The sequence below is a fragment of the Streptomyces sp. PR69 genome (assembly GCF_026420845.1).
Classification (GTDB): domain Bacteria; phylum Actinomycetota; class Actinomycetes; order Streptomycetales; family Streptomycetaceae; genus Streptomyces.
This window is the reverse complement of sequence record NZ_JAOWCB010000006.1, coordinates 1-112,152: the sequence shown is the minus strand read 5'-3', so window position 1 is coordinate 112,152 and position 112,152 is coordinate 1. Positions and strand designations below refer to the sequence as shown.

Sequence of the window (112,152 nt, the reverse complement as noted above, 5' to 3'; positions counted from 1 at the left end):
GCTGAGCTGCTGTCGGCGGCATGTGTGTCTCCGGCGGAGGTTCGTGACCGCCCTGCCATCCGGTCCATCGTGGCCGATCTGCGGTCCAGGCATCCGCGGGCATGCGGTGTGCGTGAGCTCGCTGCTGTCATCGGCGTTGCGTAGCACGGCCGATTTCGCTTGGGGCGCGGGGCTTGAGCGTCGGGGCTAGCCTCGGAGTATGGCCGTGGATGTGCGGACCGAGGTGCTGATCGACGTGCCGTGTGCGGAGGTCGCCGCGTACGCGGCCGATCCGTCGAACGCGCCCGAGTGGTATGTCAACATCCGTTCCGTGGAGTGGCAGTCTGCGTCGGCTGTGGAGGTCGGTGCGCGGGTCGCGTTCGTGGCGCGGTTCCTGGGGCGGCGGCTGGCGTACACGTACGAGATCGTCGAGTACGAGCCCGGCCGGCGGCTGGTCATGCGGACGGCCGAGGGGCCCTTCCCGATGGAGACGACGTACACCTGGGAGCCGGTGGGCAAGGGCCGTACGCGTATGACGCTGCGGAACCGCGGCCGCGGGAACAGGCTGACCGGCGTGGCGATGCGGCGGGCGAACCGCAAGGACCTGGCCGCGCTGAAGGAGCTGCTGGAGCGGCGGGGCGCGGGCGGCGGCGGTCCGGCTTAGGGAGTGGCGAGCGCGGCGCGGGCGAGGCGGAGGGCGGCGGCGCGGAGGCGGGGCTCGCCCACTTCGGGGAGGAGCGCGGTGATGTGTTCGGCCGCGAGGGGGGCGAGCAGGGTGTGCGCGGCGGCGTCGGGGTCGGGGGCGCCCGCCAGCAGGATCGCCAGATGGCGGTGCCAGAAGCGGTACGCGCCGATGCGGTAGCGCGCGCCGGGGCTCGCGGTCTCGGACATCCGGACCAGCGGCAGATGCTCAAGCAGATAGTCGAGGTAGGCGTCGAGAAACGCGGTCAGCCGGGCCTCGGCCGCGGCTCCCGGGCCCAGCGGGGGCGGTCCGTGCAGAACCGCCTCCTGGAGCGCCCGCTCGCGGGCGTCCAGCAGGGCGACGGCGAGCCCCGACTTGTCGCCGAAGCGACGGAACAGCGTGCCCTTGCCGACGCCCGCCGCCGCCGCGATCTGGTCCATGGACACCGCCTCCACGCCGTGCTCGGCGAAGAGCCGTGCGGCGGCTTCGAGTACGGCGGCCCGGTTGCGGGCGGCGTCGGCGCGCTCCTTGGGGGGCGGGGTGCGCAGCAGTTCCAGGGGCATTGCGGAATCGGACTGCGGTCCGTTACTGTTCTGGGCCACAAGAGGACTATAGTCCGTTTACCTTGGAGGCAGTGACATGACCGCACTGATCACCCGAGACGAGCTGGCCGCGGCGGTAAAGGCCGGGACCGTGACCGTCGTCGACGCCCTGGGCGGCGAGTACTACGCGAAGCAGCACCTGCCCGGAGCCGTGCCGATCGTTCCGGGTGACGTGGACGGGCAGGCGGCCGCGCTGCTGCCCGACCGCGACGCCGCGATCGTCACGTACTGCTCCAACCCCGCCTGCCCTAACAGCGGCCAGGTCGCCGACCGGCTCACGGCGCTCGGCTACACGAACGTCCGCAAGTACCGCGAGGGCATCCAGGACTGGGTGGAGGCGGGGCTGCCGACCGAAAGCGCCTGAGCCGACGTGCTCAGCCGGTCTTCACGTCCGCGATGAAGGACGACCAAGCGGCGGCCCGGAACGCGAGGACCGGGCCGCCCGGGTTCTTGGAGTCGCGGACGGGGACGAGGTCGGGGCAGCCGTCGGCGACTTCGAGGCAGTCGCCGCCGTCGCCGCCGCTGTACGTGGACTTACGCCAGGTGGCCACTTCCAGGCAGTTGCCGCCCTCGCCCCCGCTGTAGCTGGACTTGCGCCACTCAAGGATGTCGATCTTCATGGGCGTAATCCTCCGCCACTGACTCGATCAAGGCCAGGGATTCCTGCGGCGAGAGTGCCGTGGCCGCGACCAAATCGTACGACAGTTCGTAGCGGGTGACGGTAGCCGGATCGTCCTGCAACTGGCCCGTTCCCAGTGCTTGGAGATAGGCCAGTGGCGGTGCATCAGAGAAGGACATCAGCTTGAGGGAGCCGTTCAGTGCCGCGTGCGCGCCCGCATCGAACGGCAGCACCTGCACAATGATGCGGTGGCGACGCACGAGGTCCGCCACCTTCCGCAGCGCCTCCGCCATCACCCCCGCGTCCCCGACCTTGCGCCGCAGCACCGCTTCATCCAGAACCGTCCACAACAATGGCTGAGTTGGATCGTCCAGGATCTGCGCGCGGTCCAGCCTCGCCTCGACCAGCTCGTCGATGACGTCCTCCGTCGCCGTCGGCTGATACGCGCGGAACACCGCCCGCGCATACGCCTCCGTCTGCAACAGCCCCGGAACCAGCAGCGGAGCGTACTCCTTGATCGCCGTGGCCAGCGCCTCCGCCTCGGCCGCCGCCGCGAAGTGGTCCGGATAGCGGGACTTGCTCGCCGCCTTGCAGTTGCGGGTGAAGAAGCCGTTCGTCCCCAGGATTTCGTCTATCTGGACGGCGTACTCCGGCATCATCCGTCGCGTACCGGCCTCCAGCTGGCCGATGAACGAGCCGCTCACGAAGAGCGGCGCGCCGAGCTCCTCCTGCGTGAGGCCCGCCTTTTCGCGGGCGTGGCGCAGTTCCGCGCCCAGGAGGGCGCGTGGTGAGGCGGACGGGTCGAGATCCTTCGGGCCGGGCATTGGCAACTCCCTGTCTCACACGTGGGGTTGTTGGGGCGCCGTCTCTTCCAGGCTAACCATGCGCCGGACACGCTGTGTAGGGAATCAAGATACTCAGCGTGGAGGTGACGGTTCGTGAGCGTGCGGCAGACCCCCGACCGGCTGCGGGCGGCGGAGGACGCGGTGGCCCAGCTTCGGGACGGGCTCGACGGGGTGGCGGTGACCCTGCCGTCCCTGCGCGTGGATCTGGTCTCGCTGGCCGGCGACACCCCGTACCTCCTGGTGGACCTGGGCCGCTGCCGGCTGGACGTGGCGCTGCGGCTCGCCGCCGTACTGCGCGAGCGCGGGCGGGACGACGATGGGGGCGAGCGATGAGCGTGCCGCGCGAGCAGCGTCTGGAGCCGGTGCTCGCCATCGGTACGTACGCCGTGGACGTCCGCGACGGCCGGGTGGGCCGGATCATGGGCCGCGTCGGCCCCTGCCTCCAGCTCCGCCCGCCGGGCGGCGGCCGCGAGTGGGACTGCCCGCTGAACGCGGCCCGGGCCGCCCCGCTGGGCGAGGTGCTCCGCGCGCGGGTCCGCGAGATCAACGCGGAGGGGCGGCTGCCGTGAGGGCTGTGGTGCGGCCCGGACGGCCTGCTGCGATTGTGCGTGCCGCTGCTGGCGGAGGGCAGTGACAGGGCTTCTCATGCGGCTCTCATCCCGGCCTTACGCCGCCATCACCTGCCGCCCCTAACTTCTGCGGCATGTTCTTCACCTACCTACGGCGTGAGCTGCGCCGTCGCAGGAAGGCGGCGCTGGTCGTCGCCTCCGGGCTGGCCCTCGGGATCGCGCTGGTCATCGTCGTCAGCTCGGTGTCCGCCGGGATGAGCCGGGCCCAGGACAAGGTCCTGGAGTCGCTGTACGGGCTCGGCACGGATATGACCGTCACCAAGGCCGCGTCGCCGCCGGGGGAGGGGGAGACCGTACGGCGGCCGCGCTTCGAGTTCGACGCCACGGACGGGGGCGCGGGCGGTGAAGGGGAGCAGCAGAGCCAGGACATCGTGATGGTGCAGGGCTTTGCGACGCTCGACGCTGCCACCGTCGGCACGGTGCGTGCACAGGACGGGGTCGCCGACGCCGTCGGCGGGCTGAATGTGCGCGTGATGAAGGTGAACGGGGAGTTCCGGCGCGGGCAGGTCGAGCCGGGGGAGCGGCCGGGCGGCGGAGGCGGCGGCGGAGGGGCCGTGCGGGGCGGCGGGGCCGCCTTCGACGTCGACGCGTACACCGTGTACGGCACCGATGTCGGCAAGCCCGGGCTCGGGCCGCTGACCTCCTCGAAGATCACGTCCGGGCGGGGCTTCCACGCGGACGAGACGGATGGCGAGGTCGCCGTCGTCGACAGTGCGTACGCCAAGGAGCAGAGCCTGGAGGTGGGCGACACGCTCACCGTCTCCGGGACGGCGTTCGAGGTCGTCGGCATCGCGACCGCCGACAGCGCGGGCGCGGCGGCCAGCGTCTATCTGCCGCTCGCGCAGGCGCAGCGGCTGGCCGACGCCGAGAACAAGGTCACCACCGTGTATGTCCGGGCTGCGGACTCACAGCGGATCGACGCGGTCAAGGCCGGGATTCAGCAGAACGTCTCCGGTGCGACCGTGACGACGTCCGCCGATCTGGCGGACACCGTGTCCGGTTCGCTGTCGACGGCGTCCGACCTCGCGTCGGGGGTCGGCAAGTGGCTGTCGTACGTGGTGCTGGGCGCGGCCTTCCTCGTCGCCGGGCTGCTGACGTCGGCCGCTGTGAGCCGCAGGGTGCGGGAGTTCGGCACGCTCAAGGCACTGGGGTGGCGCAGCGGGCGGGTGACCCGTCAGGTGGCGGGGGAGGCGCTGGTCAACGGGCTGATCGGCGGGGCGCTGGGGATCGGGCTCGGGCTGGCGGGCGCGTGGCTGATCACCGCCTTCGGCCCGACGCTGACGGCGGAGCTGGGAGCCGGTGCGGGGGGCGGCGGGGCCGGTGGCGGCGGGCCGCGGCTCGGCGTCGGCGGGCCCGGGCGTGAGGCGGCGTCCCGCCCCCTCGACATCGCGCTCACCGCGCCCGTGTCGCTGACCACCCTCGCGCTCGCCGTCGCCCTCGCCGTCGCCGGCGGGCTGGTCGCGGGCGCCTTCGGCGGGTGGCGCGCGGCCCGGCTGCGGCCTGCGGATGCGCTGCGGCGCGTCGGGTGAGCCTCCCTCTTCACATACGTACGGCTGGAGTTGACGGACCATGTACGAACTCAAGGGCGTGACCAAGCGCTACCGGCGCGGCAAGGGCGGCGTCACCGCGCTCGACGCGGTGGATCTGACCATCGAGGACGGCGGGCGGCTGGTGATCCAGGGGCCCACGGGCGGCGGCAAGTCCACGCTGCTGCAGATGCTCGGCGGGCTGGACCGGCCGACCGGGGGCAGTGTGCTGCTCGACGGGGTCGACCTGGCGACCCTCCCCGAAGCGCGGCTGACGCGGGTGCGGGCCGAGAAGATCGGCTTCGTCTTCCAGGGCTTCAACCTGATTCCCACGCTGACCGCGCAGGAGAACGTCGAGAGCGCGCTCGTGCCGCTGCGGCTGAAGACCGCGGAGCGCCGCGAACGGGCGGCGGAGGCGCTTGCGTCCGTGGGCCTCGGGGAGCGGCGCGGGCATCTGCCCGGAGAGCTGTCCGGCGGACAGCAGCAGCGCGTCGCCATCGCGCGGGCGCTGGTGAAGCGGCCCGGTGTGCTGCTCGCCGACGAGCCGACCGGGAATCTCGACGAGTCGACGCGGGACGAGGTGATGGAGCTGCTGGAACGCCTCTGGGAGGAACGCCAGTTCACGCTGGTGCTGGTGACCCATGACTCTGCGCTGGCGCGGCGGGCGGGGCGGGTGGCGACGCTTCGGGGCGGGCGGATGGAGGTGTCGCAGCGGACGGGCTGACTCGGGCCCGGGTGGCCTGAGGCGGTGTACTTTCCCCGACCTCTCCCCTGCGCACTGCGGCGTGGGGATCCCCACGTCCTGAAACCGGAGGGGCAAGCCCCCGAACCCCCGAGAGGAGCGACATGGGGCTGCGCCCCGCATCCCTGCGCGCCGGCTTCACGGCGCGGGGCGGGCCCGCGCGGGTGCGCCGGCTTCACGGCGCGGGGAGGATGGGCTTGGTGGGCTGGCCCCGGCTTCATAGAGAGGGTCGAGCGCCCTGCATGCCCGCCGCGCGCGTCCATCAGGCGGTCGTCAGGGGCCAGCCGCGGGAGCTCTCAGGCGGTCAGGCGGCAGCCCCGGGGCGGGTGCTGTGGCGCCGACCGGGATGTTGGGCTTCGCGATGCGGCATGCCGGAGCAACTTTCCTACTCATTTGATAAAGTCGCCTCATGGGTGAGGCGACGTATGGCATCGGCGAGGGTCCGGCGACGAGGGTGAGTCTGTCGCTGCCTGAGGGGACGGCGGAGGCGATCCGCGCTCGGGTGGGTAAACGGGAGTTCTCGGCGTTTATCACTGCCGCGGTGGAGCGTGAGCTGCGCGGGCAGATCCTGGACGAGTACCTGGCCGACTATGGGCGTCGTAAGGGGCCCGTGTCACTCGAGGCGCAGGAGCGGGCGCGGCAGGTGTTCGACGAGGTGTTCGCCGAGGAGGAGCAGTGGCCCGCCGCAAGCTGAGCAGTGAGGGGACGCTGGTCCTGGACTGCGAGGGGCTGTCCAAGCTGTTGGGCGACGATGAGCGGGTGGTTGCTCTGGTTGCCGAGGCACGGCGGCGTGGCATGGAGGTGGTGATCTCTTCGCTCACCATCATCGAGGCTGTCCACGCCCGGACCGACAAGGCACGGCTGGGATGGGTGCTCTCCGGGCTCCGGGCGGTCGCGGTCGGCGACGAGGAGGCGAAGGCGGCTTCCGCGCTGTTGATGGGGGCCGGGCTCCATGGCCACAAGTACGCCATCGACGCGGCGGTGGCCGAGGCCGCTCTGCGGCAGCAGCGCCCTGTCGTCATGCTGACCTCTGACGTCGATGACATGACCAAGCTGTGCGGCGATCTGGTCCGGCTCGTCGCCGTGTGACGCTGCCGGACCGTCCTGGTCTGCCGTTGGTGCCAGGCGGGTGCTCAGCGAGGCCGAAGGTCTCTGGTCGAAGGCGGAAAGGGGTGCCTATTCTGGACCTCAGGACGGTGGTAAGCACGCGTGCCCGTCGATCATGAGCGGAGGCGCCTGCTGTGGATCGGCAGGAAATCCTCAATGGCGCGCATGGCCCTGGAGCAGCACCTCGGCTGCAGCGGCTACAGACGGTGCTTGCCGGTTGGCGCTCTTCGCTGATCGACCTCGGCGGCCGGAACCGGCTGTTGCACTTCAGACATACCAAGGCTGCAACCTTGGAGATCACTGCTCCAGATGCGGGGACGCTACTTGCCCGGCTGGAGCAGGGCTGGGAATTCGCTCCGGTAATGGATGCGGACGAGGGCGAGGCGATTGAGAATGGCGCAGGGGGGCTCGACACGGCTTCCGGCCCGCCGGGGGTCGTAACACAGAAGACCACTCAGAGCAGCCTTGATGTGGCATTGCGTGCCCTTCACCGAGCTTCGATTCAGGCGTATAACGACTTCGGTCTGTGGGTGCTGTGGCTTGGTGTCGGCTTCCTTGAGTGGAGGGAAAGTCCTGACGCGCAGGAGACGAACGAGGCACCGCTGGCGCTGCTTCCCGTCGCTCTTGAACGCACTCCTTACGGAGGCTTTCGGCTGGTCCCCGCGCAAGGCCAGGAGCCTGTCCACAATCCGGCTCTTGCTGTGAAGCTGGACCAACTGGACATCGACTGGAGTTCCGTCTCTATGGCCGATCCCGCCGATCCTGCCGCCGTGAGTGCGGCGGCCCGAGCAGCCGTCGCAGGTCTTGACGGCTGGCGTGTCGCCGACCGCATGGTGCTGTCCCCGTTTGCCTCCTATAAGGAGGCCATGTACCGCGACCTCCTCGACAACGAGGAGCAGATCCTTGCCAGCGACCTGATCCAGGCGGTCGGGCTGGGTGCCGACGCTGCCCTTCCGGGCGACGGCCTGTGGTTTGAGCCGTACGACGAACAACGCATCGACGAGCTCCAGATTCCCGAAACCGCTCCCCTTGTCCTGGATGCCGATGCTTCGCAGCGAAAGTCTGTCGCAGCTGCTCTTGAGGGCCGGTCCTTTGTCCTGGAAGGCCCACCTGGTACTGGGAAGAGCCAGACCATCACCAACATGATCGCGGCCCTGATGCAGGCGGGTCGCAGCGTCCTGTTCGTCAGCGAGAAGGCTGCGGCGCTCGACGTTGTGCGGAACCGTCTGTGTGAAGTCGGGTTGGACTCCTTCGTCCTCGCTCTACACAGCCACGACACCAGCAAGAAGGCGGTGGCTGTCGAGCTTGGCAGATCCCTTGCGTACCGTGCCCAGGCACCGTTGTCGGTCCGTCAGGACCCTGAGCAGGCCCGCCGCTTGCGGGAGGAGTTGTCCGCTTACGCCGCTGCGATGAACGAGCCCCGCGCGCCGTTGGGACACTCACTGCACCAGGTCATCGGCATGATCTCGTTGCTGGACGACCGGCTCGCCTCCGCCGGGCTGCCCGCCCTGCCGGGCCCGCCAGCTGACTCGGATTGGGCGGCAGGATTGGACGCCACAGCTCTCGACGAGCTTGGCGAGGCGGCCCGGCAGGTGGCTGGTGCCTGGCGTCCAACCCTCGAAGGAGAGCAATTTCCCTGGTACGGGCTGCGCGAGACAGACAGCGTGGCCGACCCGCGGCGGTTGGCTGAGGCCGCTATGGCGGCTCTCGACGACTTGCACCGCACGGCTGCCAGGCACTCGGCACTCATGGTCGCCGACGGCGTGAGCATGAATCGCCTCATCGGTATCCGGCGGGCTATCACCGAACTTGAGAACCTCGAACGCGATGATGACGCACTTGCATTTGGCTCGGCCATGTCCGGACGCGCTGATGTGTCCGGGGCATTGCACCGTGTGGCCCGAGCATATGGGCTGCCCGATCCGCAGGATGTCGCTGAGGCCGTCAATGTCTGTCTCTTGGCGGGCATTGCCGACGCGGAGCATCGCCCCTTGGCAGACTGGCTGGATCCGACTGTCCTCCGTCAGGCCCGTGCTGCCGCCCAGACACTCCAGGAAGCGGTCGCCTTGCTTCGCGAAGCCAAGGCCGCAGCCGAAGAAGCCTTCGACGCCCGAGTGCTCAGCTATGAAGATCTGGCAGAGCTGGAACGCCGGTTCCGCGAGAAGCACCGAGGTCTCCTGAGAGGCTTCTCCAGCCGCTGCCGGGCTGATCGCGCCGCGGCTGCCGCACTCACCACCACGGGGGTGTGGAACAGAACCTATGCCAAGCGACTGCCACAGGCCCTTGCGTGGCAGTCCGCGCATCATGCCGTGGCGCGCCTTACGGCAGATTTCGCCGCGCTGCTCGGGCGGCACTCGCAAGGCGAGGCAACGGATTTCGCGGCGCTGAAAGCCGCGCTCGCAACCGCCGGCCGGATCGCCCAACTCGCACCCGACGCCGTAGCCGACCCGATCCGGCGCGAGCGCCTGGCCCATCACCTGGCAGACGGCGCTCCTACTGACACGGTGCTGCGTACGGATGCTACTCGACTGCACGCTGCACTCAACATCTGGCGCACCGACCTGGCCGCGCATCTGGAGGAATGGCAGCGCACCACCGAAGATCTCCTTGCGCTCTTCCATACGAGCCGCAGGGCCCGGCTGAGCGCGGAGTTCAACGGAGAGGGAGGCCACGAAAGCCTCGACCACGCGCGGTCAATTCTGGAGCAGTTGTGCCAGGACCGCTCCGGTCCCGACGAGTGGCGCGCCCACCAAGCCGGACTCGCTGTGCTGAGGCGTCATCATATCGATGGCATGGTGAATCGGTTCGGCGAATACGGCGTGCCGGCCGAGCTGTTGCGTCCGGCTGTCGAGCGCGCCGTGCTCCGAGCCTGGGCGGATGCCCAGATGGCCGCTGATACTCGTCTTCATGCAGCAGTCAGGGCCGAGGACCGCAACGCTCTGGTCGAACGGTTCCGCGAGGCAGACCAGCGACTGGTCGAGTGCGCGCGATGGGCAGTGCTCGAGGCTTGTGATGCCCGCCGCCCGGTCGGTGCCGCGGGGCAGGCTGCGACCATCCGCAAGGAAGCAGAAAAGAAGTCACGTCATATGCCGGTGCGAGAACTGCTCTCCCGTGCACGAGACGTGGTGCGCAGGCTTAAGCCGTGCCTGATGATGAGCCCGCTCACCGTCAGCTCCTACTTGCCGCCTGATTTCCGCTTCGATGTCGTCATCTTTGATGAGGCGTCACAGGTGCGGCCAGAAGATGCGATGGGTTGTATCTACCGGGCGAACTCCTTGATCGTTGCTGGTGACACTAGGCAACTGCCCCCCACCGCATTCTTCTCCGCTGACAGCGGCGATGACGAGGAGGAGTGGACGGAAGACGCACTGGATTCCTTCCCCTCTCTGCTGGAAATGTGCAAGGGCAGCGGTGTATTTCAGTGTCTCCCGTTGCGCTGGCACTATCGAAGTCGTCATGAGGATCTCATCGCCTTCAGCAATCACCGCTTCTATGGGGGCGGTATGGTTACCTTTCCCGGTGCCAGCGAGCATGGCGAGGACACTGGCGTCGCCTTCTTCAAGGCAGACGGGGTGTATGCCCGCGCCGGTCGGCGCGACAACCGCGCTGAGGCAGAGTTCGTTGCCCGCCGGGTGCTGCACCACTTCGACACCCGGCCGGGAATGAGCCTGGGGGTTGTGGCCTTGTCGAAGGCTCAGGCGGACACCATCGACGAGGAGGTTCAGCAGGCCCGCTTGGCCCGCCCCGACCTGGATGCCCTCTTCACTGAGGACCGTCTTGACGGCTTCTTTGTCAAGAACCTCGAAGCGGTGCAGGGCGACGAGCGTGACGTGGTGATCCTATCCGTTGGATACGGTCCGGATGCCCACGGTAAACTCAGCTTGAACTTCGGTCCCGTGAACAAAGAAGGAGGCTGGAGACGCCTCAACGTCGCTATTACCCGTGCCCGCAGCCGGATGGAGGTGGTTGCTTCCTTCCGGGGCGGCGAGCTGAGGGACAGTGATAATCGAGGAGTTCAGGAGCTCAAACGCTATCTCGAATATGCTGAGCGTGGCCCGGTCGCACTGTCGACTGAAACTCCTGAGCTATCTGCCGTGCCCGAAAGCCCCTTCGAGGATGCAGTACTGAGCGTACTGCAGGATGCTGGCTACGACGTACGGCCTCAGGTCGGTGTTGCCGGATACCGCATCGACTTCGGTGTCAGGCATCCCCGGGCCGTCGGCAGCTTCGCAATCGGCATTGAATGCGACGGGGCGATGTACCATTCTTCACGGGCTGCCAGGGATCGTGACCGGCTGCGTCAACAGGTCTTGGAGGGCCTGGGATGGACTCTCCACCGAATCTGGGGAACTGACTGGTACCGCAATCGGCCAGAGGCTGAGCGCAGGCTCAAGCAAGCTGTTGAACGCGCAGTCGCCGCTGAGCCGTTTACGGCACGGAAGCAGCCTGAAGCACCGAGCCTCACCTCGAGCAATGACGGTCGACAGCGTGTGACCCTCACCGCGGTTGAGTCCGGAGCCCGTCCGCGCTGGAGTACGCACTACCAGATGGCCGATGTCAGCCACCTGGCTGACGTCAGGGTCGAACCACACACCGCTGAGGCACGCCCCGCATTGGCTCGCGCCATCATCGCCGTGGTCGCAGTTGAAGGCCCGGTGCACGTGGACCTGGTGTTGCAGAGAGTGCGTAACGCATGGGGGGTGGGCCGTGCAGGATCCCGGATCAAGGCCAACTTCGACCTTGCTGTGACCACGCTGACGTCCTCTGGGCGAATCCACCGCAGCCGCGATGGAGCCTTCCTGGATATCAGCGGACGCTCCCAGCTGCTGCCGCGGATGCCCGCTCCCGATGCTCCGGTCCGTGCAGTCGGCTACGTACCCAGCGCCGAACGTTGCGTTGCCATCGCCGAACTGGCGGCTGAATCACCTGGAATGACGGAGGAGGAGCTGATCCGGCACACCGCCCGCTTCTTCGGCTGGGCTCGGGTGGGTGACGAGATTCGGCACGCGCTGGCCAGCGACATCGCTGGACTTGTGGCTCAAGGGATTCTCGCCGGAGAGCCTGCAAACATCCTTCACGCCCGGAGCAGCTTGAGAGCTGGGTGAAGGACGGCGATCCGGTTCATGTTCCGGCCGTTGAGAACCAAGCAGGTCGGGAGCCCGAGGCGGTGCGTCAGGCGCTGTGTTGGCTCCCGACCTCACGTTGTCCGTTGGGGGTCGGCTGCTTCAGCCACGGGTGAAGATCGGCTTCAGGGTGTAGGGCTGGTCCATGGTGACCGAGACCTGGGTGGCGGTGATGTTGTGGCGCTGGCCGTTGAGTTCCCAGGCGATCAGACGGTAGCCCTGGGCCGGGGTGGCCGTGACGCTGACCGTGGTGTTGGGGCGGTAGGGGCCCCAGGTGTCGGGGCGGGCTGAGCCGCCGTCGGAGGGGGAGGGGGTGAGGGTCAGGGCGTAGCGGGTGCGGGGCTGGGCGGGGGTGCGGTACTCGGCGATGATCGGGGTGGTCTTGCGGGCCACCTCCGCGTTGTCGTTGTGGGCGTCGCCGAGGGCCTGGCCGTTCCATGTGTTCAGCGGGCTGGAGTACTGGTTGACGGCGGAGCAGGGCTGGCCGCACGCCGAGGAGTAGGCCATGAGCGTGTGATGCTGGCGGTTGAGGGTGACATAGCCGGTGCTGTACGGGGTGGTCAGCCACGGGCGGTAGTCCTGGCCGCCGGTCTGCTCGTCGAGGGTGGTGCGGTCGTGCCACAGGCCGAGGTTGTGGCCCACCTCGTGGCCGAAGTTGTACCAGTCGACGATGGAGCGGACGTCGGTGACGTTGTACGCCTCGCTGTCGCTTTTCTCGCTGGGCGGCATCGGCAGGCTGCCCTGCCCGGTGCTGGTGCCCGACGGGACCTTGACGATCATGCCGACGAGGTCGGCCGCGTACTGCTCGCGCAGCCGGGCCGCGTCCGCGCCGAGCTGGGCGTCGTATGGGTTGGACAACCGCTTGTGGACCGTGGAGGCGGTCTCGTCGCCGTAGTACGGCGCGCGGTACGTCGCCACGATGTCGACGCTCGCGCGCACGCCGCTGTCGGCGAAGGCGCGGTTGATGGCGGACTCGGCGAACTGGATGCGGGAGAGGATTCCCTGCTTGCCGCCCATATGCCATTCGGCTGACGGCGTGTAGCCGACGACCATGTCGATGACGACCGGCTCGGCGGAGTCCGCGCGCTTCATCAGCTTCTCGCGGGCCTCGCGGATCTCGTCCAGGCTGCCGCTGTTGAAGTCCGGGTCGGCGTCGTCTCCGGTCGGCTTCTCGCGCAGGTCGGGGTCCTCTTCGGTGATCAGGACGCGCCCTGGTTCATTGCGCAGCAGGGAGATGCGGTAGACGCGCTCGCCGAGGTCGAACTGGGCGTCGAGTCCGACGGCGGCGGGGTCGGCGTCCTCGGCGCACATGCCCTGGGTGGAGACGACGACCTGCTGGGCGGGCTGGTGTGCGACATGGCCCAGCCAAGTGACGGTGGACTGGGCGTCGTCGCGTTCGACGCGGTCCGCGACGGCGTGGACCTTGACATCGTGGAAGAGGCGGAAGGTGTGCTTCTGCGGGGTGCCGAAGGAGTCGGAGCGGCATAGCCACCGGTAGGTGGCGATGTCCAGCGGGACGTTTCTGCTGCGCAGCACTTCGGAGGGAGGCTCGGGCTGGGAGGCGGCGGCCCCGGCGGGGGCGGCCGTGAGGGTCAGGGGGAGGGCGAGAGCGCAGGCGGCGAAGGCGGCCAGCGCACCCGCCTTTCTGACGGTACGTGATCTGGTCATATGCCTTACGCAAGCATGGCTTTTCGGCCTTGCGCGCGCTGGAGGGAGCCCGCGGTCATATGAATCACCCGCACGGTGCAGGGCGGAGCGCCCATCTGAGGGTGTCTTACGTATCCGCGGCCCCTCAGCGCCCGCGGCCCTTCAGCGCCCGCGGCCTTCAGCGCCCGCCGCCCTCAGCGCCGCCCGCAGGTGTCCCCCGTACCGCGCCAGCAGCTCGCCCGCCGTCGCCGCGTCCACCTCCGCGAGGATCGTGAGGATCGCCTGCTTCACCTCGCCGTCCGCAGCCGAGAGCGCCGCCTCGATCTCGTCGTCCGGCGCGCCGGTGGCCAGCGCGACGATACGGTGCGACCGCGCGCGCAGCTTCTCATTGGAGGCGCGGACGTCGACCATGAGGTTTCCATAGGTCTTGCCGAGGCGGATCATGGTGATGGTCGACAGCATGTTGAGCACCAGCTTCTGCGCGGTGCCCGCCTTCAACCGGGTGGAGCCGGTGAGCAGTTCGGGACCTGTCACCACCTCGATCGCGTGCTCTGCGGCCGCGCCCAGCGCGCTGTTCGCGTTGCACGACAGGCCGACGGTCAGCGCCCCGCGCCCGCGGGCGTGTTCGACCGCGCCGACGGCGTACGGGGTGCGGCCGGAGGCGGAGACGCCGACCACCGTGTCGTCGGCGGTCAGATCGAGGGCGTCGAGGTCGCCGGCCGCCAGCTCCTTGCTGTCCTCCGCGCCCTCCACCGCCGTGACCAGCGCCTCGCGGCCGCCCGCGACCAGTCCGACGACCTGGCCGGGGCCGGTGTTGAAGGTCGGCGGGCACTCGCTGGCGTCCAGCACCCCGAGCCGTCCCGGCGTGCCCGCGCCCGCGTAGACCAGCCGTCCCCCGCGGGCCATCCGCTCCGCGATCGCGTCGATCGCGGCGGCGATGCGCGGCAGTTCGGCGGCGACGGCGGCCGGGACGGAGCGGTCCTCACCGTTCATGACCCGTGCGATGTCGAGGGTGGGGAGCCGGTCGATCTCCGCCAGCTCGGGGCGGAACGCCTCGGTGGTGAGCATCGCCAGCTCGGCGCGCAGTTCTCCGTGGGCGGGCGTCGGGGTCATGGTGTGGGACTTTCTGGTGGTGTGGGACTTTCTGGCGGCGAGGGCGGGGTGGCGCGGGCCGGGTGCTCGTACGGCCGACGCCTCGGATGGTTTCCGGCGGCGCGTCGGCGGATCAGGCCGTCAGCGCGGCTCGGCCCGGTCGCGCGCGGCCGCGGCCGTACGCGGGCTGTGCCGGTGGGCCAGCGCCTCGTACGACGCCGCCAGCGCGGGCGCCGCCGACTCATACGTACGCTGCGCCACCCCGATGAACAGACAGTCGACGACGAGCAACTGACCGGTGCGCGACGACATCGCGGCGGGCCGCAGCTCGGTCTCCCGCGCGGTGGACGTGGTCAGCACATGGTCGGCGTACTGCGCCACCGGGCCGTCCGGACGCCCCGTGATCGCGACCGTCGTCGCGCCGCGCTCGAACGCCACGCGCAGCGGCTCGATCACATCGCCCGTCGAGCCCGAGTGGGTGATCGCCACGGCGACGTCCCCGGAGCGCAGCTGCACCGCGCCCGTGACGGCGAGATGCGGGTCGGCGTGCGCGTGCGCGACCAGCCCGATGCGCAGCAGCTTCTGCGCCAGGTCCGCGCCGACGAGCGCCGACGCGCCGACGCCGTAGATGTCGATGCGGCGCGCGGTCGCGGCGGCGGTGACGGCCGCGCTCAGCTGTACGGTGTCGAGCCCGGCCGCCGTGTCCGCGAGGGTCTGCTGCTCGTCGTACGCCAGCTTGGCGACCACGTCCGCGATCGGGTCGTCCACGCTGATGCCGGCGGTGACCGAGGGGGCGCCGCCCGACTGCTGGTGGGCGGCGAGCCCGGCGAGGGCGAGGCGCAGATCGCGGTAGCCCGGATAGCCCAGGAGGCGGGCGGTGCGCACCACGGTGGCCTCGCTGGTGCCGGTCAGCTCGGCGAGGCCGGTGACCGTGAGCGCCGCGCAGCCGGCCGGGTCGTCGGCCACGGCTTCGGCGACGCGCTGCATGGAGCGGGTCATGGACGGGGCGAGGGTGCGGACCCTGGCCGCGAGGGCGGCGGGGGCGGGGGCGGGGGTCGTGAAAGTTTCCTTCACGTCATGCATCACCTTTGAAAGGTATTTTCGGCGCTCCGGGGCCGTCAAGCCTTGCGCCAACCCATCCGCAACCCTCCCGCCGGCCTTCTCCCTGGCGCTCCCGTCAGCCTCTCGCCACCCTGCGGTCGGCGTTCCCGCAGGCGCTCGGCGACAATGGCCGCATGGACGACGCGAGCCTCCCGGCGCCCCTGGAGCAGACACTTCACTCAGCGCGCGCCCTGGTCCTGGCCGATCTGGCCGCACGCGACGTGGCCGACTCCGACGTCGTCTCGCTGGTGGAGGACGCGGTCACCCATCGCCGCTGGTGGGTGCGGCAGTGGCCGGAGGGCGCGCCGTACGTCGCCGGTCTCGTCGCCCAGGACGTCCAGGACGCGCTGCTGGAGCGGTACGGCCGCTGGCCGCTGTGTCCCGTGTGCGACGCGGGCGACCCCCACGCGCTGGACGTGGAGCCGGAGCTGGGGCCCGATCCGCACTGGGTGTGCGGGAAGGCGGGGGTCGTCGTGGCGCCGGTGGGCGGCCTGAGGTGACCGCCCGGTGACGGTCTATATCGATCCGCCGACCTGGCCGGGCCACGGGCGGATGTGGTCCCATCTGATCAGCGATGTGTCGTTCGAGGAGCTGCACGCCTTCGCCGCGTCCATCGGCTGCCCGCCCAGGGCCTTTGAGCGCGACCACTACGACGTGCCCGTGGACCGCTACCCGGCCGCGGTGGCGGCCGGGGCGGTGGAGGTGTCCAGCCGCGATGTGGTGCGGCTGCTGACGAAGGCGGGGCTGCGGAGGCGGAAGGGCCGCGGGGGAACGATGTGACCGGGGTGACTCCGCGCGACCCGACCGCGCACCCGGGCACCCGCGCGTCTGCGCACCCGGGCACCCGGGCACCCGCGCACCCGGGCACCCGCGTACCCGGGCGGGCCGTCAGACCTGTTCGGGTGTCAGACCTGTTCGGGCGTACGCGAGGCGACCGCCGGGGCCCCGGACGCCACCACCCGTGACGACCGGCCGTGCAGCCGCAGCGACACCGCTGCCAGGACGATCGCGACCGCGGTCATCGCCGCGCCCGCCCAGGCCGGAGACGCGAAGCCCAGGCCCGCGTCGATCACCGTGCCGCCGAGCCACGGACCTCCCGTGTTGCCCAGGTTGAACGCGGCGGTCGTCGTCGCGCCCGCGAGCGTCGGGGCCGCGCCCGCGACATTGAACATCCGGGCGTTGAGGGCGGGGGCCGTGTAGAAGCCGGAGACGCCGAGCAGGAAGGCGAGCGCGATGGCCGCGGCGGCGCTGTGCGCGAGGAAGGACAGGGCGACGAGGAACACCGTGGAGGCGGCTGTCCCGCTGAGCAGCACTCCGAACAGATGCGCGTCCGCCACCCGGCCGCCGATGGCCGTGCCGATCAGCGCGCCGACGCCGAACAGCGCGAGAACCCCCGGCACCCAGCCGGAGCCCAGGCCGGAGACATCCGTGAGCAGCGGCGCGAGATAGGAGAAGGCGCAGAAGACCCCGCCCGCGGCCAGCGCGGTCACCGCGACCGAGAGCCAGACCTGGCGGTCACGGTAGATCCGCAGCTCGCGGGCGAGCCGGGGCCGCTCCGCGGGCAGCGGGATACGGGGGATGAGCGTCGCCACGCCGACCAGGGCGACGGCGGAGGCCGCGCCCACGGCCCAGAACGCGGCGCGCCAGCCCAGGTGTTCGCCCAGGAACGCCCCGGCGGGCACACCGAGGACATTGGCGATCGACAGGCCGCCGATCATCACCGCCATGGCGCGGGCGCGGGCGTCGAAGGGCACCATCGCGATCGCGACCGCCGCGCCGACGGCCCAGAACCCGGCGCAGGCCAGCGCGCTCACCACGCGGGAGGCGAAGAGCACCTCGTATGTGGGCGCGAGCGCGCCCACCGCCTGGCCGACGCCGAAGACGCTGATCAGCGTGATGAGCGTGGTGCGGCGCGGCAGCCGGAGCGTGGCGACGGCCAGGAGCGGGGCGCCGACGACCATGCCGATCGCGAACGCGGAGATAAGCAGCCCGGCGCGGGGGATCGAGACGCCCATGTCGTCGGCGATCGGCGGGAGGAGCCCGGAGAGCATGAACTCGCTGGTGCCGAGGGCGAAGACGGAGAGGCCCAGCACATAGACGGCGAGAGGCATGCGGTGCGGGCGGTGCGGGTCTTGCTGCGGCTGCTTGGGCTGGGACGGGTCGATGATGGCGTCAGGCATGACAGTCAGGAACACACCTGACTTATCGATCATTCCCCCCGGGGTGGATTCCCTTCGCCGGACTTCGTGAGTTCCGCCAGCTCGGCGGTGAGGTTGGCGCGGGCGGGCCGTTCCCAGCAGCTTCTGCCGTACGGCGTACGGAACAGCTGCGGCAGGTCGAGCAGCTGCCGCAGCACGGCGGCGCGGCCGGCGCGGAAGGCGTCGTCCGGGACAAAGCCGTACTCCTCGCGTACGGCGGCGGCGTAGGCGGCGTACTCCTCCGGCCCGGAGGCGAGGACCGCGAGGTCGGCGTCGCACAGCACCGCGCCGTTGGCGTCGTCCTCGGCGGCGGCGTGGGTGACGGTGAGCCGTACCAGCCGGGCGACCTCGGCGGCTGCCTCCGGGCTCACCCCCGCCTCCGGCAGGGCGCGTTCGGCCAGCCGGGCGGAGCGCTCCTCGTTCTCCGAGCGCTCGGGGTGGTACACGGCGTCGTGGAACCACGCGGCCAGCCGCACCAGTTCGGCGTCCTCGGCATGCCCGGCGAGGGTGTCGACGCGGTCCAGCACGGCGACGAGATGCTCGACCGTGTGGTACCTGCGCTGCGGCTCCCCCCAGCGGGCCAGCAGCTTGTCCGCGTACGGCGTCGGATCGGGCTCCGCCGCCCCGCCGCGCGCGGCGACGAGAGCCTGCGCCCAGCGGCGCCGGAGGTCCTGGAGGTTGCCGCGCGGGTCGGCGGTGGCGGTCATGGGAGCGACTGTAGCGACAGCGGCGGCGTCGCATGCGAGGGCGGTCAGGCCGTGGGGGCGAAGCCGCGCAGGCGGAGGGAGTTGGCGACGACGAAGACCGAGGAGAACGCCATCGCCGCGCCCGCGACCATCGGGGTGAGCAGGCCCGCCGCCGCGAGGGGGAGGGCGGCGACGTTGTAGGCGAAGGCCCAGAAGAGGTTGCCCTTGATGATGGCCAGGGTGCGGCGGGAGAGGCGGATGGCGTCGGCGGCGGCCCGGAGGTCGCCGCGGACGAGGGTGAGATCGCCCGCCTCCATCGCCGCGTCCGTGCCGGTGCCCATGGCCAGGCCCAGGTCCGCGGTCGCCAGCGCCGCCGCGTCGTTGACGCCGTCCCCGGCCATCGCGACCGTACGGCCCTCGCTCTGCAGCCGCCGGACGACGGCCGCCTTGTCCTCGGGCAGGACCCCGGCGATCACATCCTCCGTGTCGATGCCGACAGCGGCTGCGACGGTCTCGGCGACCGCCTTGTTGTCGCCGGTCAGCAGGATCGGCCGGAGCCCCAGGGCGCGCAGCCGGGCGACCGCGTCCGCGCTGGTGTCCTTGACCGCGTCCGCCACCTCCAGCACGGCGCGCGCCTCGCCGTCCCAGGCCACGCAGATCGCCGTGCTCCCGGCAGCCTCCGCCGCCGAGGCGGCCCGTACGAGCTCCTCCGGCAGCCGGATCGCCCAGTCGGCGAGCAGGCTCTCGCGGCCGGCGAGGACGGCGTGGCCGTCGACGACGCCCTGGACGCCGCGGCCGGGGATGTTCGCGAAGTCCTCTGCCGCGTGCAGCGTGCGTGTGCGCCGTGCCGCGGCGGCCGCGATCGCTCGGGCGACGGGGTGCTCGGAGGCGTGCTCCAGAGCGCCCGCCAGCCGCAGGGCTTCGTCCTCGTCGACGCCGTCGGCCGTGTGGACGGCGAGCAGCGTCATCGAGCCGGTGGTGACGGTGCCGGTCTTGTCGAGGACGATCGTGTCGGCCCTGCGGGTGTTCTCCAGGACCTCCGGGCCCTTGATGAGGATGCCGAGCTGCGCGCCGCGGCCCGTGCCGACCATCAGGGCGGTGGGCGTGGCCAGGCCCAGTGCGCACGGGCAGGCGATGATCAGTACGGCCACGGCCGCGGTGAACGCTGCCGTGGCGTCGCCGGTTGCCAGCAGCCAGCCGGTGAGCGTGGCGAGCGAGAGCAGCAGCACGGCGGGGACGAAGACGGCGGAGATCCGGTCGGCGAGGCGCTGGGCCGCGGCCTTGCCGTTCTGCGCGTCCTCGACGAGCTGTGCCATCCGGGCGAGCTGGGTGTCCGCCCCGACGCGGGTGGCGCGGACGATGAGCCGGCCTCCGGCGTTGAGGGTCGCCCCGGTGACCGGGTCGCCGGCCGCGACCTCCACGGGGACGGACTCGCCGGTGAGCATTGAGGCGTCGAGCGCGGACGCCCCCTCGACGACCGTGCCGTCGGTGGCGACCTTCTCGCCGGGGCGTACCAGGAAGAGGTCGCCGACCCGCACCTCGGCGGCGGGAACGGTCTGCTCCCGCCGTTCCCCGCTGCCGCTGCCGCGCAGCACCGTGACTTCCTTGGCCCCGAGCTCCATCAGCGCCCGCAGCGCCGCGCCCGCCTTCCGCTTGGAGCGGGCCTCGGCATAGCGCCCGGCGAGGACGAACGCGGTGACTCCGGCCGCGGCCTCCAGATAGATGTGCCCCTCGGTCAGCAGGCTCCATACGGACCATGCGTACGCGGCCGAGGTGCCGAGCGAGATCAGTGTGTCCATCGTCGCGGCGCGATGGCGGAGGTTGGTCCAGGCGGCGCGGTGGAAGGGCGCGCCCGCGTAGCCGACGACCGGTGTGGCGAGGACGAGTGAGACCCATTCCCAGTACGGGAACTGGAGGGCGGGGACCATCGCCAGCGCGATCACGGGGACGGAGAGCGCGACGGCGAGGAGCAGCCGGCGGCGGAGGGCGGCGAGCCGGTCGTCTGCCTCTGCGGTCTCCCCTGCGTGTCCGGCCTGTCCGGTCTCCCCGGTCTCCCCGGTCTGTCCGGCCTGTCCGGTCTCGCTGGTCTCTCCGGCGGCGGCCGCTGTGGCGCGGGGCGGCCGGGCCGTGTATCCGGTCGCCTCGACCGCTGCGATCAGGTCGTCCACGGAGACGTCCGCGCCGTCGTGGAAGCGCACCTGCGCTTTCTCGGTGGCGTAGTTGACGGTCGCCTCCACGCCGTCGATGCGGTTCAGCTTCCTCTCTATGCGGGCGGCGCAGGAGGCGCAGGTCATGCCGCCGATGGCGAGTTCGGTACGAGACATGCTCTTCCTCCCGCATTGGTACCCCCAGGGGGTATGAACTTCTGGTCTCAGGTATACCCCCGGGTGGTATGAGAAGCAAGTCATGTGGCTGCCGCCGGGCCGTGGGCGCATTAGGCTGATGTATTGGACTAGACCTGTTGGGTCTTCTGGAGGAATGGGGTGCCATGAGCAACCGTGCGGTCCTGGAGGTGATCGCCCTCGACGCGGAGGACGCGGTCGCCGCGCAGGCGGGAGGGGCGGACCGGCTGGAACTGGTCACCGACATGGCGGCGGACGGGCTGACGCCGACCCGGGAGACGTTCTCGCGCGTCCGCGCGGCCGTCGACATCCCGCTGCGCGTGATGCTCCGGCTGCACGACGGTTTCGCTGCGGGCGGCCCGCGGGGGCTGGACGCGCTGGTCTTGGCCGCCGAGGAACTCCGGGCGGAAGGGGCGGAGGAGTTCGTCCTCGGCTTCCTGGAGGACGACGGCCAGCCGGATCTCGCGGCGGTGGAGCGCCTGGCCGCGGCGGTCGAGGGCTGCCGGTGGACCTTCCACCGCGCGATCGACCACGCGGCGGACCGGGACGCCCTGCGCAAGCGGCTCGCCGACGCGCCGGGCCTTGACACCTATCTGACCGCGGGCGCGCCGGAAGGCGTCGACGCGGGGCTTCCGACGCTGCTCGCGGAGGCCGCGCGGCGGGGCGAGCCGGGGTACGAGCCCCAGATCCTCGTGGGCGGCGGCCTCCGGCTGGAGCATGTTCCCGCGCTGCGCGCCGCGGGCGTCGACGCCTTCCACATCGGCGGTGCGGCGCGCCCGGGCGGCTGGGCGTCCGGCGTCGCCCCGGCGGCGGTCGCGGACTGGCGCCGCACGCTCGACGCCTAGCCCGCACCTGGGGGCTCTGCCCCCGGGCCCCCGCGCCTCAATCGCCGGCGGGGCTTGGTTTCGGGGGCTCTGCCCCCGAGCCCCCGCTCCTCAAACGCCGGCGGGGATGGAAGGTGGGGTTCCTGCGCCTCAAACGGCGGCGGGGATGGGTGCGGGCGTTCCTGCGCCTGCCTCAAACGCTGGCCGGGCCTGGGTTCGGGTGGCGTCAGCCTTTCAGGTGGCGGGTGTCGCCGAGGCGGGTGAGCTGGCGGTTGTGGAAGAAGTCGTCCTCCCGCAGGTGGGTGATGCTGCCCGAGGGCGCCTGGAGATTGACGTAGCCGAGAGAGTCGATCGGCATTCTGATCCAGGACGCCACGACGAAGGTCAGGGCGAAACCGTGGGTCACGATGATCTGGTGCTCGTAGGGGTGTTGCAGGATTTCGTCCATGGCCGCGTAGACGCGCCGGGCGAACGCCGCCTTGGTCTCGGCTCCCAGAACGCCCTCGTCATGTCCCATCCGGTCCCCGGTGGCGGGCGGCGGGACGAAGCGCTTGTCCAGCCACTCCTGGGGCTTTCCCTCCGCCTCTCCGTAGGACTTTTCCCGCAGTCGGCGGTCGAGGACCGGTTCCACGCCGAAAAGACCGGCGATTTCTTCGGCCGTGCGCTGGGTCCGCAGCAGGTCCGAGGAGATCAGCTCGACCTCGGCGTCTTCGGGGATCTCGGTCCGGAGCGCGCGGGCAATGGAGGCCGCCTCGCGCACGCCGGCGGGCGTGAGGCGCGAGTCGTGCCACCCGCCGACCACGCCCTCGACATGGTGATCCGCCTCCGGGTGAGTGACGACATGGATGCTGCGCACCAGGGCGTGCCTTTCTGTAAGGAGGTCCGGTAGGGGGAGGTCCTGTCTGACGCCGGACCGTATCGCATGGAGGAACAGGGGAGTCGGGGGATTCACGGAAGGGAGAGTTCCAGAATCATCAGGCCCCACAGCAGCCGGGCGTGGTCCCGGCCCTCCGCGTGTTCTGTGAGGATTTGCCTTACTGCGGCTTGGCTCAGAAAGCCGGAACTGCAGAGCCGGGGTCTGGCCAGAATGTCGGTGGTGAAGTCCCAGAGTTTGGCGCCGGGTGTCATAAAGGCGCCGACCGGGAAGGTGAAGGGCTGTTTCTGCCGCGTCTGGACAGCCCGCGGAATCAGTCCCGCTCCGGCGTCCCACAGGATCCGCTTGCGCCGGGACTCCGTGACCTTCAGCGCGTCGGGAGTGCGTCGCGCGAAGCTGGTGACGGACGGCTGGCAGTAGGGCACGCGGCCTTCGACCGCGTGCGCCATGGAGAGGTGATCCAGTTTGCGCAGATTGAGGCTGGGCAGCTTGTGCAGCCGGTCGAAGGTCAGAAGCTGCTCCAGGCGCGAGGGAGCCGGCCGGCCCAGCAGTCGCAGGGACCGCTGTCGGCTGCTGGCGCCGGAGTCGAGCAGAGCGCGGTACTCGGGGGTGTAGAGCCGCCGGTACTGCGCCTGCGGGACCAGCGACAGCCGGTCGAGGTAGCGGGTCCGCCAGCTTTTCTCGTCCGCCGCGAGGGCGGTGCTGTAGCGGCGGTAGCCGCCGAACTGCTCATCGGCTCCGTCGCCCACGAAGCAGACCCGGAAGGAGCTGTCCGAGATCTCCCGGAACAGGACGTACGCGCTCAGGGCGTGTGGCGTCGCGTTCGGGGTGCCCAGCGCCGTCACCATGGCCGGGATCAGTTCGGGCAGCTCCGCCTCCCGGAGCTCCACCACTTCGAGGGGGATGCCGGCGTGCGCCGCGGCCTCGCGCGCGTAACTCTCCTCGTCCGAGGTGTGGCTGCCCTCGTGGGTCACATGGAAGCCGGTCACATCGGCGCGCCGCCGGCGCAGCAGCGTGGCCAGGATGGCGGAGTCGAGCCCGCCCGAGACCTGGACGGCCACCGGCGAGGACTGAAGGGACATCCGCGCCACTTCCCGGGTCAGCAGGTCGCCGAGGCCCTCCGGTGTGCACGCGTCATCCGTCGGCGGCGAACCGGTGTCCTGCGGTCCCCGCCGGGTGACGGTCCTGCCGTCATGGATCAGCTGCTCACCCGGGTGCAGGGACGACACCCCGGTGTACCAGGACGAACCGTTGGGCAGGCATTGCCAGTTCATGTAGTGGTCGACGGCGAGCGGGTCCACGTCGAGGGGCTTCGTCAGCAGGGCGGTGAGACCGCTCAGCTCGGACGAGAAGACGATGCCGTCCTCGGTGGCCGCGTAGTACAGGCTCTTGACGGCGAGAGGGTCGCACCACAGCTTCAGCCGCCGCCCGAAGCGCAGGTCCACCAGGGCGATGGCGTACATTCCGTCGAGCCGGTCCACGAACCGGTCGCCGTGGAGCTCGTAGTACGGCACCAGGACGGAGCCGTCCGAGTCTCCGTCGATGTGCACGCCGTGCCGGGCGAGTTCCTCCCTGATGGCGCGGAAGTTGTAGATCTCGCCGTTGAACACCGCGCACACCGTGCCGTCGGCGTTGGTGAACGGCTGGCGGCCGTGGGACGGGTCCTGGATCGAGAGGCGGTTGCACCCCAGACCCCAGTTCTCCCCCCGGGCACAGTGCTGCTGGTCCGGGCCGCCCGACAGCTGGGCGTCCCGAGCGGCGTCCAGAGCGGTCACATCGAGACCGGGTCCGAAGCAGCCGTAGATCCGGCACAAGAGCGTCTCCCCCTGGCGATCGACAAAGGCTGACTGGCTTCTCAGGAGAACTGGTTGTTCTCCCCGGCGGGCGCGGTCCGGCCGGCGGCCCACTCCTGGAGAGGCAGCCGGTGCTCGGCCGACCCCCGCGCCGTCATCGCGGTCAGCAGCTCGCGCAGCGAGGGAACGCCGGGCTCGGCCTCGCGGGCGCGGAAGCAGTACTCGTTCGAAATCTCGGCGTTCCAGCTCATCGACTGATGCAGTTCGCTCTTCAGCAGGCCGAGGAAATCGCTCCGGCCGACGAAGGCTGCGGCCTTGTCGCGTGCTTGGCGGATCTCGGCAAAGGCCAGGTCGATGAGGTCGAGCCACTCCAGGACGGCGTCGGCCGCGTCGGCCGGGTCCGCCACACCGTAGGCGTTCAGATGGCGGAACCGTGCGGTCAGTCCGGACAGCGGCTCGGGGAGCCGGGCCAGGAAACGGGCCAGATACTTCGGGTTGCGGTTGGTGTTGCCGTACACGTGGGTCAGGCCCCGGAAGGTGTCGACTCCGAGCTTGCGGGCCGCGATCAGCGCGGACTCGTAGTCCCCCTGTGCCCACATTCCGGCCAGGTCGCGGAAGTCCGGGTAGCTGCCGACCGCGGTGCGGAACGCCGTGTACGCGATCTCGCCCGGGCGCACCTCATTCGCGATCTTCTCGAACCCGGCGGCATCGGTCAGCGGGACGCCGTACGTGAGCCGGGAGAGGAGGCGGAAGTCCACGGCCGAGGCCGCGAAGCTGGAGGACTTGCGGGCGCGGCTCTTCATGTGCGCGTACAGCTGCGCGTGCGAGGCGAGCATGTCGGAGATCTCCTGGACCGTCCAGTACTCGACGTCCACCCCGAGCAGGCTGTGGGGCAGGTAGTCGAAGCTGGCCCTCACCCGGTCGCCGCTCGTGTAGTACCTCATGTGACTCTCGCGGGGGAAGGTGTCGCGGTGGAACCTCTCGTCCTTCGACTGCGCCATGACGCAGAAATCGAAGTCCGACGACGGGGTGCCCGAGCCGTCCACGAGCGAGCCGGACAGCATCAGAATGTCGCCGTCGACGAGATGGATCTTCGCCAGCACAGCCTCCTCGTCGAAGTCGTCCATGCCGTTGACCGGGGAAAGGTGTGCACGGAAGGAGAGCACGGCTGCTCTGCCCCTCTCTGCCTGTGTGACGTATGGCCGGCGCGGCCGGGCGGGTTTGTGGTTTCAGCCGGCTTGGGGGTGAACGGCCGCCGTTGAGGCTTGGTCTGTGCGGCCGAGCGGCCGAGCGCGGTCCGGCTTGGGCACCCGGGCGCGGAGTTCGTCGGCGAGCCGTTCGACCTGCCGCCGCACATCGCGGAACTCGTAGCGGAAACGGAAGGCCGGCAGCGCCGTCAGGGCCTCACGGGTGCGCTGGAGGCTTCCGCCGGCGGGCTCGTGGCCGAACATGTTGAGGTGCTTGTTCGGCAGGCCCAGGACGTGTCTCTCCAGAAGTCCGGCACGCTCGGACGGCGGTACGGAGGCCAGCTCGGACTCCGACGGGTCATCGGCGAGACTCAGGTGGACGAGTGCGTCGACCCTGGCGGACGGCCCGATCTTGGTGTGCAGCAGGTCCGCGTACTCCCACGGGTAGATCAGAGCGGTCCCGTGCTCCTCGACCCCCGACTCCCGCAGGCTCAGCAGCGTCTGGTTGGCGGGGTGGGTCAGCGAGGACCGGAGGGACTGCGCCCGGTCGCGCCCGAACAGCAGATCAAGGGTGTCCAGCCGGACGGATATGGACCGGGGCCACCCGGCGCCCAGCACGCCGTCCCCGTCCCGCTCCGCGGTCAGGCTCACATCGTCGTTGCACACCATGACGCCCGAACCGTGCAGCACGCTGGCCATGATGAAGGAGGTCTTGCCCGCCCGGCTGCCGCCGACCAGGGCGACCCCGAGGCCGTTCAGTTCGACGAGCCCGGCGTGGAGGAAGAGCACGCCCTGCCGGCTCGCAGCCGAGCGGTGCACCGCTCGGGTGGCCCGCAGCAGGGACTGGGTGACCCACGCCTCGCCCTGGGGCGCGAGGTGGAAGAGGGCTTTGCCGACGTGATCGACGGCGTAGTCCACGGCCACTTCGCCCAGTGCGGCGACCGATTCCCGCACGGCGCCGTCCGGGGGCGCGGCGCCCGCGATCACCTGCCACGTGCCCGGCTCGGACGGGCCCGGCTCGACGGCCAGATAAGGACTCGCGAGACGGCGGATACGCTCCGCCGCGGACCGCGTGCACGTCAGGCCGGTGCTCGCGAAACGTGAACCAACCGTGTACCGGTGCGTCGCGCTGCTCGATTCCATTCCGTGTCTCACCGCCGCGTCTGAGTACGGCCCGGGAACGGGCCCCAGTTCTCCGCAGCGAGGCACCTGTCGGGCGAAGTCCCTCGGCTGCCGGGCCGGTCAGGTGACGGAGCCGGCGAGGACGCCGGAACCTGGGCCGCTCGGTCGATCATGACAAGGTTTCCGCGCCTTGTCCGGATCGATTCCGCTGAGCGGAACGGACATGGGATTCAGGGTTCCTGGTCCGCCACGAGCGGGCCACGGGTGTCCCACCCCAGTTCGCTGAGACCGCGGAAAAACCTGCCGTTGGACCGCGCGGCGGGAATGCTCAGCAGCCGCACCAGATCGTCCGCCGCGGGCGCGGGATCATGCGGCGCGGATTCCATGCCCATGTCGGTCCGCACCCAGCCCGGGCAGTAGGAGAAGGCGGACAGGTCTTTGGAGCCTGCGGAGAAGTGCCGGGCCACCGCGAGGACCAGGGAGTTGACCGCGAGCTTGGACGAACGGTAGGCGAACGACGCCCCGTCGGCGTCCTGGAGCCTGCCCATCCCCGAGGAGACGCAGACGATCCGGCCCGAGCCGCGCGCGAGCATGCGCGGCGCGCACTTCAGGACCAGCTGCGCCGTGCCGAAGAGGTTGACCTCGAAGGTGTCCCGCAGATCGTGCGGGGAGAGTGAGAAGAGGTCGCCGTATCCGCGGCGAGGGTCGTCCAGGTAGACCCCGGCGTTGTTGACGAGCACATCGATGTCCTCGGCGGCGAACAGGCCGTCCGCGAGCGGCTCGCGCAGGTCGACCACCTGGTAGTCGTCAAGTGCGTCGTTCTGCGGCGAGGTGGCCAGCCCCGCCCCCAGCACGCGGTAGCCGGCCGCCTTGAGCGCGCGGCAGAGGTGCGCCCCCAGACCGCGGGAGACACCGGTTACCAACGCACTCGGCATGTCGGCGAGCGTAGCCGGTTCGCCGGGATCTGTCTGTGGTGAAATGCTCGCACCGAGCGGGGCGGAGCGGGGCGGGGGACTTCAGGTGTGCGTCGCACCCGCACCAACATGGCGGCGGTATAGGCTGGTTGAGCTGATCGGGCCGAACTGGAGCAGCAGCGGAAGGAAGGCGGCGGATGCGCGGGTACCGGCTGCTCGTCACGGGGCCGAGCGGAGCGGGCAGCACGACACTGGGCCGTGCGCTGGCGACCCTGTGGGCGGTGCCGCACGCGGACGTGGACGACTACCTCTGGCTGCCGACCTCTCCGCCCTACACCCACAAGCGTCCCGTCGAGGAACGCCTCGCCCTGATGAACGCGCTGTTCGTGCCGCGCCCCGCCTGGGTGTTGTCCGGATCGCTGCGCAGCTGGGGCGACAGCGTCGTCGCTCAGGTGGACGCCGTCGTGTTCCTGACCGTCGACGCGGACACCCGCATGGACCGGCTGTTGCGCCGCGAGACCGTCCGCTACGGCGACACCATCGAGAACGGCGGCGCCAACGAGGCGGCCCACCACGACTTCATGGAATGGGCGCGGGGCTACGAGGACACGGTGGTCCCGGGCCGCCGGTCCAAGGACGAACGCTGGCTGGCGCGGCTGCGCTGTCCGGTCCAGCGGCTTGACAGCGCCCAGCCGCTGGACCGACTGGTCACCGCGGTGACCGACTGGCTCGGCAGCGAGGTGGCCACGGGCGACCGCCGTCCATGACCGGCCCCGCACGGCTCACGGTACGGCACGCCATGGAGCTCGTCGCGGCCGGTGACGCCGAGGCCCTTGAGGGCCGCGGACTCAACTCGTCCTACCGGGTCACCGAGGGCGGCCAGGCGCTCTCCGTGAAGGTGCACTGTGCGGACCGCTCCTCCGGCGCCGAGTTCCGGCGCATCCTGCGCGTGGACGCGGCGCTGCGCGGCACGGCCTGGTACCCGCCGGTGCTCGACATGGGGCTCCACACCGCGGATCGCCCGCGGCTGGTGGTGATCCGGCCGTACGCTCCGGGAGCGCCCTCGCACGACGCGCGGCAGCACATCGTCCAGGTCGTCGGCGTTCTCGCGGATCTGGCGGATCTGGCGGATCTGGCGGATCTGGCGGCCCGGGCCGGCGGGGTGGCGGCCGAGGAGGACCTGGTCGGGGACTACGCCTCGCCGTGGGTGTCCAGCGCGGAGCGGGAGCGCGAGCTCGCGGAGCCGCTCTTGACCGGCGAGTGGCGGGGTCTCGCGAGGGCCATGAACGACCATCTCGGTGAACTGCGGGACAGCGCCGTACGGCTGACGCGTCCGGACGCCCTGGTGATCCACCACGGCGACCTGCACGGCCGGAACCTGATCTCCAGCGACTCCCGGCCGCTGACCGTCATCGACTGGGACGAGGCCGGTTTCTCCCGCCGGCCGGCCGACGCGGGCAAGGCGCTGTGGCTCTCCTGCCGTCTCGGCCGCGGTGATTTCGCACTGGACCCACAGGCGCTCCGCCGCTTTCTCACGCACCTGCACACGCGCCTGCGCATGCCGTATGCGAGCGCGGGCGACCTGGCGCGGCTCGGCGCCCTGTGGTTCCTGCCGCGGCATGGCCATGTGACGCTGCTCGGGCAGCGCGACGCAAGCCTGGGACCGTGGTACCTCGGCTGGGTCGGGCGCTTCTGGGCGCGGTACCCGCGGAATCTGGATCTGATTGCCGGAACGGCGGCGGAGCTTGACGCCGATGCGGACCGCGGCCGCTGACCGTCACGTCCGCACCGCGCCCCGAGCGCCCCGAGACCCCGTCACGTGCGCACGGCGTCCAGGAACCCGTCCGCCAGCTTCGCCACGTCGGCGGCGCTGCCCACGGAGCAGCGCAGCACGGGAAGTTTCGTCAGGTGGTCCAGGAAGGCGTCGATCGGCGGGGGAGCGGCACGCCGTCGGGTGGGAACGTTCAGCCAGTCCTCGCCGTACAGGTTGTCATCGAGGGAGAAGCAGTTCCTCTTGATCACTTCGGCGGTGTAGCCGGGCGTCGCCGGTTCGAGGGAGTACCCCGCCGTGAGATCGACCCGTGGCAGGATCACACCGGCGAGCGTGGCGTTCGGCACGACGCGGACGCCGAGATAGCGGCTGACCTCCTGGGAACTCAGCTTCAGCTTGTCCTCGCCGTGGAACCGGTCCCAGTCCGACTCCGGCGGCGGGAAGCCCGCCCGCACGGACCAGGACCCGAAGTCGGTGACGCCCATGACGTCGAGCGACCCCTTGTTGACGGCGAGCGGCAGCGGACAGGCCGTCACCTGATAGCCCTGCGTCTGGTCTCCCCGCGCCTGCTCTTCCAGGTGCATGCGGTCGTTGCCCATCCAGCCGGCGGAGGGCAGCAGCCGGGCCAGTGCGATGGCCGTGGTGGACTTGCCCGCCCCGGAGTCCCCGATCACCAGGTAGGCGCCGTCGTCCTGGACGAACGCCGAGGAGTGCAGGACCAGGGAGCCCTCCGCCTTGGCGATCCGGGTGGCCACGTCGCGGATGATCCTGGTCAGCCACCGGTCGCCCAGAACCGACCGGGTGCGTACCAGGGTGATGCGCCGCTCAGTGCGTATCAGGGCGGCCACCTCCTCGGAGTTCACGTCCTGGAGCGTGAAGACGGTGCAGGTGTCGCCGTCGTAACGGGGCAGCCGGTAGTGCCGGGTGAGTTCGTACTCGCCCCGCACGGCGGTCGCGGCCGCCTCGTCGAGCAGCTCGCGGATCTCGGCGGGATCGCGGGTCAGATCGACCACGGTGAGTTCGGGTTCGGATGCGTGGGAAGTCTCGGTCACGCCCAGCATTCCCGGCGGCCAGAAGGTCTCCGACACCAGCCCGTCCGCCTCGGCCGAGGCAGTGACGATCCGGAGAGGCTGGTCCCGGACCAGCAGATACCGGGTGGTCGCACCGGCGGGGTCACCGGCGGCAAGTTCGCTCACACGCATGCGGTCTCCAGAGGGAAACGGTCCGGCCGGTCTCGGAACACCGGCGGAGTCGGCTTGGCATCGGTCAGATCAGAGGACATGTCCGGGCGGTGCCGCGGCGGAACACCGTCCAGGTGCGGAACCCGATGTCGCTGAGCACCTTGACCACTTCGGGGTACTGGTCGCAGACGCGTTCGGGGACGTGCGCGTCGGAGGCGAAGGTGATCGGGACCTGGAAGTGGTGGGCGCGTTCGAGGAGGTCGAACTCGGGATACCAGCCGCCGCACAGCTTGGTGCCGCCCGAGGTGTTGATCTCCATCACGGCGCCGGAGTCCCGGATCGCGCGCAGCATTTCGTCGGCCGCGGCGGGCGCCGGGACGGCGCCCAGCTTCGGGTAGTTGCCCTTCAGCGCGTCCACGTGCCCCATGACGTGGAAGAGACCGGAACGGGCGCATTCGGCCATCGCCCGGAAGTACCGCGCCTTGACGGCGGCGAGATCCCGCTCCTCCACGGTCTGCCAGCGGGTGACGTCGAAGATGTCCCGGCCCTCGAACATATGGACCGACCCGATGACGTAGTCCAGCGGGTAGCGGCTCAGCGCCTTGGTGTACGCGTCCATGCGGCCGCTGAAGAAGTCGGCCTCGGTGGAGACGAGGATCTCGATGCTGTTCGCGAACTCCTCTTTCAGCGCCAGGGCTTCCGCGATATAGGAGGGAAACTCCGACTTCGGCATCGCCACCCGCGGCAGCGCGTGGTCCTCCTCCGCCGCGAACATCGGGGTGTGGTCGGAGAGCCCCAGCACCCTGACGCCCTTGTCCAGTGCCGCCGTGACGTAGTCCCGCAGCGAGCCGGTGGCGTGCCCGCAGCGGTTGTGGTGAGTATGCAGATCGATCATGGCCTCATACCGCCAAGTACCCTCCGTCTACCGGCAGATCGGCGCCGGTGATGAAACTGGCGTCGGACGACAGCAGGAACGCGATCGGCGCGGCGACCTCGGACGGGTCCGCGAACCGTTTGAGCAGGAACTTTCCGCCGTGTTCCGGAGCGGCCTCGGCGGCCGCCCGGTCGAGTCCGAGCGCCTCGCGGTGGTAACGCTCGTTGTTGGCGTTCCACACGGTTCCGGGGCTCACCGAGTTGACCCGAACGCCCCGGGGGGCCAGCTCCTCGGCGGTGCACCGGGTAAAGCCGAGCACGGCGGACTTGCTGGTGTTGTATGTCAGATAGCCGCTCTGGGCGATATGTGCCGAAATAGACGCCATGTTCACGATCGCGGCGTCGGCGTCGCGGTTCGGCAGCCCGGCGACGAACTCCCGAATGACCAGGGAGAGTCCGACGATGGTGGGATCGAGCGCGGCGTGCCATTCCTCCGCGGTCGCCTCCAGACCCCTGAAGACGAAGCCCGCGGCGAGATTCACCAGCAGCGTCGGCCTCGGCCAGCCGGCCGGGAGCCCCGTGAAGGCCGCCGCCACCGCCGCCCGGTCCGTGACATCGCCCACGGCCAGCCGAACCTCGTGGCCCCGCTCCAGCCATGCGTCCACCGCGGCCCGGCCGTGCTCGGCGTCCTTGTCGTAGATCAGGACACGGCAGCCCTCAGCGCACAGCCGTTCGGCAACCGCCGCGCCGATCCCCTGGGCGCCGCCGGTCACCACCGCGGTGCGTCCGGCGAGTCCGCGCGCGAGACCGGTCATGTTCCCAACCCCTTCCCAGCGGCAGCCCATTGCCGTACCCGATCGAGGACCCTGTCGCGGTGGAGGTTCTCGGTGTCGCCGTGCGGAGATGCCGTCTCCCCTGAGTCCCCGGCGAGGTTGCGGTCGGCGGCCAGCGCCGCCACCGCCGCCGGGGGCACCCCGTGTCCGGCCAGTGAGCGGCCGAACGCGGTGGTCTCGACGCCCCGTCCGTCGAGGGCGGCGAAGTAGCGCCAGACCTGGAACATCCCCTCCAGATGGCCCGCCGACAGGTGGACGGCGTTCCGGCCCTCGGTAAGGGCGATCCCGTGCTCGCGGGCCAGGACGCCCAGCGTCCCACGCAGCGACGCCGGGGTCGCGTCGGCCGGGTCAAGCGCCCCCAGGAGTTCGCCGCGCAGCCTGTCGATCTCGTGATTGCTGTGGCATTCGAGGAGGCCGACCAGGGCCCCGGGACCGGTGTAGCCCGCGGCCAGGGCCGGCAGGAAACCGTTCAGCACCGTGACCGGGCGTCCGTTCAGCTCCGTCACCGAGGCGTACGAGCCGGAGCCCAGCTTGTGGATGCCCGCCCCCCGGCAGCGTTCCTCCAGGGCCGCCGGAGACAGGTCCGCCTCGCGCGTCATCGCCTCGTACGCCCCGGGGGCGTCGGCGATCCGCGACGCGGCCATGAGCGAGTCGAGTTCCCTGCGGGCGCTGGAGGAGAGGGCCCCGGCCCCGTCCGCGGCGACCCGGTGCAGGCGCGGATAGTGCAGGAGCAGGTACCCGCGCCCGGCGAAGTCCCCGGCCGGCAGCACGGCGCAGCGCAGCACGCTCACGTCTGCCTGGCCGAGCACCCGTACCGCCTCCGGCAGCGCGTCGGCCGCGGCGGCGGAGGTCATGACCTCGGGCTTGACCAGGACCGCGAAGTGGCTGCCGGTCTCAGGCGGCGGCGTCCGCGGGGGACCGGTGTCCGAGCGCACACCCGTGGCCCGCGTCCGGGCGACGAGGGCTCGCGCCTCCGCACCGGTCACCACAGGGTGATGCCCGTCTCGATCAGCTCGACCGTCAGGTCGCCCGAGCCTGCGACCGCGGTCTCCGCCAGCGACGTCAGGGCCGGCTCAGCCGCGTCGGGCGTCGTCACGACGACCTCGTCCGGGCGCTCCAGCGGCGCCTCCTTGGAGGTGAAGATATGCACCTGCGCCGGTCCGCCGAACTTCTCGTGCACCTGCCGGGCGAGCCGCATGGCCATCACGTTGTAGATCTTGCCGGTGTGGTCCAGCGGGTTCTTGCCCGCGGGCGCCTCGATGCTCATCGGGCGCATGGGGGTGATGAGTCCGTTGACCCGGTTTCCCCGGCCGACGACGCCCACGTCACCGGTGTCCGCCACGGAGCCGAGCGCGGTGAGATAGGGGCGGCCGTTGCGGTCGGTGGCGTTCATCAGCAGCTGGAAGTCCCGGATGCCCAGCGAGCGGACGAACTCCGCCACCTCCTCCTGGGTCACGGCCTTGCGCGCCAGGTAGTGGTCCATCGACTCGATGCGGGACGCGAGGAAGGGCATGTTGACGACCAGGCTGAACGCGTCCCGCCGCCTGCTGCCGAACACTTTGACGTCCCAGCCGGTGTCCGTGTGCCTCTGCTTGAAAGCGGAACCGTTGATGAGGTGCTCCAGCCCCAGCACCACGTTCTCCAGGCGGGACAGCGGGGCGTAGCCGTGCAGCAGGTTGGTGTCGTTGGAGACCAGTCCGCCGGACCGCAGCGGGACCAGGTCCGCCGGGGACGCGGGCTGGTACCGGGACAGGCCGCGGCCCGATCCCTGGTGGTCCACCACGCCCAGTTCGACGACAAGGTGGCGGGCGGCGTCAAAACCGGTGGTGACTTCCGCCAGCACATCGGCGGCGGCGCGGAACATCAGGTCCTGCACCGGGATCTCGGCGGGGCCGACCCGGAAGGCCGCCTTGCCGAAGACCTTCACCCGGTACGGAGAGGTGAGTTCGCCCCGCCCGTAGTCGGTTTCCGCCCCGCCGCCGTACAGCGTCACCTTGTCGAACCAGTGGTGGGCGACCCCGCCGAACTCCTTGAGGCAGTGCAGGGAGTAGTAGCGGGACATGCGCTCCGCCATGGCGTCGCACATGGTGTCCGGATGTCCCACTCCCTTGCGCTCGACGAGCTCGTAGGGCAGGTCCTCGACCGATCGGGAATCCCGTTGTATCGACAGCATTGACCGTCTCTCTTCTCGATGACCGGCGGGTGTCAGGAGGCGAAGTCCAGGAACGCCGCCCTCGCCTCGGATTCGGGCAGACCGCGCGGCGGGCTCTTGAAGAGCAGGGGGGACGGGGCGTCCACCGTGCCGGACAGGCCGCGGTCGGCAGCCGCTTTCGCGGCGCGCACGGCGTTGGCGATGACACCGGCGGCGTTCGGGCTGTCCTCCACGGTGAGTTTGACGTCGATCTGCACCTCGGAGCCGAGCACGGACTTCGCCTTGACATGGGCGAAGCACACCTTGCTGTCGCCGAGGTGCCCGATGAAGCCGGTGGGGCCGGCCACACCGTCGACGTCGGTCATGCCGGCCGCGCGCAGCGCGTTGGCCTTTGAGGTGAACTTGGAGGCCGAGCGGCCGGTATCCGCCAGGTTCAAGAAGTCCGTGTTGCCACCGACGTTGAGCTGGTAGGTGCCGTTCAGCTCCAGTCCGCGGCTGAGGAGCAGTTCGATGAGGGCGGTGTGCAGGCAGGTGGCGCCGAGATGGCTGCGCAGGTCGTCGCCGAGGAGGGCGACGCCCGCGTCCGCGAACCGGCGGCTGACGTCCTCGTCCCTGGCCAGCTCCTCGGGGGTGCAGTTCACGACGGCCGCCCCGGCGGCGAGGGCCGCGTCCGCGAACATGCGGATGGCCCGGGAGGCGCCCGTGGGCAGCGCGATGACCAGGACTTCCACGTCGTGTTCGACGAGGGCCTTGGCGACGTCCTCCTCGGTGGCGTCGTGAACGGCGGCGGCGGTCGTCACGACGGAGCCGAGCGGCCCCACGAGGCCGTCGAGGACGGGCGCCGGGAGGACCGGGGCGTTCCGGTCGTCGCCCAGCTCAAGGAAGGCGGTCGCGGAGATGGCGGGAGCGGTGAAGGCTTCGGCCAGCGGACGCCCGACCTTCGCCGCGTCCACGTCGAACGCCGCGACGACCCGCACGTCCGCGAGCCGGTAGCCGCCCACGGTGTGGCACATCAGGCCCGGCAGCCGGGTGTCGGGGTCCGCCTGGGCCAGTGCGACGAACTGGGCGAAGCTCCAGGCGCAGTTGCCGACGCCGGCGAGCGCGACACGTATGGGTTTCATGACAGGTTGTTCCTTTCCACGCGAACTCCAACTCCAACTGGGCTGCCTCGCCCCCGCTTTCGGACCGGTCCGGGGCGGGCGAGGAAGAACGGGAGCCGACGGCTAGCGGGGCGGCGCGGCGCCCGCGGCATACGCGGCACGTCAGGCCCGCCACGGCCGGGGAACCCGGCGGGCGGAGGTCTCGTGGGTCTCGGCCCAGCGCCGGATCGAGCGGAACAGCACCTCTGCGGTGTCCGCCACCCGGCCGGTGACGTCGAACGGCTCCGTGATCGACAGATAGCCCTGGTACGCGCGGAAGGCGGTGACCCGCAGCAGCTGCGCCCGGTCCAGGTACTCCTCGGCGAACGGCAGATAGAAGCGGTTCCACTGCTCGGGCGTCACATAAGGCAGGCGGTCCAGCAGGGGAACGCCGTGCTCGGCGCGCCAGGAGTTGAGGGCGTCCAGGACGGTGTCGAACGCCTCGTCCACCCGCTGGGCCCGGTCGCCGCGTCCCAGGACCGACAGCCTTCGGCCTGCCGGTGGGCCGAGGGCAATCAGCTGTGCTATGTGGTCGGCCACGTCGTCGGTGCTGATGATGTCCAGCAGCGCCTCCTTCTCCACCACCAGGGCGGGCACGGCGCCGCTGCACAGCGAGGAGGGCAGCCAGAAGAAGCCGCTGTAGCGGTCCAGCGCGCCGTCGGCCCTGGCCCCCATCACGATGGGGAAGCGCACGATGTCGGCACTGTCCCGCTCGGCATGCACCAGGCGTTCGGCCGCGGCTTTGGACCACTCGTAGGAGTTGCGGTAGGCGTCCTGGGAGCGCGAGGTGATGTCGCCCGCCAGGCCCGTGACATAGGAGGAGGACAGGTGGATCAGGTGGGTCTGGGGGCCGATGAGGGACAGCACGGCGCGCAGCGGGGCGACGTTCGCCTCCTCTGCCTGCTCGGCCGGCAGGTTCCAGCGGGTGTCGGCGGCACAGTGGACCACCGCGCTCCACGGGCCGCGCAGCTCGGGCGGTGCTTCCTCCTGCCCCGCCCGCCAGGCGTACTCCCGCGGCCCCGCTCCGCCGCGGCGGCTCACGCCGTACACCCGGTGGCCCGCCGCGTGCAGCGCGCGGCGGACGGCGCTGCCCACGGCGCCGGTGGCGCCGGTCACCAGGACGCGGGCCGGCGCTGTCGCGAGGCGGGCGGGCGCCGTCACAGGGCCGCCGTGATCCGCCGCTCGATGGCGCGGAGCATATGCTCGGAGTTCTCGCGCAGAGCCCTGGTGGCGACAGGGTTGAGCATGTCGGCCAGCAGCGGGATGCCGATCTCGAAGTCGACCGAAAAGGTGACCACCGAGGTCCCGTCTCCGCCGTCCTCGACCCGCCAGTACCCGTTGAACTCGTCGAGGTCGCCGGAGACCTGGTGGAACGACATGACGCGGTTCTCCTCGTCGAGTTCGTCCACCTCCACCCACTCCAGCACGGAGCCCTTGAGCAGCACCGACCACTCGCTGGTACGCGCGCCGGACTCCGTCTCCCCGAGCACGGACACCGACTCGACGTTCTCCATGTACGCGGCGTAGTCCTCCAGCCGGATGACGGCCTGCCAGGCGTCAGCCGCCGGAGCCTTGATCGGCAGATTGACCTCGACATGGGGCATGGCTGTGTGTCTCCTTAAAGCGCGCAGGGTGGGCCCGGACGACTCAGCCGGCCGGGTCGAAGCTGATCTCACGCCCCGTGCAGAAGGCGCCCACTGCCTCGTCGCAGGTCAGCAGCGACGGCGGGTGGTGGTGGACGGCGAGCGAGTCGACCAGGAGGCCGGCGGCCCGCTGCCCGCGCCCGTAGAGGCGGCTGCCGATGACCGGGGTGACGGCGGCCAGCACCCGGTCGCGGGTGTCGCTCAGCGAGGCGCGCAGCCCCACCGCCGCGGCCAGCGCCATCTGCCCGCCGATCGCACCCGACTCGACGTCCGCGCCGAGCTGGCGACAAGCGCCCCCGAGCGTCAGCAGCTCCCGGACGGCACGGCCGAGCAGGGCGGTCCTCGGCCCGAACGTGCCCGCCTCGGTCACCTGGCGGCAGGCCGCGTCCAGCAGCCCGCTGAGTACGCCGTGGTATGTGGCGGTCAGCAGCACCGCGAACCACGCCATGCCGGAGATGACGTTGTCGTCGATGACATCGGCGGGGCCGCGGTGGAAGACGAGCCGGTCGTCCAGCTCCACATCGCGCATGACCAGCCGGGCCGTGTCGGAATCGGCCATGCCGAGCGACGGCCATTCCCCCTCGACGGTGAGGCCGGGGGACGAACGGGGGCACAGGGCGAGGATCGTCTCGCCGGTCCCGCTGACGCGGGCCGTCAGGCACACCAGGGTGGCCGCGGTGGCGAGCGAGCAGGGGAACTTCACGCCCGTCACCCGGTAGCCCTTGGCGGTCTGGACGGCCTCGGAGCGGCTGCTCATGAAGTTGGGGCTGCCGCCCGGCTCGGCGAACGCGGACGCCACCAGGGCGCCGGACTGGGCGATCCCCTCCAGCAGCATCCAGCTCGTGTCCCGGTGCCGTCTCCAGTAGTCGGCCATCAGCCCCACCGTGAAGGCGTGCATGTTCAGGGCGATGGCGGCAGAGGGGTCGGCCATGCCCAGCGCACGCTGGGCGGAGGCCACTTCGACCAGACTCGCGCCCGCGCCGCCTAACTCCTTTGGGACCGGCAGCGCCGCGTAACCGCTGGCGGCGAGGGAGCGGATGCGCTCGGCGCCCGCGGCGCCCTCGCGGGCGGGGGCGGGCCGCCAAGCCGTGCTCCAGCCGGCGTCCAGCAGGGCCCGGTGCGGGGCCGCGGCGCCGCTGGGCCGCCCGGCTCCGTCGGCCGGTGGCGAGGGGGACTGCACGTATCGACTCCTTCCGCACGGGGCGGGTCTTTTGCGGACGCGACGTGAGAACAACGGAAACAGAGACCCGTACGGGATCAGCGGGCGGTACCGGAAAGACCGTAGGCAGATCGGGCGGTTGAAATCAGCGAGTGTTTCTTTGTGCGGAACACGAGATCGCCACGGGGTGACCGGCCGGGGAGGAACCGGGGGGCCGTCACAGTTCCAGCAGGGAGAGGAGTTCCGTCAGATCGGGAGCGCCGGGATCGACGCGCACGGTGTTCCAGCCGAGGGCGGCGGCCGGCGCGATGTCGATCTCCTCGGAGTCGCCGACCATCACGCGCCGCTCGAAGTCGCCTTCCCCGATCAGCCGGAACGCGCGGGGATCGGGTTTCTTCGGCCCTCCGTCCGCGGTGAACAGCGTCCGGTCGTACACGTCGGGAACTTTCAACTGGTGGAGCAGCCTGCGCATCAGGTTGCCCGGCAGATAGCAGTTGGACAGCAGCCGGACGGTGTGGCCGGCGGCGGCGGTCCGGCGCATCGCGTCCGCCGCCGGTTCGCACAGCGCGTACTGGCCGGGGTCCGCGCAGCCGAGGGCGTGCCACAACGCCTTGTCCAGGTCAGCCTTCTTCCGCGGCTTGCCCCGCTCCCGCAGGGTCGCGTCCAGCAGGCTCATGGTGGACGGCTGGAGCGCGGACCGATCCGACATCGCCGCGAACACGGCGGTGAACACCGTGTGCACGACCTCGCCCGCGGACCGCGAGTCCAGGGCGAGCACATCGGCGAGGCAGGCGGTGAACTCCTCGGGGCCCGGCAGCGGCCGGGACATGACGAGTGTGTCGAAGCAGTCGAAGACCACGGCGGCGGGCATGGCTGTTCCTCTCTGATGGCGCACTGTCGATGTCGCGGGGCCGATGTCGCGGGCATGACGCGGGGCCGATGGCGCGCTTCAGGACCAGGAGAGCTTGCGGTGGTCGGTTCGGAAGAAGACCAGGGTCACGGCGGTGAGACCCGCCGCGAACGCGCACAGCATGCCGGCCGGAAGCAGGACCGCGCCCACGCCGCCGCCGTCGAGGATGACGGTGGAGAACCCGCGCATCGCCCAGTAGCTGGGCACCCCGGGAGCGAGCGGGCGGGCCCAGTCCGGCAGCGCGGACTGCGGGGTCAGCGCGCCGCCGAGCCCGGCGAAGAGCAGGGCGAGGAGGTTGGCGAAGACACTGAGCTGGGAGATGGTGCGGCACAGCGCCACCAGCGCCATGCCGACCATCACCACGCACAGCGCGAGTGGCACGCCCACCACGGCCAGCGCCAGGTACGAGCCGCGCACCCGCAGCCCGAACAGCAGCCCGCCCGCGGCGAAGACCACGGCGAGCTGGACCACCGCGACCGCCAGCGGCACCGCCAGCCGGCCGGCCACCAGCTCAAACGGCCGCGCGGGTCCGGCTCGCAGCCGGTCCCAGGTGTTCCAGCCGTGCTCACGGAACATCGCGAAGCCCACGGTGGTCACGAGGAAGAACAGGAACATCACCGCCATGCCGGGCACGCCCTGTTCGGCTCCGGTGGCGTTGTGCACGTCGTCGGCCCGCAGCGCCGCGCGGAACAGCGGCTGCATAAAGCCCATGATGAGCAGCGGCATGACCGTACGGACGATCAGCGGAGCGGGATCGCGGACCAGGAGTCTGGCGTCCTGCCGGATCAGCGCGGCGATCCGGCCCAGTGAACCGTCACCCATGGCGTCCCGCCTCGATGGCCTGTTCGCCGGGCGGCGGTCCGTCGCCCGGCGCTCCGTTCCGTCCCTCCCCGGAGGTTCCCGCACCCCGCGCGACCGGCGCCGGGGCCGCGGCGTCCGCCGCCGCGGCGCCGGCGGGGTCCGGCCCGTCCCCGTACCGACGCCCGGTCAGGCGCAGGAAGACGGTCTCCAGACTGGGCTGTACCACCCGCAGGTTGACCAGGCTCCGGGCCGAGTCGCCCAGGGCCGCGAGCACTTCGGGGGCCGCCAGGTGCGGCTGCTCGACCCGGACGCGCAGCACGCCCGCCTCGCGGGTCACCGGCCAGGGCAGCCGCAGCGAGGGCGGACTGCCGGAGAAGACCAGCTCCACGGCGCTGTCGCCGTGGCTGCGCACCAGCTCCCGAAGCGTGCCGCGCGCGATCATGCGGCCGTGGTCCAGTACGGCCACACTCGCGTCGAGCGCCTCGACCTCGGCGAGGTAGTGCGTGGAGTAGCAGACGGCCGTGCCGGCGGCGGCGAGCTCCCGGACGAACGCGATGAGCCGGGACCGGGTCTCCACGTCCACGCCCGCGGTGGGTTCGTCGAGCAGGAGCAGCTTCGGCCGGTGCAGCAGGGCCATCGCGGTGTGCACGCGCCGCTGTTCGCCTCCGGAGAGCCGGGAGACCCTGCGGTCGAGGAGTGCGGTCAGCCCGAGCGGTTCGGCGACCTCCTGGGTCCGCAGCCGGACCTCCCGGCCGCGCAGGCCGGCCAGCTCCGCGAAGAACCGCAGGTTCTGCCGCACGGTCAGCGGCGGATAGACGCCCACTTCCTGAGGGGCCAGGCCGAGTTCGCGGCGCGCCCGGTGCGGGTCGCGGACGGATGACAAGCCCCGTACCTCGATCTCCCCCGCGTCCGGCCGCAGAAGTCCCGCCACCAGGGACATCAGGGTCGTCTTGCCCGCGCCGTTGTGTCCGAGCAGGCCCGTGATCTCGCCCTCGGCGATGTCGAGAGAGACATCCCTGAGAGCCACCGTGCCGCCGTACCGCTTGCTGACGGAGTGAACGGCCAGCGCCGGCGTCCGGTCGCCGCGGGCGCGCTGCGGTCCCGGCTCAGTCGGCACGGCGCGTCCAGGCGTCCGGCAGCAGGTCGGGCAGGCCGACACGCTGCAGCAGCGGCTGCCAGGTGCGGGCCAGCTTGAAGCCCTTCATCAGGCCGCTCCCGGACCGCACATCGGGCAGCGGCTCGGCGTAACCCAGAAGCGCCTCGGTGTCCCGCAGATGACCGCGGAGCCTGTCCAGCCACTCCTCGCCGCGCTCACCCACGGCATCCCGGCCCTCCGCGGCGAGGATCAGCCCGGCCGCGACCTCCTCGGCCGGGACCCCCGCGAACGGGTCAAACCCCACCTCGTCGCGCCCGTAGCTCAGTTCGCCCTCGCTGCGCAGCCCGCGTACGGACAGGGAGAACTGCACCAGCTCATAGGCCATGAGGACGGCCACCTCGGTCTGTCCCGCGGCGACGGCGCCTTCGATGTCCTCCAGGCGGGCCCGGCAGCCGAGCAGCAGACGGGCCGCGCCGTGAGCGCGGAAGGCGAGCAGCCGCCGCAGGTCGGCCGGGGGCGCGTCAGCTTGCGCCGGGGGCCTCCCGGGGGGCGCTTCGGCGGTCGCGCGCGAGTTGGGGCGCGTCAAGCGGGCACCTCCGGGTCGGGGTGTGCGACACCGAGCCACACCATGTCGTGAACGAACAGGGGCAGGAGGTCGTCCGGGAGAGCGGCGCCGGCCGGGCCCGACCAGATGACCGCGTTGCCGTCCTCGGGCGGCAGGTCCCGCCGCGGGACCTCCAGGGCGCGCAGCTGCCAGCGGTCGACGACCGTGCGGTCGTCCAGCACCGTCGTTCCGATGCCGGTGGACCAGCGCAGCACCGCGTGCAGGGGTGCGGGCTCGCCGATCAGCCGCTCGACGGCGGCGAGGCACCGCGGGACCCGTTCGCGCGGCGCGAGCGGAGGCGTCAGCGTGTCGCGGAGCAGGGCCAGGCCCTCGTCATCCCCGAGCGCCTTGAGCTTCTCGCCCACCCACTTCGCCGCAAAGTACAGCTGCCCGGCCGCCGCGGCCCGCGCATTGAGCGCGGCGACCACGGCCTCCCGGGCGCGGACCGCCGCTGCCATGGGCTTGGCGTCGAGCAGCCAGCGGGCGGCCTGAGCGAGCCGGTGCGCCTCCACCGTCCACCACTGCTCCACGGCCTTTGCCAGCCACGGGCGGCGCAGCCGCGCGTGCCAGTCGTGCCACGGCGGCGAGGCGATCAGCGGCAGTCCGAGCGCCAGCCGGTTCGCGGTGTTGAGGGCGCGACGCCGGTGGTTCCAGGCGTCCTCGGTGACCGTGCTGAACCGGGGCCAGGGACCCGCGGCCAGTTCGGCCGTGGTGTCCCGGACGGCGCTCGCCCGGCGGATGTTGACGTCGATGAGCGTGCCGTGTTCGTGGGACTGGATGGGGAAGCGGGTGAGCCTGTCGTTCTCCACGAGCACAAGCAGGTCGAGGTCGCTTCGGTGGTTGCCGAAACCGGCGAGCACCGATCCGGCGACGACCGCGAGCGCCGGTGCCCCCATGCCCTGGTCGGCTTCCTTGCGCACCGCGTCCCTGCTCATTCCGCGCTGTTCCAGGAACAGGTCGAGACGCTTCTCCAGGGTGCCGGAATCCGGGAAGGCGACGGCACTGGCTGACGTGGTCTCCATGCGGTCGGTGCACCTTTCGGATGCGGACGGCGGCATTGCGGTGTCTTCCCGGGCTGTCTCCCCGGTGGTCTTGGGAGCCCGGTGATCCCGCAATCTCGCGCAGCCTCTCAAGCGCCGCAGGTCCGGATCAACGAACGTTCCGGCAGCCGGAACGCGACTTCTCACCAGCGGGGAAGGAGGACTACAAGTTGACCGAACGGTTCGGGGCGGGGCTGCACGGCTGCACGGCTGCACGGCGCGTTCGCACGCGGCGCGGGCGCGCGGCCCGGGAGCGGCGCGGGAGCGGCGCGTGTTCACAACTGCCGGACGAGGAGAGGACGGTCCCGATGACCGCGACCGCCAGGAACGAGGCCGCCCGCAGTGCGCTCGCCGCGACGCGCAGACACCTCTCGCCCCAACTGGCCCTCGTCTACGGCATGAATGGCTCCGGTGCGATCGAGATGAGCGGCGAGGGGGCCCGCCTGCGGCTCTCCGACGGCCGCAGCGCGCTCGACTTCGGAAGCTATGCGGTGACCCTGCTCGGACAGCGCCACCCCGCCGTCGTCGCCGCGGTGCGCCGTGAACTGGACACGATGCCGGTGTCCACCCGCGTCCTGGGCAACCGCGCGACCGCCGATCTCGCGGCGGCACTGGCGGCCTGGGCCGACCCGCAGCGGCTGACGAAGGTGTGGCTGGGACTGAACGGCTGCGACGCCGTCGAGGCGGCGCTCAAGCTCGCGCGCCTTGCCACGGGCCGCACCCGCGTCCTCGCCGTCGAGGGCGCCTACCACGGCAAGTCCCTCGGCGCCCTCGCGGCGACCTGGAACGCGCGCTACCGCCGCTCCCTCGAACCGTTGCTCGGCGGTGTGAGACACATCGCGGCGGACACGTCCGCGATACCCGGCGCGTTCGCGGATGGCGAGGTGGCGGCCGTCCTCGTGGAGCCCGTCCAGGGGGAGGGCGGCGTACGGCCGCTGGAGCCCGGGTTCCTGAGGGCCCTCGCGGACGCGGCGCACGAGCACGGCGCCTTCCTGATAGCCGATGAGATCCAGACCGGACTGCGCAGATGCGGCCCCCGGCTGGTCAGCGCCGACGCCGGGGTACGGCCCGACGCCGTGCTGCTCGGCAAGGCCCTCGGCGGCGGTGTGCAGCCCCTGTCCGCCGTGGTGGCCACGCCGGAGCTGTACGCGCCGCTGACCGCCGACCCGTTCGTGCACACTACGACCTTCTCCGGTCATCCCCTCGGCGCGGCGGCCGGCGTCGCGGCGCTCACGGCGGTCGAGGAACTCGCGCCACGCGGCGAGCGGCTGGCGGAGCTGTTCGCCTCCGGCCTGGCGCGCCTCGTCCGGCGTCACCCCGCCCTGATCACGGAGGTACGCGGCCGGGGACTGCTGTGGGGCGTGGAGTTCACCACCCCCGCCGTGGCCGGAGACGTCCTGATGGAACTGGGGCGCAACGGCCTCGTGGTCTCTCCTTGCCTGGGGCGGCCGGAGGTGCTCCGGCTGCTCCCGCCGCTGGTCGCCACGGATGAGGAGGCCGAGGAGGCGCTCGCCACTCTGGACGCCGTCTGCGCCGCGGTCCCGGACGAATTCCGCCTGCCGGCCCCAACGCCCTGACCACTCCCGATCCGGGCCGGCACCCGGTCCGGAGCCGTACGCACCGAGGAGCATCGCCGTGCCGAACACCGAGACCTCCGCGGCCCTCGCCGCCCGCGCCCTCCTCCTGCCCGAGGGCCCGCGGTGACCGCGGAGCCCGGCCCCCGGTCCGGCCCCCGGTCCGGGCCCTGGCCCGGTGTCCCGGACGGCCAGCGCGCCGTCCAGCACCACTACCACCGGGAGCTGTTCCCCGCGCTGCACGACTGGGAGCGCACCGAGCGGTCCATCGTCGAATTCACCGGCGAGGAGGGACCCGGCGGCCTGCTCGGCCTCGACCAGATGGGCCACTTCGGGCCACAGGGCTGCGACCTGGTCGCCGAGGCCGTCGCCGAGGGCGGCGGCGCCCTCAGGGCGGCCACGGTGGACCTGTGCGAACTGGGCAGCGGCTTCGGCGGCGCGCTGCGGTACACGGTGGACCGGCTCACCGCGTTGGGAATCGCCGTACAACGCGCCTACGGAGTCGATCTCGTCGCCGAGCACTGCGAGGTCAGCCGCCGCATCAGCCGTGCGCAGGGGCGTAAGGAGATAGCGGAGATCTGCGCCTCCGCCACCGCCGTACCGCTGCCCGACGCCTCGCTCGACGTCGTGGTGGTGACCGGATCGATGCCGCATTTCCCCGAGCCGGGCGAGGTCATCCGCGAGGCCGGGCGGCTGCTGCGCCCCGGCGGACTGCTCGCCCTCACCGAGGAGGTGAGCCTGACGCCCGGCTACCTGGCGCCGTCCACCGCGTTCCGCGCGACCCATCCGCGAGAGGTCTTCTTCACCACCCCCCTCGCCGACCGCCTGCGCCAGCTCGACCAGGCGGGCTTTGTCGACGTGGTGCCGCGTGACCTGACGGAGTGGGCCGCAGCGCTGCTCGCCGACCGGCTCAAGGTGGTCCGGATCTTCCGCGGCAGCGTCGCCGGGATCTACGGGGCCACATCGGCGGACCTCATCCGGGACACCCTGACGGCGGCACGCGAGGAGTATGTGGCGGGGCGGTTGCTGCCCGCCCTCTTCACGGCGCGGAGGGGCTGACATGGCGCGTCCGCGTCCACCGCCCGGCAACCGGGGCCCCGCGAGGCGGCCCGCCCGCGCCGTGACCGCCGGGCGGCGGCCTGAGGGTCAGGGGACGGGCACCAGTTCAGGCGTTCGCTGGAGGGCACGCGAGACGGCGGCGCACGCGGCCCGCAGATGTGAGGTGGCCCTGACCACTTGTAATCGGTCTTGGGGACCAGCGATGGCCAACGCTGCCACGGCCGTGCTCGACGCCGTCAGCACGGGCGCCGCGATGCCGAGGGCGCCGGACGCACTGCGCACGGCCACGAATCTCTGATGCTGCACCCGGGCCGCTTCCGGGTCCGCCATCCGTGCACCCCGGGAGGGGAGAGCCGCGCTCGCGCCGAAGGCATGGAAGATCCTGGTCGCGGCCTGAGCCGAGGCCCAGGTCTCCTGCTCGGCGCTGCGCTCGGTGCCCGCGCGGTACGCGCGGCGTACCGCGTCCACCAGCGCGGCGTCTGGCCTGAACGCGTCGGAGATAAAGACGAACGCGCTTCCGCGCGTGAGATGATGCAGCTGTTCCGCGTATGGGAACGCCAGATCGCGGAGTTCGAGCTGCCGGGGAACTTGTGCACCGAGCACGAAAAGGGGGACGCCGAGCCTCAGCCCTTTCTCACCCCGCTCCAGCATGCCTTCCTCGACCAGCTCCGCGATGATCCGGTGAGCGGTTGCTTTGGGTATGTCGGCTCTGCGTGCTATTTCGGAGAGCGGGAGCTCCGGTTCCCCTGGCCGAAAACAACGCAGAATGCTCAGGCCGCGGGCGAGCATGGAGCGAGAGCGCTTCTGATCGGACAATGGCACTTCCTCCGATAGCTCTGGGGAGCGGTGAAGGCAGGCGACGTCACCCAAGGCAGACGTCAGTATGTGCGGGGATCGCCCTGGTGGCGGGCTCAGTCGGAGCGCGGCAGTCCCGCGCCCTCAGGAGCGGGAATGGCGCATGGCGCTGGAAAGCGGTACACGGCCGGTCGGAGGCAAACTTGCTCAACTTCGCCGAATCCCCCGTTCGCCACCAGTATGGTCAGCGCCGGACAACCAGACAGAAAACCAGTACCGTTGGAGCCTGGTAGCCGGGAACTGTACGGAAAGAAAACTATAGCAGCGCCAGCATCGGTTGAATGGGTTCTGCACAGCAATCCGGTCATTCCGCAGGCGACTAGCGGGAGGGAGTTAGATAAGCCTTCGGCTGATGCTTTCCTGATTGCTTCTCGGGGCCGGGAGCCGGCGCAGCGGCGGCAGGCCGCCGCCTCTCTGCTGCGGTGAGGAGCCGACGGGACACATCCTGTCCCCGGTCGCCGTCATCGGGTAAGCAGGTATCTGGGGAGGAAAGGCACACTCGTCCAACTGACGCTCCCTTTCGGTCCGGCGTCGCCCGCTACGCCAGCAGCGCGTCGCGACACCCGCGGAAGAACCTGCGCGCAGCAGGTCCAGTCGGGGTGTGAGACGGGTCCTTCCCCCGTGAGGTTGCCTGCCGGAGTAGCCCGCCCCACCTCACCGCCCCGCCAACTGCCATGGCAGCGGCGCGCAGTGCACCACCGTCAGCCCCGACACCGCCCGCGTCAGCGCTACGTACAGCCGGCGCAGCCCGGTGCGTTCGTCCGGTTCGGCGGCGACGATGGCCGCCGGGTCGTCGAGGACCACATGGTCGTACTCCAGGCCCTTCGCCAGGGACGCGGGCACCAGGGTCAGCCGGCAGCCGGGTGTGGTCTCGTCGCCGGGGGCGAGGTGCGGAAGGCCCGCGGCGGCGAGGGCCTCGGTCAGGGCCGGTACGCGGGCGTCCGCGGCGATCAGGCCGATCGAGCCCTCGTGGCTCAGCGACTCGGCGCATGCGGCGACCACGTCCGCGTACCCGGCCCCCTCCCCGTCTCCGTTTCCGTCCCCGCCCGCACGGCGGACTGCCAGCGAGCCAGGCGACTCCCGCACCGAGCGGACCTCGGACAGGCCCGGCGACATATGCGGCAGCAGCCGCGACGCGTAGGCGATCACCTCGCGCGGCACGCGGAAGCCGGCCGTCAGCTCCTCGACCGCCGCGTCCGGCTTGCCGAGGTGCGCCAGGGCCTCCGCCCAACTGCGGGTCGCCCACGGGGTGGTGCCCTGCGCCAGATCGCCCAGCACCGTCGCGGAACCCGTGGCGCAGCGGCGGCCCACCGCCCGGTACTGCATGGGGGACAGGTCCTGCGCCTCGTCCAGGACCACATGGCCCAGCGACGGCGTACGCGACACCAGGTCCGCGGCCTCGTCGACCAGCACCGCGTCCGCCGCCGACCACCGCGCCGACCGCACGCTCCGCGGCGGCTTCGCCCACAGGACCGCCGCCTGCTCCTCGGCTGTGAGCACGCCGTCAGCGTGCGCGGCGAGGAAGTCCGGGTCCGACAGCAGCCGCAGCACCAGCTTCGCCGGATCGACCTGCGGCCACACCGCCTTGACCGCCGCCTTCACCGCAGGGTTGCGGGCCACCGCGTCCTGCACCCGGTCGTCGGGGGCCTCGCCCGCCTGCTCCATGCGCACCAGCACCGCGTGGGCGATGCGCTGCGGCAGGGCGTCGCGGGCGGCCCCGTACCGGATGTCGCGGTCCAGCAACTCGCTCACGATCTCCTTGAGTTCGTACGCCGGCACCCGCCACCGCCGGGACCCGCGCACCACGACCACCGGCTCCTCCGGGAGCGTGACATGCGACCGGACCGCCCGCCGCAGCACCTCCGCCATCCGTGCGTCACCCTTGACCACGGCCGCCCGCGCGGTGTCCGTACCGCGCACCTCCACATGCGCCGTGACCAGCTCGTCGACGGTCGCCTGCCGGACCTGAAGCTCGCCGAGCGCGGGCAGCACCTGCTCGATGTAGTGGAGGAAGGAGCGGTTCGGGCCGATCACCAGGGTGCCGGTGCGGGCCAGCCGCTCCCGGTGCGCGTACAGCAGATACGCCACCCGGTGCAGCCCCACCGCCGTCTTCCCGGTGCCGGGGCCGCCCTGCACGCACACCGTGCCCGCGAGCCCCGACCGTACGATCTCGTCCTGCTCCGGCTGGATCGTCGCCACGATGTCCCGCATGGGGCCCACACGCGGCCGCTCGATCTCCGCCTGGAGCAGCCGGCTCGTCCGCTCCTCCTCGTCCGGGTCGGTCAGATGCTCGTCCTCGTACGCGGTGAGATCGCCGCCCGTGTAGCCGAACCGCCGCCGCAGCCCGATGTGCATCGGGTCCTTCCGCGACGCCCGGTAGAACGGCTGGGAGACCGGCGCACGCCAGTCGACGACCATCGGATCGCCGTCCGCGTCGTGCACATGGCGGCGGCCGATGTAGAAGCGCTGGCCCTCCTGCGCCGTCTCCAGATAGTCCAGACGGCCGAAGAACAGCGGCGTGTGCGCGAGATCCGCGAGCGCCGCGATGCGCGCCTCGATCTGCGTCTGGAGCACCGCCGCGTTGACCCAGTTCGCGGTCACGTCGCGGATGTCCAGCGCCTCGACGTCCTCGCGCATCGCGCGCAACGCAGCGCGCGACGCGCTGAGATGGGCGCGTTCGAGGGCCAGGGAGTCGGTTGTGGGCGTGGCGGACACGGCGGCGGCCTTTCGGGACGGAAGAGATGCGGTCACGTCGGAAAGCCGCCGGTTTCCGTCCGGACGGCAGCGCTCCTCGGGGCCGCGGCGAGCGCCGCCCCAGGGCGCGGGCAAGAGCGGCGATTCTAGTCAGCGGCCGACGCGCGGGCGACTGAGTTTCCCCGCCTCCGGCTGTCCTGGGCCCGCCCGCGGCGCGCCCGGCGGCCCCGGCCTTCCGGCGGCCTACGCCCGGGGTGATGCTCGGCGGCCCTCAGGGTGGCGCATGGCCCGGGTGATGCCGGGAGGCCCGCGCCCGGGGTGATGCCCGGCCGCCCACCCGCGGCGCGCCCGGCGGTCCCGGCCCTCAGGGCGGGCGGCCCACGCCGGTGATGCCCGCCGGTCCGGGCCTTGAGGGCGGCCCACGCCCCGGGTGATGCCGCGGTCCCGGTCTCGGGTGCCCGCCGGTCCCGGCCCCGGGTACGACCCCCGAGGCCGGCCCGTCCTCCCCGTAGGGGATGCCGTATGCCTGGAGTCGTACGTTGCGCTCGCCGCGGTTCAGTCCGCAGAGCGATGTGGCCGCGGCGGCCGAAAACCATTATGGAGACATGAACGCACACACCGCAGCCGCCCCGGCGGCCCCCGCCGCCCACCGCCCGATAGACACCGCCCTGCGCGCCGTGAAGGTCTTCGCCGCCGCCGTGTTCAGCGTCGCCGTCCTCGGCGAGTACGCCGAGGAAGCGGGCGTACGGCGACGCTGAAGCGCTACTCCGCGAGCAGCTCGTCCGCGTCCGCGATCCGGTACGCGTACCCCTGCTCCGCCAGGAACCGCTGCCGGTGCGCCGCGAAGTCCTGGTCGATCGTGTCCCTCGCCACCACCGAGTAGAAGTGCGCCTTGTGGCCGTCCGCCTTGGGGCGCAGCACCCGGCCCAGCCGCTGGGCCTCCTCCTGGCGCGAGCCGAACGTGCCCGACACCTGGATGGCGACCGTCGCCTCCGGCAGGTCGATCGAGAAGTTCGCCACCTTCGACACCACCAGCACCGAGATCTCGCCCTCCCGGAACGCGTCGAACAGCTTCTCCCGCTGTGCGTTCGACGTCTCGCCCTTGATCACCGGCGCGTCCAGATGCTCGCCCAGCTCGTCCAGCTGGTCGATGTACTGGCCGATCACCAGCGTCTGCTCGCCCCGGTGCCGCTCCACCAGGGCCTGGGCCACCTTGCGCTTGGTGTCGGTGGTGGCACAGAAGCGGTACTTCTCTTCCGGCTCGGCCGTCGCATACGCCAGCCGCTCCGAGTCGGTCAGATTCACCCGCACCTCGACACAGTCCGCCGGGGCGATATAGCCCTGCGCCTCGATCTCCTTCCACGGGGCGTCGAACCGCTTCGGACCGATCAGCGAGAAGACATCCGACTCCCGGCCGTCCTCCCGCACCAGCGTCGCGGTCAGCCCGAGCCGCCGCCGCGCCTGCAGATCGGCGGTGAACTTGAAGACCGGCGCGGGCAGCAGATGCACCTCGTCATAGACGATCAGCCCCCAGTCGCGGGAGTCGAACAGCTCCAGATGGGGGTAGATCCCCTTCCGCCTGGTGGTGAGCACCTGGTACGTGGCGATGGTGACCGGGCGGATCTCCTTCTTCGTGCCGCTGTACTCGCCGATCTCGTCCGCCGACAGGGACGTCCGCCGCACCAGCTCGTGCTTCCACTGGCGCGCCGAGACCGTGTTGGTCACCAGGATCAGCGTCGTCGCCTTCGCCTGCGCCATCGCCCCCGCGCCGACCAGCGTCTTGCCCGCGCCGCAGGGCAGCACCACGACGCCGGAGCCGCCGTGCCAGAAGCCCTCGACTGCCTGCTTCTGATACGGGCGCAGCGCCCAGCCCGACTCGTCCAGCTCGATGCGGTGGGCCTCGCCGTCCACATACCCGGCGTGGTCCTCGGCCGGCCAGCCCAGCTTCAGCAGCGTCTGCTTGATCTGCCCGCGCTCCGAGGGGTGCACGATGACCGTGTCCGGGTCGATCCGCGCGCCGACCAGCGGCTGGATCTTCTTCGACCGCAGGACCTCCTCCAGCACCGGCCGGTCGGTCGTGTTCAGCACCAGCCCGTGCGCCGGGTGCCTGACCAGCGTCAGCCGCCCGTACCGGGCCATCGTCTCGGCGACGTCCACCAGGAGGGCGTGCGGCACGGGGTACCGCGAGAACTCCACGAGCGCGTCGACGACCTGCTCGGCGTCATGTCCCGCGGCCCGGGCGTTCCACAGGCCGAGCGGCGTCACCCGGTAGGTGTGGATGTGCTCCGGCGCGCGCTCCAGCTCCGCGAAGGGCGCGATGGCACGACGGCAGGCGTCGGCCTGCTCGTGGTCGACTTCGAGGAGGAGCGTCTTGTCGCTCTGGACGATCAGCGGACCATTCAATGTGGCACCCTTCCGGTACGGCCCTGGGGCGCGGCCAAATGTCCAGTGTGCCGCATGGGCACATGAACGGAGCCGGGGCTGAGCACACGCGCAGCGCAGAGCCGGGCGTCATGTGATCAGCCACTGCCCGGCTCGAACGCTGCGTAGGGGCGGTTCCCGCGTTCAGGGGGAAGCGGTGCGGTCAAAGTCGGTCACGTTGAGTTCCACGTTGGTCGTGTCCAGAGTGGTGGGCGTCTCACCCTTGGCCGTCTGGCCCGGCTGAACATCGCTGACGAATTCGGTGGAGTTGGCCAGCCGATCGCCGTTCGGAGCCACGGCCTCCCAGTCCCATCGGTAGTCCGACTTCTCCGAGCTGTGATTGGTGATCGTCCATGTGACCCAGATGCTCGTGAACCCGGAAACGGAGCGGTCGTCGATGGTGAACTGGACGAGGTCTCGCCGCTCACGGGTCTCTTCATCCTCTTCGGGGCTCTCAGTTTCAGTTTCGGGCGCAGGGGCCTCCTCTTGTTGTGGTGGCGCGGGTTCTTGTGGTGGCGCGGGTTCGGATGGCGTCGGTGTCTCGACTGGGTCCGGTGTGATGCTGCCGTTGTCCCCTCTGGGGATGGCGAGGACAATCGCGATAATCAACACAACCAGGGCAGCAAGCGCCCACCAGATCCACCTGCGCCTCCTTGGGCGCTGGCCGGGTTGGGGCTGCCCGGGTTCCTCCCATTTGGGCTGCTGAGAGTCTGACATGGCCGTTGTTCTTTTCGGTGCTGGTCCTGATATTTCTTCAGTCGATCCCTAGCCGTTGATTCATTTATCAACGAATTGCTAGGGCTTCCTATTAATGGAGTCGTTTGAATGGGCGGGCGGTCCCGAATGGAGATTGCTCGGCGCCCGTGTTGTCATTATGGCTCCAGATACTCTGTGGCATATGCATCATTGCTTCCCTCAGGTATTGAGGAGGGGGAATCTGATCTGTTTGGAATCGGGCCGCGACGACACCCTGCGGCCGGGTGGGTGTTGCCAAGCCGGTGTCGTCGCGGTCGGCTGCGGGCGTAGCTTCTGAGCATGGCTACTGCGCACCTGGGTGACCGCCTGGCAAGGCTGCGGCGTCTTGCCGACCTCACGCAGGAGGGGCTGGCAGAACGTTCCGGCGTTTCCGCTGACGTGGTCCGCAAGCTTGAGCAGCACCGAACCCATAGTGCGCGGCTGCCGACGCTTCATGCGCTGGCCAAAGGGCTGGGGGTGGAGTTGACCGCTCTGCTGGGAGACCCGCCGGGGGTGCCGTCCAGCGGCGACGCCGACCCGCCTCAGCTCGTCGCCGTGCGGAGGGCGATCGTGCCTCCGCTGTTCGCGCCTCCTGTGGAGCCGACAGGCGTCGAGCAGCTGTCTCTGCCCCTGCTGCGGGCCGAACTCGCGGATGGCTGGACGCTGTACCACGCCGCGGACTTCGGCCGGCTTATGGAGGTGCTGCCGGGGATCATCGGTGACGCCCGCCTTCTGGCAGCCGTGGGGAATGCGGATCAGCGGGCGTCGGGCCAAGCCGCCCTCGGCAAGGCGTTGCAGCTGGGCGGGCATCTGGCGATCCGGCTTGGAAAAACCGACCTGGCCCTGTCGGCGCTGGAGCGCGCCAACACCGCCGCCGAGCAGTCGTCGGACGCCCTGCTCGGGCCGATGGTGTCGAATTCGGTTGCGTGGGCGTACCAACGGCAAGCGCGACTCGACGATGCACGCAATCTAGCGGTGCACGCCGCGGACGTCGTGGAGCGGAAGCACACGGGCACGGCGCAAGGTGTCCGGGTCTGGGGCGGCTTGCTCATGTCGGCCGCCACGACATACGCGAGAAGTGACGACTACGCGACGGCCAAGGCGATGATGCTGGAGGCGGAGAGAGCCGCGGGCCGTCTGGCCAGGCTGCCGCCGCCTGTCGACGGCAAGCTGGTGTCGGTCTTCAGCCGGTCGTCCGTACGGATTGAGCGAGTGCGTCTCGCTGTCCAGCATGAGCGGCCCGAGGAAGCCCTGGCGCTGGCCAGGGGCATAAGGCTGAGCAGGGACACCCCTTCCTCATGGCGGACCTGGCTGCTGCTGGACGTTGCCCGCGCACACGCTGACACGGGGGATGCGGCAGGAGCCGTACGGGCGCTGCAGGGCCTGCGCCGTGTGGCTCCGGGGTGGATGCGGCATCACACCCTGGCAGTGGCGGTCGTCACCGATCTGTGGAACGGGCCGACGCGTCCCCCAGGGCTCCGGCGGCTCGCCGAGTTTCTGGGAGTCGCCAACTAGCCTGCGAAAGCAGGACGTTCCGTCCCTGTGACCGGGGGTGGATCTGCACCACGATCCATACATGATCGAACCCACGCGATACAGCCTCGCACCCGTGCCGGTGCCGGTGGCGGTGGCCGGCAGGGACAGCGCGCGCGGCGCCGCAGAGCCGGGACAGCCGTTGCTGCCCCTTCGGGTGTCCCGGGACGGCGGGCGTACGTGGAGCGCCGAAAGAGTCGTCCGCAGTACGGAGAGCCTGGCGTCCATGACGTCCTCCGCATGGCCTCCATGCCGGTGCCCGCGGTGCACGTAGCGCCCGAGGGCGGTCGTCCGCCGGCGTCAGGTGGCGTCGTCGGCGAGTTCCGCGACGCCCGTGATGCGGTGCAGGGCGAAGGTGCGGACCTCGTCCGCGGTGTGGTCGTACGCGGTGACGAAGCCGCCCTCCACCCGGACCGGTGCGACCACGCGCTGGCTGGCCGCGCCGTCGGCGTTGACATAGCCGATCCAGACGGCGGAGCCGGTCAGCGCCGCCGCCTGCACGGTGGCCAGGGTCTCGGCCGAGGTGGTGCGGGGCAGCTCGGCCGGGCGGGCGGGCCGCTCGGGCGCGGGGGCCGGTTTGCGGACGACGGTGGCCGCCAGGTCGCCCGCCCTGATCGCCCGTACCGCCGAGGTGAGCAGGGCGTCGTCCGGGACGGGCGGGCCGTCCGGGACGGGGGCGGGAGGGGTGCGGGGCGGCGTGCGGCGGGCGTGGGCGCGGGTGATCAGCACATCGCCCTCCGCGGACTCGGCCGCCGGGGCGTAGCCCATGGAGCGCAGCGCTTCGAGGAGCGCCGCCGGGTCCGCCTGGGCGGCCAGCACGGTGGGGGCGAGCCGGCGCAGCCGCAGCCCCGCCGAGCGGCGGTCGGCGAGGATCTCGCCGAGGAGCGCGTCGTCGTCGCAGCGTACATAGGCCCCGGCCGCGCCAATGCGCAGATGGCCGTGGCGGCGGGCCACGTCGTCGATGAGATAGCTCAGCGGCTGCGGTACGGGGGTGCGGGAGTGCGCGGCGAGGAAGGCGTGCAGATCGGACGCGGACTTTCCGGCGTCCAGCGCGCGCCGTACGGAGCCGGGGGTGAAGCGGTAGACGGTCGCCCCGCCCTTCGACTCCACGTCCGCGAGGACGGAGAGAGTCTCGGCGAGGGGCCGCTGAAGGGGGCCGGGCGCGACGGCGGTGAGGTCCGCCTGGAGGAGGACATGGTCCAGCGGCTCGGGGAGGAGCGGGGCGAGTGCGTCCGCGGCGAGCTTGAGGAGCGTCCCGGGGTCGGCGGCGACGGGTGCCGGGGGCGCGGGGGTGGGTGCGCCGGACCATGCCGCGCCTGGCGCGTGTGTTGTGGAGGCGGAGTCCGGTCCTGCCGCGGGTACGGAGCCGCCGGGCAGGCCGGTCGTGGCGTCGGGCGTCGGCGGGAGGCCCAGCAGCACGCGCGCGTGCGTCGCGAGCGCGCCGCGGCCGGTGAAGCCCAGCAGCTCGGCCTCCTGGAGGGTCCAGGATGCGAGGCGGGAGCGGAGGTCGGCCGGGGGCGGGACGGCCGCCGGGCGCTGCGGGTCCTGCGGCTGCGCGGCTGTGGGGCTCTGCGGGCCGCCGCCGCGCAGGGGGCGTTCCCAGCGCAGCCGGGCGAGCACCGTCTCCGGGTCGGGGGCCGCGCCCGCCGGGAGGGCGGCGAGGAGTCCCAGAACCCGGCGGCGCACCTCGGGCGCGGCGGAGCGGTCGAGGTCGGGGCCGAGAGCGGCGAGGGTGCGGCCCTTGGCGTCCTGGGTTCCGACCAGGCCCGGCGTACGGGTCGCGGCCAGCCAGGAGGCGGCGAGGCGGGCCCACCGGTCGGCGGCGGGCAGCTCCAGCCACTCGTCGTACGCGGGGGTCGGCGCATAGCGCTCGTCCGGCTCCCCGTCGGAGGCCAGCAGGCCCGCGCCATACGCCAGTTCGAGCCAGAAGGCGGCCAGCGGCTCGGTGACGTCGAGCGCCGCGGCCGTGCGCTTGAGGTCCCGTACGGACAGACCGCCCGCCCGCAGTACGGCGGGTCCGCCCTCGTGCCACTCCTTCAGCAGCTCCTCGACCGTCGACAGCGCCGTGTACGCCTGCCCCGCCGCGGTGCTGTCCACAACCTGTGGACGGTGTTCCGCCCTGGCCCTGACCGCCGGCGGCGCAGGCTCCGGCGTCCGGCAGGCGCGCCCCGCCCGCAGATGCAGGGCCGCCTCACGCGGCAGCACCACCGTGCGCGGCGAGGCGGGCAGCAGCAGCCCCCGGTCGCGCAGCCAGCGCACCGGCGGCGCGGGGTCGGCGGTCACCTCCCCGTACGGCGGCCCCCACACCAGCCGGTCCAGCACGGCGAGCGCCTCGGACGGGGCCGTGTCCAGCAGCCGCGCCATCCGCGTACGGTCGGTGAACAGCTCCGTCAGCGCCGCCACCGCGGAGACCGGGTCATGGGTGGCGGGCAGCCCCGTCGCCGCGAGGATCTCCTGGAGGCGGCCTGGCGACATGCCGGACGCCGCCTCGGCGACCGTCGGGCCGAGGCCGGTGGGGGACGGCCGGGCGGGGGACGGCGCGAGCAGTTCGCGCGCCGTGCGCACCAGCCGCAGCCGGTCGTCGCCGCCCCATGCCAGAGCCTGTCGGCGCAGCACGGCCACGGCGTCCGGCAGGGCGGCGGCGACCGCCGGGTCGCCGTCGTCCCCGCCGAGGAGCGCGAGCAGCGTGTCGTACGGGGCGGGGTCCGGGGCCACGGCCAGCGCCTCCGCGGTCTGCAGCGTGAACCGGTCGAGGCGTTCCAGGGCGCGTACGACCGAGGCGCGGGTCGCCGCCCGTGTGGCGAGCTGCGTCAGATCGGTCGGCACCGGGGTCAGCAGGTCGGGGCGGGCGCGCAGCAGAGCGGCGAGGCCCTCCTCGCCGCCGGCCCGCAGGGCCTCGGCGAGGGTGCGCGGGCTGCTTGTGCCGGACCGGCCGGGCGGCTGCGTGCCGTCCGGGCCGCTCGCTTCGGAGCGGTCGCCGGTGTGCGGACTGCTTGCATCGGGCATGGTCCCCATCCGCCCCACGGTAGCCGCTGGAACGCTACCTTCGAGCCTGTGGGGATCGAGAGCGACAAGCTCGTCTACGACTATCTGAGCCGTGTCGGCGATCTGGCGCAGCGGCATCAGCTGCCGTCGGGCGACCGGATGCGGCTGGTGGCGTCGTTGCGGGAGGAGATCGACCGGCGTCGGTCGGGGGCGGGCGGGGACAGCCCGTCGGCGGTGCAGCGCATCCTGGGCCGGATCGGCACGCCGGACGAGGTCGTCGCGTCGGCGGCCGGTGGATTGTCGGCCGGCGGTTCGGCGGCCGGTGGTTCGGTGGCTGGCAGTTCGGCGACCGGTGGATTGTCGGCCGGCGGACCTGCGGCCGCGGGCCCGGCGCCGTCGCAGGAGCGCGAGCGAGGTCCCGTAGCGCCGCCCGGCCCGGCAGCCGACGGCTTCGCGCCGCCCCGGGGCGCCCTTCCGGGGCAGCGCACCCGCCGCCGCATCCCCCGGCCCCGCAGGTCGCCGGCGTCCCCGCCGCCGGCACGTCCGGCCGCCGCGTCTCCGCCGCATTTGGCGGGCATGGACGAGCTGGGCCCCGCCGGTTCCGAGCCGGACTGGTGGCGGATCGAGCCGGGCCCGTTCGGCGGGCCGGGGGACGCGGTGAGCGGCTTCGTCGGCGGGGTGGAGGTGCCGGAGCTGCTCAAGCCCCCGCCGCCGAAGGACCTCGAAAAGGAGACGGCAGAGGAGACGCCCGAGGAGGCTGGGGAGGCCGAGGAGGACCGGGCCGCTCCGGCGTCGCGCCGCCGACGCCTGCTGTCCGGGTTCCGGCTGAGCAGTCCCCTCCTGCTGCTGGCCGCCGCGCTGCTGGTGGTCGGCGCGGTGTCCGGCTCCTGGCTGGCCCTCGGCCTGGGCTGGCTGTTCGCTTACGGCTCCCGGACTCTCACCCGTACGCAGGCGAAGTGGGCCGTGCTCGGACTGCCGGGTGCCGTCGCGGCCGCCGCGGTCGTCTGGCTCTGGGGCCGGGCGGACGGCCGCTGGGGCGAGCCGATCCCGGAGGACGGCATGCGGGAGGTGCTGGCCGGCGCCTGGCCGTGGGTGGTGCGGGGCGCGGCCATCGCCTCCGCGCTGTTCCTGGTGTGGCGGGCGCGGAGGCGCTGACCGCCGCCGTCACCCGGACCCGAAAGGGTGCACGCACGTCGCTATACGCCGGTGGCGTCGACATGGCAGACCTTATCCCCCGGATCACCGCATGGCTCCGACTGATATTCGCACCCGGTACGGGCGGTCGGCGGGCGGAGGCATCCGCGCCGGTGACGGTGCGGCCGGGCCGGTCACGGCCGGTGCCGCTGTCGCTGGCGTGGCCCGCCTGCCGGTGCCGCCGCTGCACCACGGGAGGCGGGTGGTGAGTGCGGTGAACGCGTCGCGCACGGTCGTCCAGGTGCGGGCGGACGCGGAGCGTACGGGCCGGTCCGGGGAGTGCGAGACGGGCGAGCACTCCTTCTGCCACCCGCAGGACGTCTACCCCGGGGGCGCCCGCCGCCCTGGTGAGCCGCCGCTGTGCGCGCTCCGGTGCGCGTGCGCCTGCCACAAGGCCACGCCGCTGGACAGCCGGTAACCGGACAGCCGGTAAGCAGCCCCTGACGCGGCTCGCCCTCTGTGTCCGATCGCGGGAGGGGGACGAGCCAGGCAGCCCGCCGGAGTATCACCTCCGCGGGCTGCCTTTTGCCTCGTCACCTGGTTACTTGGCCAGATGTGCCTGGAGCTCGTCGAGGATCTTGTTGGCGGCGGTGTAGCCGATGCCCTGGATCCACAGCTGGTCCTCGACGGCGAAGACCTTGCCGTCCTTGACCGCCTGCATGCCCTTCCACAGACCGCTCTCAAGCGTCTGCGTCTGCTTCGCCTTCTTCGGGTCGCCGTAGGTGGAGTGGAAGATGACGTCCGCGTCCGCGAGATCGATCTTCTCGGGGCTCACGTCGTACGAGAAGCCGTCCTCGGCCTTGTCCGTGACGGCCGGGCGGCCCAGGCCGACGTCGGCGAGGACCGAGGCGATGTAGTTCTGCTTGCCGTAGATGCGGATGTCCGCGCCTTCGACGAACCGCACCACGTTGACCTCGGTGGCGGCCGCCTTCTCCGTCCCGCCCAGCGCCTTCGTCACCTCGGCGGCGTGCGCGGCGTAGGCGTCGACGACCTTCTTCGCCTCGTCCTTCTTGCCGAGGGCGTCGGCGTGCAGCTGGAAGTTCTCCTTCCAGGGAGCGCCGGTGGTCTCCGTCATCACGGTCGGGGCGATCTGCTTCAGCTCGTTGTACTTGTCGCCGTGGCGGACCTTGCTGGTGAGGATCAGATCCGGCTTGAGCGCGGCGATGGCCTCCATGTTGGGCGTCATCATCTCGCCGAGGTCCTTGATGCCCGCGACCCGGTCCTGGGGCAGATAGCTCAGAAAGCCGGACTCGGTGTCGGTGTGGGTGGCGCCCACGGGCTTCACGCCGAGCGTGAGGGCGGAGTCCAGCTCGGCGGTGTCGAGGACGACGACGCGCTTCGGGGCGTCGACCACCTCGACGTCGCCCATCGCGGTCTTCACGGTGTGCGTGGCGGGCTTGCCCTCGCCGGACTTGCCGGCGGAGTCCGACCCGCCGGAGCCGCCGGAGCCGCCCGAGCCGCCCGAGCCGCCGCAGGCGGAGAGGGCGAAGGCGGCGGCGAGGGCGAGGGAGCCCGCGAGGAGGCCGCGGCGGCGGGGGCGGCGAGCGGTGCCGATCATGCTGTTCATGCGGTCGGCTGCCTTTCTTCAGGGGACGGGGCGGGGGGTGGTGATTCGGGGGACTTGGGGGAGTAGGGCGCGCCGGGCACGACCAGCGGGGAGCCCGTCACCGGGTCCGGGACGACCACGGAGTCAAGCCCGAACACCTCCCGTACGAGCTCCGCCGTGACGATGTCCCGCGGCGGGCCCTCGGCGACGATGCGGCCCGCCTTCATGGCGACGAGGTGGTCGGCGTAGCGGGCGGCCTGGTTGAGGTCGTGCAGCACGGCGACGACGGTGCGGCCGCGTTCGCAGTTGAGCTGCCGGATCAGATCCAGCACCTCGACCTGGTGGGAGATGTCGAGGAAGGTCGTCGGCTCGTCGAGGAGGAGGAGATCGGTCTCCTGTGCGAGCGCCATCGCGATCCATACGCGCTGGCGCTGGCCGCCCGAGAGTTCGTCCACGGGGCGGTCGGCGAGCGCGGTGACGTCCGTACGCGCCATGGCGTCCGTCACCGCGCGCTCGTCCTGTGCCGACCACTGCTGCCACCAGTGCTGGTGGGGCTGGCGGCCGCGGGAGACCAGATCGGCGACGGTGATCGCCTCCGGGGCGACCGGCGACTGGGGCAGCAGCCCGACGGATTGCGCGATCTTCTTCGTCGGTATCCGGGCCAGCTCCCGGCCGTCCAGCAGAACCGCCCCGCTGCGGGGCTTGAGCAGCCGGCCGAGGGCGCGCAGGGTGGTGGACTTGCCGCAGGCGTTCGGTCCGACGATGACCGTCACCCGGCCGTCGGGGATCGCGAGATCGAGCCCGTCGACGACGGTGCGGTCCTCGTAGGCGAGCGTCAGCTCGCGCGCGGTCAGCCGGCTCAGCCCGCTCGCGCTGCTCAGCCCGCTCGGCCGGCTGCTCGGCCCGCTGCCCGGCTTGCTCGCGCTGCTCGGCCTGCTCACGTCGCTCACGCCTTGACTCCTTCGGTGCGGCCGGTGCGGCTGCGGACGATCAGCCAGATCAGATAGGGCGCGCCGACGGCCGCCGTGAGCACGCCCACCGGCAGCTCGGTGGGCGACAGCAGCCGGCGCGCCAGCAGATCGGCCAGTACGACGATGACCGCACCCAGCAGCGCGGAGCTCCGCAGCGGGAGCTGCGCGGTGCGGGTCAGCCGGCGGGCGATCTGCGGCGCGAGCAGCGCCACGAAGTCGACGGGGCCGGCCGCGCCGGTCGCCACGGAGGCGAGGACGACGCCGAGCGCCACAAGCCCCAGCCGCACCCGGCCAAGCCGGACGCCCAGCGCGGTCGCGGTGTCGTCGTCCAGGGACGCGGTCCGCTGGGCGCGGGCCGCCCACAGCACGGCGGGGGTGAGCGCGAGCAGCGTCCAGGCGAGCGGCGCGGCCTCCTCCCAGCCGCGGCCGTTGAGCGAGCCGGTCATCCAGATCTGCGCCTGCTGGGCGACGAGATAGTCCCCCTTGGTCATCAGCAGGGTGGTGACCGAGCGGAGCGCGATGGCGCAGCCGAGGCCGATGAGGACGAAGCGGCCGGCGTGCAGTCCGCCGCGCCAGGCGAACACGTACACCAGCGCCGCGGCGAGGATGCCGCCCGCGACGGACAGATACGGCAGCACCGTGTACGAGGTGATCCCGAACGTCAGCGCGGCGACGGTCACCGCGCTCGCGCCCTGGCTGATGCCGATGATGTCGGGGCTGGCGAGCGGATTGCGGGCGACGGTCTGGATCAGCGCGCCCGCGACGCCGAAGGCGAGGCCGACGAGGACGCCGACGGTCATACGGGGCAGCCGGAGCGTGCCGACGACCAGTTCGTCGGGCGAGGGCTGCCCGAAGACCACCTTGAGGACCTCGCCGGGCGCGACGAAGCTCTCCCCGGTGCACAGGTAGGCGACGCACACGGCCGCGAGCACGGCGGCCAGCCCGCAGGCGACGACCCCGGCCCGCCGGTGCACCAGAAACGACCCGCGCCCGGCGAAGCGCACGATCCCGTACCCGGCGGGGCGTATCCCGCCGCCCTCCGCGGGCCGTATGCCGCGGCCCCCGGCGGCCTCCCGCACGACGGTCTCACCCATGCGTCCCGCCTCCTCTCGTGTGCCGCGCCCCGTGCACCCCGGCCCAGCCCTCCGCCCCGGGCGGCCCGCCCAAAAGCGCCGCCGCCGCGGTCCATGCCGGCTCCCCTGCCGGGAGCGCCGCCCGGCCGCCGGCGACGGCCCGCTCGTCTCCGCGGCGCACAGCGGCGGGGCGCTCCGCGGTCCGGCGCTGTGTGAGCGCCGGGTGCGGGAGCGCCGCCGCGCGGGCGAGTATCCGCTGACGGCGCGGAGCCGCCGGGCCGGGGGCGCCGGGGCATGGCGCGGGGGCGGGTGTCCCCTTCCGGTGGGAAGCCGCCGGGCCGGGGGTGTGGGGGCACGCCGGGCCCCCACACGTCAGGGGCGGGCGGGTGGGGAAAGCCATCACGCCGGGACCGCCTTGCGGCGCAGCAGGGTGATCAGGAACGGAACCCCCAGCAGCGCCGTCATCACGCCCGCCGGCACCTCGCCCGGCGGCACGACCACTCGGCCGACCACGTCGGAGACCAGCAGCATCACCGGTCCGATCAGCGCCGCCAGCGGCAGCACCCAGCGGTGGTCCGCCCCCACGAGCGCCCGCGCGATATGCGGCACCGCGAGACCGATGAAGGCGATCGGGCCCGCCGCCGCGACCCCCGCCCCCGTCAGCACCGTGGCGCCCACGCCGCCGACGATCCGCACCGCGGCCACATTGCGGCCGAGGCCCTTCGCCACGTCCTCGCCCAGCGCCAGCGCGTCCAGGCCGCGGGCGACCGCGAGCACCAGCACCGCACCGGCCAGCAGGAACGGCCAGATCTGGGCGACGATCGCGGCGTCGCGCCCGGCGATCGAGCCGACCTGCCAGAAGCGGAACTCGTCCAGCGCCGCCGCCTTCGTCGTCAGCACCGCCATCGTCACCGACACCAGCAGCGCGTTGATCGCCGCGCCGCCGAGGGCCAGCTTGACCGGGGTCGCGCCGCCGCGTCCGCGCGAGGCGATCGCGTACACGGCGACCGCCGCGACGGCCGCGCCCGCGAAGGCGAACCAGACGTACCCCGTCAGCGTGTGCACCCCGGCGAAGGCGATGGCCAGCACCACGCCGACCGACGCGCCCTGGCTGATGCCGAGGATGCCGGGGTCGGCGATCGGATTGCGGGTGATGCCCTGGAGCGCCGTGCCGGCCAGCGCCAGCGCCGCGCCGACCATCAGCCCGATCAGCGTGCGCGGCACGCGCAGCTCCCGCACGACTTCGCCGTCGCTGCCGCCCCCGCCGTGCAGCACCGCGTCCAGCACGGTGGACGGCGCGATCGCGCGCGCTCCGACGCCCAGGCTGAGCAGGACGGCGACCGCCAGAGCGACGAGCGCTGCGACGGTCCAGCCGATGCGGCGCGCCGCGAGCGGACCCGTGGCCGGCATGGACATCTGGCTCTGCTCTCGTCGAAAGTCGGCAAGGCGACATTGGTAAGGCTTGGCTAACTGCGGGGGTCACTATATGCGTCCCGGCCGCCGATGCCGCCAGGCAGAATGGCCCCCATGGCTGCGCACCCCTCAGACACCGGCCCGAGCGGCGGCCCGGCGGCCGCCCCGGCCAGCGACCCCGGCACCCCGAACGGCAACCCGGTCGTCGGCTCGAACGGCGGTCCTAGCGGCGGCCCGAACGGCGGTCCGAGTGGCGGTCCTAGCGGCGGCCCGAACGGCGGTCCGAGTGGCGGTCCTAGCGGCGGCCCGGTCGTCGGCTTCGACCTCGATATGACGCTCATCGACTCCCGCCCCGGCATCCACGCCTGCTACCGCGCGCTGTCCGCCGAGACCGGAGTCCCCATCGACGCCGATCTGGCCGTCACCCGGCTGGGCCCGCCGCTTGAGCAGGAGCTGGCGCACTGGTTCCCCGCCGAGCGGGTCCAGGCCATGGCCGACCGCTACCGTGAGCTCTACCCCGCGTACGCCATCGAGCCCGCCCTCGTCCTGCCCGGCGCGCGCGAGGCCGTCGCCGCCGTGCAGGAGCTGGGCGGACGGGCCGTCGTCGTCACCGCCAAGCATGAGCCGAACGCCAAGCTCCACCTCGCCCACCTCGGCATATATCCCGACGCGGTGATCGGGTGGCTGTGGGCGGAGGCCAAGGCGGAGGCGCTGCGCGCACACGGCGCGCGCGTGTACGTCGGCGACCACACCGGAGACGTGCGCGGCGCCCGCGCCGCCGAGGCCCTCTCCGTGGCCGTCCCCACCGGCCCCTGCGCCGCCGACGAGCTGCGCGCGGCCGGGGCGGACGTCATTCTGGCCGATCTCACCCGTTTCCCGGCGTGGCTGCGCCGGTACGCGTCAGACGACGGCCACCATCGTCACCGGGCAGATCTGGCCTGACTTCGCTGGGCGGCGATCGACCGCAGCACACCCGCTCCCGCGATGGCGAAACCCGCGCCCATCAGCATGCACACGGCATACGCGTATGACGGAAACGGCTCCGTGCCAAGGAACAGCGGGGCCAGCGTGATCAGAGTGGCGACGGCGCCGACGATGAATACGATCCCGCCGACGCGCACAAGACCGTCGCCGGGGCCCGGAGGAGTAGCAGTCATCCGGCCAGGGTAGTTCCCTGCGCGGAGGAACCGATCGGCGACGTCTTGTCACCAGCCCCTGGACCATTAGCCTTGGTGCTGGCGGGTCGGGCGACCCGCTGTAGTGCTATCCAGAGCCGTTTTTCCGGCGCAACCCATCGAGTACGAGGACGAGGACAGACGTGCCTACCGGCAAGGTCAAGTGGTTCAACAGCGAGAAGGGCTTCGGCTTTCTCTCCCGCGACGACGGCGGCGACGTCTTCGTCCACTCGTCGGTGCTCCCCGCCGGAGTCGACGCCCTCAAGCCGGGACAGCGGGTGGAATTTGGTGTCGTCGCAGGTCAGCGTGGTGATCAGGCGCTGTCGGTGACGGTCTTGGACCCCACTCCCTCGGTGGCCGCGGCACAGCGGCGCAAGCCGGACGAGCTGGCGTCGATCGTGCAGGATCTGACGACCCTGCTGGAGAACGTCACCCCGATGCTGGAGCGCGGCCGCTACCCGGACAAGGCGCACGGCAAGAAGATCGCGGGCCTGCTGCGGGCGGTGGCGGACCAGCTCGACGTCTGACCCCGCGCTGACCCGCGTTCGTTTCAGATGAAGGCCGGCGTTTAGACGAACGCCAGCGCCTCGCGGCCGAGGGGCGGCACCAGCCCCTCGGCCGCTGCGCGTGTCAGCAGGCCCCGCACCGCCGCGTACCCGTCAGGGCCGAGGTCGGCCGTGAACTCATTGACGTAGAGACCGATGTGCTGATCGGCCACCTTCGGGTCCATCTCCTGCGCGTGCTGAAGTACGTACGGGCGCGAGGCCGCCGGGTCGTCCCAGGCCATGCGGACCGAAGCACGGGCGGAGTCCGCCAGCAGCCGCAGCATCTCCGCGCCCAGGGAGCGCTTGGCGATGATCGCGCCCAGCGGGATGGGCAGCCCGGTGGCCGACTCCCAGTGCTCGCCCATGTCCGCCAGACAGTGCAGCCCGTACTCCTGGTAGGTGAACCGGGCCTCATGGATGACCAGCCCCGCGTCGACCTTGCCGTCGCGCACGGCGGGCATGATCTCGTGGAACGGCAGTACGACGATCTGGCCGACCCCGCCCGGCACCTGCTCCGCGGCCCACAGCCGGAACAGCAGATAGGCCGTCGAACGCTCGCCTGGCACCGCGACCGTCCTGCCCGTCAGCTCCGCCCCCGGCTCGCGGGTGAGCACCAGCGGCCCGCAGCCGCGGCCGAGCGCCCCGCCGCACGGCAGCAGCGCGTACTCGTCCAGGACCCACGGCAGCACCGCGTACGACACCTTCAGCACGTCGAACTCGCCGCGCTCCGCCATGCCGTTGGTGACGTCGATGTCCGCGAACGTCACATCGAGCTTCGGCGCGCCGGGGACGCGGCCATGCGCCCAGGCGTCAAAGACGAAGGTGTCGTTCGGGCAGGGGGAGTAGGCGATCTTGATGGTCTTAGGCATGGGGGGTCGGGTTCGCCTCCTCGGTGAGGGCGGGGACCAGCAGCCGGAACCCGCGTTGCAGTGCGGCGAGCGCGTCGCCGATGCGCCAGGCGGCCCGGTCGCGGGGGCCGACGGCGTTGGAGATCGCGCGGATTTCGAGAACGGGGAGCGGTGAGGGCGCGGGGTGGCCGGGGCCTGGCCGTGCTCCGGCGGCGGCCGCGGCCGCCGCCGCGGCCGCCTCGGCCACGCCGAAGCCCTCCATCGCCTCGGCCGCTGCCCGCGGATGACGCCGCCTCAGCTGCTCCGCCCGGGCGGCCGTCCCGGTGATCGTGGAGACCGTGAGCACCGGCGCGTGGACGGCGTCCAGCGCCCTGGCGACACGCGCGGACAGCGCGGGCGGAGGCGTGTGCACGGTACGGCCGAAGCCGAGCTCCTCGACGGGGAGCCAGCCGTCGGGGCTCTGTGGGGCCTCGGCCCCCAGGTCGGCGGCGATGATCGCATCGGCGACGACGAGGCTGCCGAGGGGGGCGCGGGGCGCGAAACCGCCGCCGATGCCGGCGGAGACCACCAGGTCGTACGGGGGCGAGTACGCGGTCTCCGGGCGGGTCGCGGTCTCCGCGCGCGCCGCGGTCTGCGCGGTCTGTGCGGCCGGTGCGGTCTGGGCGCGGGTGAGGGCGGCCGCGGCCGCGGCGGCGGCTGCCGCGGGGCCGACGCCGCCGACGAGCACATCGACGCGTACGCCGGCGCGTTCGGCGACGGCGGCGGTCGCGGGGTCGGCGAGACCGGCGGCGACGGAGTCAGCCTCCGCCTCCACCGCGGTCACCGCAAGGACACGCATCTGAGCGTCTGAAGCGTCTGCGCGTCCGCGCGTCAGGCGAGTTCCAGCTTGAACGTCCAGATGGACAGCGGCTGGTCCTTCTCGTTGAACTGGATGATCCCGACCGTCCTGGATTTCGCCGGGGCGCCCGTGCCGCCGGTGCTGAACACATCGGCGTTCGGGAAGCTGCGGTAGGTCTGGTCCGAGGCCTCGGTGATCGGGTTGCCGTCGAGCGTCACGACCCACTTCTTGCCGTCCTCGACGACCTTCGGGTCCACGCCGAGCCGCAGCGTCGCGCCGCGCTCGTACTTCAGCGTCTTGGCCGACTCGATGTCGGCCAGGCAGTCCTCGATCTCGTCGGTGGGGATCGCCTTGCCGTCGCCCTTGCAGGTCGCCTCGGACGAGACCGAGCTGGAGCCGACCGTCATGGTCGCGAGCGGCGTCGGCTTGTCGCAGGCGGACAGGGTGAGGAGCCCGGCGGAGACGGCGCCGAGAGCGGCAGCGGCCCGGCGGCGCTTGCCCGAGAAGAACGCAACGGTCATGGGGCGAAGGTTATCGGGCGAGCGGTCATCCACGACGCGGGGGTCCGGCCCGGCGCGCCCCTGCCGGCCCCTCGCGCCGCGGGCGGGCGTCTGGGCCGGGCCCCCTTGCGGGGTGCGGGTCCCTTGCGCCGCGGGCGGGTTCCCACCCTCCCGCCCGATTGCCGTTGCCTGTGCGGTGCGGGTGGGTTTCTGGGCCGGGCCCCCTTGGGGGGGTGCGGGTCCCTCGCCGCCGCGGGCGGGTTCTTGTCCCACCCTCCCCGCCCGATTGCCGTTGCCCGTGCGGTGCGGGTGGCCGCCCGGCGCCGGGCGCGGGCTCCCTCACCGCCGCGGGCGGGCGTCTGGGCCGGGCCCGCCCCAGCTGCCTGCCCGAGGTTCGCGGGGTGGGGCAATCGGGTGGGTGGGAGGGAGACGCACCGGCCCGCGCGCGGGGGCGGTCGCCGGTCTGGGGGCCGGGGCCAGTGACGCAGTGGCCGGTCACCAGTTTGGGCCCCGAGGCCCGAGGCCCGAGGCCCGAGGCCCGAGGCCCGAGGCCCGAGGCCCGAGGCCAGGCGCGGGCTGGGGCCCCGAGGCCGGGCGCGGGCTGGGCCCCCCGGGTCAGGCCACCCGTGTGGTGCGGCGGGGGTGCGAGGCGTGGCGGGCCGCCGCGAGGAGGCCGCGGACGGCCACGGCCGCCCCCGCGCCGACGATCCCCGCCGCGACCGTCATCCCCACCGTCCCGTTGAGCGGCAGCGAGATCCCCACCGCACCGCCCACCACCCACGACATCTGCAGCAGCGTCTCCGACCGCGCGAACGCCGACGTCCGCACCGACTCCGGCACGTCCCGCTGGATCGTCGCGTCCAGGGACAGCTTCGACAGCGCCTGCGAAAGCCCCGCCACCCCGCCGAGCACCGCCACCATCCCCGCACCGAAGAACGCCGCCGCCAGGATCGTCGTCGTCAGGGTCAGCAGCAGCACCGCGGCGATGATCAGCTCGGGGGCGCGGGCGCGCAGCCACGCTCCGATCGCCGTGCCCAGCGCGTTGCCGACGCCCGCGGCGACCGCGACCATGCCGAGGGAGACCGCCGCGGTCTGGCCGGGCAGCGGGTGCACCCGCAGCAGGAAGGCCAGGAAGAAGATCAGGAAGCCGGACAGCGCACGGTGCGTGGCATTGGCCTGGAGGCCGTGCAGCACGGACGGGCCGACCGTCCGCAGGCTCGGCTTCTTCTCACCGTGCGTCAGCATGTGCGCCTTGCGCTCACCCTTCGCCGAGTCGACCTTGTGCGGCAGCGTGAACGCCAGGAAGGTCCCCACGACGAAGAGCGCGAACGCCCCGTACAGCGGCCACTCGGGCCCCATCTGGTGCAGCCCGATGGCGATGGGCGCGGCGACGCCTGTGGCCAGCAGCCCGGCCAGGGTCACCCGTGAGTTGGCCTTCACCAGGGAGAACTTCGGCGGCAGCAGTCGCGGCACGACGGCGCTGCGCACCACGCCGTACGCCTTCGACGACACGAGCACGCCGAGCGCCGCCGGATACAGTTCGATGTCGCCGGTCTCCACCGCGCCGGAGAGCATCAGCGCGAGCAGCGCACGGGCGAGCATCGCGCCCGCCATCGCCGCGCGCCGGCCGTGCGGGATGTGGTCGAGGAGCGGGCCGATGACGGGGGCGAGGAGCGCGAACGGGGCCATCGTGATGGCCAGGTACAGCGCGACGCGCCCGCGCGCCTCGTCCGTCGGCACCGCGAAGAACACCGTGGACGCCAGCGCCACGGTGATCATGACGTCCCCCGCGCCGTTGACGGCGTGCAATTCGATCAGCTTGCCGAGACCCGACTCGCCCGCGCCGTGCGCGTGCGTGGCGCGGCGGATGCCGCGGGCCGTGCCGGTGAACGGCAGATGCAGCGCGCGGCCGACCGCCCGGGCCGCTCTGCCCAGCGGCCCCGGCCCGGCTGCGTTGGACGACCTCGCGGCTGCCACCCCGTCATAGTGCCCCACGCCCTGCCTGCGCGAACCGCGATGCGGGCCCGCGACGCGGGATGTTCTCGCGTTGTTGGCCCTCGGAGAGGACGGCAGGTGGGCGGGCGGCGGCGAAAGGGGTAGCGTGCGTAGCGCGCCACCGGCGGTTGTCCTCGGCCGCGCGCTGCTTCGTCATCCCGCAGAATGGATGACGATAGGTGTGCCCGAGACAGGTTGGTCTGGGCGCGGACGTCGATGCGGCCCACTGGTCCGCTCCGCCTGCCGCCCAAGCCTCCCGGGCCCTCGCGAACTCGCGAATCGGTCGGCGCACCCGTGAGACGGCGTAGGAGAGAAGCGAGACCTGTGAGTGCTGCGACGACGCGAAGCCGTACCCCCGACCGTCTGTGCGCCGAGGCGGTGGACCTCGCCCGGGCGGCGGCCGAGGAGGCCGCCGCGCCGGGAGTGGTCGGCGAGCATGTGGCCCTCGTGTCGGAGGGGGACCGGGTCGTCACCCACTTCTTCGAGTGCAGGGAGCTCGGGTACCGGGGCTGGCGCTGGGCGGTGACGGTGGCGCGGGCATCCCGCGCGAAGGTCGTCACGGTGGACGAGGCCGTGCTGCTGCCCGGCCCTGACGCCCTGCTCGCGCCGGAGTGGGTGCCGTGGAGCGAGCGGCTGCGGCCGGGCGATCTGGGGCCGGGCGATCTGCTGCCGACGCAGGCGGACGATCTGCGGCTGGAGCCCGGCTACACGGGCGAGGACGAGCCGCCGCCGAACTCCGCCGTCGCCCCCTCCCACGATCTGGAGGAGCGCGTCGAGGAGGAGGACGCTGAGCTGACCGGCCGGGCCCCGGCCGGCACCGGCGACGACGGGCGCGGCGCGATCGCGGCGGTCGCGGACGAGCTGGGCATGCGGCGCGCCCGTGTGCTGTCCCGGTACGGGCTCCACATCGCGGCCGACCGCTGGGACGAGTCCTTCGGCGCCAAGACCCCGATGGCGCAGGCGGCCCCGGCACAGTGTGTGACCTGCGGCTTCCTGGTGCCGATCGCGGGCTCGCTGCGGCAGGCGTTCGGGGTGTGCGCGAATGAGTTCTCGCCCGCGGACGGGCGGGTCGTGTCGCTGGCGTACGGCTGCGGCGGTCACTCCGAGGCGGCTGTGATGCCGAAGCCGCCGGTGCCGGCCCCGCCGGTGCACGACACCGTGGCCACGGACGAGTTCCCCCTCCGCCCGGCCCCCGACAGCGGCTCCGTGACGGCGGAGACGGACACCGCGTCGGAGGACCTGGGACACTCGTAGAGCGTGCCGGGGTTGCCCTGGTGCCGGGCGGGCAGAGCCATGCATCCGCCTGCCCGGGCCTTTGAGCCCCCTGCGGGCCTTCGGCTTCAGACGCCCAGCGGGCCGTCCAGCGACGGGACCGGAACGACGTCCTCGGCCGGCGGCACGGTGACCTGGACCCTCTTGCCGAACTCGGTGAAGGTCAGGGTGGTGACTGAGTCGATGAGGTCCTTGACCCGCAGGGCGAGTTGCACCTGTACGGCGCGCCCCTGAGAGTCCACCCAGACGTGCGAGACCACGGGGATCCGGCCGCCGAAAGCGGTGCGCAGCTGCTCCGCTTTCTCCCGCGCGTCCGCTGTCATCCGCAGCGTGATCGCCTCGTCGCTCAGGAAGCCGAGGTAGTGGACGGTCGGGACGCCGTTGAGCTTCTCCTCGCCTACTCTGGCGAACTCCGTTCTGGTCATGACGGCCTGCCGGAGCACAAACGCGGGGTCGTTGGCGGGGGCGCGCAGCAGGCGGCGGGCTTCCAGCTGGTTCCGGTCGGTCATCTGCCAGCCCATCTGCTCGGCCCCGGCGGTGCCGCGCAGATACACCTTGCCGTCGGCGAAGACCTCTTCGAAACGGGCGACGGGCGGCAGGGCGACCGTGAGGTTTCCGCGGTCGCCCGCGAAGTCGAAGTCGCCGTCGGCCGTGATGGTGTGCGACGTGGTGCCGTCGCCGAGCTCCGTCTTCTGGGAGACCCGCGCGCTTGTCCGGCCGACGGCGTCGATGGCCGCCCGTACCGTCGCCGTGTGCTCGGGCGCGGGTGACGGCGCAGCCGACTGCGCGGACGGCTTCGCCGACGCTTCCACGGCTGCCCCGGCGCGCTCGGCGCCGCCGTCGGCGTCCTCGCCTCCGCATCCGGCGGTCAGCAGAAGGGCGCAGACGGCGGTCAGGGCATATGTGCGGCGGCGCATGGTGATGGGGCTCCGGAGGCGGTCGTCGGCGAGATCGGGGCCGCGTCCACCTTCCGAGTGGCGCGATGATCGCCGCTGACTCTATCCGGGGGCATCACCGCTGCTCAGAACGGGGGCCACACGCACCCGCCGCGCCGCTCCGGAGGGGCCTTCGCGCCCACCGGAGGCTCCGGCGTCAACTCCGTCACCGGGCCGCCCAGGGTCCCCGCCGCGCGGAGTGCGGCGCGGCGGGTTTTGCCCGATGCCGTCACCGGCAGGGTCTCGGCGAGTTCCAGGGACGCGATGTGCTTCTCGGCGGGGAGTTCGGCGGAGGCGTGGTCCAGGACGGCGCGGGCCGCCGCCGACGGGCGGTCTCGCCAGGCGGGGGTGAGGACGACGAAGGCCTTGGGGACCCACATGCCCACCGGGTGCGGCACGGGCGCCACCGCCGCCTGGGCGACGGCCGGGTGGCGGAGCAGGACGCGTTCCAGTTCGAGCGGGGAGATGCGGTAGTCGAAGGACTTGAACATGTCGTCGTCCCGGCCGGCATAGCGCAGGGTGGCGCCGTCGGCGTCGAGGTGGACCAGGTCGCCGGTGTGGTAGTAGCCGCCGGCGAAGGCGGACGCGGTCCTGCGGTCGTCGCCGAGATAGCCGGTCATCAGCCCCATGGGGCGGTTCGTGAGGTCGAGGCAGAGTTCCCCGGTGGCGCCGGGGGCGGTCGGGCGGCCGGTCCCGGGGTCGACGACGGTCACCGGGTAGCCGGGCAGCGGGCGGCCCATGGTGCCGGGTTCCGGGCGGCGGCCCGGGGTGTGGCCGAGCTGGCCGGTGGTCTCGGTCTGGCCGTAGCCGTCGCGTACGTATACGCCCCAGGCGTCGTGGACGCGCTCCAGCAGGCTGGTCTCCAGCGGCTCGCCCGCGCAGGCGGCCTCGCGCAGCCGGGGCGGCGGCGCGCCCAGGCCCTTTGCCAGCAGCCCGCGCCAGACGGTCGGCGGTGCGCAGAAGGTGGTGATGTCGCGGGTGCGCAGCACGCCGAGGATGTCCGCGGGGCCGGAGACGGAGGTGTCCAGGGCCACCACGGTCGCCTCCGCGTTCCACGGGACGAAGAACGAGCTCCAGGCGTGCTTGGCCCAGCCGGGCGCGGAGATGTTCAGATGGGCGTCGCCGGGCCGGACGCCGTTCCAGTACATGCCGGAGAGATGGCCGACGGGGTAGCTGGTGTGGGTGTGGAGCACCATCTTGGGCCGTGAGGTGGTGCCGGAGGTGAAGTAGATGAACAGGGGGTCGTCGGCGGAGGTCGGCGCGTCGGGTTCGAAGGGCTCTGCGGGGGCGGTGTACGAGTCCTCGTACGGCAGCCAGCCGGGCGCCGCCGGGCCGCCGCCGGTGGCGATCTTCGTCCAGTCGCCGGGCAGGCCGGTGAAGCGGCTGGTCAGGGAGGCCTCGGTGACGACATGGCGGACCTCGGCGCGGGCGAGGCGGTCGGCGAGGTCGTCGGGTGTGGCCGTCGCATAGGTGGGGACGATCACCGCTCCCAGCTTGATGGCGGCGAGCATGGTCTCCCACAGCGGCAGCCGGTTGTGCAGGGCGAGCAGCATGCGGTCGCCGCGCCGTACGCCGGTCTCGCGCAGCCAGTTGGCGAGTTGGCCGGAGCGGCGGGACAGCTCCGCGAAGGAGACCTCGGCGTCCGTCTGTGGACCGCCGTTCCGACCGCCGTCCGCGTCGCCGATGAGCCGCAGCGCGGTGTTCCAGTTGTCGCGGGCGATGACGTCGAACCAGTCCAGCGCCCAGTTGAAGTGGGTGAGTTCGGGCCAGCGGAACTCGGCGGCGGCCGCGTCCGGGTCGGTGCGGTGCTTCAGCAGGAGGTCGCGGGCGGCCCGGAAGGCGGCCGTGGCCTGGGGGTTGTTCATGCCGGGCTCCCGGCGGCAGCGGCGACGCGCCCGGCGCTTGGCGACGGAGCGCCAGGGCGGAGCATATCGGCGGCGATGGCGTCCGCGTCCTGCCGGAAGAGTGTGTTCAGGCCCGGCTTTCCGCTGCCCACCTGGGTGAACCAGCGGGTGTGCTCGGTCGGTATGCCCAGCGCGTACAGATCGCGGCGGATGGTTCCCCGGGCGTCGACCACATGGAACGGGGCGCGGGTCACATCGAGGCCCCCGGTGGGGTCGGCGACGCCGGTCCCCGGGTCCGTACGCACATACTCGGCGACCAGCCCGTCCGCGAGCAGCGACCGGGTCAGCGGCGAGGTGTCGCGGCGCAGGTCCGGGGTCGGGATGCGCGCGTCGACGAGGGCGGTGGCGGTGCGGGCGGAGCCCGCGACCTGCGGCGAGGAGACGGTGAAGCGGCCGGCCGCCTCGTCGGCGTCGAAGTCGGCGGCGGGCCCGGCGACTTCCACGACCCCCGCCTCGATCAGGGCGACGAGCTGTTCCACCCGCTCGGCGGGCGGCCCGGCCGACAGCAGCGAGTTGACGGGCAGGAAGCCGCCGCTGAAGTCGTCGGCGTGCGAGTCGGGCCGCAGGCCGCCGTAGTCCACGGCCTCCCGGACGACGTTGCGGATGTCGCGCAGCACATCCAGAGCGGCCTTGAGCGGTCCGTCCGCATTGCCGCGGGCGGCCTCCGCGAGATCGGCGCGCATCAGGTCCAGCAGCCGGGCGCGAAAGGCGTCGGGGCTCTCGAACCAGGCTCCCTGGAAGGGGCGGGCGAGCGCCCGCAGATCCAGCGGCGGCAGCGGATCCGCGGCGGCCCCGGTGCGTTCGTCCGTAGTGCGTTCGTGCGTGGTGCGTTTGTCCGTGGTGCGTTCGTGCGTGGTGCGGTAGACGTGCTCGACCTCCCGCATCAGCAGCGGCAGCACATCCTCGGCGAAGTCGAGCCGGTGGTCGCCGGTGGCGAGGAAGCGGCGCTCGCGGGCCTCGGCCACGGCCTGTCCGGTCAGGAACAGCGGCCGGTGGGTGTGGTCGGGGCGCTTCTGGTTGCGGCCGCGCGCCGGGATGGGCAGCCCGCTGCGCGAGCCGGTGACGATCTTCGGCTCCAGTCCGCTGGGCACATACCGCAGCGCCCCGCCGCCGCCCTCGTGCCCGTCGCCGTTCCCGACGCCGTCGCGGACGAAGCCGCCGCCGCGGCCCACGGTGAGGCTGAGCATCACATCGTAGAAGGACAGTCCGAGGCCGCGTATGCCGACGGTGCTGCCGGGCGGAATGGTGTCCTTGTCCAGCGGCATGTCGGCGGCGGAGTCCCCGCACAGATAGTGCAGCCCGGGGTGACGCCCGGCGAAGTCGAGCATCCGGCGCTCAAAGGCGTCGGGCGCGAGGCGCGGATGGCCGGTGGCGATGAGGACCTTGTCGGCCTCCAGCACACGCGGGGAGCGGTCCAGCGTGAGCCGGTAGCCGCCGCCGGGGCGCGGCGCCAGCGCGGTGACGCGGGCCGGGACCTCCGTCAACTCCACGCTATCCGGCAGGTGTTCGACGATGGACGCGTACACGGAGCGCAGGTACTGCCCGTACCGGCGGCGTGAGGCGTAGTCGTCGGGGCCCCGCTCCGGCTCACCGTGCCGCTCGGCCCGCTCCTTGATCCACTCGCCGAGGGAGGGGCCCGCGCCGGGGCGCGCCGGTCCGCCGTCGGGGCCGCCGGAGTACATGGTGACCTGGCCGACGACGGTGTTCATGGTGAACCAGTCGTCCTGGTCCGTACGCCAGATCCGGCCCGCGCCCACCTCCACCGCGTCGACGGCGTAGATCCGCACCGCCCGGTCGCCCAGCTCGCCGTCGGCGAGACGCGCGGCGAGCCGCTCCAGGACGGAGATGCCGCGCGGTCCCGTGCCGATGACGGCCAGGGTGAGGGGGGTCGTTGGTTCTGTGGCTGATTCCTTCACGGGGTGTCAGTCCTTCGCGAGTGCGGGAGCGGAAGCGAGTGCGGGGGAGGGATCCGGTACGGGGGAGGGAGCGGGGGCGGCGGACGGTTCGAGGGCCGTCTGGTCGAAGTGCCGCTGCACATGGCCGAGCATCCCGAGGAAGTCGTCGGCGCGCAGCCGGCGCGGGCCCGCGGCCGGGGCCGCCGTGACCGGCATCGATCCGGCGGTCAGCCACCGCAGCGCGCCGCGCTCGTCGATGAAGGCGCGGGTGCGCTGCGCGTTGTCGGCGTGCAGGCAGTACGGGACGTCCAGATAGCCCTTGGCGAAGGCCTTGAGCAGCGCCCGGCCGACGTCCGCGTCCAGTTCGAGCACCGCCTCGACGAGCGTGCGGGCCTCGGCGTAGACGGGGTTCTCGGCGATGCTCGCGCCCGCCCCGCCGCTGCTGAGCAGGGGCCGGTCGCCGAAGACGGTGAGGTTCTCGGAGGCGCGGGCGGCCACTTCGAGTGCCTGGATGTTGTCGGCGACGGTGGGGATGCGGTGGGCCTCCGCCGCCGTCTTGACGATCATCCGCTCGACGCCGGTGGAGGCGGCGAGCACCGCGCTGGTGCGCAGCAGGGCCAGCGCGCCGGGCTCCGTACGGGGGAAGACGCCCATGTATGTGTAGAGCACGACATGCCACTGGGTGTCGCCGAGGTGCTCCCCGGCGAGGTGGCGCAGCGCCGCGATGGCGTCCACGTCCTGGGCGAAGCTGGTCTGCTGGGCGTAGCTGAGGGAGATGCTGCGCAGCCCGTGCTGCCTGAAGAAGATCCCTTCGAGGAGGGAGATCGCGACGAGCAGGCTGGGCGGGCAGAGCTGTCCCAGCATGCAGCCGCCGAAGCTCTCCAGGTGTGCGCCGTCGACCCGTTCGGCGAGGAGTTCGCAGCTGCGGGCCCAGGCGTCGACGGCTTCGGCGAGGGGGGTCCTGCTGTACGGCAGGCAGTACGACACGGGGCCGCCCTCGGTGGCGTCGAGCCCGGCGTCGAGCAGGGCCTGCACGATGCCGAGCGGCAGCGGGGAGCCGTGCCGCACCTGGACGGCGAAGTCGCCGTCCGCGACGCCCGCGAGCATGGCGCGGGTGACGCCCGCGCCATGCGCCACGATCGGGAAGCCGTTGAGGTCGCTGCCGTCGCGCAGCGCCTTGCGGGCGGAGTCGTGGTCGCCGACGCGGGTGTAGCTGTCGAGGGTGATGGTGCCGACGGCGGTGGCATCGGCGGCGCGTACGGCGTGCAGCCCCCGCTGCATCTCCGCGACCGTCGGCATGCCCATCCGGGGCTGCACGACCAGCCGCCCGGCCGCCGCGGCGGCCGCCACGGCGGCCCCGAAGGGCGCGGTGGCGGGCTGCCGTTCGGCGTCGCGCCGCCCGGTGCGGGGGACGAGGGCGCTCATGCCGCGCCCCCGGCCGTGAGGGCCGCGGGGGTGCGGGCTTCGAGGAACTCGCGGAAGGGGGCGATGCCCGCGGAGTCCTCGAAGACCGCGTCGAAGCCCGCCGCCATCAGCTCCGGTCCGTGGGCGGCGTTCTCCGCGCCCCGGGTGCCCAGCTTGCCCCCGATCACCACCGGCAGGCCGGCGAGGTCGGGCTCGGCGCGCAGCCGCCCGATGAGCCGCCGCCCGTCGAGGTGGCCATGGCCGTTGACGCTGCTGATGACGACCATGTCGGGGCTGGTGCGGCGGCACTCGGCGATCAGCAGGTCGTCCGGGACGCACGCCCCGACGTTGATGACCTCGTTGCCGAGCTCCTCCAGCAGCAGCTGCAGGAACACCAGATTCCAGGTGTGGGAGTCGGAGGAGACGCTGGAGACCAGGACGCGCTGGCCGGTGGCGCGCCCGGCGTGGGGCCCGGCGTGGGGCCGGGAGGGGGGCCGGGCGGTGGCCCGTGCGGCGGGCCGGGCGTCCTGCGATGGGGCGGGCGAAGACATGGACCTCTCTTTTCGAAATCTTGCGAAGTCTTGCGAGGGGCCGGGGGGGGGCCGGAGCCGGAGCCGGACCGTGGCGGCCGGCGCGGGGTCAGCGCGCGGCGGCGGCGCCGACCGGGCGTATCGGCTGCCGCGGCACACGGGCCGAGGCCGGTTTCGTACGGATCGCCAGTACGGTGCAGCCGGTGGCGCTGGACATCTGGTGCCGTGTGCCGGGCCCTTCGACGACCAGGTCGCCCTTGACGTAGGAGGCGCCGTCGCTGTGGTCGAGCTGCCCGTCCAGGACGAGCATCAGCTCATAGCCGAGGTGCTCGTGGAAGTCGCCGTGCGCGGTGGGCGGGAAGCGCAGCAGCAGTCCCGCGGAGTCCTCCCCCTGCGCCTCGTCCGGCGCCCACAGCACATGGTGCTCGACGCCGACGCGGCCGGGCTCGGACCAGGCGGTCCATTCGATGTCGGTGAGCTCGAAGCCGCTGCGGAAGACATTCTTGATGTACTCGATTTCAGACATGGGTGTTCCCTGTCCCCTTTTCCGGGTTTTCGGGTTTCCGGGTCGCTGCGGGTGCTGGTGTCACTGATTCGTTCGGCGAATGCGTGCCGAAACGCGCGCGGTTTCCGGGGCGTTGACGCGGGGCCGGTTTTCCGGGCAGAAACCAATCTAGTGACGCGGACTTCGTCAGAACCGCGGTCTCTCCGATGGGGGGCCAGCGGCGAATCCGATGGACTTGACGAAGTCGCGCGGCGGGACCTTTTCCCCTGCCCCTCCCCTTCCCGAAACTGAGGGCCCCGCCCCCAGACCCCCTCCGGGGGAGGTGCTGCCGGGCTGCCGCCCCCCGTCCCAGGGGGGGGCGGCAGCTTCGCGCCGCCGCGCCCCCCGCTGTACGGCGGGAAGGCCGTGTCCTCACCCCCAGACTTCGTCCGGGAGACACCCCCAACGGGCTGGATTTTCCTTCCCGTTGCCCGGGTGGCGTCTCACCGAGTGGCGTAGCCATCCGGACCGCGCCGTACCGAGATGACCTGCGATCGGCCGGCCCGGCCGAAGCTTCGCGCCGCCGCGCGAGTCGGTCAGGGTGGCGGAGGTCGCCGACGGGCGAACCTGCCGCCACCAACGACGCCGCCAAGGCTGATCGGCTACACCACGCGGCGGGGCGCCGCCCCCGCTGTACGGTTTTCGCTACGGCTGGGAGGCGCCCCCAGGGGCTTGATTCACGGGGCTTCGCCCTGGGCCCCGGTACGGCCTTCGGCCGTGTCCTCAAGCTCCCCCGGCTACCTCCCCCCATACTCTGTCCGGGGACCCTCACGGAGGTGCCCCAACAGGGCTTGATTCGGCTGCGCCAAATTCTGGCCTCGCCGACGCGGCGTATTCCAGCCCCGTCGGCGTTTGAGGTGAGGGCCCGGAGACCCAGCCCCGCATCGGCACGCGAGGCGCGCGGCCCGCACATTCCAGCCTCGCCGCCGTTTGAGGCGCGGGGGCCAGAAGCCCTGCCCCGCCCGGCACGTGAGGCGCGGGCCCGCACATTCCAGCCTCGCTGGCGTTTGAGGCGCAGGGGCCGGAGACCCTGCCTCGCCGGGCACTTGAAGGGGCAGGGGCCGCGCATTTCAGCCTCGCCGGCGTTTGAGGCGCGGGGGGCCGGAAATCCAGCCTCGCCGCCGTTTGAGGCGCGGGGTCGCACATTCCAGCCTCGCCGGCGTTTGAGGCGCATGGGGCTGCACGTGCAAGCTTCGTCGGCGTTTGAGGCGCGGGGGCCGGAGACCCTGCCCCGCCGGGCACTTGAGGTGCGGGGGCAGCGTATTTCAGCCTCGCCGGCGTTTGAGGCGCAAGGGGCTGCACAATCCAGCCCCGTGGGGGTACCCCCGGACGGAGTCTGGGGGAGTTTGAGGCGCAGGGGTTCGGGGGCGGAGCCCCCGGGAGGGGCCCGGGCGCTCGGCCCGGCCGGGGGAGGGGAGGCGTCAGTCGCCGGCGGGCGCCACCGGCGGGTTGTGGCGCGAGTAGTCCGGCCGGGTCCAGCCCAGCGGCACCGCGTGCGCGATCTCGCGCACCTCGCCGACGAGGAAGTCGACGAGCCGCTCCGCACCGGGGACCCGCGCCGCCTCCCCCGCGGCCCACCCGGTGCGCGCGACGCCGGTCAGATGGAGCAGCGAGCCATTCCTCCAGTCGGGGAAGAGCAGGCCGGCGGCCGGGTTGAGCGCGAGATTGCCCAGGGTGAGGAACATGGCGTTGCCCGCATAGTCCGGCCAGCGCAGATGCGTGGGGGAGAGCACCTGGACGAAGCCGGGGTTGCCGCCCCGGTGTGAGGCGTCCGCGTCGCCGTCCGGTGTGGCGGTGGCGATGAAGAAGGTGTCGGCCGTGCTGATGGCCAGCTGCTGGCCGGGGGTGAGCGCGGGCCCTCCCCGGACGGACGCAGGCAGCCGCTCCTCGGGCGGGAGGAGACGGAAGTCGCGTCTCTGGATGTACTTGGGGCAGTTGGAGATGACCTGGTGGACATCGATCCGGAGCCCGCGGCGGGTTGGGTGCGCCAGGCCGTTGACCCGCATCCGGCGGCGGGTCGCCGGCGACACGGCGATCATCCCCACCTTGGCGGGTCGGCCGAGGGCGTGGGCGAGCGGATCGTGTGCGGACGGTGTGGCGTCCACGGTCACGGTCAGCGGGTTGGGTGCGCGGATGAAGCCCGGCTCGCCCGCCAGGAGGGTGGCCCAGATCCGGCCCGCGCCGCCTGGCCCGTCCGCGCCGCCTGGCTCGCCCGGCCCCTCCGCCCCGCCGAGCACGATCATCGGCTGTTCGGCGAGAAAGGCCGCGGCGACCTCCGGGATGGCCTCCCGGATGACGGCCTGGGCGCGTTCCGCATGCTCCCGTACGCCCGCGCGGGTCTGTACGGCGATCTCTCCACGGTGGTACACGACCGGCTCCGGCCCGCCTTCTAGAAGAACCCGCAGGTGGGCCCGGACGGGGTGGGGGCGGGGGCGATGTCCGCTCCGGAGGAGGCGTAGATCTCCAGCCGGGTGCCGTCCGGGTCGGTGAAGAAGATCCCGCCGGACGCGGCCCCCTCGCCATGCGGGACGACGCCGTCGTAGGCGAACTCGGCGTCCAGCTCACGCAGCACCTGTTCCGCGGCCTTCACCTCCTCGATCGAGTCGACCTGGAAGGCCAGATGGTGCAGACCCGCGCGGGAGGCGGCAAAGCCGTCCGCGGCCTGCTGCCACAGGGTCAGCAGCAGCTCCCCGTCATGGGTGAGGAAGGCGTGCCGGCGTCCCTCGTGTTCGCCCTCGCCCGCGACGTCGAGTCCGAGGGCCTTGGTGTAGAAGGCGATGGAGCGGTCGAGGTCGGTGACATTGAGGCCGACATGGCCCGTTCGCAGTGTCTTCATGGTCAACACGCTTCTCTCTGGCTTCTGCCGGCTCTCAAGGCGTTGGCGTCCACGGTGCGGGTCGAGCCGTGGAGGCGGCAACGCGCCGCCGGGGACTGTGTCAGGTGCTGTCAGGCGCTGTCAGGTGGGACGCGACGGGCGTCCGGGCCCGCGAAGGGTGGCTGCGGGCCCGGACACATCGGCGTCAGGGGTGCTGCGCGGACGGGAAGGGCAGTGGGCTAGGGGGTGAAGGGGAAGTCGGGCCCGTACCCGTTGAAGTACCCCTGCGCCACCTTGAAGGCGTTCCGCGCCAGGTCGATGCCCAGCTGGCGGCCGCCCTTCATGTCGTACTCCCAGTGGACGCCGCCGTAGAGGCGGGAGATGCCGTCCTGGTCGGCGTACTCGCTGAAGGTGTTCCACTTCAGCGTGACGTCCTTGGCCGGGGTGACGCCGGGCTCGATCTTGGAGGAACCCGCCTTGACGGTGGCCGAGTCGCCGAACCTGTCGCTGCCGGTCCACAGCTTCAGATACTCGGCCGCGGTCGACCCCCAGGTGGAGTGGCCGGAGATATAAGCGGGGAAGGCGGGGGTGGAGATATACGGCGTCCAGTCCTTGCCGTCGATGACCTGTGTGCCCTTGCCCGGGCCGCCCCAGGCCTTGATCTGCTGGCCGGCGTGGTCGTAGCGGATCGTGGAGATCGGCCGGGCGTAGTCGTAGTGCTTCTTGGTGTGCCGGACGGCTATGCCCGCGTCGCCCATGCCCAGGTTGAGGCCGAAGAACATCTTCACGTCCTCGTCGAGGGAGTGGCCGTCACGCTGGGAGACGAACTGCGCGGCCTGGTTCTGGTGGCCGGTCGGGGACTCCTTGGCCTCGATCCAGAACTCGGCGATGGCCTTGCGCTCGTCGGTGAGATTCGCGCTGTAGTCCAGCAGCTGGGCGGCGGACTTCTTCTGCGCGTCGGAGCCGTACGCGGGCGGGGTGGGCGGCAGGAACTGGTCGGCGCTCTTCATCGCGAAGGGGATGACCTTCGGGAACTGCGAGCCGATGAACTTCTGGGTGACGCCGTCCTTGCGGATGGGCGCCCAGCGGCCCGGGTCCTTGATGGTGGACTTGTCGAAGTTGTCGTAGTCCACATAGCCGTTGTCGTAGACGTACGAATCCGGGTCCGGGTCGGAGTAGGCCGGGTCGCCGAGCTGGTTGGCCCCGTCGTTGTGGCGGAACTCCAGCACCGCGTCACATGCCTTGTGGGCGATGCCGGCCGGGGTGCGGCCGTTGACCTCGTCGTTGTCCGGGTCATAGCCCTGGGCGCGGAGCTTGGCGTCGAGGTCCGCCTTCTGGGCCGGGAAGAGGTCGACCAGCGCGCGGTGGGCCGCATAGCTGACGGTGGCTTTCTTGTTCACGTACGTCCCCTCCCACCAGGGGCGGCGCAGCTTGTCTCCGTACTGGGTGCCGACGGCGAACGGGTCATAGGCGGCCCAGGCGTCGTACGCGCAGGTGCTGACGATGGCGAAGTAACGGGCGCCGACCGGCGGGGCGGTGGCGCCGTTGGACGCGGCGATGACCGCGTCGACCGTGTGCTTGTTCCAGAGCAGCGCCGCGTTGTCCGTGTGCGTTTGCTCGGCGGCCTGCGCGGAGGGCGCGGCGGCCAGGAACGACCCGGCCATCAGCAGAGCGAGACCGGCGGACAGACGGCGTCTGCCGCGGGTGGCTGTCGAACTCATCAAGCGTCCTCTTTCGTAGCGGAGAAAACTCACGGCGGAAACGTCAGCTGGGCGAAAGGCGCGCTATCGCTTGCCGTGATGAAGACGTTAGTGAGCGGACAGTCCCACTGATTGGCTGAAATCCGGATGGCAGAAATCGGGCCGTCCGGTGCTCTGTTCATGTGTTGCGCCGATGCCGGCCCACAGGAATTCCGATACCGGTGGGCCAGCCGGTGTGCGCGTTGTAGCGTCGGTGCCGGTTGAAGTTGAAAAGGCGTCAGCCCTGTCTGGCCTTGCCGCGCGGGTCCTTCCGGTTGATGACATAGGTCTTGCCCCTGCGGCGCACGATCTGCGCTCCCGGCTTGTTCTTCAGCGAGCGCAGAGAGTTGCGGACCTTCATGACTCCCACTCCTTCGTCGGTCGGAGGGCAGCCGCGTCCGGCTGCGTGATCGGGACTCCCCAACCAGGGGAGCGCCCGGTTCATTCCGGGCCCGAAGCGCTTCGGGGCAGCCGGAAAAAAGTTTCGCGGAGCGGGAATGAGGGCCCAGACCTAACAGTTACACCCCATCGCAAGCGTTAGAACCTTCGAGAAGGGAGCGGCCCGCTGTGATCCGCCGCCTGTGGCACAACGCCCGCAACACCGACAAGTCCACTCCGCCGAACGGCACTTCGGCCGCTTCCGCGGCGACCGCCGCCACCACGTCCGCCTCGTCTGCCTCGTCTGCCTCGTCTGCCTCGTCCACCACGTACACCACGTACACCTCCACCATCACCTCTGCTCAGAAGGGCACTGACATGTCGCGTCTCCCCCTGGTTCAGCCCGAGTCCGCCACCGGCGCCGCCGCCGAGCTGCTCGCCGGAGTCCAGAAGGCCCTGGGCGTCACCCCCAACATGACCAAGGCGATGGCCAACAGCCCGTCCGTCCTCAAGGCGTACCTCGGCTTCTCCGGAGCCCTCGGCGAAGGCGTGCTCCCCGCGCCGGTGCGCGAGCGCATCGCCCTGCTCGTCGCACAGGAGAACGGCTGCGACTACTGCCTGTCGGCCCACACCTACCTGGCCGCGAACGTCGCCAAGCTGGACGACTCCGAGACCGCGGCCGCCCGCCGGGCCAAGTCCGCCGACCCCAAGGCGCAGGCCGCCCTCACGCTGGCCGACGCCGTGCTGCGCACCCGCGGCGGACTCGCCGACGCCGACGCGCAGAACGCGCGAGCCGCGGGGCTGACGGACGCGGAGATCGCCGAAGTCATCGCGAACGTCGCGCTCAACGTCTTCACCAACTTCATCAACAAGGGCGCGGGCACCGAGATCGACTGGCCGCTGGTCCGGCACGACAGCTGACCCGCGTCGCCGCTGACCGGCAGTCACCAGGCGCGTGTCCGTGCGGCGACGGCCGCACGGACACGCGCCTGGCCCGTTTGCCCCACGTCGTCCCCCGCGTCTTTCCCTGCGTTTTTCTCCGTGTCTTTCCGCATCTCACCCGCCGAGGAGCCCGGATCATGAGCGACCGTTACGCAGAGATCGCCTTCTCCCCGAAAGTGCAGGCCCATCAGCGGCTGCACGGAAGCCATCGCGCCTACCGGGGCCGCGTCGAAGGTCCCGCGGACGGCCCCGAACCCATCGGCCCCGACGAGCGGAGGTTCCTCGCCCAGCGGGACAGCTTCTATCTCGCCAGCGTCGGCGAGGCGGGCTGGCCGTACATCCAGCACCGCGGCGGACCCCGCGGCTTTCTGCGGGTGCTGGACGAACACACCCTGGGCTTCGCCGACTTCCGCGGCAACCGCCAGTACATCAGCCGCGGCAACCTCGACCACTCGGAGCGGGTCGCGCTCTTCCTGATGGACTACGCCCATCGCACCCGGCTGAAAATCTTCGGCGCCGCCCGCGCCGTGGAAGCCGCGGAAGACCCCGAACTGGTCGCCCGGCTCACCCCGGACGGCTACCCGGCCCGCGCCGAGCGGGCCCTGCTGATCCGGGTGGAGGGCTACGACTGGAACTGTCCCCAGCACATTCCGCAGCTCGTCCCCGCCGACGACGTACGCCACGCCATCCATGAGCTGCACGAGAAGATCGAACGCCTGGAGAAGGAGAACGCCGAGCTGGCTGAGCAGAGGGCCGCGGGCGCGGCGGGGGACGGTGGGTAGCATCGGCCGGATGAAGGTGTCCGACCTCGCCTCGGGCGGAGCGCCGCTCTTCGGTGAGCGGCCCGCGATCGAGCTGGCCAACACGGCGTACGCGGTGCGCGGGCGCGCGCGGGAGGGGCTGGCGGGTGTCGAGCAGCTCGCCGCGTGGCTGCGGGATATGCGGGCCCGGCTGGTGACGCCGCTGGCCGACGCGGACCTGCTGGGCGTCGGCGCGCAGGATCTCGCCGTCGCGCGTGCCCTGCGCGACGGCATCCGCGCGCTGGCCGCGGCGGCGGTACGGGGGGCGTCTGCGCCGCCAGAGGCGACCGCCGCGGTGAACGCCGCGCTTGCCGCCGTGCCGTCCTGGCGCGAACTGATCTGGGGGCCGTCCGGCACCGCCCCCGCGGCCCCCGCCGCCCGCGTCCACCGCGCCGCCCGGCCCGTGACGGCGGCGCTCGCGGAGCTGGCCGACGACGCGGTCACGCTCTTCACCGGGCCCGAACTGGCCCTGCTGCGGGCCTGCGAGGGGCCGGGCTGCCGCCTCTTCTACGTCAAGCACCACGCCCGCCGGGCGTGGTGCTCCCCGGGCTGCGGCAACCGCGCCCGCGCGTCCCGCCACTACGCCCGCACGCGCCTCGGCGCTTCCCCGCCCACCCGCCCTTGACCCTGGGGCACGGAGCCCCCGCACCCCTGCGCCTCAATCGCCGGCGGGGCTGAATGTGCGGGCCCTTGCGCCTCAATCGCCGGCGGGGCTGGGTTTTGGGCTCCTGCGCCTCGATCGTCGGCGGGGCTGAATGTGCGGGTCCCTGCGCCTCGATCGTCGGCGGGGCTGAATGTGCGGGCTCCTGCGCCTCGATCGTCGGCGGGGCTGAATGTGCGGGCTCCTGCGCCTCGATCGCCGGCGGGGCTGGGTTGTGAATCCCCTTGAGGCGCGGGGTCTCCGCCGCGCGCACATGGCCGAACCGCAGCTGACGAAGTAGTGGTTCATGTCGGCCGGATTCCACCGCCCCCCTGCATGATTTCCGGGAGATAACGGGGAGGAATCATGGATATCGCTCTCTACCAGCTGCGCACCTTCTGGGAAGTGGCCCGCGCGGAAAGCATCACCCAGGCCGGGCGGCGGCTCGGATACTCGCAGTCGACCGTCACGTCCCACATCAGGGCGCTGGAGTCCCAGGCGGGCGCGCCGCTGTTCCAGCGGCTGCCGCATGGGGTGCGGCTCACGCAGGCCGGGGAGACGTTCCACTGCTATGTGGCGCGGCTGTTCAGTCTCGTGGACGAGTTGTCGGACGCGCTCACGGCCCGCGGCGAGACGACGGGGCGGGTCTCGGTGGGGGTGGCCTCGCTGCTGGTGGACAAGGAGATGACCAGGCTGATCTGGGAGTGCCAGTACCGCTATCCCAAGGTCGAGCTGTCGCCGCTGACGATGCACTCCTCACGGATCGCCGAGGAGATCACGGCGGGCAAGCTCGATGTGGGCCTGGTGCTCGCCCGCCCCGGTTGTCCGGAGGACAACCCCGCGGATCTGCGGCACGAGGATCTGCACCCGCTCGATCTGGTGCCCGTGGCCAGCCCCGGCCTTGACGCGGTGCTCAAGACGCGCCGCGGGCTGGACGGGGTCCGGGTGCTGCAGATCGACTCGGGCTGTCCTTCGCATCAGTTCCTGCGCGACGAGATGGCCGCGGCCTATGGCGTCGGCCCGGAGTTCACCTCGGCGGGATCGGTCCGGGGAATCCTGGAGCTGATGCGCAACGGCCGCTTCGCGGCGATGCTCCCCGAGGACGCGGTGTCGACGGAGGTCGAACGGGGGGATGTGATCGTGCTGGACGAACTGCCGCGTCAGCACCGGGTCGTACGGCTGATGTGGAGCGAGCAGTCCTGGCTGCCTCCGGCCGTCGGCGCGGTCCTGGAGATCGCGCGGCGGTGGCGCGGCGCGGGGCTGACCGTCGCCGCCTAGGCGAGGACGGAAGGCGACGACGCGGCCCCGCACCTCGTTGGAGGTGCGGGGCCGCGTCGTCGGACGGCTTCGGCACTCACCGCCACAGCAGGGCGATCGCCCCCAGCGCGACGAACACCGCCGCGTACACGCCGAGCACGGTGCGCAGCACCCGGCTGGGATCCACGGTCGCCGCCGTAGCCGTAGCCGTAGCCGTAGCCGTAGCCGCGGGCGCCTGGACCAGCACCGTACCCGTACCGGCGCCCGTACCGGCGGACGCCTCCGACCCGCGGCCGGGCTCATCGCTCGGGCCGGGCGCGCTCTGGGCGAGCTGGGCCGCCAGCACCACGCGCGCGACGGCCGCCCCGGAGGCCAGCGCGGCGCTGACGTTCTGGACGGCGACCAGCTGGACCGCCGGATAGCCGAGGACCTGCGCCGTCGCGCCCTGGCTGGCCGCGAACATCGCATTGGCCCCGGTGTTGGAGCCGGCCAGGAAGCCGCCGGCCGCGCCGATCCACGGTGCGAGGACGAGATACGCCGGGCCGAGCCCGGCAGCCGCCTCCGCGATGGCGCGGCTCATCCCGGACGCGGTCAGCAGCGTGCCCAGCGCCAGGAAGACGACGGTCGTCATGGTCACCAGCCACCACCGGCCCAGCGTGTCCCGCACGGCGGCGCCCAGCACCGCGTCCCGCCCGCCGAGCAGCCGCGGGGTCAGCGCCACGGTCAGCAGCAGCCAGCCCGCGGGGCCCGCCAGGACCGCCCACCAGCCCTCCTCCACGCCCGCCGCGGCCAGCGCCGCCCGCCCGGCGAGGAGCCCGCCGACCAGGAAGGCGTACGGGGTCAGGGTGCGGGCGATCGGCTCCGCCGGCTGTCGCGGGCCGTCCTGGGCGCGGGAGACCAGCAGCAGCGCCGCGATCACCGCAAGACCGCCCAGCACACCGGCGAGCGGCACGCCGACGAAGGCGTTGACGGCCCATATGACGGTCCACAGCGTGCCCACGGCCAGCAGCCAGTCGCCCGCCAGGGACAGCGCGCCCCGCACCCCGTACGTCACGGCCAGCGCGGCCGCCGCGCAGATCGCGAAGACCGGCGCGGACAGCAGCGCCGAGTACACGCCCAGCTCCTGGAAGCCGACCCCGCCGAGCTGGGCGGCCACCAGACTGCCGGGGGCCAGCGACCCCCACGGCACGGTGACCAGGCCCAGCAGACCCACGACGGCCGCCTTCGCCGGGGACAGTCCGAGCTGCCGCAGCAGCGGGATCGCGACGATCACGCCGATGCCGAAGCCGGTGAGCGACTCGGCGAACGGCGTCACGCCGAGCAGCACCAGCAGCACCGCGCGCCCCGGCGTCCGGCACGCCCCGCCGATCCAGTCACCCAGCCGCCGCTGTGCGCCCGTACGGCTCATCAGCTCGCTCAGCAGGATGCCGCCGAAGAGGATCGCGGCCAGTTCCACGGCCGTGGGCAGCATATGCAGCCCGGAGTCGGCCAGTTCCCCGAGCGGCGTGCGGAAGGCCAGGGCGGTGAGCACGGCCGCCGAGGCGAGTGCGGCGAGGGCCGCGTACAGGGCCTTCACGCGCGCGGCGAGCAGGCCGAGGGTGACCAGGATGGGAAGTGTCGCGAGTGCCGCGTTCACCGGGCTGCCTCCGCTTCGGCCAGGGGACGGTCGTCGTGCTGGGCTGGTGGGCTGATGGCTGTCGGGCCCGTGGCTGTCTGGCTCATGGAGGGCATGACCGCGGCCCGCGTCGCCATGCGGGCGGCCGCGTCGAGCATCGCCGTGACGCAGCAGTGCGCGTCGAGGAGCGCGCGGTTCACCCCGCCCGGCGACGGCACATAGTGGTTGTAGAAGGTCGCGCCCTCGCACAGCGGCCCGAGAATCCAGATGCGTTCGTCTGCCGTGCCGTCGGCGGCGACCGGGTGCTGGCCCGGGGTGATGTCGACGCCCCGGCTGCTGGGCGCCTCAGGACGGTGCCGGCGGATGCGCCCGGCGGCGAGCATGCCCGCCAGCAGGGCGCTGCCGGTGCGCTCCACATCCGGCTGGCCGGAGGTCGCGTGCGCCAGCCAGTCGGCGCTCTCGCCGTACGGCTCCGCCAGCGCCGTGGACGTGATGCGCCAGACGCCCGCCTCCTCGTCCCAGTCTGCGCGCGGCCCCGGTCCGAAGGGCACGGCGACGACGCCGGCGTCCAGCAGTGCGAGCAGCTCCTCGTGGCGTTCGCGCTGCGGACCGGTCACCGACCGGTTGAGCACGGAGGTGAAGCGGCCGTAGAACTCCTCGTGGGACTTCTCGTCGAGGCCGCCGAAGTCCACCGCGTAACGGATCACTTCACGCTGGTCGCGCAGCACTTCGAGGGCGGACTTCAGCGGTGAGCCGGACAGCCCGAGGCGTGCCTCGATCAGGTCGTCGACGAGCCGCTCCCGGTACCACTCCTGGTAGGCGCCGCTGTCTGCCGTCACCGCGACCGCCGTCGTCCCCGCGATGTCCGGGAACAGCACGGCGTACGGGTCGAACACGCCGAAGCGGTCGGCGTGCTGGGCGTCCAGCTCGTCCAGCTCCCGGCCGAGGGAGCCGTCGGCGACGGCGGCGCGCAGCCGGGCCGTCGTACGGCGAGCCGCCTCGGGGCCGCCGCCCGCCAGCAGGGCGCAGCGGCGGTGGTAGGCGATGCGCATCTCGGCGCAGAGCAGCGGCAGGACGTCCCCGTACAGACTGAGCTGTCCGCTCGGCGCGGCCGAACGCAGCCGGTCCACGCCCGCCTGATGGAAGACCAGCGGCTCGAACGCGCCGCCGGGGCGGTGCAGCCGCGGCCGGGCGCGGAACGGCAGCCCGGTCCTGGAGAACAGCAGGATGCGGGGCTCGTCGCCGCTGGGGACATAGCGGCGCACTCCGCCGTCGGCGGTGTAGCGGCCGCCGCGGCCGACGGTGAGCGAGGCGACGGCGTCCATGCTGGACAGGCCGGTGCCGGCGAGTGCGACCGTCTGGCCCGGCGCGACGTCGGCGAACTTCCGCGCGGGCGGATAGATGTCGGCGATCCGCCGACGCCCGCCGACGCGGTGCGCCCGCTGACCGGGCGGGGTGTGACCGGTGAGGCCGTCCGCCCGTATGCCCGGCGCGGGCGGGGCCGCGGTCTCGCCCGGCCCGGTGGTCTCCGGCGGCCCCTCGTGCGGGGTGTGCCGGGTGCGGCCGTCTGTCCGGGTGCCCGGACCGGCCGCGGTGGCGGCCCGGGGCGCCGTCTCCAGGGGCCCCTCGTGCGGGGCGTGACCGCCGCGGCCGTCGTCGTGCGCGGCCGTGGCGGGCGAGGTCGCACGTGCGGGCGCGGCTGCCTCGTCGTGCGGGTCGCCGGGGTCCGGCGTTTCCCCGTGCGGTGTGTGGCCCGTGGTGAGGAAGACGAAGGGGCGGCGCAGCACCGTGCCGTCGTCCAGGGTGACGGCACGGGCTCCGCCGGGCGCGTCCGCGAGGGCGACGGCCGTGGCCCGGTGGAGCCGGATGTCCAGATGCGCGGGGGCGCGGCGCAGCGTTCGGCGCAGATACCAGGTGAGGTACTCGCCGAGGACGCGGCGCGGCAGATAGTCGTCGGGGCGGACCTCGCGGCCGGCCGGGCCGAGGGTGCGGCCGTCGTCGCCGAGCCGCAGTCCGCGGGCGCGGACCCACTCGTACAGATTCGGCCCGCGGTCGCCGACCGTGTCGCCGACGGTGGTCTCCTCCGGAAACGGCGACACCTGGCAGGCCACGGTGTTGAGCAGCAGATGGTCGGGCTGCTCGGGGTCGTGCAGGCCCGCTCCGTCCGCGCGCGGGTCGACGAGGTCGAGGGTGAAGGGCCGCTGCCGCCAGTGGGGGCGGGAGGTCAGGGTCACGATGCGTTCGAGGACGCCGAGGCCCCGTGAGCCCAGCCCGATGACGACCGCGCCGAGCAGCGGCGCGGAGGGGGCGGAGGCAGACGGCGTGGCGGAGGCGATGGCGGACATACGTCACCACCGCCGGGTTTCGCCGAAGAAGTCCTCGACGTCCACCGCTTCGCCCGACTCGCGGGCGTGGCGCAGCACATGCACGCCGACCGCGAGATCGAGCACGCCGAGACCGAACGGCGAGAAGATCACCGGACGGCCGGGGTCGGGCTTCAGCTCGCCGCGCATCACCTCGGCGAGGGTGCCGGCGATGAAGTCCCGGTGTCCGTACTGCTGCTCGGCCAGATGCGGGGAGGTGTTCGCCGTCATGCAGTGGCCGATGTCGTCGAGGATGTTCTGCGCGTCCTTGATGATCTCGGGGGCGATGTCCCGCAGGGAGATGTTGAGCACCGTCTGCCCGGCGCTGAAGGTCCGCGGGTCCAGGATGTACGGCTCGCCCGCGGTGGTCGCCAGGACGATCAGGTCCGCGCCGTCCAGGGCGGAGCGCAGCCCGGCCTCGAAGCGGGCGGTGTGGCCCAGTTCACCGGTGATGTACTGCGTGAAGGCGGCCCCGTACTCCTCGCTGCGGTCGTGGACGACCACCTCGCCGAAGGACCACTCCTGCGCGGTGAAGAACTCCAGGATGTTACGGGCGATCACACCGGCGCCGACGACGGCGAGGCGGCGGGCACTGCGGCCGCCGGTCAGCTCCTCGGCCGCCAGCACGGCGGACGCGGCGGTGCGGGCCGCGCTGATCTGGGATGCCTCAAGGCAGGCGACGGGGTAGCCGGTGGCGTAGTCGTTGAGCAGCAGCGCGGCCGAAGCGCGCGGGACGCCGCTTTCGATGTTCGCGGGGAAGCTGCTGATCCACTTGATGCCGGCGACGTCGTGCTTGCCGCCGAGATAGGCGGGCAGGGCGATGATGCGGCTGTCCGGCTTGTCGGGAAAGCGCAGGAAGTAGCTGTTGGGATTCACCGAGTCGCCGGCGTGATGGGTCAGATATGTCTCACGGACCTCCCGGACGATCTGCTGCCGGGTGCGGCCGATGATGTCACGCGCGGCTGTGCCGCCGACGACGCTGAACTCGAACATCAGGTGCCTTTCGGGGAGTTCGCGGAAGAGGTGGAAGGGGCGGAAGCGGCGGAAGGAGCGGAAGGAGCGGCGGCGGACGGCGTCGCGCCCGCCAGCACGGGCGGCTCGCCCTGGCCGCGGTGCCGGCCCCCCGCGGTGGCCGGCACCCGGCCCCGGTCGCTGTCCCGGTCATGGCCGTGGCCCTGGCCCTGGACGTCTGGGCCGCCGTCGAGTGGCGGGCCGCCGGCCCCAAGGTGTCCGCCGTCGCCCGACGCGCCGCCGGACCCGCCGGACCCGCCGGACCCGCCGGACCCGCCGGACCCGCCGGACCCGCCGGACCCGCCGGGCCGGTCGAGCCCGTTGAGGTCGCCGAGCCCGCCGGGCTGGTCGAGCCCATCGAGGTCGCCGAGGTCGCCGAGGTCGCCGAGCCGGTCGAGGTCGCCGAACCGCTCGAAGACCCACAGGTCGTCATAGACCGTGCTGAGATAGCGGTCCCCCAGGTCCGGGGAGATCGCCACGACCCGCGCCCCGGCCGGGATCTCCTCGCGCTGCCGCTCCACGGCCGCCAGCACCGTGCCCGTCGAGCCGCCGACCGCGAGCCCCCGCTCGGCGGTGATCCGGCGGCACATCCGTATCGCGTCGGCCTCCGGCACCTGGACGAACGCGTCTGCCAGCCGCCGATCGAAGATCTCCGGCCGGCGGCTGGCGCCAAGACCCGGTATATGCCGCTTGCCGGGCGGGGTGCCGAAGGTCACCGACCCCACGGAGTCGACGGCCACGATCCGGGTGCCGGGCGAGTGCTTGCGGAAGTACCGGGCGCAGCCCATGAGCGTGCCGGTGGTGCCCGCGCCGACGAAGAGGCAGTCGACCCCGTTCACCTGCCGGGCGATGGCGGCGGCGGTGCGCTCGTAGTGGGCGCGCGGATTGGCCGGGTTGGCGTACTGGTTGGGCCAGACCAGCGCGGGGTCGTCGCGCAGCCGCCGGTGGATGTAGTCGATGCGGGTCTGCAGATAGCCGCCGTTGGCGTCGCGCTCGCGCACGATCACCGCCTGCGCGCCGTACGCCTCCATCAGCGCGATGCTCTGCCGCGGGGTGTTGGGGTCGACGACGCAGGTGAAGCGGTAGCCGCGGGCCGCGCACACCGAGCTGAGCGCGATGCCGAGGTTGCCGGAGGAGGACTCGATGACCGATCCTCCGGGGCGGAGCAGCCCGCGCTGTTCCGCGTCGTCCAGCAGTCCGACCGCCGCCTTCAGTTTGATCGAGCCCGCCGGGTTGAGGCCCTCGATCTTCAGCAGCAGTTCGACGCCGGGGATGAACCCGTCGAGGTCCAGGAAGATGTCGTCCAGGACGACGTCATGGGCGTACCGGTAGATCACGGGGTGTCTCCTCCGTGCTGTCGATGTGCGTGTCCATGCGGGACCCCTGGGGTGCTCGGCGGCCTTGGCGGCCTCGGTGGCCCCACGCGGTTTCACGCGGTTTCACGCGGTTTCACGCGGCCTCGGCGGCCTCACGCGGCGGCGAACGGCGCACGGGAGGCCCGCCCCCTGCGGGGGCGGCGGGTCACCACCAGTAGGTCGGGTAGCGCGGGGTGCGTCCGGTGCGCCCGGCGATCACGCCGAACAGCACCAGCACCGCCGTGGCGAGGGCGAGCAGCGGCAGGAACGTAAGCGCGGACGGCTCGGTGACGACCACGATCACGGCCGTCGCGGCCGCTGGTGAGTGGGGGGTGCGGGCGAGCATCATCACGCCGAGGGCGAGGCCGCCGGCGACGGCGCTGCCCCAGACCGTGCTGCCGGACGCGGCGAGCACCGCGAATCCGGTGAGCGCGGAGAGCAGCTGGCCGCCGATGACGCTGCGCGGCTGGGAGAGCGGCAGCGCTGGCGCGCCGTAGACGAGCGCGGCGCTGGCGGCCAGCGGCGGGACCAGCAGCACCTGGTCCATCGCCTCGCCCAGGGCGACCAGGGCCACCAGGGCGAGGACGGAGAACGCGGCGCCGACGGCGATGGCCGCCGGGGCGGGGCGGGCGGGGGCCTTACTGGCGAACCGTCCGCCCCGCGGCGCGTCGGGAGAGGGAGCCGCGGGAGCCGCAGGAGCCGCCGCGGCCGTCTCGGCTGACGTGGCCGTCTCGGCTGTCGTGGCCGTCGTGGAGGCATTGTTTGTCATGGCCTGGACGCTATTGTGGCCTGACATCCGGTACGTAGCCGCAATCGCCAACTCTGTCAGGTTCTCGGCGCTTCCAGCCGGCACGTCCGCACCCCCTCTTCAACGGCCTTGCGCGCGCAGCCTCAGGCGGCGGAGCGCTTGTCGAGGACGAGATCGTGCCCGACGACGAACGCGGCCTCGTCCGAGCAGAGCCAGACGACGGTGTCGGCCACCTCCTCGGTGCTCGCGCCCCGCCCCAGCGGTGTCACGGGGGAGGGGCTGGGATCGATGACGGCGGGACTCGGCTCATGCGCCGGGCCGGGGCTGATGGCATTGATCCGGATGCCCTTGGGGGCGTACTCATTGGCGGCTGTGCGGGTCAGCGTGGACAGCGCGGCCTTGGACGCGGCGTATGCGCCCATGCCGGTCAGCTTGCCGGTGGTGGCCATGTTGCAGGCGGTGTTGACGATCACGCCGCTGCCGTTGCGCTCCATATGGGCCAGCTCGTGCTTCATCGCCATCCACACGCCGGTGAGGTTGGCCGCCAGCGTCTCGGCCCAGACCGTCTCGCAGATGTCGGCGACGTTGCGGTTCGGCCCGGTGACGGTGGCGTTGTTGAAGGCGATGTCGATCGTGCCGTAACGCTCCTCGGCGGCCCGGACCATGGCGCGGGCGGCCGCCGAGCCGCCGTCGGTCAGATCCACGGTGACATGGTCCGCCTCGCCGCCCGCGTCGAGGATCAGCTTCACGGTGCCGCCGAGGTCCTCGGACTCGGGGCCGGCGAGCATGACGGAAGCGCCCTCCTGGGCGAAAGCCAGCGCGGTGGCCCGGCAGATGCCGTCGCCGGCTCCGGCGACGAGGGCGACCTTGCCGGCGAACCGCTGCTTCGGCGGCCGTATCGATCGTGCCGACATAGAACTACCTCTTCTTCTCTGAAGTGCTGCCAAGTTCCATGGGGATGAGGATGAGGATGGGGATCGGATGGCGAGTGATGCCTTATGCCCCGGCGATGCGGCCGGCGGCGGCGCTCAGCTTGTCGAGCAGCTCGTCTGCCCAGTCCGTGTCGTACGCGTGCAGCCGCGGCAGCCCGCCCTTGTTCGGGTCGCCCGTCCACTCGAAGCGCGCGCCCGGGTTGTGCGCGGCATAGCCGTCGGCGGTGAAGAAGTGCGGGCTGCCCTGGATGTCCGGGCCCTGCGCCGTACGCCACTGCTCGTACACCTCGGCACGCCCGGCCCCGCGGGCCAGCGCCGCCTGAAGCGCCCCGGCGTCGACGTGCGCGCACTCCTCGGCGATGTCCAGGATCACCGAGTGGACGCTGATGCACCGGCTCTCGGCGTAGAAGGCCCGGCGCAGCGCACGGTCCAGCTCGCCGCTCGCCCGCAGCCCGCCGACCGCCGGGTCCTTGGCGGCCTGCACCGCCTCCAGCGCGGGCAGGGTGGTGACGGGGTACTCGGACTCCTTGCCCTGCCACAGCCGCCAGCCCAGCTCCGGGCGGCAGGCGGCGATCACGATCACTTCGGGGTCGACGATGAACTTCGGGGTGGGCTGGCGGTTGAACAGCTCCAGCGGGAAGGCGTGATGGTCGAGCAGCAGCGTCTGCCCGCGCCGTTCGGCCGCGGCGTGCAGGGTGTGCAGCGCGAGGCTGGCCCAGGGGCAGCCGATGTCCGACCAGACGGTGAGCACGGGAACGTTGTCATTGCCGCTGTCACGGCCGCTGTCATTGCCGGAAGGGCCCGTCATTTCGTCATCTCCTCAAGAAGGCTGGTGGAAAAGGAGCGCGCGCCCGGCCGCCCGGAGGAGGGCGGCCGGGCGTTCGCAGAGTGCGCGTCGCCTGTGGTTCGCCGGTGGCCCGCCCCGTCTACAGCTCGACCCGGACGCCGTAGGAGGCGACCCAGGCGTTGAACTCGATCAGCCGCTCCAGCACGGCGCGGGCGCTCCAGGGGCCGCCGATGTTGTACGAGCCCTCGGGCACGTCCAGCAGCCGGCGGACCTCCTCCTCCGACACGATCTGCAGCACCGGCGCACCCTCGGTGAGCAGCGCCTCCACCCGCTCCCGCAGGGCGAGTTCGTACTTCCTGTCCTGGGTGGAGGGGTACGGGTTCTTCTTGCGGTCCAGCACCGAGTCCGGCAGCACACCCCGCATGGCGGCGCGCAGCAGGCTCTTCTCCCGGCCGTCGAAGGTCTTCATCGCCCACGGCGTGTTGTAGACGTACTCGACGAGCCGGTGGTCGGTGAACGGCACCCGCACCTCAAGGCTGACGGCCATGCTGATGCGGTCCTTGCGGTCCAGCAGGAAGTTCTCCCAGCGGGTGAGGTTGAGATACGTGACCTCACGCATCCGCGCCTCCAGGCCGCTCTCGCCGTCCAGCCGCGGCACCTCCTCCAGCGCCTGGGAGTAGCGCTCCTTGACGTACTCGTCGAGACCCAGCCGGTCCCACAGCCCGACGGTGCGCAGCGCGCCGATGCCGCCGGCCTTCTCGAACGGGTGGTGCCAGGGGAAGGAGCCGTTCTCCACGGCCTCCTTGTCGTGGAACCAGGTGTAGCCGCCGAACAGCTCGTCCGCTGCCTCGCCGGACAGCGCGACCGTCATCCGCTCCTTCAGCGCCCGGCACAGGATGAGCAGCGAGTACTCCATGTCGCCGGTGGACACCGGCAGGTCCTGGGCGCGCAGCACCGTGTCGCGGACCTCGTCGTCGAGGATGTCGGCGTTGTCCAGCTCGACGATGATGTGCTCGGCGCCGACGTGCTTCGCCACCTCCACCGCGAACGGGGTGTCGGGGTCCTCCCACTGGACGTTGGACTCAAAGCGCTCCTCATGGCCCTTGAAGTCCACGGAGAACGCCCGGATGGGCTGCTCCACACCCTGCTTGGCCAGCGCCTTCGCGGCCAGCGCGGTCACCGCGCTGGAGTCCAGGCCGCCGGAGAGCAGGGTGCCGACGGTGACGTCCGCGACGAGCTGCCGCTCGACGATGTCCTCCAGCAGCTCGCGGACATGGGCCACCGTCGCGTCGAGGCCGTCGGTGTGCGGGCGGGCCGCCAGCTCCCAGTACTTCCGGGTGCTGATCAGCCCCTCGCGGCCGAAGCGCATCACGGTCGCGGGCAGCACCTCGTGCATGCCGCGGAACACCGCGTGCCCCGGGGTCTTCACAATGCTGAAGATCTCCCGCAGGCCCTCGGCGTCGACGACGGCCTCGGCGTCCTCGTGGGCCAGGATGCCCTTCGGCTCGGAGGCGAACAGCAGGCCGCCGTCCGCGGTCGGGTAGTAGTACAGCGGCTTGACGCCCATCCGGTCGCGGACCAGCAGCAGCTCCTCGGTGCGCGGGTCCCAGATGGCGAAGGCGTAGATGCCGTTGAGGCGCTCCGCGAAGTGCTCGCCCCACTCGACGTAGGCGCGCAGCACGACCTCCGTGTCGGACGTCGTACGGAAGCGGTGGCCGAGACCCTCAAGCTCCTCGCGCAGCTCGCGGAAGTTGTAGACCTCACCCGTGTAGGTGATGACCGGCAGCGAGTCGTCCTCGGCGGCCGCCATCGGCTGCTTGCCGCCTTCGAGGTCGATGATCGCGAGCCGGCGGTGCCCGAGGATCGCGTGGGGCGAGGTCCACAGCCCCCAGGCGTCCGGGCCCCGGCATTCCATGGTGTGGGTCATGGCCGCCGCCATGTCCTCGTACGCGGTCAGATCGCGCTGGTGGTTAACCCATCCGGCAAGGCCGCACATGTGTCACCGGTTCCTCTCGATAGGGCCGTGGGGCGTGGGACGTGGAACGACGTTCGAAGTCCGAGCAGGCCGGCCGCGCTGGCCGGGTCGATCTCGGCCGGTTCCGGGCAACTTTCCGGCCATCGCGACAGAGGGGTCCATGGCGCTGGGCGCACTTCGTCAAGTGGGCCGGACTTCCTGAAGTCGCCGTATGTGACGGACACCTGACGAAGTGTCCGGGCGGCCCTTGCCCGTCGCGGCGCGCGGCCCGCACTGTTCCTGCGCGTACACCGAGAGGGAAGGACGTGTCATGCCCGCCGTCACCGTCGCCGTCGATGAACTGCTCCTGCTGAAGCGGGTGCGCCGCCCGGACCCCGCGCTGACCGCCGAGCGGCGGGTGCGGGGCGTCATCACCGCGGAGCCCGGCTTCGAGGGGGCAGGCTTCCCCATCCGCCGCGCCTTCCCCGGGCCGATCGCGCCCCGGCACACCGACCCGTTCCTGATGCTCGACCACGTGGGGGCCGTCGACTACGCCCCCGGCGACGCCAAGGGCGCGCCCTGGCATCCGCACCGCGGCTTCGAGACCGTCAGCTATGTCCTGGACGGCGCGGTGGCGCACCAGGACTCCAACGGCGGCGGCGGGATCATCGAGGGCGGCGACACCCAGTGGATGACGGCGGGGTCCGGCATCCTGCATGACGAGATGCCCACCGAGGAGATGCTCGCCCGCGGCGGCGTCATGCACTCCTTCCAGCTGTGGGTCAACCTCCCGGCCGCCGACAAGTGGAACCCGCCCCGCTACCAGGACATCCGCGGCGACAAGCTGACCCTGCTCAGCTCCGCGGACGGCGGCGCGCTGATCCGGCTGATCGCGGGCGGGCTGGACGGCCACCAGGGGCCGGGCGCGACCGCCACCCCCATCACGCTCATCCACGCCACCCTCAGCCCCGGCGCCCGCCTCGAACTGCCCTGGCCCGCTGGCTTCAACGCCCTCGCGTACGCCTTCGGCGGCCAGGGCACGGCGGGCCCGGAGAACCGCGGGCTGCGCGAGGGCCAGCTCGCCCTGTTCGGCGAGGAGGGCGGCGCGCTCAGCGTGACCGCCGCCGCGCGGCAGGAGGGCCCGGCGGACGACTTCGACGTGCTGATCTTCGGCGGTCGGCCGATCCGCGAACCGATCGCCCGGTACGGGCCGTTCGTGATGAACACCCGCGACGAGATCGCCCAGGCGGTCGAGGACTACCGCGCGGGCCGTCTCGGCACGGTCCCGGCGGAGCATGCGGACGTGCCGCACGGCAGCGGCAGCACGCCGGCGGCGGACTGAGGGGGGACCCCATGACACCCGACACGCGGGAAACCCGCCGCGCTCCCCGCCGTACGAAACCCAGCACGCCCGCCGCCGGGCCCGCCTCCGCGCGCGCCACCGGGCCGGCCGCCGCGCCCGACACACCTGAGACGCGGCCTCTGCGCCTTCGCACGGCCCTGTACGAGTGCGCACTCACGACAGGAACACTCTTCGCCGTGGTGACCGCGGCCCGCTGGATGGGCCTCCCCGACTCACCGCTCGCCTCCGTGCTGTCCACCCCGGAGAGCCGCCTGGCGGCGATGGCGCTGATGGTCGGCATGATCGTCACCGCGGTCCTCGGCCCGGCCATGCGCCGCGGCACCGCGGGCCACCTCAACCCGGCGGTCACCCTGGCTCTCTGGCTGCTGCGCGTCTTCCCCGGCCGCGCCGTCGCCCCCTTCGTAGCCGCCCAGCTGACCGGCTCCCTGGCAGGCGTGGCCCTGGCCCGCCTGGTGTGGGGCGACCCCGCCACCCGGGTCGGCTACGCGGCGCTGGCGCCGTCCCCGGACTGGGGCACTGGCGCGGTGTTCCTCGCGGAGGCGGGCTGTATGACGGCCATCATGCTGATCGTCGCGATCGCCATCGCGCGCCCGCGCCTGGCAGGCTTCCTCCCCCTTCTGATCGGCGCCTCGGTCGCCGCGGTCATCTACTGCTTCGGCCCCCTCTCGGGCGGCGGCGTCAACCCGGCCCGCCAGCTGGGCCCGGCCCTGCTGTCCGGCCGTACGGACCTGCTGTGGCTGTATCTGACCGCGCCGGTCGCAGGCGCGCTGCTGGCGGCGGGCATCTCGGCGGCGCTGCGGCCGCCGGGGACACACGGGACCCCGGAAGCCGCGCCGGCGTCGCCGGCGGCCGACGTGCCCGTGCGATGAGATCCGGCCTCTGACGTTCGGACAATCGGCTGTGCCGATGGCCGTGTCTTCTTATCGGCGGCCTCCGTTGATCCCACGGAAATGATCCTCGGAGTGACTGGAGACAGGAAACGTGATGGGCGTGCGAAAGCAGGCGGCGCTGGCCGTGTGCGCCGGGCTGCTGGCGGCAGGCGCCGCCGCCGGGTCGGCGAACGCGGACAGCAACGACAATCTGGCCGACCCCCCGATGGTGTGCGGATCGGCGCCGCTGTCGCTGACCGGCGAGTCCCGGCCGTGTGTCACCGAACAGCTGGTCAGGCAGCGCATCGTGAAGCACGACACGACAAGCGCGGACATCGTCGACTTCGCCGATGTGATCACCCCGCTCGACATCCCGCTGGGCTGACCGGACCGCCCCTTCTCTTCCTGGAGTTCGCTCAATGCGTACGCGTGAATTCCCGCGTCTGGGTCTGGCGGCGGCCGTGGCCGCCGCCGTGCTCGGGTCGCTGGGCGCCGCCGGCACGGCCGTCGCCGACACCAACATCAACGTCCACAGCCCGTCGATGGCATGCGGGACCGGCTCGCTGTCCCACAGCAGCACCACCAGTCCCTGTGTGGCACGTCAGGGCGTCGAGCAGGAGGTCATGAAGTCCCGCACGCAGGACACGGACCTGATCAACCGGCTCGACGTCGCGGTTCCCGCACTGGTGGGAGGGTGACGGTGCGCGCATCGTTCCGTGGGGCAGCGGTCTCACTCACAACTGCCGCTGTCGCCGCTCTGGCCGGGGCCGTCCCGGCGGCCGCCGATACCAATCAGGTCGAGCAGCGGCCGCTGATGCTCTGCAACATCGTGCTGCTCTCCCCCGGCGCCCAGGTGGGCGACGGCTGTCAGGCCCTTCAGCTCAGCGAACAGGGCATCGTCAAGCAGGGCAGCGTCAGCAGCGGGCTTATCGACTACGTCGGCGTCCGCCCGGCCGGGCTGTGACCGGGCCCTTCCCGCCCCTCCAGTCCCGCCCGAAGCCGCCCGCCTTCCCGGCGGGCGGCTTCGGGCTGAGGGGAGCGGGCCCGGCCGCCCCTGCGGGCTCAGCGCGCTGGGGCGGCGCAGCGGCGAACGACAGCCCACGCCCGGCGCACGCTCGCCTCGTCCGCGTACGGGGAGCCCAGCGCGGCGCGCAGCACGGGCCGGCCGTCCACCTCGGCCGGTGTGCACAGCAGCCCGGGCTCCTCAGACAGCCGCTGTGTCAGCTCCCGGGTCCGCTCGTCGGAGTCGCATCGGAAGACCACAAGGCCCAGGTCGTGGGCGACGAGCCGGAAACCAGGCTCGTCCGCGACCAGCCGCGCCAGCGAGGCAGCCAGGCCGATGTCATGGCGGATGGCGCTGCGCAGCCCTTCGAGCCCATGGGCGCGCAGCACGTACCAGAGCTTCAGCGCGCGCATCGGGCGGCCGAGCGGGATCTGCCAGTCCTTGAAGTCGACGACCGCGTCCGAGGCCGGGCCGGCGGTGCGCAGATAGGTCGGGGCGGCGCCCAGGGCGTCGGTCAGGGCGTGCCGGTCGGCGACCCACAGGACATCGCACGGAGTGCCGGTGCGCATCCACTTGTGGGCGTTGACGGCGTACGAATCGGCGTACTCCAGGCCCGCGTTGACACGGCGGTGCTCCGGGCAGAGCGCCGCGCTGCCCGCGTAGGCGGCGTCCACATGCAGCCAGACGCCGCGCTCCGCGCAGACCGCGCCGATCTCAGGAACCGGATCATGGGCGCATGTGGCGGTGGTGCCGACGGTCGCCACGACGGCGGCGGGCGTCAGCCCCGAGCCCCGGTCGGCGTCGAGCCGCTCGGCGAGGGCGGCCGGGTCCATGGTGTGCGTGCCGGGCAGCACCGGGACCGGGACCGGCTCGCCGACTCCGGCGATCCGGGCGGCCTTGGGCACACAGACGTTGGCCGCGGCGGAACAGTAGACCCGGTGGCGGCCCTCGGTGCCATGGCTGCGCCAGCGCCCCCCGGACGCCCGGTTCGCCCCGGCGGCCAGGCCCACCAGGACGCCGGACGACGCGGAGTCCAGGATCACGCCCCCGCCGCGGCCCGACGCGTGCGTGAAGCGCTCCGGAAGCGCCAGAGCGCGGGCGAGCCAGTCGCACATCCGCTGCTCCAGCTCGGTGGCCGCCGGAGAGGTCGACCACATCATGCACTGCACCCCCAGCCCCGCCGTGACCAGCTCGGCCAGCACCGAGGCGGGCGAGTTGCCGGTGGGGAAGTAGCCGAGGAAACCGGGATGCTGCCAGTGCGTCAGCTGCGGCACGATCGTGCGCCAGGTGTCGTCCAGGATCGCCGCCAGCTCCTCGCCCTGCTCGGGCGCCGTCAGCGGCAGCTCCTTGAGCGTCGTGCCGGGGGCGCCCGGCGGGGTCACCGGGAGTTCGGCGGCGGCGAGTGCCCGCCAGTGCGCGGCCAGCCGTTCGGCCGCCTCGGCGGCGGCCGCCGGGAAGGGTTCGCTGTTCATGGGGAGACGCTAGGGACACGGGTCCGCTCATGACCGGTCAAGAACATATGATCACTCATACGGGCCCTCTGTGGCTTCCTCCGCCCGAACTGCTGCCCGCGCGCCTCGCCGAACTGAGCGACGCCGCCGCACGGCCGGGCCCCACCCCCCGAGGCCCGGCCGTACGGCCGCCCGACGGCCGGGACGCCGACTACGACGCCTACTTCGGTATCGCCCGCACCTCCCGTGCACCGGCGTACACACTCGTCCACGCGCTCAGAGCGAGCGCCGCCGACGTGCTGAGCCGGTCCGGGCAGACGGGCGAACAGGCGCTCAGGGCCGCGCTGGCGGCATGCGGCGTGACCGCGCCCCCGCCGCCCGGCGCACGGAGTGACGCACCGCTGGCGCGGTGGCGGTCCGGCCACCGGCTGTTCTTCACGCTCACCCAGGCCGCCGTGGTAGCCCTGCGCGACGCCACCGCGGAGGGCGCCCGCCGCCACCCCTTCCCGGCGGGAACACGGGCGGCGGCGGAGCTGCTGCGCGCCTGCGCCGTCGCGATGCAACTCACCGCCTCCTTCACGCCTGTCGACTACGAGACGCTGGTCCGCCCCTCGATGACGACCGGCGATCGCACGGAGGACGGCTTCTCCGGCCTGTGGTCCGCCGATCACCGGGCGCTGGTAGACGAGTTGCGCCGCTGGGGTTCCGCACATGCGCGCACCTGCCCTGCGGGGTGCCCGTCCCAGCGGGAGCTGAGCGCCTCCCTGGACCGGGTCCACTCCGCCCATCACGGCGTGTGCGCCCGCTTCGTCGGCCGCGGTCCCTCCCTGCTGGGCGGCCACGACGACGCCCTCGCCACCCTTACGCGGCTGACAGCCGCCCGCCGCCGGCTGCTGCGCCCGCGCGCCCCGGCGGAGGGCCCGCGCATATGACGCCCCCACGTATGACGCCCGCTGCCGCCCACCTCCCCGCGAAAGGCCCCCCTCTGTGTCATCCGATGTCTCTGCCGATATGCCCGCCGGTGTGTCTGCCGGTGTACGTGCCGGACTGTCCGCCCCCGCACCGGCCGCACCGGCCCGCGCCGCCACTCTTGAGGGCGTGCCCGCCGGCGAAGGACTGGCCGCGCTCGGCGAACTCGTCGACGAGGTGGTGTTCCTGGACCGCTCCGCGTTCCTGCCCGCCTCCTTCCGGCCCGCCGTCGACTGGCTGCGCCACGAACCGGTCTCCCCGCTGCTGACGGCGCATTCCGCGCTGCCCGCGGCACGCTCCGCCGAGACGCCGGGGCAGCCGTCGCGTACCGGCGCAGCGGAGCCGCGGCGCATGGCCGTGGCGTTCGCGCCCGAACACGGCGACCACGCCCGCGTATGGGCACGGAGGAACCGCTGCCGGCTGCTCGCCGCCCCGGCCGGGATCACCGAGCGGGCCGCAGACAAGATCGACTCGCTGGCGCTGCTGGCCGAAGCGGGCGTTCCGGTGGCCGAGCACGTCCTCGTTCCGGCCGCGGACCGCCGGCCTGCCGCCGCGTACTGGCCCGGCCACTGGGAACAGGCGGTGCTGCAACGCCGGGAGAACAACCTCATCGGCCGCGGCACCGTCCTGGTCACCGGCCCCGGACAGCTTGCCGAGGCACTCGACTGCCGACCGGGCCACCGGCTCAGACTCAGCCGGTTCATGCCGGGCCTCTCGCTCACCGTCAGCGCATGCGCCGGCGGCGACCGCACGGTCGTGTCGGCCGTCTCCCACCAGCTGGTCGGGCTGCCCGAGCTGACCCCGGGGTGGGGCACTCACTGCGGCAACCAGCTTCTCGGACCGGCCGATCTGCCAGGACCGCTGTACGCCGACGCCCGGGAGACCGCACGCGCGGTCGGCGAGGTGCTGCGCGGCCACGGGTTCCGCGGGGTGTTCGGCCTCGACCTGCTCAGCGACGGCGAAGGGCCGCCGCTGGTCGTGGAGATCAACCCCCGATTCCAGACGGTCGTCTCCCTGGTCCAGTCCGCCGAGGCCGCGGCTGGTCTGCTGCCGTCACTCGGGCTGCACATCCTGGCCTGTCTGCTGCCCGCGCTGCCGCCCGTACGCGAGTCCGCGCAGCCGACGCCTCCGCTCAGCCAGCTCGTCGTGCACGCGCCCCGGCCAGGCCGGGTGACCGCTCTTCCCCGGCCGGGCCGCTACCGGCTGGGCGCGGACGGCGCCCTGCACGGCCCGAGCGCCGGTGCGCCCCCGTCCCTGCCCGAACTCGCCGCCGACGCCGCGCTGCTCTGGCCGCACGCCGACCCGGGACCTGTCCAGGCCGGTGATGAACTGGTCCTCGTACAGACCGCGGAGCGGCTGTGCCCCCTCGCGGCGCGTCCCGCCCTCGGCCCCCGCGCCCGGGCGTGGACGCGGCGGATCCACACGCTCGCAGGTGACCCCGCGTGAACCAGCCGTCAGCTCAAGGCAGCGACGCGGCCCCCTATCGCGAGGGAGAACTCGCGCTGTCCGCCGACCGGATGCGTCAGACCGGCCACCGCGCGGTCGACCTGGTCGTCGAACGTCTCCAGGACGCCGCCCGGCATCCGCCGCACGCCGTCGCCTCCCCGGCCGACCTCGCCGGTCTGCTGCACGAGCCGCTGCCCGAGCAGGGCGCTGACCTGACCGCCCTGCTGGAGCATCTCGCCCGGGACGTGCTGCCGCTGGGCATCCGCTTCGACCACCCGCGCTGCTTCGCGTTCGTGCCCACCACCGGCAACTACCCGGCCGTCCTGGCCGACCTGCTGTCCAGCGCCTTCCTCAGCGTGCCTGGCGCCTGGCTGGTCGGCTCCGGCCCCACCCGCGTCGAGCTGACCGCCGTGGCCTGGCTGCGCGAACTGCTGGGCCTGCCCGACGGCTGGGGCGGGCTGTTCGTCAGCGGCGGGTCCGTCGCCAACCTCACCGCCCTCGCCGCCGCACGTGACCACCGCCTCGCGGGCGTCCTCGCCGACGCCCGCCTCTACTGCTCCACCCAGGCCCATCCCTCCATCGCCCGCGCCGCCCATCTCCTGGGCCTCGACCGCTCCCAGCTCACCGCTCTCGAACCGGACCGCGCCCAGCGTCTCGACCCGCGCGCCCTCGCCGCACGCCTCGAAGCCGACCTCGCCGCCGGACTGCGGCCCTTCGCCGTCGTCGCCACCCTCGGCACCACCGGCACCGGGGCGATCGACCCCCTCGCCGAACTGGCCGGCATCTGCCGCCGCCACCGGCTGTGGCTGCATGCCGACGGCGCACACGGGGCCGCCGTCGCCCTCACCGACCGCGGCCGCGAGCTCCGCCGGGCCCTCGGCCTGGCCGACTCCCTCACCATCGACCCGCACAAGTGGCTCTTCCAGCCGTACGAAACCGGTTGTGTGCTGGTACGCGACCCCGAACTGCTCAAACACACCTTCCGCATGGCCCGCCACCACCTCGACACGGGCTACCTCCACCCGGCCGAGGCGCAGGGCGACCAGATCAACCTCGACGACTACGGCCCCCAGCAGTCCCGCGGCCTGCGCGCGCTGAAACTCTGGCTGTCGCTCAAGACCTTCGGCGCCGCCGCCTTCCGCCGCGCCGTCGAACACGGCCTCCGCCTCAGCGACCACGCGGCGGCCCGGATCGCCGCGCACTCCGAACTGTCCCTGGTCACCGCCCCCAGCGTGGGCATCCTCACCTTCCGCTACCGGCCGCCGGGAACCATCGACCCCCGCACCCTGGACGAGCTCCAGCACACGGTCAGCCGCGCCGTCTGCGCGACCGGCGAGGCCATGCTTCTGACGACCCGCGTCCACGGCCGCCCCGTGCTGCGCATGTGCACGATCAATCCGGCCACCGGACCCGCCGACATCGACGCGACGCTCGACCTGGTCCTGGCCGCGGGACGATCCGCCTCCAGGGCGTCGGAGGACTGAAGCCCTCCCCTGGCAACCGGCAGGCCGTCAGAACGGCCGGTCGCCGGCGATGGCGACGCGTTCGGCGACGCGGCGGTGCGCGCCGTAGTCGTTCACCGCGTAGTGCTGGGTGGCGCGGTTGTCCCAGAAGGCGACGTCTCCAGGCTGCCAGCGGAACCGCACCTGGTACTCCGGGACATGCGCCTGCTGGAACAGGTACCGCAGCAGCCGGTCGCTCTCCTCGCGCTCCATGCCCGTGATCCGGGTGGTGAAAGACGTGTTGACGAACAGCATCCGCCGTCCCGTCTCCGGGTGGGTGCGCACCACCGGGTGCTCCACGGGCGGAAAGACGTCCTGCAGCGGGGCGAGCCGCTCGGGCCCGCAGAAGCGGGCGAACCCGGGGATGAAGTCATGGACGGCCCGCGCGCCGTCGATCCGGCCCTTCACCTCCTGCGGGAGATTGTCGTACGCGGCGGCCATGTCCGCCCACATCGTGTCCCCGCCGAACGGCGGCACCTCGCGCAGCTGAAGCACCGCGCCGAGCGCCGGACGCTCACGGAAGGTGACATCGGCGTGCCACACGTTCTCGAAGGTCGGCACGGCCCCGCTGCCCTTGTCGAAGCGGACGATGTCCTCGCTGGAGCCGCTGGCCAGCAGCGGATTGGTCTCCAGCTCCCCCCAGTTGCGGGCGAACGCCCGCTGCTGCGCCGAGGTGAGGTGCTGCGCGCGGAAGAAGAGCACCTTCCACTCCAGCAGCGCCCGGTTCAGCTCCTCCCGCAGCGCGTCCCCGAGCGGACGCCCCAGATCCACGCCCCGCACCTCGGCCCCGATCGTGCACCCCTGCGGCACCACCTCGAACAGCTCGTACGGCCGCTCCTGCCACCCCTCGGGCAGCCGCCGCAGCGTACGCGGCCCTTCGTACATCCCGCCGTCGGGCACGCGCGCGCGGCGCAGCGGCGCGGTCGGCGGTCCGGCATTGATGACGGTCATGTGGAGTCTCTCCTGCTTCGCGTTGTCTGGGGTCGGACGACGGACGGTGTGAGACGCGTGCCCTCAAGCACCGTGAACGAAGGACTCCGGAGACATACTGCTCCGACCGATCCGGTCATGGATTGGAGTGACCGGCACAACCCGACCCGCGGCGCCCATCGAGCACACGTCCCGACGGCAACCCAGCTAGCGCCCCGAGCGCTCGCACCCATCCCGATCCGGGACGCGCAGAGGCCCCGTCGTGGTGTCGAAGCGGCATTCGGTCATGGCGATGATTGTGTGAGCCGGGGTTTGTCCTGTCAACCGAGCCATGAACGGGTCCGGTAGGCATGCTGGCCGCACGGACGGGAGCCGTCTCGCTGTGCGCCCGAGAGCCTGAAGCGTATGGGCCTGGGCAGCAGGCCGGGCATCTCGGGTGTCGCTAGCCGTGCAGCCAGGCGCGGGGCCGTGGGTCGGATCAACTCGACGAGTGCCGCATTCAGCTGTCGAGGTGACCTTCGCGGACGCCGTCGAGGAAAGAGCGGAATGCGGCGGTCGGCAGCAGCAGAGCCGGGCCGCCGGGGACCTTGGAGTCGCGTATGGCGAAGGCGTGGGTCAGGTGGGCGACCTCGACGCAGTTGAGGCCGGCATCGCTGTACGAAGACTTGACCCATGCGACGTTGCGATCACGGGCTACGGGTATGTGGGTGTCAGTCATGAGAAATCTCTCGTGATAGCCGGTGCAGGAACTTCGGAGTTTCCTCGGTGGGCAATGCGGATCTCGACAGGGCGTCGAACTGCCTGCGGAACGCGCCGACCTCGCGGGGCTTGTCCGTCATCGCGACGCTCATCCATGGCACGTCGGTCTGGACGGCCGTGGGCATTGACTCGCCCAGGTTCAGGATGGCGAAGTTGTCCGCAGAGAGGTAGCCGCGCACCGTCTGGGGGAGAATCTGCACGGTCACATGGTCGAGGGCCGCGAAGTCGGCGATCTCGTTGTACTGCGCGCGCATCACCTCTGCGTCCCCGACGATGTAGCGAAGGGCCGGTTCGTAGAGGATCACCCACAGCTTCAAGGGGTTCTCCGTGCGGGTGAGGGCCTCCTTCCGCTGCATGCGGAGCCGCACATTGTGCTCGCTGAACTCCGTTGTGTACTCCTTGATGGGCTTGCCGTACTCGTGGATCGCCGTCGCATACGCCTCCGTCTGCAGCAGGCCGTAGACGAGGGTGGGGTGATACGCCCGGATCTCCTTGGCCGCCGACTCGACTCCAAGGAACCGCGGCATACCTGAGGACAGGTGTCCCGTGTAGTTCATCCACCACTCCTGGCTGGACGCCTCACGCTGTAGCGCCAGGAGCGCTTCGACTTCGTCCTCGTCGGTGACGTCGTACAGCGACAGGAGCTTCCTCAGCTCCTCCGCTCTGCGGAAGCTCTGGAGACCGGTCTCGACCCGCTGAAGCTTGGTGTCGCTGATGCGCAGATGCCGGGCCGCCTCCTCGATGGTCAGCCCGCACTCCTTGCGGAACTGGCGCAGCTGGTGGCCCAGCTCGATGCGTCGTGCGGTCGGTCGGTGGGGTGGTGCCATGTGCCTGCCCTTCCGGCTGAACTGCCCGGACCTTGTGCCGATGCGACCAGCATGGCAGTCAAGTGACTGCTGAATCAGGCGATTTACCTGCGGTGGCATGTACCAATTTTCCTACGCCGAGTGATTCGACGCGGATTCTCTTGCAGGCCTTTCGAGCGCCACGGCACCGTGGGAACAACAGACCCCGGCGGCCGCTGACACGGCCCCGGGGCGTGGCCGACTGCGAAGGAGTCGACGTGCATTGCCTACCACAGGCGATGGCCTGGCTGAGGGCCCGGATGGGAGGCGTGCGGCGATGACGTACACGCCGAAGCGAGGCGACTTGGTGCGCGACCGTCATCACGGCTGGGTCGGCAGGGTGCTTGGACCGACCGGAGAGTACGTACATGTGCGCGCCCTCGGCGGCGGGCTGGAGTGGGGTGCGAAGCCGGAGCATCTGTCCCCCGCGGACCAGTCCGAGGCGATGTCCTCCGCCGTGACCGTGGCCAACGCCCGTTCCCGCGGGGAGGCGGTGTGACGGGGCCGCCGGCTGAAGCGCTGCTCGACGCCGAGGGCATGCGGGCCACGGCGGAGCCGATGCTCGCTCCGGACGCGGAGTTCCCCGTCCGCGATGCCCTCAAGGAGTTGATCCTGCTGTACCGGGGCAACCTGGAGCTGCTGATTCCCGCGGTGGAGAAGTCCGCGTTCAGTCTGCCCAGAGGGCACGATGCCCGGTTCTACGCGCTGCACGGCGCCGGTGAGGCCCGACGGAAGCTGGACCACGCCCCCGGCCGGGACGTGCCCCGGCTCGCCGCGCACGCCGAGCGGCTGGCCCGCTCGGTCGTCTGCCTCCTCAACCACCTGACGTATCTGGAAGAAGCCAGGCCGTGAGGCGGCGGACGACCGTCTCGAATGTGCCCCGAGTCCCCGTGATGGAGCCTGGTGGCAGCTGTCGGCGCGCGGTTGGCACCGCATCGGTCAAACCGAGCCGGACCGCGGCGACATGCGCCTCTGTTTCGCGCGGACACGCTCGTCGCCGCGGCGGAGACCTGCTGCCAGGACTGCGCGACGAACGAGTGTCACAGCAGGTGCGGCGGTGGCACGACGAGGACTACAGCGAGAAGTCGCGGCCTCATCCGGGGAAGCGTCGCCTGGTCTCGAACCATCCGCCGGAGGGGAGCGTATGGCGGCGAGCCGTACCGGGGGTGGGGTCGCCTCGTACTCCCACACCCAGCGGTCGTCGGTCACCCGGCAGCCCCGCCGGCGGTACGGAGCCCTGCCTCATTGGCGGCAGCGTTGCGGATACGGCTGATCTCGGCGGCGATGTCACGGGCCTCGCCTGGGTCGGTGACCGCTCCGGCGGGGGACTCCAGCATGTGGAGTCGAGCGGCGGTCTCCGGGGGCCGGGCGATGGCCACCTCGACGGCCCATGCCTCCGTGAAGGCGCGGAGGGGAACCGCGGAGACCTCGGCGCGGTCGCGGGCGGTGCTGGCCGCGCGGTCGCGGTCGAAGTCGGCCAGCAGATGCGGCGGCCTGCCGCGGCCTACTGACGACTCCGCCGGAACGTCGTGCCGCAACGTGCCGTGACAGCCGAAGCCGCCGTGTCGTGGGCCGGCATGGCCGCCCGGCCGCGGCCGCTGTGAGGGCCGGAAAGGACGGGACAACCGCTAGCGCCCGCTTCCCTGCGCACCGCGGCTGCGGCGGGTGATGAGCAGATTGGCGAGCGCGATCAGCAGCGTGGCGAGCAGCGCGGGCAGCCAGGGTGCGTGTACGTGCAGCCCGGGAGTGAACGACGCGGTGAGCAGCATCCCCAGGAACGTCGACGCCATGGATGCGACGGCGTCGAGTGCCTCTGCGGTGCGCTGAGAGGGGCGCGCGCTGCGCGTCAGGAGGCGCAGGGGGGACAGGCACAGTGAGGCCACCAGGCTGTACGGGACCAGCAGGAGCGCTGCCCACAGCCAGGGCATCAGTCCGTCTGTCTCAATGAGCCTGCTGGACGCGACGGCGACGGTCAGACCCAGGGCCAACAGGGCGAGGAGCAGGGCCGTGAGGACTCCGAGGCTGAGTCCGGCCAGACCGAAGGCGGCCAGAGCCTTCTCTCGGAGCGAAAGCTGGGTCCACGGGACGTCGTCTTCTAAGCGGCGGTCGTCGTACAAGCTAATCCTTTGTCGCATGCGCTGTGCATGGATGCCCGGTGTCGAGTCGGCGTGCGGTGGGTGGTGGCATGGTGCTTCGGCTCGGAGAGGCCCCCGCGGGGAGACCGCATTGGCGGCTTTCGGCACGGATGTCTGTGAGTACCGTAACAACAGGTCACCAGCGCACAGCAGCCCGGGAACAGTGCTGCGCATGCCGTATGAGCGCCGCCGTCAGCCTGTGCGGCGGGCCGCGATGCCGGATTTCCGTCAGCTCGGCAGGGACGAGACGCCGACCCGCCTGACGTTCAGCTCTGCGCCCTGGCCCCACAGGCGGTTTTCCGGGCGGCTGTGGTCGTCGGCGAAGCACTGGCGGTGGGGGGCGCCGCGGTCCGGGTCGAAGTAGAAGGCTTCGTGGTCGCTCAGGCGGACCAGGCCGCCGCCGAGGGTGCGGGGGCCGGGTTCTTCGGCGTCGAGGAGGGTGAAGGTGCCGAGCGCGCAAGCGAGTTGGCGGGGGGCGGCGGTTTCGGGGGCGCCGCCGTGGTCGAGGATGAGGTGGGCGCGGTCGGCGGGGAGGTGGCCGATGCGGTCGACGCGGAAGACCTCGCGGGCGTCGACCGTCCAGGTGACCGTGCCGGCCGTGCGGTCGTAGGAGATGGCCAGGTCGTGGGTCTGCCATGGGTGGCGGTCGGCGACCGGGAGGGCGTAGGAGAAGGCCGCGTATGTCGCGCCGGGGGAGTGCAGACGCTCGTAAAAGGCGTAGATGCGGCCGTTGGTGATGAAGAAGTCGAAGACCATGCTGGTCTCGAAGTCGATCAGGGACAGCCCGCCGGCGGCGAGGCGCAGGTCCGTCTGCGGGTTGCGGGCGAAGAAGCCGAAGGGGTGCTGTTCGGTGCCGTGGGTGCGGACGGACAGGGTGGTCGAGCAGGTCAGCACCTGGCCGGGGACGGCGTCGAAGCCCTTGAAGCCCGCCGAGGAGGTGTGGTCGGCGACCGCGTACCACTTGAGGTGGTCGTACGCGCCCGCGCCGCCGTCGCCCTCCTGGGCGGTCGTGGAGACGAAGGCGGGCGCGCCGGTGCGGGGGTTCAGCCCGGTCGGCACCACCCGCAGCCCGGCGGCCGAGGTCGTTGCGATGCCGTCACCGTCGGGGAGCGAACCGGTCGGGGTGAGCGTCCACTTGGCGTCCGGGCCGGCAGTGGTGAAACCCGAGCGGAAGTCGTCCCAGACGAGGTCGTAGCCGGGGGAGTCGGCGGCGTGCGACGGCGCGGCGGGGATCGTCGCGGCGGCGGCCGCCGCGCCCATGGCAGCGGCGCCGCGCAGAAGCGTTCTGCGGTGCATCTGACTCGTCTCGCAATCTGGAAGTGGACGGTTGGAAAGGAGGAGGGGCCGGGGCCGTTGTGTCCGGCTCCGGCCCCTCCGCGTGACGCGGGCGTCCGACTCAGGCCGCCTCGAAACCCCGCTTCAGCGCGGACGCGATCTCCACCGCGCGGCGCGCCTGGAACTCGACCGCCGCCAGGTTGTCGTCGGCCACATTGCTCGGGTTGTTGCCGGAGACACTGCTCGCGCCGTACGGGTTGCCGTTGAGCTCGGAGAACTGGACCGGGTCGGCGAAGCCGGGCGGGACGATGATCGCGCCCCAGTGGTAGAAGGTGTTGTTCAGGGCCAGCACGGTCGACTCCTGGCCGCCGTGCTGGGTGGACGTCGAGACGAATGCCGACGCGACCTTGTTGACCAGCTTGCCCTGGAACCACAGTCCGCCGGTGGTGTCGATGAACTGCTTGAGCTGCGCGGCCGGCAGGCCGTAGCGGGTGGGCGTGCCGAAGAGCAGGACGTCCGCCCACTCCAGGTCGGCCAGGGTGGCCTCGGGGATGTCCTGGGTGGCGGCGGCGTGCGCGGCCCAGGGCTCGTTGGAGGCGACCACTGACGCGGGGGCCAGTTCGGCGACCTTGAGCAGGCGCACCTCGGCGGCTCCGGCCTTCTCCGCCGAGGCGGCCGCGGCCTTGGCCATCTCATAGACGTTTCCGGTGGAGGAGTAGTAGATGACTGCGACATTGGTCATGGCTGGCTGGCTCCCTCATCAGCGCGTGGAATGACCCTCACCTTGCGCGGTGCGGGCGATGGCGGACAATCGGCGGTCGCCGACTATGTCAACTGCGGTGTGTACGGGTCTGGTTCAGGTGTGCGGCAGGTTGTCGAGGCAGGACTGGACGTTGCGGCGGGTCTCGGTGACGCTGTCGCCGCCGAACTTCTCCGCCACCGCGTCGGCGAGCACCAGCGCGACCATCGCCTCGGCCACGATCCCGGCCGCCGGA

The 112,152-nt window shown here is 72.0% G+C and carries 105 protein-coding genes and 1 pseudogene; 37 read left to right on the top strand and 69 right to left on the bottom strand.

All coding sequences use genetic code 11. The features are described from left to right. Nucleotides 1–199: 199 nt before the first annotated feature. Nucleotides 200–643 carry an SRPBCC family protein gene (locus tag OF819_RS07915; RefSeq protein WP_267242671.1) on the top strand — a complete coding sequence of 148 codons (444 nt, stop codon included), beginning with the start codon at nt 200–202 and terminating at the stop codon, nt 641–643. On the opposite strand, the gene OF819_RS07910 is transcribed toward OF819_RS07915, so the two are convergent. Further along, the gene (locus tag OF819_RS07910) at nt 640–1,263 is read right to left on the bottom strand and encodes a TetR/AcrR family transcriptional regulator (protein WP_267242670.1); all 624 of its coding nucleotides are present in this window, start codon (nt 1,261–1,263) and stop codon (nt 640–642) included. The two genes, OF819_RS07915 and OF819_RS07910, sit on opposite strands and share 4 nt — an antisense overlap. A gap of 37 nt (nt 1,264–1,300) precedes the next feature. Between OF819_RS07910 and OF819_RS07905 the strand changes: the two genes are divergently transcribed. Then, a complete protein-coding gene (locus tag OF819_RS07905) occupies nt 1,301–1,627 on the top strand; it encodes a rhodanese-like domain-containing protein (protein ID WP_267242669.1) in 327 nt (108 codons plus the stop codon). Nucleotides 1,628–1,637: 10 nt separating this feature from the next. Here the strand turns inward: OF819_RS07905 and OF819_RS07900 are convergent, their stop codons facing one another. Beyond that, the gene (locus tag OF819_RS07900) at nt 1,638–1,883 is read right to left on the bottom strand and encodes a DUF397 domain-containing protein (RefSeq protein ID WP_267242668.1); all 246 of its coding nucleotides are present in this window, start codon (nt 1,881–1,883) and stop codon (nt 1,638–1,640) included. Continuing rightward, nucleotides 1,864–2,706 carry a helix-turn-helix domain-containing protein gene (locus tag OF819_RS07895; RefSeq protein WP_267242667.1) on the bottom strand — a complete coding sequence of 281 codons (843 nt, stop codon included), beginning with the start codon at nt 2,704–2,706 and terminating at the stop codon, nt 1,864–1,866. Before OF819_RS07895 ends, OF819_RS07900 begins: the two co-directional genes overlap by 20 nt. A gap of 114 nt (nt 2,707–2,820) precedes the next feature. On the opposite strand from OF819_RS07895, the gene OF819_RS07890 reads away from it, so the two are divergent. From OF819_RS07890 to OF819_RS07860, 7 genes are all read left to right on the top strand, one after another. Next, entirely contained in the window at nt 2,821–3,060 is a 240-nt protein-coding gene (locus OF819_RS07890) for a hypothetical protein (RefSeq protein WP_267242666.1), read from the top strand. Beyond that, a complete protein-coding gene (locus OF819_RS07885) occupies nt 3,057–3,296 on the top strand; it encodes a hypothetical protein (protein WP_267242665.1) in 240 nt (79 codons plus the stop codon). Before OF819_RS07890 ends, OF819_RS07885 begins: the two co-directional genes overlap by 4 nt. A 134-nt stretch (nt 3,297–3,430) precedes the next feature. Continuing rightward, nucleotides 3,431–4,885 carry an ABC transporter permease gene (locus tag OF819_RS07880; protein ID WP_267242664.1) on the top strand — a complete coding sequence of 485 codons (1,455 nt, stop codon included), beginning with the start codon at nt 3,431–3,433 and terminating at the stop codon, nt 4,883–4,885. Nucleotides 4,886–4,925: 40 nt separating this feature from the next. Beyond that, a complete protein-coding gene (locus OF819_RS07875; RefSeq protein WP_267242663.1) occupies nt 4,926–5,606 on the top strand; it encodes an ABC transporter ATP-binding protein in 681 nt (226 codons plus the stop codon). 427 nt (nt 5,607–6,033) lie between these two features. Then, nucleotides 6,034–6,318: a hypothetical protein gene (locus OF819_RS07870; protein WP_267242662.1), complete on the top strand. Its 285-nt coding sequence runs from the start codon at nt 6,034–6,036 to the stop codon at nt 6,316–6,318. Then, nucleotides 6,300–6,713 carry a DNA-binding protein gene (locus OF819_RS07865; protein WP_267242661.1) on the top strand — a complete coding sequence of 138 codons (414 nt, stop codon included), beginning with the start codon at nt 6,300–6,302 and terminating at the stop codon, nt 6,711–6,713. The genes OF819_RS07870 and OF819_RS07865 overlap by 19 nt, the downstream gene beginning before the upstream one ends. 152 nt (nt 6,714–6,865) lie before the next feature. After that, the gene (locus OF819_RS07860; RefSeq protein WP_267242660.1) at nt 6,866–11,836 is read left to right on the top strand and encodes a DUF3320 domain-containing protein; all 4,971 of its coding nucleotides are present in this window, start codon (nt 6,866–6,868) and stop codon (nt 11,834–11,836) included. A 120-nt stretch (nt 11,837–11,956) separates the two neighbouring features. Here the strand turns inward: OF819_RS07860 and OF819_RS07855 are convergent, their stop codons facing one another. The 3 genes from OF819_RS07855 to OF819_RS07845 all read right to left on the bottom strand — a co-directional run bounded on the left by OF819_RS07855 (nt 11,957) and on the right by OF819_RS07845 (nt 15,679). Beyond that, entirely contained in the window at nt 11,957–13,522 is a 1,566-nt protein-coding gene (locus OF819_RS07855; protein ID WP_267242659.1) for an InlB B-repeat-containing protein, read from the bottom strand. Nucleotides 13,523–13,663: 141 nt separating this feature from the next. Further along, nucleotides 13,664–14,614, bottom strand: coding sequence for an N-acetylmuramic acid 6-phosphate etherase (gene murQ, locus OF819_RS07850; protein ID WP_267242658.1), 951 nt, complete (start codon nt 14,612–14,614; stop codon nt 13,664–13,666). Between the two features lie 120 nt (nt 14,615–14,734). Next, nucleotides 14,735–15,679 (bottom strand): MurR/RpiR family transcriptional regulator, encoded by a 945-nt coding sequence (locus OF819_RS07845; protein WP_267242657.1) that lies wholly within the window; start codon nt 15,677–15,679, stop codon nt 14,735–14,737. Nucleotides 15,680–15,828: 149 nt separating this feature from the next. Here OF819_RS07845 and OF819_RS07840 point away from each other — a divergent pair, with 149 nt between their 5' ends. Together OF819_RS07840 and OF819_RS07835 are read left to right on the top strand one after the other, a co-directional pair. Continuing rightward, nucleotides 15,829–16,194, top strand: coding sequence for a hypothetical protein (locus OF819_RS07840; protein WP_267242656.1), 366 nt, complete (start codon nt 15,829–15,831; stop codon nt 16,192–16,194). A 7-nt stretch (nt 16,195–16,201) separates the two neighbouring features. Then, on the top strand, nt 16,202–16,474 hold the full coding sequence (locus tag OF819_RS07835) for a DUF4031 domain-containing protein (protein ID WP_267242655.1): 273 nt from the start codon (nt 16,202–16,204) through the stop codon (nt 16,472–16,474). Between the two features lie 125 nt (nt 16,475–16,599). Here the strand turns inward: OF819_RS07835 and OF819_RS07830 are convergent, their stop codons facing one another. From OF819_RS07830 to OF819_RS07820, 3 genes are all read right to left on the bottom strand, one after another. Continuing rightward, the gene (locus OF819_RS07830) at nt 16,600–17,805 is read right to left on the bottom strand and encodes a Cmx/CmrA family chloramphenicol efflux MFS transporter (RefSeq protein ID WP_267242818.1); all 1,206 of its coding nucleotides are present in this window, start codon (nt 17,803–17,805) and stop codon (nt 16,600–16,602) included. Between the two features lie 98 nt (nt 17,806–17,903). Then, entirely contained in the window at nt 17,904–18,599 is a 696-nt protein-coding gene (locus OF819_RS07825) for a hypothetical protein (RefSeq protein ID WP_267242654.1), read from the bottom strand. Between the two features lie 44 nt (nt 18,600–18,643). Beyond that, nucleotides 18,644–20,902 carry a heavy metal translocating P-type ATPase gene (locus OF819_RS07820; RefSeq protein WP_267242653.1) on the bottom strand — a complete coding sequence of 753 codons (2,259 nt, stop codon included), beginning with the start codon at nt 20,900–20,902 and terminating at the stop codon, nt 18,644–18,646. Between the two features lie 164 nt (nt 20,903–21,066). On the opposite strand from OF819_RS07820, the gene OF819_RS07815 reads away from it, so the two are divergent. Further along, nucleotides 21,067–21,765, top strand: a complete 699-nt coding sequence (locus OF819_RS07815; RefSeq protein ID WP_267242652.1) for a copper homeostasis protein CutC — start codon at nt 21,067–21,069, stop codon at nt 21,763–21,765. Between the two features lie 205 nt (nt 21,766–21,970). Here OF819_RS07815 and OF819_RS07810 read toward each other — a convergent pair whose 3' ends face one another. The 5 genes from OF819_RS07810 to OF819_RS07790 all read right to left on the bottom strand — a co-directional run bounded on the left by OF819_RS07810 (nt 21,971) and on the right by OF819_RS07790 (nt 27,655). Further along, a complete protein-coding gene (locus OF819_RS07810; protein WP_267242651.1) occupies nt 21,971–22,600 on the bottom strand; it encodes a histidine phosphatase family protein in 630 nt (209 codons plus the stop codon). A gap of 92 nt (nt 22,601–22,692) precedes the next feature. Then, complete coding sequence (gene asnB / locus OF819_RS07805) at nt 22,693–24,432, bottom strand: asparagine synthase (glutamine-hydrolyzing) (RefSeq protein WP_267242650.1); 1,740 nt, start codon at nt 24,430–24,432, stop codon at nt 22,693–22,695. A gap of 41 nt (nt 24,433–24,473) precedes the next feature. Further along, the gene (locus OF819_RS07800; RefSeq protein ID WP_267242649.1) at nt 24,474–25,577 is read right to left on the bottom strand and encodes a hypothetical protein; all 1,104 of its coding nucleotides are present in this window, start codon (nt 25,575–25,577) and stop codon (nt 24,474–24,476) included. 63 nt (nt 25,578–25,640) lie between these two features. Then, complete coding sequence (locus OF819_RS07795; protein WP_267242648.1) at nt 25,641–26,741, bottom strand: hypothetical protein; 1,101 nt, start codon at nt 26,739–26,741, stop codon at nt 25,641–25,643. Nucleotides 26,742–26,950: 209 nt separating this feature from the next. Further along, nucleotides 26,951–27,655, bottom strand: coding sequence for an SDR family NAD(P)-dependent oxidoreductase (locus OF819_RS07790; RefSeq protein WP_267242647.1), 705 nt, complete (start codon nt 27,653–27,655; stop codon nt 26,951–26,953). Nucleotides 27,656–27,831: 176 nt separating this feature from the next. Here OF819_RS07790 and OF819_RS07785 point away from each other — a divergent pair, with 176 nt between their 5' ends. Both OF819_RS07785 and OF819_RS07780 read left to right on the top strand, forming a co-directional pair. Further along, complete coding sequence (locus tag OF819_RS07785; protein WP_267242646.1) at nt 27,832–28,401, top strand: hypothetical protein; 570 nt, start codon at nt 27,832–27,834, stop codon at nt 28,399–28,401. Beyond that, entirely contained in the window at nt 28,398–29,408 is a 1,011-nt protein-coding gene (locus OF819_RS07780; RefSeq protein ID WP_267242645.1) for a phosphotransferase, read from the top strand. Before OF819_RS07785 ends, OF819_RS07780 begins: the two co-directional genes overlap by 4 nt. 41 nt (nt 29,409–29,449) lie before the next feature. On the opposite strand, the gene OF819_RS07775 is transcribed toward OF819_RS07780, so the two are convergent. The 14 genes from OF819_RS07775 to OF819_RS07710 all read right to left on the bottom strand — a co-directional run bounded on the left by OF819_RS07775 (nt 29,450) and on the right by OF819_RS07710 (nt 42,818). Beyond that, entirely contained in the window at nt 29,450–30,601 is a 1,152-nt protein-coding gene (locus OF819_RS07775) for a hypothetical protein (protein ID WP_267242644.1), read from the bottom strand. Between the two features lie 70 nt (nt 30,602–30,671). Then, complete coding sequence (locus OF819_RS07770) at nt 30,672–31,481, bottom strand: histidinol-phosphatase (RefSeq protein WP_267242643.1); 810 nt, start codon at nt 31,479–31,481, stop codon at nt 30,672–30,674. Nucleotides 31,482–31,485: 4 nt separating this feature from the next. After that, nucleotides 31,486–32,274 carry an SDR family NAD(P)-dependent oxidoreductase gene (locus OF819_RS07765; protein WP_267242642.1) on the bottom strand — a complete coding sequence of 263 codons (789 nt, stop codon included), beginning with the start codon at nt 32,272–32,274 and terminating at the stop codon, nt 31,486–31,488. Further along, entirely contained in the window at nt 32,271–33,278 is a 1,008-nt protein-coding gene (locus OF819_RS07760) for a hypothetical protein (protein WP_267242641.1), read from the bottom strand. The genes OF819_RS07765 and OF819_RS07760 overlap by 4 nt, the downstream gene beginning before the upstream one ends. Continuing rightward, nucleotides 33,275–34,465, bottom strand: a complete 1,191-nt coding sequence (locus OF819_RS07755; protein ID WP_267242640.1) for a methionine adenosyltransferase — start codon at nt 34,463–34,465, stop codon at nt 33,275–33,277. Before OF819_RS07755 ends, OF819_RS07760 begins: the two co-directional genes overlap by 4 nt. 32 nt (nt 34,466–34,497) lie before the next feature. Beyond that, nucleotides 34,498–35,565, bottom strand: a complete 1,068-nt coding sequence (locus OF819_RS07750) for a hypothetical protein (RefSeq protein ID WP_267242639.1) — start codon at nt 35,563–35,565, stop codon at nt 34,498–34,500. Nucleotides 35,566–35,706: 141 nt separating this feature from the next. Continuing rightward, a complete protein-coding gene (locus tag OF819_RS07745; RefSeq protein ID WP_267242638.1) occupies nt 35,707–36,744 on the bottom strand; it encodes an NAD-dependent epimerase/dehydratase family protein in 1,038 nt (345 codons plus the stop codon). After that, the gene (locus OF819_RS07740; RefSeq protein WP_267242637.1) at nt 36,741–37,187 is read right to left on the bottom strand and encodes a type II toxin-antitoxin system RatA family toxin; all 447 of its coding nucleotides are present in this window, start codon (nt 37,185–37,187) and stop codon (nt 36,741–36,743) included. Before OF819_RS07740 ends, OF819_RS07745 begins: the two co-directional genes overlap by 4 nt. A 43-nt stretch (nt 37,188–37,230) precedes the next feature. Beyond that, complete coding sequence (locus OF819_RS07735) at nt 37,231–38,406, bottom strand: acyl-CoA dehydrogenase family protein (RefSeq protein WP_267242636.1); 1,176 nt, start codon at nt 38,404–38,406, stop codon at nt 37,231–37,233. Between the two features lie 196 nt (nt 38,407–38,602). Beyond that, nucleotides 38,603–39,256, bottom strand: coding sequence for an HAD family hydrolase (locus tag OF819_RS07730; RefSeq protein WP_267242635.1), 654 nt, complete (start codon nt 39,254–39,256; stop codon nt 38,603–38,605). 78 nt (nt 39,257–39,334) lie between these two features. Further along, nucleotides 39,335–40,117: an ABC transporter permease gene (locus OF819_RS07725; protein ID WP_267242634.1), complete on the bottom strand. Its 783-nt coding sequence runs from the start codon at nt 40,115–40,117 to the stop codon at nt 39,335–39,337. Beyond that, on the bottom strand, nt 40,110–41,213 hold the full coding sequence (locus OF819_RS07720; protein ID WP_267242633.1) for an ABC transporter ATP-binding protein: 1,104 nt from the start codon (nt 41,211–41,213) through the stop codon (nt 40,110–40,112). Before OF819_RS07720 ends, OF819_RS07725 begins: the two co-directional genes overlap by 8 nt. Next, the gene (locus OF819_RS07715; RefSeq protein WP_267242632.1) at nt 41,203–41,778 is read right to left on the bottom strand and encodes a hypothetical protein; all 576 of its coding nucleotides are present in this window, start codon (nt 41,776–41,778) and stop codon (nt 41,203–41,205) included. Before OF819_RS07715 ends, OF819_RS07720 begins: the two co-directional genes overlap by 11 nt. After that, a complete protein-coding gene (locus OF819_RS07710; RefSeq protein WP_267242631.1) occupies nt 41,775–42,818 on the bottom strand; it encodes a hypothetical protein in 1,044 nt (347 codons plus the stop codon). The genes OF819_RS07715 and OF819_RS07710 overlap by 4 nt, the downstream gene beginning before the upstream one ends. A 326-nt stretch (nt 42,819–43,144) precedes the next feature. Here OF819_RS07710 and OF819_RS07705 point away from each other — a divergent pair, with 326 nt between their 5' ends. Both OF819_RS07705 and OF819_RS07700 read left to right on the top strand, forming a co-directional pair. Next, nucleotides 43,145–44,413 carry an aspartate aminotransferase family protein gene (locus OF819_RS07705; protein ID WP_267242630.1) on the top strand — a complete coding sequence of 423 codons (1,269 nt, stop codon included), beginning with the start codon at nt 43,145–43,147 and terminating at the stop codon, nt 44,411–44,413. Between the two features lie 123 nt (nt 44,414–44,536). Continuing rightward, nucleotides 44,537–45,469 carry a class I SAM-dependent methyltransferase gene (locus tag OF819_RS07700; protein WP_267242629.1) on the top strand — a complete coding sequence of 311 codons (933 nt, stop codon included), beginning with the start codon at nt 44,537–44,539 and terminating at the stop codon, nt 45,467–45,469. An 87-nt stretch (nt 45,470–45,556) separates the two neighbouring features. Here OF819_RS07700 and OF819_RS07695 read toward each other — a convergent pair whose 3' ends face one another. After that, a complete protein-coding gene (locus OF819_RS07695) occupies nt 45,557–46,285 on the bottom strand; it encodes an IclR family transcriptional regulator (protein WP_267242628.1) in 729 nt (242 codons plus the stop codon). Nucleotides 46,286–46,978: 693 nt separating this feature from the next. After that, complete coding sequence (locus OF819_RS07690; protein ID WP_267242817.1) at nt 46,979–48,961, bottom strand: HelD family protein; 1,983 nt, start codon at nt 48,959–48,961, stop codon at nt 46,979–46,981. Between the two features lie 662 nt (nt 48,962–49,623). Between OF819_RS07690 and OF819_RS07685 the strand changes: the two genes are divergently transcribed. After that, a complete protein-coding gene (locus OF819_RS07685) occupies nt 49,624–49,776 on the top strand; it encodes a hypothetical protein (RefSeq protein ID WP_267242627.1) in 153 nt (50 codons plus the stop codon). 4 nt (nt 49,777–49,780) lie between these two features. Here the strand turns inward: OF819_RS07685 and OF819_RS07680 are convergent, their stop codons facing one another. Both OF819_RS07680 and OF819_RS07675 read right to left on the bottom strand, forming a co-directional pair. After that, the gene (locus tag OF819_RS07680; RefSeq protein WP_267242626.1) at nt 49,781–51,421 is read right to left on the bottom strand and encodes a DNA repair helicase XPB; all 1,641 of its coding nucleotides are present in this window, start codon (nt 51,419–51,421) and stop codon (nt 49,781–49,783) included. A 162-nt stretch (nt 51,422–51,583) separates the two neighbouring features. Then, nucleotides 51,584–52,051 (bottom strand): hypothetical protein, encoded by a 468-nt coding sequence (locus tag OF819_RS07675; protein WP_416370492.1) that lies wholly within the window; start codon nt 52,049–52,051, stop codon nt 51,584–51,586. Between the two features lie 423 nt (nt 52,052–52,474). Between OF819_RS07675 and OF819_RS07670 the strand changes: the two genes are divergently transcribed. Then, complete coding sequence (locus OF819_RS07670) at nt 52,475–53,689, top strand: helix-turn-helix domain-containing protein (RefSeq protein WP_267242624.1); 1,215 nt, start codon at nt 52,475–52,477, stop codon at nt 53,687–53,689. Between the two features lie 318 nt (nt 53,690–54,007). Here OF819_RS07670 and OF819_RS07665 read toward each other — a convergent pair whose 3' ends face one another. Continuing rightward, nucleotides 54,008–56,722, bottom strand: coding sequence for a helicase C-terminal domain-containing protein (locus OF819_RS07665; RefSeq protein WP_267242623.1), 2,715 nt, complete (start codon nt 56,720–56,722; stop codon nt 54,008–54,010). Between the two features lie 39 nt (nt 56,723–56,761). Between OF819_RS07665 and OF819_RS07660 the strand changes: the two genes are divergently transcribed. Together OF819_RS07660 and OF819_RS07655 are read left to right on the top strand one after the other, a co-directional pair. After that, entirely contained in the window at nt 56,762–57,847 is a 1,086-nt protein-coding gene (locus OF819_RS07660) for a hypothetical protein (protein WP_267242622.1), read from the top strand. Between the two features lie 244 nt (nt 57,848–58,091). Continuing rightward, the gene (locus tag OF819_RS07655; protein ID WP_267242621.1) at nt 58,092–58,304 is read left to right on the top strand and encodes a hypothetical protein; all 213 of its coding nucleotides are present in this window, start codon (nt 58,092–58,094) and stop codon (nt 58,302–58,304) included. A gap of 123 nt (nt 58,305–58,427) precedes the next feature. Here OF819_RS07655 and OF819_RS07650 read toward each other — a convergent pair whose 3' ends face one another. The 4 genes from OF819_RS07650 to OF819_RS07635 form a co-directional block, all read right to left on the bottom strand. Further along, nucleotides 58,428–59,444: an ABC transporter substrate-binding protein gene (locus tag OF819_RS07650; protein ID WP_267242816.1), complete on the bottom strand. Its 1,017-nt coding sequence runs from the start codon at nt 59,442–59,444 to the stop codon at nt 58,428–58,430. 5 nt (nt 59,445–59,449) lie between these two features. Then, the gene (locus OF819_RS07645) at nt 59,450–60,295 is read right to left on the bottom strand and encodes an ABC transporter ATP-binding protein (protein WP_267242815.1); all 846 of its coding nucleotides are present in this window, start codon (nt 60,293–60,295) and stop codon (nt 59,450–59,452) included. Nucleotides 60,296–60,378: 83 nt separating this feature from the next. Next, nucleotides 60,379–61,497, bottom strand: a complete 1,119-nt coding sequence (locus OF819_RS07640; protein WP_416370489.1) for a FecCD family ABC transporter permease — start codon at nt 61,495–61,497, stop codon at nt 60,379–60,381. Nucleotides 61,498–61,875: 378 nt separating this feature from the next. Continuing rightward, a complete protein-coding gene (locus OF819_RS07635; RefSeq protein WP_267242813.1) occupies nt 61,876–62,886 on the bottom strand; it encodes a FecCD family ABC transporter permease in 1,011 nt (336 codons plus the stop codon). A 117-nt stretch (nt 62,887–63,003) separates the two neighbouring features. Here OF819_RS07635 and OF819_RS07630 point away from each other — a divergent pair, with 117 nt between their 5' ends. Beyond that, complete coding sequence (locus OF819_RS07630; RefSeq protein ID WP_267242620.1) at nt 63,004–63,831, top strand: HAD family hydrolase; 828 nt, start codon at nt 63,004–63,006, stop codon at nt 63,829–63,831. Here the strand turns inward: OF819_RS07630 and OF819_RS07625 are convergent. Then, complete coding sequence (locus OF819_RS07625; protein WP_267242619.1) at nt 63,810–64,046, bottom strand: hypothetical protein; 237 nt, start codon at nt 64,044–64,046, stop codon at nt 63,810–63,812. The genes OF819_RS07630 and OF819_RS07625 overlap by 22 nt on opposite strands. A gap of 161 nt (nt 64,047–64,207) precedes the next feature. On the opposite strand from OF819_RS07625, the gene OF819_RS29110 reads away from it, so the two are divergent. Then, the gene (locus OF819_RS29110; protein ID WP_279927972.1) at nt 64,208–64,591 is read left to right on the top strand and encodes a cold-shock protein; all 384 of its coding nucleotides are present in this window, start codon (nt 64,208–64,210) and stop codon (nt 64,589–64,591) included. Nucleotides 64,592–64,632: 41 nt separating this feature from the next. Here OF819_RS29110 and OF819_RS07615 read toward each other — a convergent pair whose 3' ends face one another. From OF819_RS07615 to OF819_RS07600, 4 genes are all read right to left on the bottom strand, one after another. Next, nucleotides 64,633–65,478, bottom strand: a complete 846-nt coding sequence (locus OF819_RS07615) for a 1,4-dihydroxy-6-naphthoate synthase (RefSeq protein ID WP_267242618.1) — start codon at nt 65,476–65,478, stop codon at nt 64,633–64,635. After that, nucleotides 65,471–66,295, bottom strand: a complete 825-nt coding sequence (gene mqnB / locus OF819_RS07610; RefSeq protein WP_267242617.1) for a futalosine hydrolase — start codon at nt 66,293–66,295, stop codon at nt 65,471–65,473. Before mqnB ends, OF819_RS07615 begins: the two co-directional genes overlap by 8 nt. 32 nt (nt 66,296–66,327) lie before the next feature. After that, the gene (locus tag OF819_RS07605) at nt 66,328–66,816 is read right to left on the bottom strand and encodes a DUF2771 domain-containing protein (protein WP_267242616.1); all 489 of its coding nucleotides are present in this window, start codon (nt 66,814–66,816) and stop codon (nt 66,328–66,330) included. A gap of 594 nt (nt 66,817–67,410) precedes the next feature. Continuing rightward, on the bottom strand, nt 67,411–68,772 hold the full coding sequence (locus tag OF819_RS07600) for an MFS transporter (protein WP_267242615.1): 1,362 nt from the start codon (nt 68,770–68,772) through the stop codon (nt 67,411–67,413). Between the two features lie 342 nt (nt 68,773–69,114). On the opposite strand from OF819_RS07600, the gene OF819_RS07595 reads away from it, so the two are divergent. Then, nucleotides 69,115–70,044: a DUF3027 domain-containing protein gene (locus OF819_RS07595; RefSeq protein ID WP_267242614.1), complete on the top strand. Its 930-nt coding sequence runs from the start codon at nt 69,115–69,117 to the stop codon at nt 70,042–70,044. An 86-nt stretch (nt 70,045–70,130) separates the two neighbouring features. Here OF819_RS07595 and OF819_RS07590 read toward each other — a convergent pair whose 3' ends face one another. The 10 genes from OF819_RS07590 to ykgO form a co-directional block, all read right to left on the bottom strand. Continuing rightward, nucleotides 70,131–70,979, bottom strand: a complete 849-nt coding sequence (locus tag OF819_RS07590; protein ID WP_267242613.1) for a hypothetical protein — start codon at nt 70,977–70,979, stop codon at nt 70,131–70,133. A 104-nt stretch (nt 70,980–71,083) separates the two neighbouring features. Then, nucleotides 71,084–72,862: an AMP-binding protein gene (locus OF819_RS07585; protein WP_267242612.1), complete on the bottom strand. Its 1,779-nt coding sequence runs from the start codon at nt 72,860–72,862 to the stop codon at nt 71,084–71,086. Beyond that, on the bottom strand, nt 72,859–74,817 hold the full coding sequence (locus OF819_RS07580) for an FAD/NAD(P)-binding protein (RefSeq protein WP_267242611.1): 1,959 nt from the start codon (nt 74,815–74,817) through the stop codon (nt 72,859–72,861). Before OF819_RS07580 ends, OF819_RS07585 begins: the two co-directional genes overlap by 4 nt. 6 nt (nt 74,818–74,823) lie before the next feature. Next, nucleotides 74,824–76,221, bottom strand: coding sequence for a methylaspartate mutase (locus tag OF819_RS07575; protein WP_267242610.1), 1,398 nt, complete (start codon nt 76,219–76,221; stop codon nt 74,824–74,826). Continuing rightward, on the bottom strand, nt 76,218–76,751 hold the full coding sequence (locus OF819_RS07570; protein ID WP_267242609.1) for a cobalamin B12-binding domain-containing protein: 534 nt from the start codon (nt 76,749–76,751) through the stop codon (nt 76,218–76,220). The genes OF819_RS07575 and OF819_RS07570 overlap by 4 nt, the downstream gene beginning before the upstream one ends. Before the next feature lie 88 nt (nt 76,752–76,839). Beyond that, nucleotides 76,840–77,256, bottom strand: a complete 417-nt coding sequence (locus OF819_RS07565; protein ID WP_267242608.1) for a cupin domain-containing protein — start codon at nt 77,254–77,256, stop codon at nt 76,840–76,842. A 1,439-nt stretch (nt 77,257–78,695) separates the two neighbouring features. Continuing rightward, complete coding sequence (locus tag OF819_RS07560) at nt 78,696–79,643, bottom strand: pyridoxamine 5'-phosphate oxidase family protein (RefSeq protein ID WP_267242607.1); 948 nt, start codon at nt 79,641–79,643, stop codon at nt 78,696–78,698. A gap of 20 nt (nt 79,644–79,663) precedes the next feature. Beyond that, a complete protein-coding gene (locus OF819_RS07555; protein WP_416370488.1) occupies nt 79,664–80,110 on the bottom strand; it encodes a VOC family protein in 447 nt (148 codons plus the stop codon). Nucleotides 80,111–80,328: 218 nt separating this feature from the next. Further along, on the bottom strand, nt 80,329–81,810 hold the full coding sequence (locus tag OF819_RS07550; RefSeq protein WP_267242605.1) for a vanadium-dependent haloperoxidase: 1,482 nt from the start codon (nt 81,808–81,810) through the stop codon (nt 80,329–80,331). A gap of 256 nt (nt 81,811–82,066) precedes the next feature. After that, nucleotides 82,067–82,189 carry a type B 50S ribosomal protein L36 gene (gene ykgO / locus OF819_RS07545; protein ID WP_267242604.1) on the bottom strand — a complete coding sequence of 41 codons (123 nt, stop codon included), beginning with the start codon at nt 82,187–82,189 and terminating at the stop codon, nt 82,067–82,069. 206 nt (nt 82,190–82,395) lie between these two features. On the opposite strand from ykgO, the gene OF819_RS07540 reads away from it, so the two are divergent. From OF819_RS07540 to OF819_RS07525, 4 genes are all read left to right on the top strand, one after another. Next, nucleotides 82,396–83,127 carry a carboxymuconolactone decarboxylase family protein gene (locus OF819_RS07540; RefSeq protein WP_267242603.1) on the top strand — a complete coding sequence of 244 codons (732 nt, stop codon included), beginning with the start codon at nt 82,396–82,398 and terminating at the stop codon, nt 83,125–83,127. Between the two features lie 158 nt (nt 83,128–83,285). Then, complete coding sequence (locus tag OF819_RS07535; protein ID WP_267242602.1) at nt 83,286–83,930, top strand: pyridoxamine 5'-phosphate oxidase family protein; 645 nt, start codon at nt 83,286–83,288, stop codon at nt 83,928–83,930. 10 nt (nt 83,931–83,940) lie between these two features. Beyond that, complete coding sequence (locus OF819_RS07530) at nt 83,941–84,573, top strand: CGNR zinc finger domain-containing protein (RefSeq protein WP_267242601.1); 633 nt, start codon at nt 83,941–83,943, stop codon at nt 84,571–84,573. Between the two features lie 381 nt (nt 84,574–84,954). Further along, nucleotides 84,955–85,866 carry a LysR family transcriptional regulator gene (locus OF819_RS07525; RefSeq protein ID WP_267242600.1) on the top strand — a complete coding sequence of 304 codons (912 nt, stop codon included), beginning with the start codon at nt 84,955–84,957 and terminating at the stop codon, nt 85,864–85,866. A gap of 76 nt (nt 85,867–85,942) precedes the next feature. On the opposite strand, the gene OF819_RS07520 is transcribed toward OF819_RS07525, so the two are convergent. The 8 genes from OF819_RS07520 to asnB (OF819_RS07485) all read right to left on the bottom strand — a co-directional run bounded on the left by OF819_RS07520 (nt 85,943) and on the right by asnB (OF819_RS07485) (nt 96,652). Next, complete coding sequence (locus OF819_RS07520; protein WP_267242599.1) at nt 85,943–87,481, bottom strand: L-lactate permease; 1,539 nt, start codon at nt 87,479–87,481, stop codon at nt 85,943–85,945. Next, a complete protein-coding gene (locus OF819_RS07515; RefSeq protein WP_267242598.1) occupies nt 87,478–89,805 on the bottom strand; it encodes an FAD/NAD(P)-binding protein in 2,328 nt (775 codons plus the stop codon). The genes OF819_RS07520 and OF819_RS07515 overlap by 4 nt, the downstream gene beginning before the upstream one ends. A gap of 3 nt (nt 89,806–89,808) precedes the next feature. Further along, complete coding sequence (gene sbnB / locus OF819_RS07510; protein ID WP_267242597.1) at nt 89,809–90,816, bottom strand: 2,3-diaminopropionate biosynthesis protein SbnB; 1,008 nt, start codon at nt 90,814–90,816, stop codon at nt 89,809–89,811. Then, nucleotides 90,816–92,171 carry a 2,3-diaminopropionate biosynthesis protein SbnA gene (gene sbnA / locus OF819_RS07505; RefSeq protein ID WP_323748905.1) on the bottom strand — a complete coding sequence of 452 codons (1,356 nt, stop codon included), beginning with the start codon at nt 92,169–92,171 and terminating at the stop codon, nt 90,816–90,818. The genes sbnB and sbnA overlap by 1 nt, the downstream gene beginning before the upstream one ends. Before the next feature lie 184 nt (nt 92,172–92,355). Then, complete coding sequence (locus OF819_RS07500) at nt 92,356–92,958, bottom strand: HPP family protein (protein WP_323748904.1); 603 nt, start codon at nt 92,956–92,958, stop codon at nt 92,356–92,358. A 122-nt stretch (nt 92,959–93,080) separates the two neighbouring features. Further along, complete coding sequence (locus tag OF819_RS07495) at nt 93,081–93,851, bottom strand: SDR family NAD(P)-dependent oxidoreductase (RefSeq protein ID WP_267242596.1); 771 nt, start codon at nt 93,849–93,851, stop codon at nt 93,081–93,083. Between the two features lie 82 nt (nt 93,852–93,933). Continuing rightward, nucleotides 93,934–94,677 carry a DsbA family oxidoreductase gene (locus tag OF819_RS07490; RefSeq protein ID WP_267242595.1) on the bottom strand — a complete coding sequence of 248 codons (744 nt, stop codon included), beginning with the start codon at nt 94,675–94,677 and terminating at the stop codon, nt 93,934–93,936. Nucleotides 94,678–94,795: 118 nt separating this feature from the next. Further along, complete coding sequence (gene asnB / locus OF819_RS07485) at nt 94,796–96,652, bottom strand: asparagine synthase (glutamine-hydrolyzing) (RefSeq protein ID WP_267242594.1); 1,857 nt, start codon at nt 96,650–96,652, stop codon at nt 94,796–94,798. Nucleotides 96,653–96,941: 289 nt separating this feature from the next. On the opposite strand from asnB (OF819_RS07485), the gene OF819_RS07480 reads away from it, so the two are divergent. From OF819_RS07480 to OF819_RS07460, 5 genes are all read left to right on the top strand, one after another. Further along, the gene (locus tag OF819_RS07480) at nt 96,942–97,952 is read left to right on the top strand and encodes a pirin family protein (protein ID WP_267242593.1); all 1,011 of its coding nucleotides are present in this window, start codon (nt 96,942–96,944) and stop codon (nt 97,950–97,952) included. Between the two features lie 11 nt (nt 97,953–97,963). Further along, on the top strand, nt 97,964–98,842 hold the full coding sequence (locus OF819_RS07475) for an MIP/aquaporin family protein (protein WP_267242592.1): 879 nt from the start codon (nt 97,964–97,966) through the stop codon (nt 98,840–98,842). A gap of 115 nt (nt 98,843–98,957) precedes the next feature. Continuing rightward, nucleotides 98,958–99,227: a hypothetical protein gene (locus OF819_RS07470; RefSeq protein ID WP_267242591.1), complete on the top strand. Its 270-nt coding sequence runs from the start codon at nt 98,958–98,960 to the stop codon at nt 99,225–99,227. A 34-nt stretch (nt 99,228–99,261) separates the two neighbouring features. Then, nucleotides 99,262–99,540, top strand: a complete 279-nt coding sequence (locus OF819_RS07465) for a hypothetical protein (RefSeq protein WP_267242590.1) — start codon at nt 99,262–99,264, stop codon at nt 99,538–99,540. Between the two features lie 2 nt (nt 99,541–99,542). Then, on the top strand, nt 99,543–99,806 hold the full coding sequence (locus OF819_RS07460; RefSeq protein ID WP_267242589.1) for a hypothetical protein: 264 nt from the start codon (nt 99,543–99,545) through the stop codon (nt 99,804–99,806). A 98-nt stretch (nt 99,807–99,904) separates the two neighbouring features. Here OF819_RS07460 and OF819_RS07455 read toward each other — a convergent pair whose 3' ends face one another. Next, entirely contained in the window at nt 99,905–101,317 is a 1,413-nt protein-coding gene (locus OF819_RS07455) for a pyridoxal phosphate-dependent decarboxylase family protein (RefSeq protein ID WP_267242588.1), read from the bottom strand. 29 nt (nt 101,318–101,346) lie between these two features. Here OF819_RS07455 and OF819_RS07450 point away from each other — a divergent pair, with 29 nt between their 5' ends. From OF819_RS07450 to OF819_RS07440, 3 genes are all read left to right on the top strand, one after another. Then, nucleotides 101,347–102,228, top strand: coding sequence for a hypothetical protein (locus tag OF819_RS07450; RefSeq protein ID WP_267242587.1), 882 nt, complete (start codon nt 101,347–101,349; stop codon nt 102,226–102,228). Between the two features lie 91 nt (nt 102,229–102,319). Further along, nucleotides 102,320–103,711, top strand: a complete 1,392-nt coding sequence (locus OF819_RS07445) for an ATP-grasp domain-containing protein (RefSeq protein WP_267242586.1) — start codon at nt 102,320–102,322, stop codon at nt 103,709–103,711. Then, nucleotides 103,708–105,195, top strand: coding sequence for a pyridoxal phosphate-dependent decarboxylase family protein (locus OF819_RS07440; protein WP_267242585.1), 1,488 nt, complete (start codon nt 103,708–103,710; stop codon nt 105,193–105,195). Before OF819_RS07445 ends, OF819_RS07440 begins: the two co-directional genes overlap by 4 nt. Before the next feature lie 27 nt (nt 105,196–105,222). Here OF819_RS07440 and OF819_RS07435 read toward each other — a convergent pair whose 3' ends face one another. The 3 genes from OF819_RS07435 to OF819_RS07425 form a co-directional block, all read right to left on the bottom strand. After that, nucleotides 105,223–106,164, bottom strand: coding sequence for a TauD/TfdA dioxygenase family protein (locus OF819_RS07435; RefSeq protein ID WP_267242584.1), 942 nt, complete (start codon nt 106,162–106,164; stop codon nt 105,223–105,225). A gap of 478 nt (nt 106,165–106,642) precedes the next feature. After that, nucleotides 106,643–106,861 carry a DUF397 domain-containing protein gene (locus OF819_RS07430; protein WP_267242583.1) on the bottom strand — a complete coding sequence of 73 codons (219 nt, stop codon included), beginning with the start codon at nt 106,859–106,861 and terminating at the stop codon, nt 106,643–106,645. Then, nucleotides 106,854–107,729, bottom strand: coding sequence for a helix-turn-helix domain-containing protein (locus tag OF819_RS07425; protein ID WP_267242582.1), 876 nt, complete (start codon nt 107,727–107,729; stop codon nt 106,854–106,856). The genes OF819_RS07430 and OF819_RS07425 overlap by 8 nt, the downstream gene beginning before the upstream one ends. Before the next feature lie 295 nt (nt 107,730–108,024). On the opposite strand from OF819_RS07425, the gene OF819_RS07420 reads away from it, so the two are divergent. Together OF819_RS07420 and OF819_RS07415 are read left to right on the top strand one after the other, a co-directional pair. Then, on the top strand, nt 108,025–108,246 hold the full coding sequence (locus OF819_RS07420) for a hypothetical protein (RefSeq protein ID WP_267242581.1): 222 nt from the start codon (nt 108,025–108,027) through the stop codon (nt 108,244–108,246). Further along, on the top strand, nt 108,243–108,599 hold the full coding sequence (locus OF819_RS07415; protein WP_267242580.1) for a DUF6415 family natural product biosynthesis protein: 357 nt from the start codon (nt 108,243–108,245) through the stop codon (nt 108,597–108,599). The genes OF819_RS07420 and OF819_RS07415 overlap by 4 nt, the downstream gene beginning before the upstream one ends. A 353-nt stretch (nt 108,600–108,952) precedes the next feature. Here OF819_RS07415 and OF819_RS07410 read toward each other — a convergent pair whose 3' ends face one another. The 5 genes and pseudogenes from OF819_RS07410 to OF819_RS07390 all read right to left on the bottom strand — a co-directional run. Beyond that, on the bottom strand, nt 108,953–109,285 hold the full coding sequence (locus OF819_RS07410; protein ID WP_267242579.1) for a hypothetical protein: 333 nt from the start codon (nt 109,283–109,285) through the stop codon (nt 108,953–108,955). Nucleotides 109,286–109,375: 90 nt separating this feature from the next. Next, nucleotides 109,376–109,864, bottom strand: coding sequence for a hypothetical protein (locus OF819_RS07405; protein ID WP_267242578.1), 489 nt, complete (start codon nt 109,862–109,864; stop codon nt 109,376–109,378). A 246-nt stretch (nt 109,865–110,110) separates the two neighbouring features. Further along, nucleotides 110,111–111,178 carry a DUF6081 family protein gene (locus OF819_RS07400; protein ID WP_267242577.1) on the bottom strand — a complete coding sequence of 356 codons (1,068 nt, stop codon included), beginning with the start codon at nt 111,176–111,178 and terminating at the stop codon, nt 110,111–110,113. Between the two features lie 100 nt (nt 111,179–111,278). After that, the gene (gene wrbA / locus OF819_RS07395) at nt 111,279–111,899 is read right to left on the bottom strand and encodes an NAD(P)H:quinone oxidoreductase (protein WP_267242576.1); all 621 of its coding nucleotides are present in this window, start codon (nt 111,897–111,899) and stop codon (nt 111,279–111,281) included. A gap of 114 nt (nt 111,900–112,013) precedes the next feature. Further along, nucleotides 112,014–112,152, bottom strand: a pseudogene (locus OF819_RS07390) (chorismate synthase); the annotation flags it as partial.

Excerpts from the sequence above, each read along its gene's own strand:
- OF819_RS07780 (WP_267242645.1), top strand. The coding sequence starts at position 28,398 with ATGACCGGCCCCGCACGGCTCACGGTACGGCACGCCATGGAGCTCGTC.
- OF819_RS07565 (WP_267242608.1), bottom strand. The coding sequence starts at position 77,256 with ATGTCTGAAATCGAGTACATCAAGAATGTCTTCCGCAGCGGCTTCGAG.
- OF819_RS07400 (WP_267242577.1), bottom strand. The coding sequence starts at position 111,178 with ATGCACCGCAGAACGCTTCTGCGCGGCGCCGCTGCCATGGGCGCGGCG.
- OF819_RS07685 (WP_267242627.1), top strand. The coding sequence starts at position 49,624 with ATGAACGCACACACCGCAGCCGCCCCGGCGGCCCCCGCCGCCCACCGC.
- OF819_RS07480 (WP_267242593.1), top strand. The coding sequence starts at position 96,942 with ATGCCCGCCGTCACCGTCGCCGTCGATGAACTGCTCCTGCTGAAGCGG.
- OF819_RS07420 (WP_267242581.1), top strand. The coding sequence starts at position 108,025 with ATGACGTACACGCCGAAGCGAGGCGACTTGGTGCGCGACCGTCATCAC.
- OF819_RS07785 (WP_267242646.1), top strand. The coding sequence starts at position 27,832 with ATGCGCGGGTACCGGCTGCTCGTCACGGGGCCGAGCGGAGCGGGCAGC.
- sbnB (WP_267242597.1), bottom strand. The coding sequence starts at position 90,816 with ATGTTCGAGTTCAGCGTCGTCGGCGGCACAGCCGCGCGTGACATCATC.
- OF819_RS07740 (WP_267242637.1), bottom strand. The coding sequence starts at position 37,187 with ATGCCCCATGTCGAGGTCAATCTGCCGATCAAGGCTCCGGCGGCTGAC.
- OF819_RS07475 (WP_267242592.1), top strand. The coding sequence starts at position 97,964 with ATGACACCCGACACGCGGGAAACCCGCCGCGCTCCCCGCCGTACGAAA.
- OF819_RS07585 (WP_267242612.1), bottom strand. The coding sequence starts at position 72,862 with ATGAACAACCCCCAGGCCACGGCCGCCTTCCGGGCCGCCCGCGACCTC.
- OF819_RS07650 (WP_267242816.1), bottom strand. The coding sequence starts at position 59,444 with ATGATCGGCACCGCTCGCCGCCCCCGCCGCCGCGGCCTCCTCGCGGGC.
- wrbA (WP_267242576.1), bottom strand. The coding sequence starts at position 111,899 with ATGACCAATGTCGCAGTCATCTACTACTCCTCCACCGGAAACGTCTAT.
- OF819_RS07730 (WP_267242635.1), bottom strand. The coding sequence starts at position 39,256 with ATGCCCGCCGCCGTGGTCTTCGACTGCTTCGACACACTCGTCATGTCC.
- OF819_RS07435 (WP_267242584.1), bottom strand. The coding sequence starts at position 106,164 with ATGACCGTCATCAATGCCGGACCGCCGACCGCGCCGCTGCGCCGCGCG.
- OF819_RS07885 (WP_267242665.1), top strand. The coding sequence starts at position 3,057 with ATGAGCGTGCCGCGCGAGCAGCGTCTGGAGCCGGTGCTCGCCATCGGT.
- OF819_RS07615 (WP_267242618.1), bottom strand. The coding sequence starts at position 65,478 with ATGCCTAAGACCATCAAGATCGCCTACTCCCCCTGCCCGAACGACACC.
- OF819_RS07795 (WP_267242648.1), bottom strand. The coding sequence starts at position 26,741 with ATGGAATCGAGCAGCGCGACGCACCGGTACACGGTTGGTTCACGTTTC.
- OF819_RS07515 (WP_267242598.1), bottom strand. The coding sequence starts at position 89,805 with ATGTCCGCCATCGCCTCCGCCACGCCGTCTGCCTCCGCCCCCTCCGCG.
- OF819_RS07465 (WP_267242590.1), top strand. The coding sequence starts at position 99,262 with ATGCGTACGCGTGAATTCCCGCGTCTGGGTCTGGCGGCGGCCGTGGCC.
- OF819_RS07450 (WP_267242587.1), top strand. The coding sequence starts at position 101,347 with ATGACCGGTCAAGAACATATGATCACTCATACGGGCCCTCTGTGGCTT.
- OF819_RS07750 (WP_267242639.1), bottom strand. The coding sequence starts at position 35,565 with ATGAAACCCATACGTGTCGCGCTCGCCGGCGTCGGCAACTGCGCCTGG.
- OF819_RS07870 (WP_267242662.1), top strand. The coding sequence starts at position 6,034 with ATGGGTGAGGCGACGTATGGCATCGGCGAGGGTCCGGCGACGAGGGTG.
- murQ (WP_267242658.1), bottom strand. The coding sequence starts at position 14,614 with ATGACCCCGACGCCCGCCCACGGAGAACTGCGCGCCGAGCTGGCGATG.
- OF819_RS07470 (WP_267242591.1), top strand. The coding sequence starts at position 98,958 with ATGGGCGTGCGAAAGCAGGCGGCGCTGGCCGTGTGCGCCGGGCTGCTG.
- OF819_RS07755 (WP_267242640.1), bottom strand. The coding sequence starts at position 34,465 with ATGCTGTCGATACAACGGGATTCCCGATCGGTCGAGGACCTGCCCTAC.
- OF819_RS07690 (WP_267242817.1), bottom strand. The coding sequence starts at position 48,961 with ATGCGCGAGGACGTCGAGGCGCTGGACATCCGCGACGTGACCGCGAAC.
- OF819_RS07705 (WP_267242630.1), top strand. The coding sequence starts at position 43,145 with ATGACCGCGACCGCCAGGAACGAGGCCGCCCGCAGTGCGCTCGCCGCG.
- OF819_RS07535 (WP_267242602.1), top strand. The coding sequence starts at position 83,286 with ATGAGCGACCGTTACGCAGAGATCGCCTTCTCCCCGAAAGTGCAGGCC.
- OF819_RS07590 (WP_267242613.1), bottom strand. The coding sequence starts at position 70,979 with ATGCGCCGCCGCACATATGCCCTGACCGCCGTCTGCGCCCTTCTGCTG.
- OF819_RS07895 (WP_267242667.1), bottom strand. The coding sequence starts at position 2,706 with ATGCCCGGCCCGAAGGATCTCGACCCGTCCGCCTCACCACGCGCCCTC.
- OF819_RS07550 (WP_267242605.1), bottom strand. The coding sequence starts at position 81,810 with ATGAGTTCGACAGCCACCCGCGGCAGACGCCGTCTGTCCGCCGGTCTC.
- OF819_RS07830 (WP_267242818.1), bottom strand. The coding sequence starts at position 17,805 with ATGCCTCTCGCCGTCTATGTGCTGGGCCTCTCCGTCTTCGCCCTCGGC.
- OF819_RS07430 (WP_267242583.1), bottom strand. The coding sequence starts at position 106,861 with ATGACTGACACCCACATACCCGTAGCCCGTGATCGCAACGTCGCATGG.
- mqnB (WP_267242617.1), bottom strand. The coding sequence starts at position 66,295 with ATGCGTGTCCTTGCGGTGACCGCGGTGGAGGCGGAGGCTGACTCCGTC.
- OF819_RS07820 (WP_267242653.1), bottom strand. The coding sequence starts at position 20,902 with ATGTCTCGTACCGAACTCGCCATCGGCGGCATGACCTGCGCCTCCTGC.
- OF819_RS07880 (WP_267242664.1), top strand. The coding sequence starts at position 3,431 with ATGTTCTTCACCTACCTACGGCGTGAGCTGCGCCGTCGCAGGAAGGCG.
- asnB (WP_267242594.1), bottom strand. The coding sequence starts at position 96,652 with ATGTGCGGCCTTGCCGGATGGGTTAACCACCAGCGCGATCTGACCGCG.
- OF819_RS07630 (WP_267242620.1), top strand. The coding sequence starts at position 63,004 with ATGGCTGCGCACCCCTCAGACACCGGCCCGAGCGGCGGCCCGGCGGCC.
- ykgO (WP_267242604.1), bottom strand. The coding sequence starts at position 82,189 with ATGAAGGTCCGCAACTCTCTGCGCTCGCTGAAGAACAAGCCGGGAGCG.
- OF819_RS07905 (WP_267242669.1), top strand. The coding sequence starts at position 1,301 with ATGACCGCACTGATCACCCGAGACGAGCTGGCCGCGGCGGTAAAGGCC.
- OF819_RS07875 (WP_267242663.1), top strand. The coding sequence starts at position 4,926 with ATGTACGAACTCAAGGGCGTGACCAAGCGCTACCGGCGCGGCAAGGGC.
- OF819_RS07500 (WP_323748904.1), bottom strand. The coding sequence starts at position 92,958 with ATGACAAACAATGCCTCCACGACGGCCACGACAGCCGAGACGGCCACG.
- OF819_RS07665 (WP_267242623.1), bottom strand. The coding sequence starts at position 56,722 with ATGGGGACCATGCCCGATGCAAGCAGTCCGCACACCGGCGACCGCTCC.
- OF819_RS07530 (WP_267242601.1), top strand. The coding sequence starts at position 83,941 with ATGAAGGTGTCCGACCTCGCCTCGGGCGGAGCGCCGCTCTTCGGTGAG.
- OF819_RS07840 (WP_267242656.1), top strand. The coding sequence starts at position 15,829 with ATGGACGACGCGAGCCTCCCGGCGCCCCTGGAGCAGACACTTCACTCA.
- OF819_RS07525 (WP_267242600.1), top strand. The coding sequence starts at position 84,955 with ATGGATATCGCTCTCTACCAGCTGCGCACCTTCTGGGAAGTGGCCCGC.
- OF819_RS07725 (WP_267242634.1), bottom strand. The coding sequence starts at position 40,117 with ATGGGTGACGGTTCACTGGGCCGGATCGCCGCGCTGATCCGGCAGGAC.
- OF819_RS07770 (WP_267242643.1), bottom strand. The coding sequence starts at position 31,481 with ATGATCGATCTGCATACTCACCACAACCGCTGCGGGCACGCCACCGGC.
- OF819_RS07640 (WP_416370489.1), bottom strand. The coding sequence starts at position 61,497 with ATGGGTGAGACCGTCGTGCGGGAGGCCGCCGGGGGCCGCGGCATACGG.
- OF819_RS07825 (WP_267242654.1), bottom strand. The coding sequence starts at position 18,599 with ATGACCGCCACCGCCGACCCGCGCGGCAACCTCCAGGACCTCCGGCGC.
- OF819_RS07635 (WP_267242813.1), bottom strand. The coding sequence starts at position 62,886 with ATGCCGGCCACGGGTCCGCTCGCGGCGCGCCGCATCGGCTGGACCGTC.
- OF819_RS07670 (WP_267242624.1), top strand. The coding sequence starts at position 52,475 with ATGGCTACTGCGCACCTGGGTGACCGCCTGGCAAGGCTGCGGCGTCTT.
- OF819_RS07455 (WP_267242588.1), bottom strand. The coding sequence starts at position 101,317 with ATGAACAGCGAACCCTTCCCGGCGGCCGCCGCCGAGGCGGCCGAACGG.
- OF819_RS07815 (WP_267242652.1), top strand. The coding sequence starts at position 21,067 with ATGAGCAACCGTGCGGTCCTGGAGGTGATCGCCCTCGACGCGGAGGAC.
- OF819_RS07855 (WP_267242659.1), bottom strand. The coding sequence starts at position 13,522 with ATGACCAGATCACGTACCGTCAGAAAGGCGGGTGCGCTGGCCGCCTTC.
- OF819_RS07900 (WP_267242668.1), bottom strand. The coding sequence starts at position 1,883 with ATGAAGATCGACATCCTTGAGTGGCGCAAGTCCAGCTACAGCGGGGGC.
- OF819_RS07425 (WP_267242582.1), bottom strand. The coding sequence starts at position 107,729 with ATGGCACCACCCCACCGACCGACCGCACGACGCATCGAGCTGGGCCAC.
- OF819_RS07915 (WP_267242671.1), top strand. The coding sequence starts at position 200 with ATGGCCGTGGATGTGCGGACCGAGGTGCTGATCGACGTGCCGTGTGCG.
- OF819_RS07570 (WP_267242609.1), bottom strand. The coding sequence starts at position 76,751 with ATGTCTTCGCCCGCCCCATCGCAGGACGCCCGGCCCGCCGCACGGGCC.
- OF819_RS07495 (WP_267242596.1), bottom strand. The coding sequence starts at position 93,851 with ATGTCGGCACGATCGATACGGCCGCCGAAGCAGCGGTTCGCCGGCAAG.
- OF819_RS07555 (WP_416370488.1), bottom strand. The coding sequence starts at position 80,110 with ATGAAGACACTGCGAACGGGCCATGTCGGCCTCAATGTCACCGACCTC.
- OF819_RS07710 (WP_267242631.1), bottom strand. The coding sequence starts at position 42,818 with ATGGAGACCACGTCAGCCAGTGCCGTCGCCTTCCCGGATTCCGGCACC.
- OF819_RS07765 (WP_267242642.1), bottom strand. The coding sequence starts at position 32,274 with ATGACCGGTCTCGCGCGCGGACTCGCCGGACGCACCGCGGTGGTGACC.
- OF819_RS07790 (WP_267242647.1), bottom strand. The coding sequence starts at position 27,655 with ATGCCGAGTGCGTTGGTAACCGGTGTCTCCCGCGGTCTGGGGGCGCAC.
- OF819_RS07605 (WP_267242616.1), bottom strand. The coding sequence starts at position 66,816 with ATGACCGTTGCGTTCTTCTCGGGCAAGCGCCGCCGGGCCGCTGCCGCT.
- OF819_RS07625 (WP_267242619.1), bottom strand. The coding sequence starts at position 64,046 with ATGACTGCTACTCCTCCGGGCCCCGGCGACGGTCTTGTGCGCGTCGGC.
- OF819_RS07575 (WP_267242610.1), bottom strand. The coding sequence starts at position 76,221 with ATGAGCGCCCTCGTCCCCCGCACCGGGCGGCGCGACGCCGAACGGCAG.
- OF819_RS07490 (WP_267242595.1), bottom strand. The coding sequence starts at position 94,677 with ATGACGGGCCCTTCCGGCAATGACAGCGGCCGTGACAGCGGCAATGAC.